This is a genomic window from Paenibacillus puldeungensis (assembly GCF_042678945.1).
Classification (GTDB): Bacteria; Bacillota; Bacilli; order Paenibacillales; family Paenibacillaceae; genus Fontibacillus; species Fontibacillus puldeungensis.
Map to the genome: position 1 here is coordinate 115,343 of NZ_JBHTLM010000007.1, position 115,343 is coordinate 230,685.

The 115,343-nt window shown below is 48.4% G+C and carries 89 protein-coding genes and 1 pseudogene (2 of these 90 running past the window's edge); 16 read left to right on the forward strand and 74 right to left on the reverse strand.

The window, feature by feature from the left end:
- Together ACFQ3W_RS11785 and ACFQ3W_RS11790 are read right to left on the reverse strand one after the other, a co-directional pair.
- Positions 1 to 1,117: the 5' portion of a cache domain-containing protein gene (locus tag ACFQ3W_RS11785; RefSeq protein WP_379319429.1), read on the reverse strand. The gene continues 461 nt to the left of window position 1, outside the view; 1,117 of the gene's 1,578 nt are visible here — the first part of the coding sequence; its start codon is at positions 1,115 to 1,117; its stop codon lies beyond the left edge, outside the window.
- Positions 1,114 to 1,794: a response regulator transcription factor gene (locus ACFQ3W_RS11790; RefSeq protein ID WP_379319430.1), complete on the reverse strand. Its 681-nt coding sequence runs from the start codon at positions 1,792 to 1,794 to the stop codon at positions 1,114 to 1,116. Before ACFQ3W_RS11790 ends, ACFQ3W_RS11785 begins: the two co-directional genes overlap by 4 nt.
- Before the next feature lie 462 nt (positions 1,795 to 2,256).
- Here ACFQ3W_RS11790 and ACFQ3W_RS11795 point away from each other — a divergent pair, with 462 nt between their 5' ends.
- Together ACFQ3W_RS11795 and ACFQ3W_RS11800 are read left to right on the forward strand one after the other, a co-directional pair.
- Positions 2,257 to 3,690, forward strand: coding sequence for an erythromycin esterase family protein (locus ACFQ3W_RS11795; protein ID WP_379319431.1), 1,434 nt, complete (start codon positions 2,257 to 2,259; stop codon positions 3,688 to 3,690).
- A 131-nt stretch (positions 3,691 to 3,821) separates the two neighbouring features.
- Complete coding sequence (locus tag ACFQ3W_RS11800; RefSeq protein WP_379319432.1) at positions 3,822 to 4,163, forward strand: cupin domain-containing protein; 342 nt, start codon at positions 3,822 to 3,824, stop codon at positions 4,161 to 4,163.
- A gap of 299 nt (positions 4,164 to 4,462) precedes the next feature.
- On the opposite strand, the gene ACFQ3W_RS11805 is transcribed toward ACFQ3W_RS11800, so the two are convergent.
- The 11 genes from ACFQ3W_RS11805 to ACFQ3W_RS11855 form a co-directional block, all read right to left on the reverse strand.
- Positions 4,463 to 5,419: a 3'-5' exoribonuclease YhaM family protein gene (locus tag ACFQ3W_RS11805; RefSeq protein WP_379319433.1), complete on the reverse strand. Its 957-nt coding sequence runs from the start codon at positions 5,417 to 5,419 to the stop codon at positions 4,463 to 4,465.
- Between the two features lie 57 nt (positions 5,420 to 5,476).
- Positions 5,477 to 6,511, reverse strand: a complete 1,035-nt coding sequence (locus ACFQ3W_RS11810; RefSeq protein ID WP_379319434.1) for a protein-glutamate methylesterase/protein-glutamine glutaminase — start codon at positions 6,509 to 6,511, stop codon at positions 5,477 to 5,479.
- A 24-nt stretch (positions 6,512 to 6,535) separates the two neighbouring features.
- Positions 6,536 to 7,351, reverse strand: coding sequence for a CheR family methyltransferase (locus ACFQ3W_RS11815; protein ID WP_379319435.1), 816 nt, complete (start codon positions 7,349 to 7,351; stop codon positions 6,536 to 6,538).
- A 237-nt stretch (positions 7,352 to 7,588) separates the two neighbouring features.
- Entirely contained in the window at positions 7,589 to 8,413 is an 825-nt protein-coding gene (locus tag ACFQ3W_RS11820) for a carbohydrate ABC transporter permease (RefSeq protein ID WP_379319436.1), read from the reverse strand.
- Complete coding sequence (locus tag ACFQ3W_RS11825; protein ID WP_379319437.1) at positions 8,413 to 9,300, reverse strand: carbohydrate ABC transporter permease; 888 nt, start codon at positions 9,298 to 9,300, stop codon at positions 8,413 to 8,415. Before ACFQ3W_RS11825 ends, ACFQ3W_RS11820 begins: the two co-directional genes overlap by 1 nt.
- A gap of 3 nt (positions 9,301 to 9,303) precedes the next feature.
- Entirely contained in the window at positions 9,304 to 10,593 is a 1,290-nt protein-coding gene (locus ACFQ3W_RS11830; RefSeq protein WP_379319438.1) for an ABC transporter substrate-binding protein, read from the reverse strand.
- Between the two features lie 172 nt (positions 10,594 to 10,765).
- The gene (locus ACFQ3W_RS11835) at positions 10,766 to 12,535 is read right to left on the reverse strand and encodes a cache domain-containing sensor histidine kinase (protein ID WP_379319439.1); all 1,770 of its coding nucleotides are present in this window, start codon (positions 12,533 to 12,535) and stop codon (positions 10,766 to 10,768) included.
- The gene (locus ACFQ3W_RS11840; RefSeq protein WP_379319440.1) at positions 12,532 to 14,103 is read right to left on the reverse strand and encodes a response regulator; all 1,572 of its coding nucleotides are present in this window, start codon (positions 14,101 to 14,103) and stop codon (positions 12,532 to 12,534) included. Before ACFQ3W_RS11840 ends, ACFQ3W_RS11835 begins: the two co-directional genes overlap by 4 nt.
- A gap of 219 nt (positions 14,104 to 14,322) precedes the next feature.
- Positions 14,323 to 16,581: an FMN-binding protein gene (locus ACFQ3W_RS11845; protein ID WP_379319441.1), complete on the reverse strand. Its 2,259-nt coding sequence runs from the start codon at positions 16,579 to 16,581 to the stop codon at positions 14,323 to 14,325.
- A gap of 359 nt (positions 16,582 to 16,940) precedes the next feature.
- Positions 16,941 to 17,261 (reverse strand): hypothetical protein, encoded by a 321-nt coding sequence (locus tag ACFQ3W_RS11850; protein ID WP_379319442.1) that lies wholly within the window; start codon positions 17,259 to 17,261, stop codon positions 16,941 to 16,943.
- Between the two features lie 368 nt (positions 17,262 to 17,629).
- On the reverse strand, positions 17,630 to 24,946 hold the full coding sequence (locus tag ACFQ3W_RS11855) for a WIAG-tail domain (protein ID WP_379319443.1): 7,317 nt from the start codon (positions 24,944 to 24,946) through the stop codon (positions 17,630 to 17,632).
- Positions 24,947 to 25,160: 214 nt separating this feature from the next.
- Between ACFQ3W_RS11855 and ACFQ3W_RS11860 the strand changes: the two genes are divergently transcribed.
- Complete coding sequence (locus tag ACFQ3W_RS11860; protein WP_379319444.1) at positions 25,161 to 26,384, forward strand: MFS transporter; 1,224 nt, start codon at positions 25,161 to 25,163, stop codon at positions 26,382 to 26,384.
- 37 nt (positions 26,385 to 26,421) lie between these two features.
- Here ACFQ3W_RS11860 and ACFQ3W_RS11865 read toward each other — a convergent pair whose 3' ends face one another.
- Positions 26,422 to 28,407 carry a glycoside hydrolase family 127 protein gene (locus ACFQ3W_RS11865; RefSeq protein ID WP_379319445.1) on the reverse strand — a complete coding sequence of 662 codons (1,986 nt, stop codon included), beginning with the start codon at positions 28,405 to 28,407 and terminating at the stop codon, positions 26,422 to 26,424.
- A 129-nt stretch (positions 28,408 to 28,536) separates the two neighbouring features.
- On the opposite strand from ACFQ3W_RS11865, the gene ACFQ3W_RS11870 reads away from it, so the two are divergent.
- Both ACFQ3W_RS11870 and ACFQ3W_RS11875 read left to right on the forward strand, forming a co-directional pair.
- On the forward strand, positions 28,537 to 29,418 hold the full coding sequence (locus ACFQ3W_RS11870) for a helix-turn-helix transcriptional regulator (RefSeq protein WP_379319446.1): 882 nt from the start codon (positions 28,537 to 28,539) through the stop codon (positions 29,416 to 29,418).
- A 93-nt stretch (positions 29,419 to 29,511) separates the two neighbouring features.
- On the forward strand, positions 29,512 to 29,655 hold the full coding sequence (locus ACFQ3W_RS11875; protein WP_379319447.1) for a hypothetical protein: 144 nt from the start codon (positions 29,512 to 29,514) through the stop codon (positions 29,653 to 29,655).
- A gap of 242 nt (positions 29,656 to 29,897) precedes the next feature.
- Here ACFQ3W_RS11875 and ACFQ3W_RS11880 read toward each other — a convergent pair whose 3' ends face one another.
- From ACFQ3W_RS11880 to ACFQ3W_RS11895, 4 genes are all read right to left on the reverse strand, one after another.
- Entirely contained in the window at positions 29,898 to 30,806 is a 909-nt protein-coding gene (locus ACFQ3W_RS11880; protein ID WP_379319448.1) for a hypothetical protein, read from the reverse strand.
- A gap of 77 nt (positions 30,807 to 30,883) precedes the next feature.
- Positions 30,884 to 31,345 (reverse strand): disulfide oxidoreductase, encoded by a 462-nt coding sequence (locus ACFQ3W_RS11885; RefSeq protein WP_379319449.1) that lies wholly within the window; start codon positions 31,343 to 31,345, stop codon positions 30,884 to 30,886.
- Between the two features lie 20 nt (positions 31,346 to 31,365).
- Positions 31,366 to 32,073: a DsbA family protein gene (locus ACFQ3W_RS11890; protein ID WP_379319450.1), complete on the reverse strand. Its 708-nt coding sequence runs from the start codon at positions 32,071 to 32,073 to the stop codon at positions 31,366 to 31,368.
- Between the two features lie 233 nt (positions 32,074 to 32,306).
- Positions 32,307 to 32,948, reverse strand: coding sequence for a 50S ribosomal protein L25 (locus ACFQ3W_RS11895; RefSeq protein ID WP_379319451.1), 642 nt, complete (start codon positions 32,946 to 32,948; stop codon positions 32,307 to 32,309).
- Between the two features lie 241 nt (positions 32,949 to 33,189).
- Here ACFQ3W_RS11895 and ppk1 point away from each other — a divergent pair, with 241 nt between their 5' ends.
- Positions 33,190 to 35,295 (forward strand): polyphosphate kinase 1, encoded by a 2,106-nt coding sequence (ppk1, locus tag ACFQ3W_RS11900; RefSeq protein WP_379319452.1) that lies wholly within the window; start codon positions 33,190 to 33,192, stop codon positions 35,293 to 35,295.
- Here ppk1 and ACFQ3W_RS11905 read toward each other — a convergent pair.
- The 11 genes from ACFQ3W_RS11905 to ACFQ3W_RS11955 form a co-directional block, all read right to left on the reverse strand.
- The gene (locus tag ACFQ3W_RS11905; protein ID WP_379319453.1) at positions 35,255 to 36,790 is read right to left on the reverse strand and encodes a Ppx/GppA phosphatase family protein; all 1,536 of its coding nucleotides are present in this window, start codon (positions 36,788 to 36,790) and stop codon (positions 35,255 to 35,257) included. The two genes, ppk1 and ACFQ3W_RS11905, sit on opposite strands and share 41 nt — an antisense overlap.
- A gap of 180 nt (positions 36,791 to 36,970) precedes the next feature.
- On the reverse strand, positions 36,971 to 38,683 hold the full coding sequence (gene ptsP, locus ACFQ3W_RS11910; protein WP_379319454.1) for a phosphoenolpyruvate--protein phosphotransferase: 1,713 nt from the start codon (positions 38,681 to 38,683) through the stop codon (positions 36,971 to 36,973).
- Positions 38,676 to 38,951 carry an HPr family phosphocarrier protein gene (locus tag ACFQ3W_RS11915; protein WP_379319455.1) on the reverse strand — a complete coding sequence of 92 codons (276 nt, stop codon included), beginning with the start codon at positions 38,949 to 38,951 and terminating at the stop codon, positions 38,676 to 38,678. The genes ptsP and ACFQ3W_RS11915 overlap by 8 nt, the downstream gene beginning before the upstream one ends.
- 115 nt (positions 38,952 to 39,066) lie before the next feature.
- Positions 39,067 to 41,127 (reverse strand): glucose-specific PTS transporter subunit IIBC, encoded by a 2,061-nt coding sequence (ptsG, locus tag ACFQ3W_RS11920; RefSeq protein WP_379319456.1) that lies wholly within the window; start codon positions 41,125 to 41,127, stop codon positions 39,067 to 39,069.
- Between the two features lie 233 nt (positions 41,128 to 41,360).
- On the reverse strand, positions 41,361 to 42,206 hold the full coding sequence (glcT, locus tag ACFQ3W_RS11925; protein ID WP_379319457.1) for a glucose PTS transporter transcription antiterminator GlcT: 846 nt from the start codon (positions 42,204 to 42,206) through the stop codon (positions 41,361 to 41,363).
- Positions 42,207 to 42,445: 239 nt separating this feature from the next.
- Complete coding sequence (locus ACFQ3W_RS11930) at positions 42,446 to 44,014, reverse strand: flotillin family protein (protein WP_379319458.1); 1,569 nt, start codon at positions 44,012 to 44,014, stop codon at positions 42,446 to 42,448.
- A complete protein-coding gene (locus tag ACFQ3W_RS11935) occupies positions 44,015 to 44,557 on the reverse strand; it encodes an NfeD family protein (protein WP_379319459.1) in 543 nt (180 codons plus the stop codon).
- Between the two features lie 175 nt (positions 44,558 to 44,732).
- Positions 44,733 to 45,896, reverse strand: coding sequence for an iron-containing alcohol dehydrogenase (locus tag ACFQ3W_RS11940; protein WP_379319460.1), 1,164 nt, complete (start codon positions 45,894 to 45,896; stop codon positions 44,733 to 44,735).
- A 412-nt stretch (positions 45,897 to 46,308) separates the two neighbouring features.
- Positions 46,309 to 47,883, reverse strand: coding sequence for a UDP-glucose--hexose-1-phosphate uridylyltransferase (locus ACFQ3W_RS11945; protein ID WP_379319461.1), 1,575 nt, complete (start codon positions 47,881 to 47,883; stop codon positions 46,309 to 46,311).
- Positions 47,884 to 47,898: 15 nt separating this feature from the next.
- Positions 47,899 to 48,885 (reverse strand): UDP-glucose 4-epimerase GalE, encoded by a 987-nt coding sequence (gene galE / locus ACFQ3W_RS11950; protein ID WP_379319462.1) that lies wholly within the window; start codon positions 48,883 to 48,885, stop codon positions 47,899 to 47,901.
- Position 48,886: 1 nt separating this feature from the next.
- A complete protein-coding gene (locus tag ACFQ3W_RS11955) occupies positions 48,887 to 50,065 on the reverse strand; it encodes a galactokinase (protein WP_379319463.1) in 1,179 nt (392 codons plus the stop codon).
- Between the two features lie 172 nt (positions 50,066 to 50,237).
- Between ACFQ3W_RS11955 and ACFQ3W_RS11960 the strand changes: the two genes are divergently transcribed.
- On the forward strand, positions 50,238 to 51,098 hold the full coding sequence (locus ACFQ3W_RS11960) for an AraC family transcriptional regulator (protein WP_379319464.1): 861 nt from the start codon (positions 50,238 to 50,240) through the stop codon (positions 51,096 to 51,098).
- Positions 51,099 to 51,118: 20 nt separating this feature from the next.
- On the opposite strand, the gene ACFQ3W_RS11965 is transcribed toward ACFQ3W_RS11960, so the two are convergent.
- Together ACFQ3W_RS11965 and ACFQ3W_RS11970 are read right to left on the reverse strand one after the other, a co-directional pair.
- Entirely contained in the window at positions 51,119 to 51,868 is a 750-nt protein-coding gene (locus ACFQ3W_RS11965; protein WP_379319465.1) for an NAD-dependent protein deacylase, read from the reverse strand.
- Positions 51,865 to 52,665 (reverse strand): HAD family hydrolase, encoded by an 801-nt coding sequence (locus ACFQ3W_RS11970; protein ID WP_379319466.1) that lies wholly within the window; start codon positions 52,663 to 52,665, stop codon positions 51,865 to 51,867. The genes ACFQ3W_RS11965 and ACFQ3W_RS11970 overlap by 4 nt, the downstream gene beginning before the upstream one ends.
- A 306-nt stretch (positions 52,666 to 52,971) precedes the next feature.
- Between ACFQ3W_RS11970 and ACFQ3W_RS11975 the strand changes: the two genes are divergently transcribed.
- Both ACFQ3W_RS11975 and ACFQ3W_RS11980 read left to right on the forward strand, forming a co-directional pair.
- Complete coding sequence (locus ACFQ3W_RS11975; RefSeq protein ID WP_379319467.1) at positions 52,972 to 54,024, forward strand: acyltransferase family protein; 1,053 nt, start codon at positions 52,972 to 52,974, stop codon at positions 54,022 to 54,024.
- A gap of 174 nt (positions 54,025 to 54,198) precedes the next feature.
- Positions 54,199 to 54,450: pseudogene (locus ACFQ3W_RS11980) on the forward strand (KGG domain-containing protein); the annotation flags it as partial.
- 63 nt (positions 54,451 to 54,513) lie between these two features.
- On the opposite strand, the gene ACFQ3W_RS11985 reads toward ACFQ3W_RS11980, so the two are convergent.
- Positions 54,514 to 55,173, reverse strand: coding sequence for an oxidoreductase (locus tag ACFQ3W_RS11985; RefSeq protein ID WP_379319468.1), 660 nt, complete (start codon positions 55,171 to 55,173; stop codon positions 54,514 to 54,516).
- Between the two features lie 245 nt (positions 55,174 to 55,418).
- On the opposite strand from ACFQ3W_RS11985, the gene ilvD reads away from it, so the two are divergent.
- A complete protein-coding gene (ilvD, locus tag ACFQ3W_RS11990; protein WP_379319469.1) occupies positions 55,419 to 57,107 on the forward strand; it encodes a dihydroxy-acid dehydratase in 1,689 nt (562 codons plus the stop codon).
- Positions 57,108 to 57,191: 84 nt separating this feature from the next.
- Here the strand turns inward: ilvD and ACFQ3W_RS11995 are convergent, their stop codons facing one another.
- The 20 genes from ACFQ3W_RS11995 to cymR form a co-directional block, all read right to left on the reverse strand.
- The gene (locus ACFQ3W_RS11995; protein ID WP_379319470.1) at positions 57,192 to 58,637 is read right to left on the reverse strand and encodes a polysaccharide deacetylase family protein; all 1,446 of its coding nucleotides are present in this window, start codon (positions 58,635 to 58,637) and stop codon (positions 57,192 to 57,194) included.
- A 127-nt stretch (positions 58,638 to 58,764) separates the two neighbouring features.
- Entirely contained in the window at positions 58,765 to 60,579 is a 1,815-nt protein-coding gene (locus ACFQ3W_RS12000; RefSeq protein ID WP_379319471.1) for a peptidoglycan D,D-transpeptidase FtsI family protein, read from the reverse strand.
- Positions 60,580 to 60,747: 168 nt separating this feature from the next.
- Positions 60,748 to 62,925 (reverse strand): methyl-accepting chemotaxis protein, encoded by a 2,178-nt coding sequence (locus ACFQ3W_RS12005; RefSeq protein ID WP_379319472.1) that lies wholly within the window; start codon positions 62,923 to 62,925, stop codon positions 60,748 to 60,750.
- A 249-nt stretch (positions 62,926 to 63,174) separates the two neighbouring features.
- On the reverse strand, positions 63,175 to 64,509 hold the full coding sequence (locus ACFQ3W_RS12010) for a peptidase U32 family protein (RefSeq protein WP_379319473.1): 1,335 nt from the start codon (positions 64,507 to 64,509) through the stop codon (positions 63,175 to 63,177).
- 43 nt (positions 64,510 to 64,552) lie between these two features.
- Positions 64,553 to 65,488 (reverse strand): peptidase U32 family protein, encoded by a 936-nt coding sequence (locus tag ACFQ3W_RS12015; RefSeq protein WP_379319474.1) that lies wholly within the window; start codon positions 65,486 to 65,488, stop codon positions 64,553 to 64,555.
- A 14-nt stretch (positions 65,489 to 65,502) separates the two neighbouring features.
- Positions 65,503 to 66,516 carry an endolytic transglycosylase MltG gene (mltG, locus tag ACFQ3W_RS12020; RefSeq protein WP_379319475.1) on the reverse strand — a complete coding sequence of 338 codons (1,014 nt, stop codon included), beginning with the start codon at positions 66,514 to 66,516 and terminating at the stop codon, positions 65,503 to 65,505.
- 129 nt (positions 66,517 to 66,645) lie between these two features.
- The gene (locus ACFQ3W_RS12025; protein ID WP_379319476.1) at positions 66,646 to 66,948 is read right to left on the reverse strand and encodes a DUF1292 domain-containing protein; all 303 of its coding nucleotides are present in this window, start codon (positions 66,946 to 66,948) and stop codon (positions 66,646 to 66,648) included.
- The gene (locus tag ACFQ3W_RS12030) at positions 66,945 to 67,259 is read right to left on the reverse strand and encodes a DUF1292 domain-containing protein (protein WP_379319477.1); all 315 of its coding nucleotides are present in this window, start codon (positions 67,257 to 67,259) and stop codon (positions 66,945 to 66,947) included. Before ACFQ3W_RS12030 ends, ACFQ3W_RS12025 begins: the two co-directional genes overlap by 4 nt.
- Positions 67,260 to 67,271: 12 nt before the next feature.
- The gene (gene ruvX / locus ACFQ3W_RS12035) at positions 67,272 to 67,688 is read right to left on the reverse strand and encodes a Holliday junction resolvase RuvX (RefSeq protein ID WP_379319478.1); all 417 of its coding nucleotides are present in this window, start codon (positions 67,686 to 67,688) and stop codon (positions 67,272 to 67,274) included.
- An 8-nt stretch (positions 67,689 to 67,696) separates the two neighbouring features.
- On the reverse strand, positions 67,697 to 67,957 hold the full coding sequence (locus ACFQ3W_RS12040) for an IreB family regulatory phosphoprotein (RefSeq protein ID WP_379319479.1): 261 nt from the start codon (positions 67,955 to 67,957) through the stop codon (positions 67,697 to 67,699).
- Positions 67,958 to 68,091: 134 nt separating this feature from the next.
- Positions 68,092 to 70,716 carry an alanine--tRNA ligase gene (gene alaS / locus ACFQ3W_RS12045; protein ID WP_379319480.1) on the reverse strand — a complete coding sequence of 875 codons (2,625 nt, stop codon included), beginning with the start codon at positions 70,714 to 70,716 and terminating at the stop codon, positions 68,092 to 68,094.
- 485 nt (positions 70,717 to 71,201) lie between these two features.
- The gene (locus tag ACFQ3W_RS12050) at positions 71,202 to 72,269 is read right to left on the reverse strand and encodes an AI-2E family transporter (RefSeq protein ID WP_379319481.1); all 1,068 of its coding nucleotides are present in this window, start codon (positions 72,267 to 72,269) and stop codon (positions 71,202 to 71,204) included.
- Positions 72,270 to 72,444: 175 nt separating this feature from the next.
- Positions 72,445 to 72,654 (reverse strand): hypothetical protein, encoded by a 210-nt coding sequence (locus ACFQ3W_RS12055; RefSeq protein ID WP_379319527.1) that lies wholly within the window; start codon positions 72,652 to 72,654, stop codon positions 72,445 to 72,447.
- A gap of 31 nt (positions 72,655 to 72,685) precedes the next feature.
- Positions 72,686 to 73,189, reverse strand: coding sequence for a PRC-barrel domain-containing protein (locus ACFQ3W_RS12060; RefSeq protein ID WP_379319482.1), 504 nt, complete (start codon positions 73,187 to 73,189; stop codon positions 72,686 to 72,688).
- Positions 73,190 to 73,317: 128 nt separating this feature from the next.
- On the reverse strand, positions 73,318 to 74,469 hold the full coding sequence (locus ACFQ3W_RS12065; protein WP_379319483.1) for a cysteine desulfurase family protein: 1,152 nt from the start codon (positions 74,467 to 74,469) through the stop codon (positions 73,318 to 73,320).
- Positions 74,470 to 74,560: 91 nt separating this feature from the next.
- A complete protein-coding gene (locus tag ACFQ3W_RS12070; protein WP_379319528.1) occupies positions 74,561 to 75,667 on the reverse strand; it encodes a GerAB/ArcD/ProY family transporter in 1,107 nt (368 codons plus the stop codon).
- Between the two features lie 48 nt (positions 75,668 to 75,715).
- Positions 75,716 to 75,937, reverse strand: coding sequence for a hypothetical protein (locus tag ACFQ3W_RS12075; RefSeq protein ID WP_379319484.1), 222 nt, complete (start codon positions 75,935 to 75,937; stop codon positions 75,716 to 75,718).
- Complete coding sequence (locus tag ACFQ3W_RS12080; protein WP_379319485.1) at positions 75,934 to 77,130, reverse strand: Ger(x)C family spore germination protein; 1,197 nt, start codon at positions 77,128 to 77,130, stop codon at positions 75,934 to 75,936. The genes ACFQ3W_RS12075 and ACFQ3W_RS12080 overlap by 4 nt, the downstream gene beginning before the upstream one ends.
- Positions 77,127 to 78,686 carry a spore germination protein gene (locus ACFQ3W_RS12085; RefSeq protein WP_379319486.1) on the reverse strand — a complete coding sequence of 520 codons (1,560 nt, stop codon included), beginning with the start codon at positions 78,684 to 78,686 and terminating at the stop codon, positions 77,127 to 77,129. The genes ACFQ3W_RS12080 and ACFQ3W_RS12085 overlap by 4 nt, the downstream gene beginning before the upstream one ends.
- Positions 78,687 to 78,915: 229 nt before the next feature.
- On the reverse strand, positions 78,916 to 79,335 hold the full coding sequence (gene cymR, locus ACFQ3W_RS12090; RefSeq protein WP_379319487.1) for a cysteine metabolism transcriptional regulator CymR: 420 nt from the start codon (positions 79,333 to 79,335) through the stop codon (positions 78,916 to 78,918).
- Positions 79,336 to 79,642: 307 nt separating this feature from the next.
- Between cymR and mnmA the strand changes: the two genes are divergently transcribed.
- Both mnmA and ACFQ3W_RS12100 read left to right on the forward strand, forming a co-directional pair.
- Entirely contained in the window at positions 79,643 to 80,770 is a 1,128-nt protein-coding gene (gene mnmA / locus ACFQ3W_RS12095; protein ID WP_379319488.1) for a tRNA 2-thiouridine(34) synthase MnmA, read from the forward strand.
- On the forward strand, positions 80,767 to 81,369 hold the full coding sequence (locus ACFQ3W_RS12100) for a DedA family protein (protein WP_379319489.1): 603 nt from the start codon (positions 80,767 to 80,769) through the stop codon (positions 81,367 to 81,369). Before mnmA ends, ACFQ3W_RS12100 begins: the two co-directional genes overlap by 4 nt.
- Here ACFQ3W_RS12100 and ACFQ3W_RS12105 read toward each other — a convergent pair.
- Positions 81,366 to 82,685, reverse strand: coding sequence for a replication-associated recombination protein A (locus tag ACFQ3W_RS12105; protein ID WP_379319490.1), 1,320 nt, complete (start codon positions 82,683 to 82,685; stop codon positions 81,366 to 81,368). The genes ACFQ3W_RS12100 and ACFQ3W_RS12105 overlap by 4 nt on opposite strands.
- 404 nt (positions 82,686 to 83,089) lie before the next feature.
- Between ACFQ3W_RS12105 and ACFQ3W_RS12110 the strand changes: the two genes are divergently transcribed.
- Together ACFQ3W_RS12110 and ACFQ3W_RS12115 are read left to right on the forward strand one after the other, a co-directional pair.
- Positions 83,090 to 83,389 carry a CD3324 family protein gene (locus ACFQ3W_RS12110; RefSeq protein WP_379319491.1) on the forward strand — a complete coding sequence of 100 codons (300 nt, stop codon included), beginning with the start codon at positions 83,090 to 83,092 and terminating at the stop codon, positions 83,387 to 83,389.
- 154 nt (positions 83,390 to 83,543) lie between these two features.
- Positions 83,544 to 84,245: an HNH endonuclease gene (locus ACFQ3W_RS12115; protein ID WP_379319492.1), complete on the forward strand. Its 702-nt coding sequence runs from the start codon at positions 83,544 to 83,546 to the stop codon at positions 84,243 to 84,245.
- Positions 84,246 to 84,248: 3 nt separating this feature from the next.
- On the opposite strand, the gene ACFQ3W_RS12120 is transcribed toward ACFQ3W_RS12115, so the two are convergent.
- From ACFQ3W_RS12120 to ACFQ3W_RS12190, 15 genes are all read right to left on the reverse strand, one after another.
- Positions 84,249 to 86,411, reverse strand: a complete 2,163-nt coding sequence (locus ACFQ3W_RS12120; protein WP_379319493.1) for a HelD family protein — start codon at positions 86,409 to 86,411, stop codon at positions 84,249 to 84,251.
- Positions 86,412 to 87,191: 780 nt separating this feature from the next.
- Positions 87,192 to 87,860 carry a YdeI/OmpD-associated family protein gene (locus ACFQ3W_RS12125; RefSeq protein WP_379319494.1) on the reverse strand — a complete coding sequence of 223 codons (669 nt, stop codon included), beginning with the start codon at positions 87,858 to 87,860 and terminating at the stop codon, positions 87,192 to 87,194.
- Positions 87,857 to 88,612, reverse strand: coding sequence for a tRNA threonylcarbamoyladenosine dehydratase (locus ACFQ3W_RS12130; RefSeq protein ID WP_379319495.1), 756 nt, complete (start codon positions 88,610 to 88,612; stop codon positions 87,857 to 87,859). Before ACFQ3W_RS12130 ends, ACFQ3W_RS12125 begins: the two co-directional genes overlap by 4 nt.
- A gap of 118 nt (positions 88,613 to 88,730) precedes the next feature.
- Complete coding sequence (locus tag ACFQ3W_RS12135) at positions 88,731 to 91,184, reverse strand: glycoside hydrolase family 31 protein (protein ID WP_379319496.1); 2,454 nt, start codon at positions 91,182 to 91,184, stop codon at positions 88,731 to 88,733.
- Between the two features lie 29 nt (positions 91,185 to 91,213).
- Positions 91,214 to 92,977, reverse strand: a complete 1,764-nt coding sequence (locus ACFQ3W_RS12140) for an alpha-glycosidase (RefSeq protein WP_379319497.1) — start codon at positions 92,975 to 92,977, stop codon at positions 91,214 to 91,216.
- Positions 92,978 to 93,017: 40 nt separating this feature from the next.
- A complete protein-coding gene (locus tag ACFQ3W_RS12145; protein WP_379319529.1) occupies positions 93,018 to 93,857 on the reverse strand; it encodes a sugar ABC transporter permease in 840 nt (279 codons plus the stop codon).
- The gene (locus ACFQ3W_RS12150; RefSeq protein WP_379319498.1) at positions 93,857 to 95,167 is read right to left on the reverse strand and encodes an ABC transporter permease subunit; all 1,311 of its coding nucleotides are present in this window, start codon (positions 95,165 to 95,167) and stop codon (positions 93,857 to 93,859) included. The genes ACFQ3W_RS12145 and ACFQ3W_RS12150 overlap by 1 nt, the downstream gene beginning before the upstream one ends.
- 83 nt (positions 95,168 to 95,250) lie before the next feature.
- Entirely contained in the window at positions 95,251 to 96,573 is a 1,323-nt protein-coding gene (locus ACFQ3W_RS12155; RefSeq protein ID WP_379319499.1) for a sugar ABC transporter substrate-binding protein, read from the reverse strand.
- A 172-nt stretch (positions 96,574 to 96,745) separates the two neighbouring features.
- Positions 96,746 to 97,768 carry a LacI family DNA-binding transcriptional regulator gene (locus ACFQ3W_RS12160; RefSeq protein ID WP_379319500.1) on the reverse strand — a complete coding sequence of 341 codons (1,023 nt, stop codon included), beginning with the start codon at positions 97,766 to 97,768 and terminating at the stop codon, positions 96,746 to 96,748.
- Between the two features lie 295 nt (positions 97,769 to 98,063).
- Positions 98,064 to 99,842, reverse strand: a complete 1,779-nt coding sequence (gene aspS / locus ACFQ3W_RS12165) for an aspartate--tRNA ligase (RefSeq protein WP_379319501.1) — start codon at positions 99,840 to 99,842, stop codon at positions 98,064 to 98,066.
- A 28-nt stretch (positions 99,843 to 99,870) separates the two neighbouring features.
- Positions 99,871 to 101,115 carry a histidine--tRNA ligase gene (gene hisS, locus ACFQ3W_RS12170; protein WP_379319502.1) on the reverse strand — a complete coding sequence of 415 codons (1,245 nt, stop codon included), beginning with the start codon at positions 101,113 to 101,115 and terminating at the stop codon, positions 99,871 to 99,873.
- A gap of 617 nt (positions 101,116 to 101,732) precedes the next feature.
- Positions 101,733 to 102,203: a hypothetical protein gene (locus ACFQ3W_RS12175; RefSeq protein ID WP_379319503.1), complete on the reverse strand. Its 471-nt coding sequence runs from the start codon at positions 102,201 to 102,203 to the stop codon at positions 101,733 to 101,735.
- A 442-nt stretch (positions 102,204 to 102,645) separates the two neighbouring features.
- The gene (locus ACFQ3W_RS12180; RefSeq protein ID WP_379319504.1) at positions 102,646 to 102,813 is read right to left on the reverse strand and encodes a hypothetical protein; all 168 of its coding nucleotides are present in this window, start codon (positions 102,811 to 102,813) and stop codon (positions 102,646 to 102,648) included.
- A 105-nt stretch (positions 102,814 to 102,918) separates the two neighbouring features.
- The gene (gene dtd, locus ACFQ3W_RS12185; protein WP_379319505.1) at positions 102,919 to 103,371 is read right to left on the reverse strand and encodes a D-aminoacyl-tRNA deacylase; all 453 of its coding nucleotides are present in this window, start codon (positions 103,369 to 103,371) and stop codon (positions 102,919 to 102,921) included.
- A gap of 30 nt (positions 103,372 to 103,401) precedes the next feature.
- Positions 103,402 to 105,585 carry a RelA/SpoT family protein gene (locus ACFQ3W_RS12190; RefSeq protein WP_379319506.1) on the reverse strand — a complete coding sequence of 728 codons (2,184 nt, stop codon included), beginning with the start codon at positions 105,583 to 105,585 and terminating at the stop codon, positions 103,402 to 103,404.
- 326 nt (positions 105,586 to 105,911) lie between these two features.
- Here ACFQ3W_RS12190 and uraA point away from each other — a divergent pair, with 326 nt between their 5' ends.
- Positions 105,912 to 107,201 carry a uracil permease gene (uraA, locus tag ACFQ3W_RS12195; RefSeq protein WP_379319507.1) on the forward strand — a complete coding sequence of 430 codons (1,290 nt, stop codon included), beginning with the start codon at positions 105,912 to 105,914 and terminating at the stop codon, positions 107,199 to 107,201.
- Positions 107,202 to 107,280: 79 nt separating this feature from the next.
- Here the strand turns inward: uraA and ACFQ3W_RS12200 are convergent, their stop codons facing one another.
- From ACFQ3W_RS12200 to ACFQ3W_RS12225, 6 genes are all read right to left on the reverse strand, one after another.
- Positions 107,281 to 107,793 (reverse strand): adenine phosphoribosyltransferase, encoded by a 513-nt coding sequence (locus ACFQ3W_RS12200; RefSeq protein WP_379319508.1) that lies wholly within the window; start codon positions 107,791 to 107,793, stop codon positions 107,281 to 107,283.
- Positions 107,794 to 107,865: 72 nt separating this feature from the next.
- Positions 107,866 to 110,271 (reverse strand): single-stranded-DNA-specific exonuclease RecJ, encoded by a 2,406-nt coding sequence (gene recJ / locus ACFQ3W_RS12205; protein ID WP_379319509.1) that lies wholly within the window; start codon positions 110,269 to 110,271, stop codon positions 107,866 to 107,868.
- 35 nt (positions 110,272 to 110,306) lie between these two features.
- Positions 110,307 to 111,263, reverse strand: coding sequence for a cation diffusion facilitator family transporter (locus tag ACFQ3W_RS12210; protein ID WP_379319510.1), 957 nt, complete (start codon positions 111,261 to 111,263; stop codon positions 110,307 to 110,309).
- 115 nt (positions 111,264 to 111,378) lie between these two features.
- Positions 111,379 to 112,269, reverse strand: coding sequence for a protein translocase subunit SecF (gene secF, locus ACFQ3W_RS12215; RefSeq protein WP_379319511.1), 891 nt, complete (start codon positions 112,267 to 112,269; stop codon positions 111,379 to 111,381).
- Complete coding sequence (gene secD, locus ACFQ3W_RS12220) at positions 112,259 to 113,512, reverse strand: protein translocase subunit SecD (RefSeq protein WP_379319512.1); 1,254 nt, start codon at positions 113,510 to 113,512, stop codon at positions 112,259 to 112,261. Before secD ends, secF begins: the two co-directional genes overlap by 11 nt.
- A gap of 128 nt (positions 113,513 to 113,640) precedes the next feature.
- The gene (locus ACFQ3W_RS12225) at positions 113,641 to 113,898 is read right to left on the reverse strand and encodes a post-transcriptional regulator (RefSeq protein ID WP_379319513.1); all 258 of its coding nucleotides are present in this window, start codon (positions 113,896 to 113,898) and stop codon (positions 113,641 to 113,643) included.
- Positions 113,899 to 114,083: 185 nt separating this feature from the next.
- Between ACFQ3W_RS12225 and spoVB the strand changes: the two genes are divergently transcribed.
- Positions 114,084 to 115,343: the 5' portion of a stage V sporulation protein B gene (gene spoVB / locus ACFQ3W_RS12230; RefSeq protein ID WP_379319514.1), read on the forward strand. It continues 333 nt past the right edge of the window; the window shows 1,260 of its 1,593 coding nt (coding positions 1–1,260); its start codon is at positions 114,084 to 114,086; its stop codon lies beyond the right edge, outside the window.

Consider the following 115,343-nt stretch of genomic DNA (forward strand, 5'->3'; position numbering starts at 1 on the left):
CCTGAGTTGTTGATGCTTCCACGTTCATCAAATACTTCTGCATTTTCGTATCACTGAACTCCTGGTCTCTGTTCACTAACCTTAACGCCACAATGACACTATAGAGCACTTGTCCAATTCCATCATGTAAATCCCTGGAAATTCTTTTTCTCTCCTCTTCCTGCGCGTGCAGTACTTTATAGTTGGTCAGCTTGATCAATCGCGATTCGCTCTCTGAGAGCTGGCGAAGATATTGCTTGGATTTTATATTGATCGAAGGCTGTGATCCATCGTGTTCCATTCTGTTTTTAAGTTGATCTACCATCTGGTTAAAGCTGTCCGCCAATACGCTAAACTCGTCCTGCAGTCTGAAATGGATATTTTGCTTTAAATTGCCGCGACTCACTTCATTTAGAGCACTGCTGATTTTATCCAGCTTATAAATCAATCTTCGGCAGAACAGAACAATGAGCGTGAAGGCCGCAAGAAACAACCCTCCCATTACCCATAAAAAGGTAGATTTCATGGAATCAAGTCTTTGCTTGTAGATCATCCCTTCCCTGCCGCCGGCTCCGACAATCCAATCCCAAGGCGCATAGTACTCCTCATAAGCTATGGAAGTATATGCCGGCTCCCCAGGTCTCTCAAAATTTTCACGAAACACATGCCCCCACTTTGCCGGATTGGTCCATGTGTCTCTGACAATATATTTTCCTTCAATGTTCATATTCCACAAATTTCGGCCCTCATAATTAGATGGGTGCATCTCCATCGTTCCATCTGGACGAATGGCCCACACGTACATGTATTCACTGCTGGACATTTTCGATTTGGCGAGGTCTCGCGAGCCGTCAGGATTTTTGGGGCCAAGCAGGTAGACTTTCACCATTTCCTGGGCCTCTTCAAGTTTCATATCTCCGGCTTCGACTCTTTGATTCATTGCATCAAGGAAGCCGATGGTTTCCTTCAGCTTATGCTCCAGCATCTCCTCTCCAAAATTTAGCACCTGGCGTTTCGCGATCTCATAAGAAATTGAATAGATAGCCAGCATCGCAATGGTTAAGATAAGCAAAGTAATGATAAGAAACTGTGCAGTAATATTCAACTTTTTGATCGGCTTGAGTACAGAACATCTCACTCGTCCTCACTCTTTCTGGACAAAAGGCCTATGTTCTCTGCATACTTCACCAATTCGTGCCTGGTGAATAGTTGTAGTTTTGTCATAATTCTGCTCTTGTGAGCCTCTACCGTCTTTACAGAAATGCTTAGCTTCTCCGCGATTTCTTTATTATAGAAGCCTTGACAAACGTATAGTAAAACTTCATGTTCCCGTTCAGTCAGGGGGCTTGTCCGGGAAATTTGCTTAGGCGGCGTTTTAACAGTTTTAGATTGGAAATCCAGCTTTTTTTTCATTAAATGTTTCATAGCATGAGGATATAGATAAGGTAAGTGGGAATAAACGGAATGAATTGCTGCAAAAAGCTCTTTCTCACCATAGGTTTTGATCAAATACCCGGAAGCGCCAGTAGTCAGAATCTCTTCCAAATGTTCCGATTCGTCCAACATGGTCAAAATCAGCACCTCGGTATTGGGAAGCGCTTTTTTAATCTTTTTAGTCGCCTCGAGACCGTCCATTACCGGCATGCTGACATCCATAAGGACAATATCGGGCTTTAATTGAAGCGACAGATTTACCGCCTCTAATCCATTCTCCGCCGTACCGATGACCTCCATCTCAGGGTTCCCGTCAATCAATAAGGTAAGACCGCTTCGGAGAATCTCATGATCGTCTACAATCAATATACGAATCGCCATTTTTCAACTCCTGTAATGATGGTACTTTCACTTTCACCCAAGTGTCTAAAACCATAAAAAGCCCTACCGAAAACGGAGGACTGTAAAAATATTAAACCTATCCAAAATGACTTCATGCGACCTTATTCGACAAAATACCTGAAAATAAAACAATTATCACTATCATTATATTCGACTTATTACCTATTAACAACAATTCTCAATAAAATTCTGCTTCTGTAAGCACATTGTGCATAGAAATTTATTTTACACAGCTAATCCAAATTCGTCTATTAGCCTATTGAACTATTTGTATTGGAAGAATCGCTGTCTCCGCCTATTCCTGCAAAAGCGTAAACTGACTGTTATAAGCCGCTCGGTTTATTGAAAGTTTTAGCTAACAATTTCGAATCCTTATAAATTCCTTAAAAATACCTGGTATGCTATATCCGAAAAACAATGATTACCAGGAGGAAGAAGAACATGTTAGTGAAAAACCATCTTTTCGGCAAAATTGCCTCTGTTGTTATGGCGGCCACGCTGCTCGTTGGAACGGCTTCGGCGGCACCGGCACCGGCATCGGTATCCACTGCTCCCGTGACCAAAGAACAATGGGTAAAGCAGAATGCTCACGAAATCAAGTCGCTGAACTCGGACGATTTTTCCGATCTCGCTTTTCTGAAGCCCATTCTTCAAAATAAAAAGGTCGTCAGCCTCGGCGAAAACTTTCACCGGGTAGCTGAATACGGGGAAGTAAAAACCAGACTGATTAAGTACCTGCATGAGGAGCTGGGTTATGACGTCATCGCCTTTGAATCCGGTATGGGAGACGCTGCCTTTGCTTATGAGAACAGAAAGAATCTGACACCAGCCCAAATGATGGAGCAATCGATTTTCCCGATTTGGTTCTCGAAAGACAATTTGGAGCTATTCAAGTACATCAAGGAACAGAGCACAACGGATCACCCCTTGTATCTGGCAGGATATGATATGCAGTTTACCTCGGTCTACTTAACTGCGTATATTGCCAATTGGATCGGCACCGTTGACCAAAAACGCGGTCAGGATTTCTACCAGTTTGATCTGAAGGCGGTCACCGAGTTGTACGCTCAACTCAATAAATATATGCTGAATGCAGATAACAATCCGAAATATTTAGCTGCTGTCAAAAAGGTACAGAAGAAATACGAGCCTAAGTATCTAGCATTAATCACATGGGTTAACAAGCACAAACAGGAGCTGGCAAAAAAATACCCGAACAATCCGCAGTTGGTTGAATTTATTAACAAAGCACTAGCCGATCGTACCCGGTTCATCAAGGCGGCCACCTTAAATACTCGGGAGAGCTACTCCTACCGAGATCAGGCAATGATTAACAATCTGGAATGGCTGATGAAGACGGTTTATCCGGGCAAGAAAGTCATCCTGTGGGCTCATAATGACCACCTGGCGAAAAACACTTCGAAAATTGATAATGCCCAAACCGATAAAAATGGAACGACCAAGTGGATCAAGAGCTTTACCAGCATGGGCGAATTGCTTCACAAGAAGCTGCAAGACGACATCTATGTTCTCGGCCTTTACATGAACCAAGGACAAGCCACCGAAATCTCCACAGGGAAATTATTCAACATCTCCCCGATGCCGGAGGGCAGTCTGGAGCATACCTTGATGTCCAGCGGTTTTGCCAATACATTCGTTGATTTCACGACAACTAAAGACTCCCCGGGGAGCGAATGGCTGTCCAGTCAGGTGTATGCCGCTGAAGACGGGATGATCGGTGAACAGGTTTATCCCATGTCCATGCGATTCGTTCCTCGCGAGCAATTCGACGGAATTTTGCTAATAGACCGGGTTAAAGCGCCGAATACCGAATATGAAGGCGGAATGATGCAGCAGCAAAACGAGAAAAAATAGATTTTCTTGCGCTTTCTTGACCTGGATCAAGAATAAGTTTTGGCATCGATGTTAAGATATAAACCATAGAGCACGATGATTATAGATTACATCGTCAAGGCAAAATGAAATTGATCTAGGAGGCGTTATCCATGGAAAAGCAAACCTTAAACACGCTGCAGGATTTTCAACCGGACAAGTTCACGAAGCGCATCGCTTTCAAGAAAGGGGAAAGTGTCGTCTTTGTCCTGAACTTTATGCCTGGACACGAACTGCCGACACATAAGCATCCGAACACGGACGTGTTCCTGCTCGCTCTGCAGGGAAGCGGAACGATCATCGTCGATGGTAAATCCTCGCCGTTTGACCAAGGGGAAGTGCTGCACCTGGCTGGAGAAGAAGAATTTGCCTACAGCAACTCGGGAAACGAACCGGCCAGCCTGTACGTCGTATTGACCAAGGTACCCGGTCCTGAGTATGCCCAAAATATTTAACATCTGCAAAAGAGCCCGAGGCCAGAGCCTCGGGCTTTCTTTAATATCTTACTGTCTCCGCAAATCTTGCGGTTTCCATGACTTACTAAATGCATTTAGTACAGTTAAACGGCGCCATATTGGAAGTGTTGAGCATTTAACTGCAAAAAGTACAGCTAAAAGGAACAAAATAACCCTGCCAATACAAATTGATTCACATTAGATGTACATTTTGCAGCTAAAATCTAAAAATCCACATTTTGCCCAAAAATAGCTGCACTAAATACATTTAGTGGTGGATGGCCCGCAATCTGTTTCCCCTATAACCGCAAGCGATAAATCCCCTTATTCTCAAGTCCACGGATGAGAGGTGTCCATTCCTCCGTCTCCGGTGTGGTGTTCAGAGCATCCTCCACCATTTGCAGCTTGGCATCAAGCGCATCAATATGATGCAGGGCTACAGCTTCAGCCATTTGCGGCTGTACCGGGCTGCCCCATTCCCCTAAATTGTGGTGGGACAAGACTAAATGCTGCAGGCCAAGCACCTTCGGCGAATCAAGAGCAATATCCAAAGTAATCGCCGCTTCGGTTATCCAGTTGGATGCCATGGAGATATGCCCGAGCAGTTTTCCCTGCACACTGTATTCCGAGACGATGCCGAGCTGGGCGATCATTTCCTCCGGCTTGGCGATATCGTGCAAAATGATCCCCGCCTTCAGCAAATCCGAATTTAGAAACGAGCGCTGCTTGCACAGAAAATCGCCGATTTCAAGCATTCTCACCATATGGTAGGCAAGCCCGGCAAAATAAGCGTGATGGTGCGTTTTCGCTGCAGGATAAGATTCGAGCTTCTCCTCAACTTTTCCGACGCAAAAACGGACGATCGAACGAATTTCATCATCGCTGATGGCAGCGATGACCGATTGAATGGTATGAATGAGATCGTTCGGTGAAATCGGCGCGGAGCGAATGAAATCCGTCAGCTTGATGCCATCTTCCTCTTTAGCCGGTCGGATTTGCATGATTTTCACCTGCAGCTTCTCCCGGTAAGTCTGCACGAGTCCTCGTACCTTCACGACTCCCATGGGAAAGAACGTCTCTTTATCGGTCTGCGAAGCATCCCAAAATTTAGCAGGCATTTCCCCGGTAGCATCGGCCAATACGATATCTAAAAAATCCTTAGGCGGATTGGCATTCGTCTGCTTTACTTCAAGCTCCTTGAGCAGGTAGAAGCCTACGAATTCATCCTGATTCTTAAGCTGTTTAATTAAGGTCACGGTAGTTTCCTCCCCCAAATGATAGATTTATTATACTACGGGATGGGGGAACTTTGCCTACTCTCTCGCCATCGAACATAACGCCCGCGGCAGCAGCTCCAAAGACACCTGCTTGTCCACAGCCCCAAGCTCGTAAGCAACCTTAGGCATCCCGTACACGACAGACGATTTCTCATCTTGGCCAAGCGTGCGGGCGCCCTTGCGGTGCAGCGATAACAACCCTTTGGCACCATCATACCCCATGCCGGTGAGGATTACGCCCACCGCGCGGGGTCCGCATTCCTTGGCAACCGACTCGAATAACACATCAATCGAGGGGCAATGCCCGTTGATCTTGTCTCCTTCAAAGCACTCCACCTTAAATCCGTTTCCCAGCTTCCGCAGTCGCATATGCCGATCACCCGGCGCGATGAGCACCTTGCCCGGCTCGACGATGTCGCCTGAGGTGGCCTCTTTGACCACAAATCCGGTGCCATGATTTAAGCGCTCGGCAAACATCCGCGAGAACACGGGAGGAATATGCTGCACGATCACGATTCCCGGAAAAGTCGGGGGGAGCTGACTTAAAATATGCGATATGGCTTCGGTCCCTCCCGTCGAAGCTCCGATAGCTATTACACGATCTAAGCAAAACGGCTGCTGCTGAGAGATTGGGTTGCCCACGGAGGTGACAGCCGCCCTGGCTGTACTCACCTTCGTACCTGCTGCAATTTTGACCTTGTCAATCAGCTCGCGGATGAACAGCTCCACGCTTTTGGGGGAACGGGTATCCGGCTTACACGCGAAATCGACCGCTCCCGCATTCATCGCATCAAATACAGTGTCACTAATCGTGCTAACGACGATCACCGGCAGCGGATATTGGGGAAGCAGCCGCCGGATAAATTCAATTCCATTCATTTTAGGCATTTCCACATCGCAAATCATGACATCGGGACGAAGGGTTAAAATTTTATCGCGAGCGTCAAACGGATCTACCGCCTTGCCGACGACTTCGATGTGCGGATCCGAGGAAAGCCCCATTGCCAGGACCTCCCGATACATCATGGAATCGTCTACAATCAATATACGCAATTTTCTGAGGGCGCTCATAGCGTCCTCCTTTCTCCAGGTTGCTTACTCCTTCCGATATACCGCGGGCATCACATAATTGAAAGGAGTCGTTTCCCGCGGCAGTGACTCGGAATGACCGATAAACAAGTAGCCGCCCGGCTCCAATTGTTTATAAAATTTCTCGACCAAAGCCTGCTTGGTAGGGTTATCAAAATAAATCATAACATTTCGGCAGAAGATGACATGAAATTTTCTCCGGAACGGAAACGTCGGCTCCATCAGATTAAATTTGCGGAAGATGACTTCCTGCTTTATTTTATCGCTGATGATTGCCTGCCCCTGTCCTCGTAGTTGAAAATATTGATTTCGCCAGTTCATCGGGAGCACCGAAATGTCTTCCAGACTGTACATTCCCTTCTGTGCTTTATCCAAAACTTGGGCAGAAATGTCCGTGGCCAAGACCTTGGCATCCCAGAAAAGCTTGTTCGTCCCAAAAAACTCGTCAATCAGCATCGCCAGCGTATACGGTTCCTCTCCAGAAGAGCATCCCGCGCTCCAGATTCGTAAATCTTTATCCCTAACCGTAGCCTCCAAGTAGGGGAGAATGCTTTCTTTGAAAAAATGAAAGTGATCATTCTCTCGCATAAAAAAGGTATGATTCGTCGTAATCTTATCGACGAGTGTCATCACGGCTTCGCCGGTACGGTCAGAAACTACATAATCGTAATAGTCTTTAAAGCTAGTAAAGTTTTTGCTGACCAGCACATGGTGAAGCCGCCCCATCACGAGAGCTTGCTTCTCCTGCTTTAAGTGAATCCCGTAATTCAGTTGAATGTATTCCGCTAATTGTTTGAATTCCTTCTCCGTAATTTGGATCATAGCTTCATGCTTTCCAATCCTGCCACCTGCTTAACCTCAATGGCCTTCAGCAGATGCATAATGTCGAGATCCATCAATCTCATTACCTCCATCACCGTTACAAATCAACTAAGGCGTTATTACATCTATCTTAGCGCGAAGGTCCGGTAGCAGGAAGTGAGCGTATTCATAGCATGCATCACAAAAAAAGACTGCCCCGATCCTATTCGAACCGCAGGGCAGCTTTAAATCCCAACATTATTTAACCGAACCCATCATGCCGGCTACAAAATGCTTCTGCATGAAGAAGAAGACGAGCGCCGTAGGCAAAGTAGAAATGACGATAGCGGCCATAATCATGCCATAATCCGGAGAGTAACTTGAACCCAGATTGGAGATTAACAGCGGGATCGTTCGTTTTTCCGGCGACTGCAGCACGACAAGCGGCCATAAATAGTTGTTCCAGCTTGACATGAACGTAATGATAGCGGCCGCGGCGTAGGTCGTCTTCATGGTCGGCACGAAGATGCGGAAGAATAACCCCAGCTCCGACAAACCGTCCATCCTCCCCGCCTCTAGCATCTCCCTCGGGAACATTTTCGAGCTCTGCCGGAAGAAAAAAATGAGAAACGCCGTCGTTACCGTTGGTAAAATAACGGAGGTCACCGTGTCGATCCCGATCAACGGAAGACGCCCGGAAAATTTAGCGAATATTTGATACAAAGGCACCATAATCGCGGCAAATGGAATCATCATGGACAAGAGGAGCACATTAAAAATGATATCCTTTGCTTTGCTGCGATAGATTTCAAAACCGTACCCCGCAATTGAAGCGATGAGAAGCGCAATAATCGTGGTAAGAATTGAGATTCTTGCCGAATTCCATAACGATTGGCCGATATTGATCGATTCTGCCAGGTTGCGCATATTGTCCAGCAAATGCCCCCCCGGCAGCAGCTTCCCTTTTGAAACATCAGCGGAGCGGTTTGTGGCACTTACGACGATCCACATAAACGGAAAGATGGAAATCACGGCGGCTATGCTAAGCAAGAAATAAGCCGATACTCGCTTGATTTTCCCCATTATTTGTCACCTGCCGCTTTAAACTGGATGATGGACAACAGCACAATCAGGACGACGATCGAATAGGACACCGTCGCGGCGTATCCAAAATCCGGCGTATATTTGAACGACAAATTGTAAATGTACTGTGAGATCGACAATGTAGCGTTGCCCGGTCCACCCTTGGTGATGTTCATCACCTCATCAAACAGCTGCAGTGTACCGATCGTGGACGTAATCGATGTAAATAGAATGATCGGTTTTAGCAGCGGCACGGTAATCGACCAAAATTGCCTTGTGGAAGATGCGCCATCCATCCGCGCCGCTTCGTAAATGGATTGATCAATGTTTTGCAGAGCCGACAGGTAAAAGATCATATTGTACCCGGTCCATCGCCACGTAATGGCGATAATGATCGTGATTTTGGCCCAAAACGGATCCGTAATCCAATGAATAGGCTCAGCGACCAAATGAAGCTTCAGCAGCATCAGGTTTACAAGACCGTCCACGCCAAACAAATATTTAAAGATGACTGAATAAGCTACTAATGAAGTTACGCAGGGCAAGAAGATCGCCGTTCGGAAAAAGCCCTTAAACCGGAGTTTGCTGTCATTCAGCAGAACTGAGATAAACAAGGCCAGCAAAATCATGATCGGGACCTGAATCAGAAGATACAGGCAAGTATTTGTAAGAGCGGTAATAAATACTTTATCGCTGAACAGCCGCTTGTAATTGTCCAGTCCCGTATAATGCGTGGCTTCTCCGGTCCCCGTCTTAAACGAGAGAAGGAGCGCTTGAATCATCGGATAAAAATAGAACACGCAAATCATTAGTACGGCGAGGCTGATAAACATCCAACCGGTCAGCCGGGTCTGCACCCTTTGTCGAGCAATCGTTCCGTTTCTCATACGCTATTTGAGCTGAGCTTCGGCCTGGGACTGTGCGTCCGCCATAATTTTATCCAAATCCCCGCCGTTTAAATAGTTTTGCATTTCCGCAATGAGGATATCGTCAACCGCGTAAGTATGCATGCCGTAATTAACTCGCGGAATTTGCTGCGTCCATTTGGCGAAATCCTCAATGGTTTTCTGACCTCCGAAAAACTCATCTCCTTGCTTGTAGGCCTCCCCACTCGCCGCTTCCTTCAGCGTAGCAATAACCCCGATGTCCTTAACCAGCTTTTGGTATAGTTCTACGTTCGACCCCATCGTTTTCGCCAGAAAATCAGCCGCCGCTTCCTTGCCAGGGACATTAAGCACATACCAGGAGCTACCGCCCAGATTTGAGGCATTCACGGAGTTCGGCGTATTTTTTAATTTTGGGATCGGTACGATCGTCCACTTGCCGGATTGAGAAGCCTCCACCTTTACCGAAGCCGTAATCCAGTTTCCGGTTGGAATCGAGGCCACATTCCCGCCGTTGAAGCCCGCCAGGAATTGGCTCCAATCGGATATGATGTTGACGATATCGGCCTCCATCATTTTTTTGTACGTGACAAAAGCCTCCTTGAGAGCCGCATTATCTTTTACGTTCGGCGTAACGCCATCCTCCTTCAAATACCATGAGCCCGCCGATTGAATCATAATCCGGATAATGCCTTGGTCGTTCGGATCCAGAGAGAGCATGTATTTCCCGGTTTTGGCTTTGACCGCTTTACCGACTTCAATGAATTTATCCCAATCGGCATTTGTTAAATCCTCCGGGGTGTAGCCGGCCTCCTTTAAATAGTCGGTACGGACATAAAGCCCGGTTACGCCGGAATCGAAGGGAACGCCGTACTGTTTTCCATTTAAACTGGTTGGTGCGATTTTATATTCCGCAAAATTTTCGGGCTTGATAAGGCTCGACATGTCATAAAACGCATCTGGATACGCTTTCAAAAAACTTTGTGCCCGATAATCTTCTATTAATACGATATTGGGTAAGCCGCTGGTCGTTCCCGAATTAAGTCCTGTATTCAGCTTTTGTATGATGTCTGCTTGTGCGTACTCTACCAGATCGATCTTTGCATCCGGCTTGTCAGCGGCATAGGCCTCTTTAGCCAGTTTCATAGCCGCAATGTTGAAGTTCGGATCCCAAGCCCAGACGGTAATTTTGCTGTCCTTCCCCTTGCTTTCATTCGCCGGCTGGTCGTTCGATTGGCTTGAGCATGCCGTCAGCAGCAGGAAAGCCGTTAACAAAATGATGAGTGCTTTTTTCATGTCGAAATCCCCCTTAACCGTATTTGTATAAATACTTCTGTTTACGGTTTGATCTTATCACTGGCAAAAAACATAACGTTAGAAATATATCGATGGGGATTGGTCAAAAATTTGTGAGTTCACTGCAGGCCAAACAAGCTTACTTGTAAAATATTTGGATTTGGCATTTTTTTTAGTTTTCGGTTTGCCATGGCAGCCTGATCCTTACCTTAGTTCCTTCACCTGGCCTGCTCTCTACATCCAGCCCGTAATTGCTGCCATATAGCAGATGAATTCGATCATGCACGTTGCGAATCCCGATCCCGGTAAACAATTTGGAACTGGAGATCAGTTCCTCTCCCGGCTCTAAATTCATGCCCTTTCCGTTGTCCACCACCTCGCAAAAGAGCGTCTCCCCTGACTTTTCAATCATGACGTAGATCAGGCCGGTGCTGCGGTCCTTAAAAGCGTGGAAGAATGCATTTTCGATAAACGGCTGCAGAATCAATTTAGGCAGCTTGGCTTTATAGCAATCCGGAGCAATAAAATATTCGACTCTAATCCCTGATCCATATCGGATATGGTTGATGTATACGTAGTGCTTCAGATTGACAAGCTCCTCCTCGACCGTGATCGTTTCGGCTACGCCGCTGATCGTATGCTGAATGAGGGAGATCAAGGCATGAATCGTTTCAGTCGCCTTCTCTTTATCTCCCCGTCCAACCAAAATATTGACCGAAGCCAGCGTGTTGTAGAGAAAATGGGGGTTAATCTGACGCTGAAGGGCAGCAAGCTCCGCGTTGCGCTGTTCACGCTGCGTATCGACCAACTGCCGAATATATTCGTTCAGCTCATCGAGCATATAGTTGAACGCAGTGGCTAGCTGCTTCGTTTCATAGCTTCCTGCTACGGTAATATAGTTATGGAAGTTGCGCTTGGTCACGCTGGACATCTTTCTGACCAGCATCCGAAGAGATAGCGTCAGTCTTCTGGAAATAAGAAAAAGAATGAATAGAGATACGGATACAATCCCAGTGCCAATCAGCAAAATCTGTTTTACCGGAAGCATTTGGTCTAAAGCCATTTTTTTATCAATCAAATTGACGACATAGAAATCGAAGTTTGGAAGACGGTCCGCGATCATGATCACATTCCGGTCTTGTGCGCGAATGCTGCTGTAGCTCTGTTTTTGTTCCAGCATTTTTTCCGCGCTTCGTAAAATATCCTTCGAGCTTTGGCCGATCATGTCGACCCGGTTGCTGGATAAAACCAATCCACTCGGATCCAAAATCAGCACATCATTGCCTGTACTCGTAAAATTTGCATAAAATTGCTTAAAGTCGCTTTCTCGGATCGTAAGATACAATGTGCCGTATATTTCTTTCGTAGTAGGCGTCATAAGCGCCTTTGAGCCAACGATGAGCCAATCGCCCGCTTGCTTGCGATTTCCCTTGTCCTCCCTCAGCAAATGATAGGATAATCTGGCGGGTTCGTTCCAGGTTGAACGCTCCAGCGCTTTGCTCGACAGTGCCTTTGCAGTTCCGGTCCAGTACGAACGATCATTGTAATAGCTTCTTCCGTTTACGCCGAACACGGCGATGCCTACCTCGTTCAAATCTAACCCACTCTGAATTCGCTTCATTTGCTCGTTCATATCATAATAGGCTTTGGCGTTCGCTATCGAACCCCCGTCTCCATTCGTCAAAAAGCCTTTGATCGCCCTGCTCTGCATCACCTCGCCGGAAACGGTCACCATTGCATAGTTAAACCCTTCAAAGTTTCGTTTGATTTGCTGAATGATCTTGGAGTTTGTGATGCTGAAAGTGTTCATGAACAGCCGCTGGGACATGTGAACCGTAACCCATGAGGTCATGGCTGCAACAGCAATCGTGCTAATCACCATAACGATGAATATTTTGCCGAAAAGGCCAAGCTGCGATATCCTTTCCCATCTGCTGCTCATAAATAACCTTCCTGCATCCGTTTCCGATATTGACTTGGCGACATTCCCCTCTGCTTGCGGAACACTTTTGTAAAATAACTATGGTCCGAGTAACCCACCTGAGTACTGATTTCGGAAATAGGAACGTCTCCGTGATTTAGCAAATCACAGGCTCTCTCGATCCGAACCCGGTTCAAATATTCACTGAACCCCTCCTTGTTATGGGTGGCAAAATAGTTTGACAAATACGAGGGATTAAAATGAAAATGAAGGGCTAGCTCGCTCAAGCTAAGCGGCTCTGCATAATGCTCGTGAATGTAATGGAGCAGTTTCTGCATGGGCTCAGCACCGGAAGAACGCTTCCTCTCCAGCACACATCCCTCCGCCTCAGCAAGGAACTGCTCGGTGATTTGGGCTGCTTCGTGTATATTTCGAGATTCATGGATGCTGCGGAAGTAGTCGTATTTTTTCGCATCCAATCGCTCTGCAGGGAAATTAAACCGATGAAAAACCAAAATGATGTTAAATACGCTTTGTCCTAAAAAAGATTTGAAGTCGTCGCTGTGAATATCCCTTCTACCCGGTAAAGCAGCCACAAATTGTTTAAGCCGGCGAAACGCGGCAAGAAATTGCTGATCGTTCAATTCTTCCGCAAAAGCTTCTGCCGAAAATAGTCTGGCAATCGGTATAGGCTCGGCGATTTGATCCGGAGTGAAAACATGCAAATGAGGGAGGAAAAAATGCTGCTCCAGCAGCATCGGCATTTCTTCGGTTGCTATTTGATACAAGCGGCTTAAATCTTCAAATTCTCGGCTTAGCGCAGCAAGAATAGGTTCGTTTTCTCTGGCGTATTCCTCAGCTAGCCGCTCTGCAAGCTCTTTCAGCGCAGTCCATTGTGAAGGCTCGAAATTTAATAGAAATCGAAGCTGGCCGCCGTCCGGAGATAGCGCTTGGCACCGGATATTACCGGGGAAATATAAGGTTACGGAGTTCAACATGGATTCGATACGCGGTTGCGTTACTTCTAATGCATATTTTTTCTGCGGCTCCAAGGACTGTAAGACCAATAATACGTATAAGGGATGCGGTAAAGCGCTTTGTAAAACGAACATGTCATCTTCAGCCGGATAACCGGCGATGAGTTTATCTAGGATTGTAGTAATGAGCCACCGCCCACTGTAAGCCCTTTCATTTTTGTGCAGAGATTGAGTACGACCCGCGATTTGCTTTAACACATTTAGCAGCTGCTCGGCTTCCATTTTAGGCTTAAGGATGTAATCTGCTGCCCCGTTTTGAAAACTCGACCTTACATACTCAAATTCGCTAAAGCTGCTAAGGACAACGATTTCGATGTCCGGATACCTACTTTTCACTAAGCCCGCCAGCTCTTCCCCATCCATTACGGGCATTACGATATCCAAAAGGAGGATGTGCGGCTTCAAGATAGGTATCAGATCCAGTGCCTCCTGACCGTTTGAAGCCTCCCCGATCATCGTAAATCCTTCTTTCTCCCAGTTGAACAAATGCTTTATGCCTTGACGAACCAGCATTTCATCATCTACGATAAGTACCTTGCAGTAGTTTTCCATATGTTTGCTCACCTTCTTTTCCCAAACGATGTAAATTGTACCTATCATCCACTTTATTACAACTTTCGGATTTCTAAAAGTACCTTCACACCCTGTTTGCACTCCCCCACGATTAATTTGCTTCAAGCAAAACAAAAAACGCGAGCTCGGGGGGAACCCCCTGAACTCGCGTCCTTTACTTCAAATTATCCTTTGAAAATCTTCCGCAGAACAGAATATTTATCTGCCTGCTGCTTCAAGTGCAGTTTTAATTGCATCCACCACTTTGGCAGATACGGCTTTTACACCATCCGTAGTGCCAAAGGCTGCTGGACGGTAACCGTATTTGTGCAATGCACCAGTCGCCGGAGTTTCAATTTCCGCTTTAACGGTTTTTTCATCGGCGGTAAGTTGGTCGGCGGTCTTAGCTTTTCCATCCTTGTCGAGGAAAATGACTTCCATCTTGAATGGCACGTTATTTTGTACAGTTACCATCACATAAACGGATTTGTCTTTGTCAACGCCGGCAAACACGCCGTTCAAATAAGCAGCTTTGTATGGCTCTACGATTTCTGCCTTTTTGAAGGCTCTGTCGATGGCATTTTTAAAGCCTTGGCTGCTGCCGGTTGCTCCGGTTACAACGTCAACTTTAGCTGTGTTCGCTTCCGTTCCCGCTTTCAGGAAATTTTGAGTCAATGTCGGGATCGCTTTTACGACTTCAGCATATGCTTTATCACCGAGATCAACCATGTTAATGCCAACACGGGATAGCTTCAAACCTACGATTACGCCGTTGCGCAGCGTCACATCCGCCCGATTTGTTCCTTTATTAGAGGCGTCGCCATATGCAGTAAACGTACCGTCTTTATAGTTGTTTTGCTTTATGGAAGCATTGTTCAGCAAATCGGTAAATGCCTCTTTCGCTGCCTGGCTCAGTTCCTCTTGACCGGCAACCAATGCCATTTTACTTCCGCTCTTAACCAGTCCTTCATTCAGACTGGCGATCAATGCTTTTTGGCTGTCTGTCAACTTATCATTAGCGATCAGCTTACCATCTGCACCAAATAAGCTTACAGAAGCTTTGACAACTTTATCCGCCTTCAGATCAACGAGCACGAGCACCTTGGATTGGCCGTCTACACCGGCAAAGGTACCTTCAAAATACTGCGCTTTGCCAGGGGTTTTGAGCGCTTTTTCAAATGCTCTTTCTACGGCTACATTCCAGCTATGGCTGCTTTCGGTAGCTCCGGAAATCGCATCGACTTTGTCGTTATAGTTTGCGATATAAGAACCGTTAGCGAGCAATTTAGCCACCATTGGAGCATTCGCCTTAACTACTTCGGAGTAAGCTGTTTCACCGCGGTCAATCAAATTGGTTCCCAATCTGTACAGCTTAACGTCAACCAGCTTATCGTTTCTGATGTAGACATCGGCTCTTTCTACCCCTTTATCTCTGGCATTGCCATAAGCGGAATAGAATCCGTCGATATACTTTACCCCGTTGTCGATTTTAGCATTTTTCTCAGCATCCAAGTAAGCGTTAACGGCTGCTTTAAATTCTTCTTCGTGGCCTGCAATTGCTACCGCATTTGCACCCTTGGCAAGAATTTCGCTACCGATGGAGGATACCAATTTGTATTGGTCTTCGGTCAGCGCCGAATCTTCGATGACGTCGCCATTTTCGTTCAGCGGGGAAACTTTAACTCCCAAACGTTTCGTAGCATCGAAGCTGACAGTTACCATATATTTACCCTGTGGATCTACACCCATGTGCAGGCCGGCAAAATAAGTTTCACCTTGCGGTTTCGTCTTCAGGGCTCTATCAAAAGCTCTGTCGACCGCCAGTTTCCAGCCGCTGCTGGAACGAGTGGCTCCCGATACGACATCGACACTAGCAGCTTGCTCACGGGTTTTACCGAGCAGGTTCTTCTTCATCGTTTCATAGGCTGTCCAAACCCCGCTGTAGTTGTAACGAGCATCACGATCAATTACTTTAGGGCTAGTTCTGAGCAGCTCAATCGCTGTAATTTTGCCCGCTTTGATCGTCACTTTAGCCCCTTCGGTACCTTTGGAATATGCATTGCCGTAAGCAACGTATACACCGTCCAGATAAGGACTTTCTTCTTTAACTACCGGCTTCGCGGCAGGGCTAGTCGTTTTTGTTGCGGCCGGAGTCTTAGCCGTAGTTTTGGCCGGTGTAGCAGCCTTTTTAGTTGTTGTTGCTTTTGTAGTCGTTTTCGCAGGAGTTTTCGTTGATGCCTTGGTTGTTGTTTTCGTAGTTGATTTTGCTGGTGTCTTGGTTGTCTTCTTGGTTGTTGTTTTTGCCGGCGTTTTAGTTGTCGTTTTTGCCGGTGTTGTTGTCTTTGTCGGTTCAGAAGATTCTGACGCTGCAGATACGACATCAATTTTAGAAATTTTTAAAGTAGATGGGTTTACCGTAAATGCAAAGGATGATAAAACCAGTGTGGCGCTTACCGTCAAACTAATTAGTTTTTTCACTTATAATCCTCTCCCTTGTTAATTCGCCAAGTATGTAGCTGCGCATAACCTGTTCCTCGTGATGTGTATACTCTTGATCCTGGTTCTGCTCACATGATCCATTTCGAAACCGTCCGGCCTCTTCTTGGCTAACACGCGTCTTGCGTAACCGGCATGCCTAAATAGTGAATCATTTTACATGTCACAAAGGAAAAGTAGTCGTAACCTTTAGCAGTTTCGGTCCCCTAAAGCAAGCGCTGCGCTTCGAGCAAGCGTATTACGACAACCTTGTAAGGGCTTTCCACATTTCTAGGACCCTGGCCGCAATTATGTCTTGGGTGTAGGTCTTGCCAGGGTTTAAGCCTTACGAGCTAGCCAGCTTATTTTTTGGTCGTAGTCTTCTTAGCTGCTGTTTTCTTTGCAGGTGCTTTTTTAGCTGGTGCTTTTTTAGCTGGTGCTTTCTTAGTTGCTTTCTTCGCAGGTGCTTTCTTAGCTGGTGCTTTCTTTACAGTTGTAGATTTAGCAGCTGCCTTGGTTTCTGTCTTAGCAGGTGCTTTCTCAGCGCTCTCACTGTTTTCAGAACCAGATGCTGCCGATACTACGTCAACGGTTGACAATTTCGTCCCAGTTGGCGCTCCTGCAAACGCAAATGCTGATAAAACCAGTGCTGTGCTTACCGTCATACAAATTAGTTTCTTCACGTGTGATCCTCTCCCTTGTAAGTAATTTGCCAAGGGTAAAGTTGCTAATAGGCTGCTTCATAAGCTTTCTTTTCTTTGTGTTGCTTGTCCAAAAATAATCACTTTTTCCCGAGCAGTCATGCCCCTCCCTCAGCTGTCACGTGTGCTTTGTGTAAACCGCCATTCTCTAGAAATCTTAGTGAATGATTTCACATATCAGCACAGACATTTAGTATCAAGCGGTTACTACCAAATAATAGTACAAATTGTTGGAAAAATTCTGTATACAAAATCACACAGACTGAAATATATGTCACTTTGAACGAATAAATATGCAAAAGGCAGTCGCCGAGTTTAGCTTAGCGACTGCCATACTGTTATTCATGATTTTAATCCGTATTGCCAATAGCAATCCACGTTACAAAACCATAGTTGATGCTGCTTTCTTTAAGCTTTGAAATCGTAATGATCGCTGTATCTGTAGACTGCTCTCTTAACGAGGCATAGTAGGCCGAATGATTGGTCATGGCTACGATCACATAATTAGGGGTTGGAAAAGCCTGCTCAAAACTGATTGCAATTTCTGTCGTCTCCTCATTCCGATGTATTAAAAACGCAGCCATGCCAAACTGCTGAATCGCCGGCTGGTCCTGAATCGTCTGTATCGGAGAAAATGCCAATTGCTCGGGTTTGACTGCTCCAGGTTGTATATGCCGGGATTCGATGGCCCCTTCGGCCAAGTGCTCGCCATGAACAGCGGCTTGAGCGATGTGCTTTTCCTGCACGGAATCCGTCTGCAAGTGTTGGGGACCCACAGCTTCATAACTTAGCACATCTGCATCAACGGCCCCGTTGTGAATATGCAGTCGCTCGATAGACAGCGGCAAGATGTCTTCCCCGCTTATACCGTCTTCAGGCAACAATCCGCGATGCTGCAAATCTGCCGACAAATGCTGGACACTAACGACCTGCGGCGCGATATGGCGGGACTCAACCGCCCCTTCTGTAATATGGCGTCCCTCTACGCTGTCTGACGACAGGTGGGCGCTCAGCACTGAACTTTCGGCCAGGTGACTAGCTGTTACGGCCTCTTCCGCCAAATGACTGCTGTGCACCGACTTCAGCTGCAGATGGTGCGGACCCACCGATGCTGCACGCAGCACTTTCCCATCCACCGACTGCTCTTGCAAATGCTCGCTCCCGATGGACGATGCCTGGATTTCCTGACCGCTTATGCCGTCCTCGGGCAGAAGTCCATTCTGCTGCAGCTCAGCTGCCAGATGCCAAACCGAAACTGCTTGGAACCCGATATGGCGGGACTCAATAGCCTCCTCAACAAGGTGGCTACCCTCCACGCTGTTTACAGACAGATGGGCGCTGAGTACTGAGCCTTCGACCAAATGTCGGCTTTGAACCGCGGCATCAGCCAAGTGGCTGCTGTAAACCGACTCCGGCTGCAGATGGTGCGGACCCACCGATGCTGCACGCAGCACTTTCCCATCCACTGACTGCTCCTGCAAATGCTCTCTCCCGATGGATGATGCCTGGATTTCTTGACCGCTTATGCCCCCCTCAGGCAGAAGTCCATTCTGCTGCAAACTCCCTGACAAATGATGGATTTCAATGGCTTGCGCGCCGATATGACGGGATTCCAGTGTCTCTTCAGCGATGTGGCGACCTTCTACGCTATCATTCGAAAGGTGCTTGCTCTCCACCGCTCCTTCGGCCAAGTGATTTCTGGTGACGGACGCTTCCGCCAAGTGGCTGCCATGTACCGACCCAGGCTGCAAATGCTGCCCGCCTACCGATGCTGCCCGCAGCACTTTCCCATCCACCGACTGCTCTTGCAAATGCCCCCGCCCGATGGACGATGCCTGGATTTCTTGACCGCTTATGCCCTCCTCAGGCAGAAGTCCATTCTGCTGCAAACTCCCTGACAAATGATAGACTTCAATCGCTTGCACGGCGATATGTCGGGATTCCAGCGTCTCTTCAGCGATGTGGCGACCTTCTACGCTATCATTCGAAAGGTGCTTGCTCTCCACTGATCCTTCGGCCAAGTGATTGCTGGTGACGGACGTTTCCGCCAAGTGGCTGCCGTGTACTGACCTAGGCTGCAAATGCTGCCCGCCTACCGATGCTGCTCGCAGCACTGCCCCATCCACCGACTGCTCCTGCAAATGCTCCCTCCCGATGGATGATGCCTGGATTTCTTGACCGCTTATGCCCTCCTCGGGCAGAAGTCCATTCTGCTGCAAACTCCCTGACAAATGATAGACTTCAATCGCTTGCGCGCCGATATGGCGGGATTCCAGCGTCTCTTCAGCGATGTGGCGACCTTCTACGCTATCATTTGAAAGATGCTTGCTCTCCACTGATCCTTCGGCCAACTGTTTGCTGGTGACGGACGCTTCCGCCAAGTGGCTGCCGTGTACCGATCCAGGCTGCAAATGCTGCCCGCCTACCGATGCTGCTCGCAGCACTTTCCCATCCACCGACTGCTCCTGCAAATGCTTCCGCCCGATGGACGATGCCTGGATTTCTTGACCGCTTATGCCCTCCTCAGGCAGAAGTCCATTCTGCTGCAAACTCCCCGACAAATGATGGATTTCAATGGCTTGCGCGGCAATATGGCGGGATTCCAGTGTCTCTTCAGCGATGTGGCGACCTTCTACGCTATCATTTGAAAGATGCTTGCTCTCCACTGATCCTTCGGCCAACTGTTTGCTGGTGACGGACGCTTCCGCCAAGTGGCTGCCGTGTACCGACCCAGGCTGCAAATGCTGCCCGCCTACCGTTGCTACTCGCAACACCGCCCCATCCACCGACTGCTCCTGCAAATGCTCTCTCCCGATGGACGATGCCTGGATTTCTTGACCGCTTATGCCCTCCTCAGGCAGAAGTCCATTCTGCCGCAAACTCCCCGACAAATGATAGGCATCAATCGTTTTTGGGGCAATATGGCGGGATTCCAGCGTCTCTTTAGCGATGTGGCGACCTTCTATGCTATCGTTCGAAAGGTGCTTGCTCTCCACTGATCCTTCGGCCAAGTGATTGCTGGTGACGGATGCTTCCGCCAAGTGGCTGCCATGTACCGATCCAGGCTGCAAATGCTGCCCGCCTACCGATGCTGCTCGCAGCACTTTCCCATCCACCGACTGCTCTTGCAAATGCTCTCTCCCGATGGACGATGGTTGTAAATCATCGCTGCTGACCCCTGTTTCAGGCAATAAACCGTTCTGCTGCAAACTCGCTGACAAATGATAGACTTCAATGGCTTGCGCGCCGATATGGCGGGATTCCAGCGTTTCTTCAGCGATGTGGCGACCTTCTACGCTATCATTCGAAAGGTGCTTGCTCTCCACTAATCCTTCGGCCAAGTGATTGCTGGTGACGGACGCTTCCGCCAAGTGGCTGCCGTGTACCGACCCAGGCTGCAAATGCTGCTTGCCGACCGATGCTGCACGTAGCACTTTCCCATCCACCGACTGCTCTTGCAAATGCCCCCGCCCGATGGACGATGCCTGGATTTCTTGACCGCTTATGCCCTCCTCAGGCAGAAGTCCATTCTGCTGCAAACTCCCTGACAAATGATGGATTTCAATCGCTTGCGCGGCGATATGGCGGGATTCCAGTGTCTCTTCAGCGATGTGGCGACCTTCTACGCTATCATTCGAAAGGTGCTTGCTCTCCACTGATCCTTCGGCCAACTGATTGCTGGTGACGGACGCCTCCGCCAAGTGGCTGCCGTGTACCGACCCAGGCTGCAAATGCTGCCCGCCTACCGATGCTGCTCGCAGCACTGCCCCATCCACCGACTGCTCCTGCAAATGCTCACGACCGATGGACGATGGTTGGATTTCTTGACCGCTTATGCCGTCCTCAGGCAGAAGTCCATTCTGCTGCAAACTCCCCGACAAATGATGGATTTCAATCGCTTGCGCGGCGATATGGCGGGATTCCAGCGTCTCTTCAGCGATGTGGCGACCTTCTACACTATCATTCGAAAGATGCTTACTCTCCACTGATCCTTCGGCCAACTGATTGCTGGTGACGGACGCTTCCGCCAAGTGGCTACCGTGTACCGACCCAGGCTGCAAATGCTGCCCGCCTACCGATGCTGCCCGCAGCACTTTCCCATCCACCGACTGCTCTTGCAAATGCTCCCGCCCGATGGACGATGGCTGGATTTCTTGACCGCTTATGCCGTCCTCAGGCAGAAGTCCGTTCTGATGCAAACTCCCCGACAAATGATAGGCTTCAATCGTTTTGGGGGCAATATGGCGGGATTCCAGCGTCTCTCCAGCGATGTGGCGACCTTCTACGCTACCATTTGAAAGGTGTTTGCTCTCCACTGAACCTTCGGCCAAGTGATTGCTGGTGACGGACGTTTCCGCCAAGTGGCTGCCGTGTACTGACCTAGGCTGCAAATGCTGCCCACCTACCGATGCTGCCCGCAGCACTTTCCCATCCACCGACTGCTCCTGCAAATGCTCCCGCCCGATGGACGATGGCTGGATATCCTCACTGTCAACCCCCGTTTCAGGCAATAAACCGTTCTGCTGCAAACTTGCCGACAAATGGTGGATTTCAATCGTTTTTGGGGCAATATGGCTGGATTTCAGCGTCCCTTCGGCGATGTGGCGCCCCTCTACGCTTTCGGCAGAGAGGTGATAGCCTTCCACCGCTCCTTCGGCAAGGTGGCTGCGGGTGACGGCCGCTTCCGCCAAGTGGTTGCTGTATACGGACTGCGGCCGCAAATGATGTGGACCTACCGCTGCCTTCTTCAGCACTTTCCCATCCACCGACTGCTCCTGCAAATGTTCACGCCCGATGGATGATGGCTGTATATCCTCACCGCTAATGCCTTTCTCAGGAAGCAGGCCGCTTTCCTGGAGTTCGGCTGCCAGGTGACGGACCGAAACCGCCTGGAACCCGATATGGCGGGATTCCAGTGTCCCTTCGGCGATGTGGCGTCCTTCGATGCTTTCCTTCGCTAGATGGTCGCCCCTCACTACGCCTTCAGTCAGGTGTCTTCCTATGATAGCGGCATCAGCCAAATGGCCGCTATGCACCGATTGCGGCTGCAAATGCTGCGGACCTACCGCTTCACGCCGGATTACCTCTCGGTCCACGGACTGCTCTTGCAAATGCTCACGGCCGATGGTGGAAGGCCGTATATCCTCACCGGTAATGCCATCTTCAGGCAGCAGCCCATTCTTCTGCAGCTCCGTCGACAGGTGCCAGGACGAAATCGCCTGGAACCCGATATGGCGGGATTCCAGCATCCCATCGGCAATATGCCGTCCCAAGATACTTTCCTTCTCCAAATGGTGGCTTTCCACGGCACCATCGGCCAGGTGAATGCTGGTGACGGCCGCTACTGACAAGTGGCTGCTGTCTACCGACTGCGGCTGCAAATGCTGCCCGCCTACCGATGATGTCCGCAGCACTTCCCCATCCACGGATTGCTCTTGCAAATGCTCTCGTCCGATGGATAATGGCTGTATATCCACACTGCCAATCCCAACTTCGGGCAATAAACCGCTCTGCTGCAGATTCATGGACAAATGGTTCAGTTCAATCGTGTTCGGAGCAATATGGCGGGACTCCAGCGCCGCTTCCGCGACATGCCGGCCCTTTATGATGCCGTCAGCTAGGTGTCTTCCTTCCACGGAGCCATCGGCCAGTTTTTCCTTCGTGACTGCACCATCTTGCAGCCCCCGCTGCGCCACGGCACCATCAGCCAAATGCCCTTCTTCTACCGCTTTGGCCTGCAAATGGCTCGGAGCGACTACTGCCGGGGCAAGATGCTCCGACTGCACTGCACCCGTGGCAAGGCTCTCCGGCTGAACGGAGCCAGGCGACAAGTGCCAAGCCTGCAAGGAATGCGGGGCTATTTTGGAGGAAGTGATACTTCCCTCGGCCAGCTTGGGTGTGGTAACCGCCAGGTCACCCAGTTTATCGGTGGTGACGCTTTCCGGCGAAAGCTTCAAGGATGTTACAGCGTAATCCTGGAGATGGGGAGAGAAGACAACCCCGGCTCCTAAGTGATCCTCTCGAATCAAACCGGTCTGAAGCAGGCTACCGTCGATGCTGTTCTTCGCCAGGTGCGATCCCTCGACCGAGCCTTTAGCCAAATGTACGGACGATATCTGCTGCGGTGCAATTGCTGACCCGGTCACCGCGCCGGGCTCAATAGCACGGCTTGTAACGCTTCCGGCAGCCAGCTTATCGCTGGTGACGCTATCCTGCTGCAAATGCTTGGAAGCAATCGCCGCTTCGGCAAGATGTTGCCCGTTGACTTCGCCGCCGGCTATTTTCCCTCCCGTAACCGATCCATTCGCAAGATGCCACTCTTGAATCATTTCCGGCAAAAGATGCTCGCCCGATATCGATGCGGGTGCCAGATGAGAGCCCGTAACGGACTCCGGCGCAAGCTGCGCGGACTGAACCGCGGATTTGGCCAAATGGCGGGTTAATACCGCTTCATCCGCGATCTTTCCCGGCAAGATACTCTGATCAGCGATTTTGGAGGAGGTGACTGCCTGTTCTACAATTTGTGGCGTTCCTACGGATTGATCACTTAGTTTTGAAGAGAGGATCGATTTGTCCGCAAAATGCCGGCCCTTAATTTCGCCATCGGCAATATGCTCTTGCCCGATGCTTTCCGGCTGAATGTGGACCTTTTCAACCGCACCTGGAGCAATATGACGGGTCTGAACCGCCCCGTCTCCGATATGCGAGTGCGAGATGCTCCCTTCCTGCAGATGTTTTGCCCCAACACTTGAGAAAGCGAGCAAATCTTGACCTATCAGTCCGGGGGCCAGATGACGGAGCGATATCGCGTTTTCGGCTAAATGATGGCTCCCTACGGCCCCTTCCCGCAGCTTCTCCCCGGTCACCGCGCCGTCGCGGAGCTTGGATGTCGTCACGGAATCGTCGGTAAGCTTCGAGTTGTCTACCGCTCCGTTTGCAAGATTGACGGAACGGATCGTACCGCTGCGGATTTTCTCTGACGTGACCGACTGATCCTGCATAAGCTCCGTCGTCACGATCCACTCGCTTAAATGGCGGCGCTGGATCGATCCGTCCGCCAGCTTTTCCCCGGCGATGACCCGGTCGGCCAGCTTCTCTGACGTAACGCTGCCGTCAGTCAGCTTCTCACCGCCGATGGTGCGATCCTTGATCATCCGGCCCTCGATCGATCCGTCAACCACATGGCTTCCCGTGATGGACAGAGGAGCAATTTTCCCTGCGGTTATAGCCCCGTCAGCGATCTTAATGTTTTCGATCGCATAATCCGCGATCCATGCCGTATCGATGCTTCCCTGCTTCAGCCGAGAGGCGTCGATTGTAAACGGAGCTATTTTTTCTCCGGTAACTGCCGCGTCCATGAGGTCATCGGTATATATGATTCCTTGAACCGGCTTGGGTCCAGATTTTTCAACAATAGTTTCCTGCAGGACATGTTCTCTGAACTGTTCCAGGACCTCCTCTTCTCCCATTTCTGCAGTTGGTACAGCTTCTTCCGGAACCGGATCGGACAAAACAGATGAGGTTTGGTGAATTTGAATCTCCTTATCCTCCGCATGCCGCTCAGCTTTCCTGTCATCCAACATTTTCAATTCATTCACATCCGGATTATCGACATAATAAAGCGTTTTTCTCGGTTTACCGGATTTCGTGGGTCTGAATTTTTTCAAAGTCCGCTCTCTCCTTTACCAAAAAGATGATCGTCTTTGGTATCATATGCGGAGAGTTAGGCACTTGTCACAGAAGCCGATAGGAAGCCAGGAGCTTGGTCTATTCTTAAAAGTAGAAGAAAAGATATATTTTTTTACCGTTTTTGGACCGCCTCTTCAGCGTTACAATAGCGTTGCAGCAAAATACATACACCTGACCTGGAGGCAATTCATCATGGAAACGGAACTATCGGTAATAAAACCAGCTTCAAAAATAAGGCACAACCGCTCGTTCATGATCATTCTCTCAAGCGTGCTGCTTTTGGCTTTTGGCAATAAACTCTACGAAATTATTCTCCCTTTAATGATGTACGACATCACCCACTCCTCTGTCGCGATGTCCAGCATGAAAACAGCCGAGCTGCTGCCGAATTTTTTCTTTGCGATTTTTATCGGCGTATTCGTCGACCGGGTAAATAAAAAACACTGGGTGCTTTGGATGATCGGATTACAGGCCCTGCTCCTCCTGCTGTTTGTTTATTTATTTCGAGCAGAGGTCCATATACTCCCCGTCTATTACGCGATTGGCTTCGTGCTGATGACGCTAAATTACGGATATTTCAATGCCCAGGTCAGCCTGACCAAGCTAAGCGTCCCCAACCGCCAGCTAACGGAAGCCAATACCAAGCTGTCCTTTGCAGAGACGATCGTCGGCATTATGGGCCCGGCTTTGTCCGGCTTGATCCTTATGCTCTCTGACATATCGGACGGACTCTTGATCACTTCACTATGCTATCTGATCGTGATGGGGCTGTTTACACAGTTAAAGCTAGCTCAAGAGAACCGCACAGGGCCAAGGAACAGATTTATGGCGGAGTTTCTCGAAGGCTGGAAGGCGTTTTGGCAAAATAAGCTGCTCATGACGATGACTGTGTTTGTCATCTTTCTCAACTGTACCTCCACCGTGATCAGCACCACCGTTATTTTTTTCGCCAAGGACACCATGCACTTGTCCTCTTCCACCTTGGCCATAGTCCTGTCGGTCTCCGGTGTTGGGGGACTAGCAGGAAGTATGATATTAAACCGGCTGAGGCAGGCGTGGGGGTTAGGTAAAGTGTACGGCGCCACTATTTTGCTTAACGGGCTAGCGTACTTACTGCTTTTTTATACCCATCATTTACCGCTGCTTATCACAGCCTTGCTGCTGACCGGGTTTTCTTCCACCCTAAACAGCATTTGCGTTTACTGCGTTCGTTTGGAACAGACGCCCGCTCATCTGATGGGTAGGATCACCGGCATCACCGGGACATGCTTTCGCGTCGGTATGCCCATCGCTGTATATGCTTCTGGATGGGTTATAGCTTGGTGGGGAACGCCGGTGATCTTTATTTCATGCGCCGTTATGAACGTCTTGTTGTTCCTAATATTCCTGCCTACTCGTTTACGAATGGTACATTAATTTAGCGTTTGCCCGAAAATCATATAACACGGTAAGCTCACTGCTGCTCCCGTACCCAGACGGTCATTTCGCCTTCCCCGCGGTTGGCCCATGCATAATAAGGAATGAACGTGGCCGTCATTTGCTCCATTGGCGGAAGCTCTGCCGTGCTGTACAGCGCGTCGTTCCATTTTTTCTCGTCAAGCCGCAGCGCTTCCGCCTGAATCGTCATGATGGAACCCAGTTGTCCGTCTACACGCCGCGCCGTAAGTTCGGCTGTCTTTGGCAACACCAGCTCATGCAAATTCTCGCCGTTATCCGCCTGCTCCAGACAATACACAAAAGGTCCCCGCTGCAAAGCTACTTTTCCGATATTGCCACGCACCAGCGGATGGCTGTGCACGCGCACCACAGGCATCTCAAGCCGCAGCTCCACAATATCCCTCGCATTCCAATTCCGATGCACTGTGATGTAACCGTTCTTCATCACACGATTGTCCAGCGGACAAGGCTCTCCATTCACCCGTAGCTCCGCATCGGAACACCAGTCCGGAAGCCGGAGCGCCAGCGTAAAATCCGTTTGCCGGGACTGAGGGGTCACCTCTATAGCAATGCGTCCGTCCCACGGGTAGTCCGTCGTTTGTTTTAACGCAACCGTTCCTCCCCCTACCTTCAGCTCCGCTTCCCCGCCGATATACAAATGGGTGTAAATCGTTTGATCCTGCACTGTATAAATGTATTCTCCCAGCGAGGACAGCAGCCGGGCGACGTTAGGCGGACAGCAGGCGCAACCGAACCACTCCCGACGAACCGGCTTCACGTGGTCGAATTTATGATTGCCTCCGCCGCAGGCCTTCGGGTCTACTTCCAGCGGATTGACGTAGAAGAAATGCTTCCCGTCCCGGGCCATCCCCCCGACAACCGTATTGTAAAGCGCCCGCTCCATCACATCGGCATATTTCGATTCCGGCGTAATTTTCAGCATGCGGTGAGCAAAAAATATAAGGCCGATGGAAGCGCAGGTCTCAGCATAAACCGTATCGTTCGGCAGATCATAGTCGAAGGAAAAAGCTTCTCCATGGGACGTCGAACCGACTCCGCCGGTAATATACATCTGTTTCGTAACGATGTTGTCCCAAAGCTTCAGACAGGCGTCAAACAGGGACTTATCCCCCGTCAGTGCCGCCACGTCAGCCATTCCGGTCAGCATATACATCAGCCGGACCGCGTGACCGGCGGCCTTTTCCTGCTGACGCACCGGCAAATGCGATTGATGGTACGTAAGATCTACATGTTCCTCAAATCCTGACCAAAATGACTTCCCATTCCGCTTTTTAAGCTCCTGTTCAAAAAAGAAAGGCTGCTGTCCACGTTGATCCAGAAAATAGCGGCCGAGGCGCAAATAACGTTCATTTTGCGTCACCTCGTACAGTTTGACGAGCGCCAGCTCGATTTCCTGATGACCGTCGTATCCGGCCAGCTTTCCGGGCTCCGTACCGAACACGGTGTCGATGTAGTCCGCAAACCGGCACACTATATCGAGCAGCTTTCTTTTTCCCGTAGCCCGGTAATAGGCAACGCCCGCCTCGATCATATGCCCGGCAACATAGAGTTCATGGCATTCCGTTAAGTTGGTCCAGCGTTTGTCCGGCTCCTTCACGATAAAATACGTATCCAAATAGCCATCTTCCTGCTGAGCCTGGCCGATGATATCGATCATCTGATCGGCGATTTCCTCCAGCTCCGGATTCCGGTCTGCTTCCAGCATATACGAAACCGCTTCCAACCATTTTGCTACATCAGTATCCTGAAACACAAAACCATAGAAATCTCCCTGCTCCAATCCTGCGGCGATGCGGAAATTACGAACAGCCCCGCTGGGGTCCGCACCATCCATCCGGTCGTTTAGCACCTCCCATTGATACGGTACGACAACGTCACGGACCAGATTAATATAATAATTCCAAAAATCGTCCTGAATCCTTACTTTATTTAATGACACTCTTTCGGATCGCTGCGGTTTCTCTGCTTGCCACATGTCCATAAAGCCTCCTCTTTTTTTGATTTATCATACTGACATTCACTATTTTATCGTATATAATTTGTTGAAAATACGAATGTCCTCAACCTAATAGTTATAATATTTCACACTCATTTTCCAAGGAGTTTTCATATGTATAGAGCAGAGCAGATAATCCATATGATGGCGCCGCCTATTCCTTATTTTCTGGGGTGCGGCTATACCGTTTACCAGCCTAGGGAAGAGCATCCCAGTCGGCGGAATATCGGCATTTTTGACTTCATCGCAATCGAATATGGCACACTTCACATCGGCGAAGCCGAGCAGCAGTGGGCTTTGGGAGCAGGCCAATCGCTGATTCTGCTGCCGAACCAGTACCATTATGCGGTGCGGCCGTGTGAAGAGCCTACGGCTTTTTACTGGCTCCATTTCCACACCGTTTGCTCCTGGCAGCAGCTTCCGGTCGAGCAGTCCCCTTTTCCTTATCCGGATGCTGAGGACCACAACAAGCGCTTTCTGACCCCTCCCTACTCCCTTCAGTTGCCCAAAATGTGGAGCATGCCTTACCCGGAGCAAACGTATCGCTTGTTCCGTCAACTGCTGAAATATTCGGTCAAACGGCAATCGAGCGCCTTCTGGAGCCGGCAGCAGCTCTTCGAAGAAATGCTTCGCGCGATGGATTTGAGGCAGATCGAATCCTATGCTTCACCCGCAATTACCGTAGCCGAGAAAGCCGAGGCCTATATCAAAAGCAACTACCGCTCGGAGCTGAACAGCGAGCAGATGTCCAATGCGCTGCACTTTCATTACAACTACATCACCCGCTGCATGAAGCAGGTATACGGCATGACGCCGGGCGACTATCTCTCCTACTACCGTCTGGAGCAGGCCAAGCTGCTTCTGCTGAAAACGGAATGGCCGATCGCGGAAATCGCCGCATATGTAGGGTTCAGCAGCACGCCTTACTTTTCCAACCGTTTTACGCTTCGCAACGGATGCTCGCCGCGGGAGTTTCGCAAACAGTTCGCCCTATAAGCGAACCATATATCCTGAACGAAAAAAATAAAACTAGGACTATAATTTAGCTCCTAGTTTTGTTCTTCATTTTTTTATTCGGAGGACGCGGTAATGATAACAACGATATTTATGATCTACAACTTGGATTTAATTGCATTAGCTATTTATCCAGATAAGAAAACCTCACTGCTGCAGGCCCAAATATGTGTAACAAAGAAGAGCCAATCTAAAGTTTCGGATCTGGAAGCTGAATAGCTGTATTTTCTACATCTAAATTTGAATTTTATCCCGTCTTTGATTACTTAATTGTAAAAAGTGCATCTAAACTGTTTAATAACGAAGAGCCATGTAGATTGGCCACGATTTAGATGCACTTTTTGCAGTTGTCTATGCAGGGTACGCCCAAAAGTCAAAAATAAATGTACAAAATACATTTAGGAGGAACTACACTGTGCCGCTTAAGACGCAATCCCCCATAGGATTAAAATGAATTAGGTTCACGAATGATCTTTCAGGTTGGATAGATTCACGATCGAATTCAATGAAGCAAATGCCAGCGGACCAAATCCTTCAGATGCTTCACCATGGGGCATGTTTACCTTAAAAGCGTAGGCCTGTCCGTCAATCTCCTTCAAGATATACTCCTGTGTTAGAGTATCGCTGCTGGCGATCAAAAACAGAGAAGCGTCGCGCATCGTCTTATCAATTTCATCGCCCTTTCGCTCCTCCACCTTCCCCGTCTTCGACAGCTCGGATTTAGCCTCCTTCGAAAACTCCTCTACGCTGTAGTCAGAGGGCAGCTTCACAATCTCCACATGGTACTTAGGATCATAATCCATCTGAAGCTGATTCGTCGCGGCATCGAACGAAAACCCGTCAAACAGGTACAGTCCATATCCATGTCCCTTCACCAGCTTGGCGTTTCGCTCCTCTTTAACCCCTTCCAGCTCGACTGCAAGTTTTTTCGCAGGCGGCAGTCCATCCTCCGAGCCCTCTCCTTTAACCGTCTTACCGCTATCGCCGGCGGATACCGTAATCTTGTTCAGCACAAGCTGTTTGATCGGGTCGCTGCCTTGAGTAACCTGCTCGTAATACACATAAGTGACGGAAGCACCTTGCTTGATATTCTTAACCTCAGAGGCCAGTTTCTCATCGATTTGAAAAACGGTAGGCTGACCGTTCATTTCAATCTCTATCGAGTGGTTGTCAACCATCCCCACGAACGTCCCCAATCCGTGCTGTGGCTTGGAGGAATGCTCGGAAGCGTGCTGACTTCTCCCGTTGCCAGAAGCTTCATTTCCACTATTTGCACTGGTATTTGAACCGTCATTACTACAAGCGGCAAACATTAGCGTAAACAATAAAGCGAAGATCAATAATCCGATCTTTTTCATACCTTTATTCACTGAATAACACCCCCACCAAAGAAACGAACACATCGTTAAAAAGGTTGCGGCCTACCGAACTAGCGTCGTCCTCTAATTTAAGCCATTTCATCCTCGGAGGCATCCTCCCCAAATTGAGGAGCTTCTCGTCTCGCAGCAAGCAAGCATAGAATGATCAAAATAAATGCGACCAACGCCATAAAAGGTATGGTAATAAACCCTAGCCAGCCCTGGCCCAAATAATCGACACCGCAAGGCACACCTATTTTGCAAGGAAGTAACTGCGACAGTCCCGGGATTTTCTGTTCCGCATAATGATACAAAGAAATCGAGCCACCTATGGCGCTTAGCGGGATCGCATATGTAATAATGTTCCGGTCGTTGCGGTAGGCTGCAATACCAAGGAGGATCACCTGAGGATACATAAAAATGCGTTGGAACCAGCACAGCTTGCAAGGCTCATAATGCAATACCTCGCTTAGGTACAAACTTCCCGCCGTAGCGACGAGCGAAACCAGCCAGGCAAGATAAATACCGTAATTTTTAAAAAATGCCCGCATCGCGCCTGCTCCCCCTCAATTTATTTACCTTCCAGCTCGTGATCAATATATTTTTTCAGCGCGCTGTAGTCCCCGAGATCGGCGGGATATACCAGACCATTAATGAAAAATGTCGGCGTACTGTCGACCTTCAGCTTGTCCGCAAGCGCATATTGCGCGTCCACTTCACTCTTATAGGTTTTATCCACGATGTCCTGCTTCAATTTGTCGTAATCTATTTCCAAGTTGGTTTTCTTAGCTAGGTCCACAAGAAAATCAGCCGTTGCCCACTCGACCTGCTCATCGCCTTGGTTTTTATAAACCTCGTCAAAATAATTCCAGTAAGCCTTTGCGTTTTGATGATGCACGGATTGAACTGCCAGGGCGGCCGTATAGGAATCAGGCGAAATAAAAGGAAGATTCACAAAATAGAAAGCAACCTTGCCTTGATCGATGTAGTCCTTGAGAAGCTGCGGTTTGATGAGTTCATTCACCTGCTTGCAGGCCGGACATTTAAAGTCCCCGAATTCTACAATCTTCACCGATGCGTCAGGACTGCCCAATACAGGTAGGCTGGCATAGTCAAACTCGGCTGCCTTGGATTTTGGTTGAATCAACACCGCGACGATAATAAGCGCAAGTATTACCCCTACCGTCGTGAACCAGATCAGGCGTCTTGTTTTTTGCTTCTGCTTGAGCTGCTCTTTTTTACGCTGAGCCAAAGCGTTGTTATTGGTTTTCGGCGGCATTTGAACCCTTCTTTCCTCGCTAAATTAAAATCTTTATTATCCTGCAACCATTCTAGTTACAAATGCAAATTCCGTCAAGCAAAGGTCGTTTGAGAACAGTGTACACGTTGATAAGAATATAAAAGGGGCCGTCCCCTCCCAATATTTCTACGAAGAGACAGCCCGCCATGTGATGTTTATAATTCACAACTGCTATTTTCTAGCAGTGAACAGTTGATGATTACTGCGACTAATTACTGCGCTGCGTTAGCTGGTTTCGCTTCAGCCGCTGGAGCAGCTTCCGTACCTGCTGCCTCCAATTCGGTGTCTTCATCGGACATACGAGTCATTACGATGGAAGCGAGCAGTTCATCCGCTTGCTCGTGCATAATCAAGCCTTTTGGAAGCTTAACGTCTGCAGCCAGCAATTTATCCCCTGCATCCAGAGCGGAGATATCGATCTCGATGCTTGCCGGCAAAACGTCAGGCAGTCCTTCTACTTCAAGCTCCGTGGCTTGAATTTGCAGCACGCCGCCTACTTTTGTCCCTTTCGCCGTACCTGTATAGTGCACCGGCATTTTTACGCGAATCGTTTTATTTTTTGAAACCTGTTGAAAATCGACGTGGATAATTTTCCCTTCTCTTTGTTGAATCTCTTTAATCAGAACCGGAAAACTATGCCCACCTTCTACCTTCAGGTCGAAAAATTCCGATCTTCCAGTACGGACTACCTTCACAAGCTCTCTGACATCTACATGAACCGCCAGATTTCCGGAATCGCCCCCATAAATTACGGCAGGAACTCGGCCGCTTTGTCTTAGCTGGTGCAGCGATGAACGGGTAAACTCCGTTCTTGGCGTGACATCCAAATGAAACGAGTGATGGTTCGTACTCATCTTGCAACAACCTCCTTGAATTGACCGGCGTAATTAAACGCCATAACGTTTATTACCCACATTTGAGACCAAGTTAACAGGTTTTTAATATTTTTTTCAAAAAAATTTACATAGAGTTATAAATTTTACACAGATTTTACAAAAGTCAGTGTTGTGTGACGCCTGTTCATAGTAAAATAGAAGATATATTGTTTACCCCCATACATATGTTTGTCTACCGCAAAACGGAGGTCGTGTATCAATGGCGCTAGTAGAATCGAACAAACAGGGTTCCCGATATTTAAATCGCGATCTGAGCTGGGTCGAGTTCAACCGTCGGGTGCTCATGGAGGCAAAAGACCCCGGAACACCTCTGCTCGAAAGAGCCAAATTTCTGTCGATCGTTTCGAGTAATTTGGATGAGTTTATGAGTGTGCGTGTAGCCGGTATTCAAGATCAAATCCGGGCGGGTTATACCAAGACAGATTTTACGGGATATACGCCGGCTGGATTGTACAAACGCCTAATCTCACGGATCTCGGCGATGGTGGGAGAGCAATACCGGACCTTTCGCGAGCTATCGAGACAGTTGGGCAAGGAGCATATTTTGTTTTTGAAATATGACGAGCTGAATTCGATGCAGCGAAAATCGATGGAAACCTACTACCACGATATCATTTTTCCGGTGCTTACTCCGATGGCCGTGGACCAGAGTCGACCATTTCCTCTCGTGCATACCGGCTTCGTTTATCTCGCCGTCGTCTTACAACGGGAGCAAGAGCAGCTAGTGGATGAAGAAGAGCAGGAACCCTATTTTGCTATCGTACAAATACCGTCTAATCTGGCTCGAATTATTCCTTTACCACACCACTCCAATAGTAAAAAACAAACTTTCATTTTGATCGAAGAGCTCATTCGTCACCATATACAAACGCTCTTTAGCGGTTACATTCCGCTCGCAGTGCATGAATTCCGGCTGACGCGCAACGCCGACCTGGCGATCGATGAAGAAGGAGCCGAGGATTTGCTCGAAGAGATTGAGAAGGAACTGCGAAAGCGCCGCTGGGGTGCACCGGTTAGACTGGAGATTCAAAAAGGCATTCATCCCTATGCACTCGAAGTGTTGGAGGATGAGTTCGAAATTACCGATGCGATCTTTGAAATCGACGGGCCACTGGACCTGAGCTTTCTCGGTAAGCTGCCTGGATTGGTAAAAGGTTATCCAAAACTGCGTTATCCGCAAATTGATCCGGTTTACCCGCGGGAATTTGATGAGGAAGAAGATTACTTCGAGGTTCTAAAGCAACGTGACGTACTCGTTTACCACCCTTATGAAAGCTTTGACGCTGTTACCGATTTTATCAGCCAAGCATCAGAGGATCCGGCCGTCATGGCAATCAAGATGACGCTGTACCGGGTCAGCGGCAATTCACCGCTCATCAAGGCTCTGGCTCATGCAGCAGAATCCGGCAAACAGGTTACCGTTGTCGTGGAGCTGAAAGCCCGGTTTGATGAGGAGCGAAACATCGCCTGGGCACGAACCCTGGAGAAGGCTGGATGTCATGTCGTATACGGATTGGTCGGGCTGAAGACCCATGCCAAAATACTGCTTGTTGTACGTCAGGAAGGACGGGACCTCAAGCGCTACGTCCATGTCGGAACCGGCAATTATAACGATATCACCGCACGGCTCTACACCGATATTGGATTGTTCACGACCGATCCGAAGATCGGGGAAGATGCGTCACAGCTGTTCAATTTGATTACCGGCTATTCGGAAGCCGATCAGTGGCAGGCCATTACGGTTGCTCCGACGGATATGAAGGACAAGCTATTTACGCTGATCCGCCGGGAAGCGGAGCATGCAGCCGCAGGCAGGCAGGCCCGTATCATCGCCAAAATGAACTCCTTGTCCAACCAGGAGATGATTGATGAGCTGTATGCCGCTTCTCAGGTCGGCGTGAACATCGATTTGATCGTTCGCGGTGTCTGCTGCCTGCGCCCCGGCGTCGAGGGACTCAGTGAGCGAATCAATGTGCGGAGCATAGTGGACCGTTTTCTCGAGCATTCGCGAATTTATTACTTCGAGAATGGCGGGCATCCAGAGGTTTGGCTCTCCAGTGCCGATTGGATGACGCGGAATTTAACGCGGCGCTTAGAGTTGATGTGCCCGGTTTCCAAGAAGGATACCCGCGAGACGCTGGTCCAGATTCTAATGCTGTCGCTCTCCGACAATGTAAAAGCGAAGTTGCTGATCCAAAACGGAAAATACGAACCGATCACAAGCCGCCAGCCTTCCTGCCGGAGCCAATTTGCTGCTCTGGATATCAATGCGTGGAAGCATTTTGAATCTCCCACTCCAACTTGATGCCCCAAATCTTCTTGAAGTTCTTTGCCGCAGCCTCAAGCTGCCTGGTTTCCAGGTAAGCCTGGCTGCGGCATTTTAGTTTGAGCAGAAGGGCTCCATGCTCGTGCTTGGCATTCATACTCTGTATGCATTGCGTTTCGCTAATATCCAAAGCGATGGCAAGCTCCAAAAGCGTACCCAGTTTGCTGATCAGTTCTGTGTCCCGCTCCTGCAGCAGACTCCGGTATTCACTCGTACCCATTCTTTTTCCATGATTGGTTACGTAATCTACTATAGAACCGCATAACACGACCTCACGGTGATTTAGCGCGCCTAGAGGTGCATTCATTAACCAGTACATGGTGTGTTTATCGTATTGGTGATAGCGGATCCCGCTACCAATTTTGTATAGCATAGCGGCTGTCGTAATTAGCTTTCTCGTACCAGGCTCCTCCGTCTCGTCCACCATTAAATCATACAGCTGCTTGGCAAAGTGGCTGACCTGCTCGAAATGAGCCATTGGGGCAACGTTATGAAAAGCAAGCAGGGATCGTGTCTGCCTTGGCAGCACTTCAGAAGGCGAAGGGACACCAATTCCAAGCATATCAAGCAATAGGCCTTCCCTTATTCCTGTCCCGCTGACTAGACAATGGCTTGCTCCGATGTGCGAGAACACCATTTGCAGGATGATCGTACCTGGAACGATGATATCGGATCGCGTCTTTGACAATCCGTCGATTCGCTTACGCTTTTCAAGTGGCATGTAAGGCAACGTATCAGCAAAACTTTCTATACTCTCCCGCTCTAGCTTATAGTGATGCGCAACACGCAGCGGGTATTTTTGTTTTCGCTGATTCAGCTTGCCGAGTGTTCGAATCGTTCCGCCGAGTCCGATTAAAGGAAGCTCCGGGTGGGCCGTGACCCAACGCACCCCAGCAAGCATTCGCTCGATCTCCGACTTTAGACCTTCCACCTCAGAAGTGGTCCAAGAATCTTTATCGCCGAACTTCAACTGAGCATTAACCGCCCCAAGCGGGAGAGAGATACTTCGCAGCAATTTTCGATCGCGGAATAACGTAATTTCCGTACTGCCTCCGCCAATATCAATAATGAAGCCATCGTCCATTTCCATCCCTCCGACTACGCCGACAAACCCGAAATATGCCTCCTGTTCGCCGGACAGCAGTTCTACCTGAAGGTCTGTCTTTTCCGTCAGCAGCTCCACGATTTGGTCCGCATTGGAGGCGTTTCGGATGGCTGCCGTAGCAGCTACCCGAATCTTTTGACAGCCGTATACACGACAAATATCTCGAAACTGGACAAGAATCGGGACAATGGACAAAATATCGCGCTTTTCCAATACTCCGTCACTCGTTATCTTTTCACTTAATCGTGCGGATTCTTTGTTTTCGTTGACCAGTCTGTACTCCCCTTGCGAAGTTGTTTCATAAATGGCCAGCCGGATGGAGTTGGACCCTATGTCAATAATGCCGATCATCGTGCGATTGTTCTCCATGAATATGCTCCTGTTATCACATAAAGTAAGTTTTAAGTTCACTTTATCCCAAAAACGGTAAAAAATAAACCGGCCCTACCTTGATATTGAAAAAAACCGGCGCTGTGTAAGCGCCGGCTTTGGAAACCCTGCAAAAACATTTGGAAAAGACTAGTTTATCCTAAAGCTCACCTTCGAGTTTTATTCGCCGATCCCCCGAACCAATTCAACGACTTCCTGTGCGGTTTGCATTTGCAGCGCTTTGGCAGCAAGCTCCTCCATGTCCTTCTTGGACAGCTTGGATATTTGTGAACGGGCCGGCAAAATCGATGTCGCGCTCATGCTGAACTCGTCCAGGCCAAGACCAAGCAATAATGGAATTGCTGTCGCATCTCCAGCCATTTCGCCGCACATTCCCGCCCAGCGGCCTTCTTTATGAGCTGCATCAATCACCATTTTGACGAGGCGCAGAATCGACGGATTATATGGCTGATACAAGTAGGAAACGCGTTCATTCATCCGGTCCGCTGCCATGGTGTATTGAATTAGGTCGTTGGTTCCAATGCTGAAGAAGTCTACTTCCTTCGCAAATTGGTCGGCCAAAACCGCCGTTGATGGAATTTCCACCATAATGCCGAGCTGAATTTCCTCAGATACCTTGACGCCTTCGGCAGCCAGCTTCTCCTTCTCTTCCAGAAGCAGCGCTTTGGCGGCGCGGAATTCATCCAGCGTAGCGATCATCGGGAACATAATCCGTAACGATCCGTAGACACTGGCCCGAAGGAGCGCACGAAGCTGCGTACGGAAAATATCCGTTTGCTCCAGGCACAGACGAATAGCCCGGAAACCGAGAAACGGGTTCATTTCCTTCGGCAAATCCAGATATGGCAGCTCCTTATCGCCACCGATATCCAGCGTTCTTACAACGACAGGTTTGCCTTCCATTTTTTCAAGTACGGTCTTGTAAGCATTGAATTGAACTTCCTCGGAAGGCAGTTCGGTCCGCCCCATGTACAGAAATTCGGTCCGATAAAGGCCAACACCTTCGCCACCGTTCTCCAGCACGCCGGCAACATCGTTCGGAGTTCCGATATTTGCGGCCAGTTCGACATGAACGCCGTCCTTCGATGTAGTAGCTACTGCACGCAGCTTTTTCCACTCTTCGATTTGCTTCAAATGGTTTTCACGCTTTTGCGTATATTCGTTTACTACATCGTCCGTAGGATTTATAATGACGTTGCCATCCAGCCCATCAACGATAACGAGATCGCCGCTGTTCACTTTACTAAGCACTTCTTTGGTTCCGACGACCGCCGGAATTTCCAAGGAACGAGCCATAATGGCGGAATGGGAAGTACGCCCACCAATGTTGGTCGTAAAGCCTTTCACATATTGTCGATTAAGCTGGGCCGTGTCTGACGGCGTTAAGTCCTCGGCAATGACGACGACTTCTTCGCTGATATCAGCTGGATTTACGTAAGTGAGCCCAAGCAGATGCGTAAGCACCCGTTTGGTCACATCCCGCATATCCGCAGCGCGCTCCTGAAGATAGGCGCTTTTCATGTTTTCAAACATGGTGATGAATTCCGTTGCTGTTTCATTCAGTGCGAATTCAGCGTTTACCTTCTCAGCGGCGATTTTGTCGCGTACCGGTGTAAGCAGCTCAGGGTCGTTTAGAATGAGCAGGTGAGATTCGAAAATCTCCGCTTTTTTCTCGCCAAGCTCTTGAAGCGTGCGCTCTTTAATCGCCTCAAGCTCCTGCTGAGATTTAGCCAGAGCATCATCCAACCGCGCTAGCTCGGCAGCGGAATCCTGGGCATCCCGGCGCTTCACCGTGTAATCCGGATGCTCCAGTTTGAATGCCTTGGCGATCGCTACGCCTGCCGAAGCGGCAATGCCTTTAATGTTAAGCATTAACTTCTCCTAACCCTTCGTTAACCATAACATCGGTGAGCGCTTGAAGGGCTTCAGCCGCTTCTTCCCCATCCACGAACAGGGTAATGGTATCGCCTTTCTCAAGTCCGAGCGACAATACGCCAAGAATCGATTTCAAAGTAACTTTTTTCCCTTTCGCTTCTGCAAAGGATTCAGCACCTTTAAATTTATTGGCTGTGTTGACCAGGGCTGTAGCAGGACGTGCATGAATTCCGTCTTCATCTGTGATTCTAAAGTTTCTTTCCATATTAATCCTCTCGCTTTCAGTTCATAATGATTTATTTGTAACGGTACCTCAATAATTTGAGGTACCATATTTAATAAGTTGTTAATATGCGTTTCGAATCAACAATCGACTCGAATTACTCGATCGTGACAATGTCACCTTCACCGATGGATAGCTTCCCGGTTTTGTGAAGCTTCACCGAAGCACCTTCCGGCAAGTTGGAAAATACAATCGGTGAAATAATCGACGGAGCATGCTCCTTCACGTATTCGAGGTCCACTTCCATAATCGGTTGACCTGCCGCTACAAGGTCGCCCTCCTTAACGAGGATATTGAAACCTTGGCCTTTCAGCTTGACCGTATTCACCCCGATATGAACGAGCACTTCCTTTCCGCCGTCCGACATAATGCCAATGGCGTGTTTGCTCGGGAAAACGTTAAACACTTTACCATAAACCGGAGACGCAATCTTACCGTCATGCGGCAGTACGGCAAATCCGTCGCCCGTCATTCTTTCGGAGAATACGGGATCCGGTACGTTGGAAATATCCATCAGCTCGCCGTTTACCGGCATTACGATATCCTCACGGATAATCGCATCGCCGTCTTGTGCTGCTTGCTGCTCGACCTCGGCCGGCTTCACCGCAGTGGTTTTCGGCTCAATTTTAGGCGTTTTGCCGTTCATAATGTCGGCGATTTGCGATTTGATGGTATCTGAACGGGTACCAAAGATCGCCTGAATGTTGTTGCCAACCTCAAGTACACCGGAAGCCCCCAGCTTTTTGAGCCGGTCTTTGCTGACTTGACCTTTCTCCTTGACTTCAACCCTCAAACGGGTAATACAAGCGTCGAGGTGAACGATGTTTTCTTTACCGCCAAGCGCAGTCAAAATATTGTGTGGAAGCTCATCCTGTGTGACCGCTCCCTGTGCTTGTGTACCCTCTTCTTCATCCTCCGGATCTTCTCGGCCCGGCGTTCTCAAGTTAAATTTGCGAATAACGTACCGGAATCCGAAGTAGTAGATGACCGCAAAGATCAAACCTACAATTATGACATTCCACCAAGGAGTACGGTTTGGAATAACCCCGAAAATCAGGTAGTCAATCAAACCGCCGGAGAAGGTCATCCCGATTTTGGTGCCGAGAATATGCATTGTCATAAACGACAACCCGGCAAAAATCGTATGCACAGCGAACAGCACCGGTGCTACGAACAAGAACGAGAACTCAAGTGGTTCCGTAATCCCTGTCAGAAAAGAAGTGAGCGCAGCCGAGCCCATAATCCCGGCAACATATTTTTTATGTTCCGGTCTAGCTTCGTGGTAAATCGCCAGTGCCGCAGCAGGAAGCCCGAACATCATGAATGGGAATTTACCAGTCATAAATGTACCGGCTGTAAACGGCACACCGTCACGCAGCTGAGCCATGAAGATTTGTTGGTCCCCGCGAACGAGTTGTCCTGCCTTATTCACATATTCACCAAATTCAAACCAGAACGGAGAATAGAAAATATGGTGCAGGCCGAACGGAATTAGCGCACGTTCTACCACCCCGAAAATAAACGCGGACAGTGTCCGGTTTTGTTCCAGCATAAAGTGAGATGCGGAGTTCAATCCATGCTGGATCGGCGGCCAGATGATAACCATAAGCAAGCCGAGCAGTACTGACGTAGCCGCCGTCATGATCGGTACAAATCGCTTACCTGCAAAGAATCCAAGATACGACGGAAGCTCGATTCTGAAAAATCGGTTGTACATATAAGCTGCGAGTATACCGACGATAATCCCGCCAAAAACCCCCGTAGCCAGTGTCGGAATTCCAAGCACGTTAGCATAAGCCGCATCGGTACCGATCATAGCAGGAGTTATACCGATAACCGTTCCCATCGTTACATTCATAACGAGATAACCGATGATCGCGGCTAGACCGGCAACGCCTTCCCCTCCAGCCAAGCCAACGGCAACGCCGACGGCAAATAGTAGAGCCAGGTTGCTGAATACAATTTGTCCGGCATTCATCATGACGGTAGCTACCGCATGAACCGGAGCATTATCCAAAGCCGGTACTAGATCAAGAAACTCCGGGCTGACCAGCATGTTGCCGATCCCCAGCAGAAGACCTGCTGCAGGAAGCAGGGCAACAGGCAGCATCAACGCTTTACCGACTCTTTGTAAAATACCAAAAAACCGTTTAAACATAAACACCCTCCTGTGCTAAGTCGTTAGTGTCTCAAACAACAAAAAAAGCATGAGCCAAAAAAGTGTCAGAAAGGATCTTCTCGTTAAGGGATATAATGCCCCGATAATGGAAGATACAATCAAAACCTTTTATCAACTCATGCCTGATCGAATCAGTTACACATTGTGATTATGAAATTGTTGTTGATGAACAACAGGAATTATAGCAGACCTTTTTGACATATGCAAGCGATTTAGTCAACATTTTTAGGAGCAACCCGATGCAAATGCATCGTTAAGTAGCTGACTTCTGCCTGATAAACTGGCTTTTTCAGTCGTTGTTCCATAATTTTAGTCAATTTCCAAGCTAACGAATATAAAACGGGATATTCCTGTTTGAGCAGCATTTCAAGTTTTTCCACTTCTCCGATTTGCTCACCGCGCCGGATCCGCTCAATCGCAAAGCGCAGATGAGTGAGGAGCCGGGAATAATCCAAGGAGGTTCTCGCGATTTTAAATTCCAGCTCATTTTCGATAACTCCGACCAAATCGGCAATCAGCTGAGCATGCCCTCGTACCTCGCTTATATGACGGTTGGTGATTGCACTGTTTATGTGAAGGGCTACAAAGCCAATCTCATCCTCACCAAGATCGATACCCATCTTGCGACGAATTAACTCAATAGCATATTCGGCAAGTTCATACTCGACCGGATAAATCTCTTTCGTTTCGCACAAAAACGGGTTATGAAAGGCGATATCCTGTTCGGCCCGCTTAATGGCAAAGGCAAGATGGTCTGTTAAGGCGATATGAATATGCTCGTTAAGCTCGGTTTCGGTTTTCTCAGAAATATGCGTAATAATTTCACCGATAATCTCGATTAACTGCTCATCCACTTGAGGGACGAGTTGTTTATATTGTTCCTGTTCCTGTTGATTCGTCAGAATGAACATTTTCTCAACGGCTTCAAGCGGAATAACCTCATCCGTCTTGCGATTAAATCCGATACCTTTACCAATCACAACGACCTCGTTATGCTCCGGGTGGTTAGCTATAATGACGTTGTTGTTCAACACTTTCGCCACGCGTAGGCTGCTCACGATTGCACCTCTTCTTGTCCTAATCTCCGAACCGTTCACGTCCATTATAGTCTATCGTTTAGGCAATGGGGGATACTTCTTCAGACGTATTTCAGACGCAAATTTCAAAAGCGCCTCGCTAGTAAAGCGGGACGCTTATAATAATTATTATCATATGAAAAATTACAGGTAACTGCGCCAATTGTCAAGTGAAAACCCGGTAGCAAGCGAATGCCAAAATATCGTAATGACAAATAGGATCACGTTTCCTGTGAGGCAGCACTCTCCAGAGCAACACTTTCTTTATCACGATCGTGCTTTAAGACTGGCTCTACTGGTTGTATCTGCTGTGACAGCGCGGCGGGAGCTACTTTTCCATTAGCAAAGCTTTGAATCAGTCGATCCAATTCAATACCTGATACGCTCTTTAGCATATCCGGAGCCGTAGCCATCAATTCCGTAACATAATTGCTGACTCTCGCGGCGCCTTCCCCTTTCCCGGTATCTACCACCGTCAATTTGTCGATCGAGGACAAAGGTCCCGCAATTTTCCCGGCCAGCTCCGGCAACATCTTGACGACGATATCGAGAACCGCCGCTTCCCCGAATTTTTGGAACGCTTCAGCCAGCTTCTCCTTAGCTTCCGCTTCAGCCAGACCACGCAAGCGTATAATCTCGGCATCGGCCGTACCCTTCGCCCGCTCGGCGTCGGCGATCGCTAGGCCTTCAAGCCGCTTCTGCTCAGCCGATGCTTTCGCCTGCGTTTCGATAGAGTATTGCAAGGCGTCGGCCTCCCGCATTTTGCGAGCCTTTTCGGCCTCCGCCGCCTGCTCGACCGCATACCGGTCCGCATCAGCTTTTTTCTTCACTTCCGCATCGTATTGTTTTTGACGTACCATAATCTCTTTGTCCTGCAAGTCGATTTCTCGCTCTTTCCGAACGAGCTCAACTTTCATCTGCTCCTCGACCATTGTTTGCTTGGCCCGGGCTTCCTGAATATGATAAGCCTGATCCGCTTCCGCTTTGGCGGTATCCTGCTCCTTCTTAAAGGCGGCTACTTTCAGCTCCTTCTCTTTCTGAGCTTCCGCTATATTCGTGTCCCGCAGCAGCTCTGCCTTCTGCCCCGACTCCTCGGCGAGGGCCTTCTGAATCCGTGAATCGCGAAGCGCCTCCGCCTCAGCGATATCTGCATCTCGTTTTACAGCCGCAATTCTAGGCTTTCCAAGCGCCTCCAGATAACCGTGTTTGTCGCGCACATCCTTAATCGTGAAGGAAACGATCTGCAGACCCATTTTTTTGAGATCACGCGCGGCTACGCCCTGTACTTCCTGAGCGAATTTGTCCCGATTTCTGTATACCTCTTCCACGGTCATAGAGCCCAGGATGGATCTCAAGTGGCCTTCCAGCACTTCCTGTGCTTCACCCTTGAGAGCTTCGATCGGCTTGCCCATGAACTGTTCGGCCGCAGTGGCAACATCCTCGATAGAGCTTCCAACCTTAATAATGGCTACACCATCCGCTGATACCGGAACCCCTTGCTCCGTATACACCTCAGGAGTCATAACATCAAGCTTATGGGACAAGAGGGATAGAAATTCAGCTTTCTGAAAAATCGGCCAAATAAAAGCCCCGCCACCGCGTACAATTTTGATCTTTCTTCCAGCCTGGTCATCGGAAATGTTTCGGCTTCCAAGAAATGAGCCTGTCACGATCATTGCTTCGTCTGGCCCTACCGTTTTGTACCGAGCCCAGAATGCAATGCCCAGAACGATAATCACAACGATGACAACGATCGGAATAAGTAAAAAATCAGGAATTGCTTCTAACAATTACTCCAGCTCCTTTGAATTTTGATTTTCGTAAAGCTCAGATACCTGAACAATCCCGTCCTTGACATCCACGACAACGACTATCGTTCCTGCCGGAATCTCCCGTCGATCCCAGCTGACTGCAATATGAAGTGTATTGCCGCCAACCAGCTTTAACATCACCTCACCATAACCTTCTTGGGGAATAGGCACGGTAACTTCACCTACTTTGCCGGGAAGCTCCGCTTCTGAATAGGCTGTTGAGTTTTCACTGTTCTCCATCGGCTTTACATAGGCAAAATAGATGATTAGCCCCAATACCACAGCGATGAGAAGCGCGAAAATAACAACCGTCACCGCAGATAACCCTGTGTAACGGCTTAAAATGATCCCGGCCCCACCGAAACCAGTAACGACCGAAGCCGTAACTACAGGCTTTAAAAAGTCCAGCGACGTAAAATCAAGCAACCCGTCCAGCCAGCCTCCAATGAGATCGCCTAACAGCGCGCTGATAATGGCAAACAAGGCCCCTCCTACAAAGCAGCCCCAGAAAAGAGCCTCCATTACGCGCAGCCCCTCCTTTCTACTGTAAAAAAAGTGCATACACAAATAATTAATACGTAATATGGATAATTTTGTTTCGTGATGCAAAAAAACCGATTTTTGTCATGAATAAAAAAACACAGGCCACTCAAGATTTCACCATGAGCAACCCGTGTTTTCTTTATCGCGAACTAAACTATAGAGACATCCGATAAATTTCCGTCACATCCTGTTTATCCAGGACAGCAAAATTACCAAATGGACCAAATTTAACAGCCTTATCCGCCATGACCTCAAGGTGGCTGTCATCAATTTCATAATCAGCTAGACGACTTGGGGCCCCGATCGAATTCCAGAATGAACGCAGCGCGTCAATTCCCTCAAGGGCGATAACCTCATCACTTTTACCTGTCGGATCAACGTTGAACACATTTACCGCTAACCGCTTGAAGCGAGGAATATCGTGATGCATATTGTACTTCATCCAGTTCGGGAATAGAATAGCAAGGCCCCCGCCATGAGGAATGTCGTACACGGCCGAAACAGCATGCTCGATGTTATGCGTCGCCCAGTCGCCCGCTAGTCCCATATTGACAACCCCATTCAGGGCCATCGTTCCGCTGAGCAAAATCGTCTCCCGGTGCTCGTAGCTTTCGAGATTTTGAATCAGCTTTGGCGCAGTCTCGATAACCGTCTTCAGAATGGCTTCACATAAGCCGTCCTGGAGTGGCGTATTTGTTGTCTTATGAAAGTAATGTTCAAATACATGGGACATAATGTCTACCATTCCGTACACCGTCTGATCTTTTGGCAGAGAATATGTATTGACCGGGTCTAGAATGGAAAAAACAGGATAAGCGAGCTTGCTGCCCCATCCCAGCTTCTCTTTTGTGTCTTCATTCGTAATGACCGAATTTCCGTTCATCTCCGAACCGGTTGCGGCCATCGTCAGTACCGTACCGAGCGGTAGCGCATCTTTCGGAGCGGCCTTGTGTACTGCAAAGTCCCACATGTCTCCATCATATTTTGCCCCTACAGCAATCGCTTTTGAACAGTCCAGGACGCTTCCACCGCCTACGGCGAGCACCAGATCGATTCCCTTTGACTTGCACAGCTCTACCCCGCGATGAACGGTTGATAACCGCGGATTTGGCTCTACACCGGCCAGCTCTGTAACCTCGGTTCCAATCTCGTTTAGGACGCTTATGACTTTATCGTACAACCCAGTCCGCTTGATGCTCCCGCCGCCGTAAACGAGTAGTACTTTTTTACCATATGCCGGCACTTCTTTTTTCAAGGCTTCCAACTGGTCTTTACCAAAAATCAGCTTCGTCGGATTGTGAAATATGAAATTATCCATGCAAAAATTCCTCCAGTCATGTTGATGAAGTGAGTACCCAGTCGAGCAGATTCGTGAGTTTTGCTAAAATTATCTTATCATCTCTATTTCATTATACTTTGAACGATATTTTAAAGACAAACAAACAGATCTTACTGACTAATAAGGGGATTTTGTGGCCTTATTTCCACATTAGAACTGGTAAAAGTACCATTTTGACGTTATTGATCGTAAATAGGTACATAAAATTCCCCTATTATAGCAAGTATATCTGATTCTTCTAAAATAAGTCCGTTTTTTGTACCTATTTCTGCCGCGTTAGCGCATAGGCGCCTTATTAATAAGCAGAAAGACGGATTGAAAAGCCTTCCGGCTTTTTCATCCGTCCCCTGTGATATGCATCTGCAGTATAATAAAGTCCTATCCGCAGCTATTACATCTTTTGATAACCCGCCGAAAGCACAAACCGTTCGAATGCCTTACGGCCTGATTCCGTCGTCTTGAACACCCCGGCATGTTCCAAAATTTGCGAAAACTTAAGGCCAACCTCGTCTTTCAAAATAGCATCGGCCTTCTCTTTCGTAAGGGATGTCCCAAAACGGCCTACTAGCTCACGAGCCCAGTCGGCGTGGACCGCCAGACGGGATGACGGATCTGACACCGTCTCATCGTAGAGCGCCGTGTCGCCGCTCAAGATGTCCACGATGCCGGCAAGCTCTTCCTTCAACCGTCCCGGCAAAATCGCAAGCCCCATCACTTCGATCAGACCGATATTTTCCTTCTTAATATGGTGCATCTCGCGGTGCGGATGGAAGATGCCTTCCGGGTGCTGCTCACTCGTCCGATTGTTGCGAAGCACGATGTCCGCCTCGTAGCCCCCATCCGCGCCCCGCCGTACGATAGGCGTTACCGTATTATGAGGTACCTTAGTCCCATCCTGCTCGGTAAAAGCATACACTTCCGCGTCCGAATCGCTGTAGAGCTTCCATTTTTCGTACAGGTCATCGGCAGCCTCGAGTACCACTGCAGGATCCTGTCCGTTCAGCCGAAGAACTGTCATCGGCCACTTCACCATTCCTACGGTGACCCCCTCAAACTTAGGATGGCGGAAGGTCGCTTCTACTGGCGCTTTCTCCAGCGGGAACTTATGTCTTCCACCTTGGAAGTGATCATGCGTTAATATTGACCCGCCCACGATCGGCAAATCCGCGTTGGATCCGATAAAGTAGTGAGGGAATAACGTCGTGAAATCAAACAGACGCTTGAAAGTGTCTCTCGTCAGCTTCATCGGAACATGGTCATGATGGAAAATAATACAATGCTCGTTATAGTACACGTATGGCGAATACTGGAAGAACCATGGTTCTCCATTCAGCTCCAGCGGAATGACGCGCAGGTTTTGCCTTGCGGGATGGTTGATCCGTCCGGCATAGCCGACATTCTCGCGGCAAAGCTGGCATTTTGGATAAACCGGCGGAGGCAGCAGCTTCGCCATGGCGATTTCTTTTGGATTTTTTTCCGGCTTGGAAAGATTGATCGTAATCTCCATTTCGCCGTACTGCGTCGGCTGACTCCAATAAATATTTTGCCGTACCCGGTCCATCCGTATATAGTTGCTTGCCACCGACAGCTTGTAGAAATCATCGGTAGCCGCTTCGATTCCCTTCGCCTTCTCCGTTCCCTGGAACGCTTCGATCGTCTCCGAAGGGCGAGGCATGAGCAGCCCCATGATCTTGGCATCCAGCAGATCGCGATAAGTTGGCGTATTTTCCGGAATAAGCCCGATTTCATGACCGTAATCGATCACAATTTCAAGCGGCTCCTGCGGACCGTCCAGCGGCTCCTCCGACACCTTGCCCAAAAAAGGTTCATCAAAGGCAAACAGCTCCAACAAACGGTTGCGAGAATAATCCACGTCCCACCAGTCGATCAGCCCTTGTTCCAAGGCATAGTTCACGAGACGTTCAATGGCATGTAAAACGTTCTGTTTTCTCTCTTCTACTCCCATCGTTCGCTCAACTCCTTAGTTGTTGTACCCGTTCGGATGGTTTCTGTGCCACTCCCATGCACTCCCGATAATATGCTCGAGTTTGGCTAGCTTAGGATCCCAGCCAAGTACAGTGCGAGCCTTCTCCGAGGATGCAATCAGTACAGCAGGATCACCGGCGCGGCGCGGGCTCGTCACTACCGGGAATTCGCGGCCGGTCACACTCTTCACCGTCGAAATGACTTCTTTTACCGAGAAGCCTAGCCCATTGCCCAAGTTGAAAATATTGCTCTCCCCGCCGTCCATCAAATAATTCACCGCCCGCATATGAGCATCCGCCAGATCGCTGACATGGATGTAATCACGTACGCAGGTTCCGTCCGGTGTGTTATAATCTTCGCCAAACACTTGAATCGAAGGTCGCTGACCGAGTGCGGCTTGAATAATGAGCGGGATCAGGTGGGTTTCCGGATTATGATCCTCGCCGATTTTTCCACTTTCATGCGCCCCGGCAGCGTTGAAATAACGCAGCGACACATATTTGACGCCAAGCACCTGGTCGAACCAGGCCATCATACGTTCCATCGTCAGCTTCGTTTCACCGTATACATTCGTCGGGTGGGTTTGGTCTGCTTCTTCAATTGGCACCTTATCCGGTTCACCGTAAGTGGCCGCCGTCGAGGAGAAGACGATTTTACGGACATTCGCTTTATCCATCGCTTCCAGTAGGCAAAGCGTTCCGTAAACGTTGTTGTCGTAGTATTTTACCGGGTCCTTCATGCTCTCCCCAACGAGGGAATTCGCGGCAAAGTGAATAACTGCTTCGATCTCATTTTCGGCAAACAGCTTTGTCATAATCGCTTTATCGCGCAAATCTCCTTCGTACAGCTTGCCGCCTAGCAGCGCTTCACGATGACCGGATTGCAAATTGTCAATCACGACAACCTCTTTGCCCTGCTTCAGCAGCTCAGCAACCGTGTGAGAACCGATGTAGCCTGCTCCGCCCGTTACTAAAATCGCCATGTTACTTCTCCCCCTTCATTTCATGAACACCTTCGCCTACGCCGCAAACGTAAAACTCGCCTTCCAAACCGGTCCGCTCCTTGTACGCTTGGCCAACCTGGGACACAAATGCTTCCACGTCATTTTCGTGAACAAGAGAAACGGTACATCCGCCAAAACCTGCTCCGGTCATACGTGCCCCCAGCGTTCCGTCGATTTTGCGAGCTTCCTCCACCATCACATCAAGCTCCAAGCAGCTTACTTCGTACAAGTCGCGAAGCGAATCATGAGAAGCATTCATAAGCTCTCCAAACGCTTGCAAATCACCTGCTCGAAGTGCTTCCACCGATTTCAGCACCCGTGCGTTCTCTTCAACGACATGCGTTGCCCGTTTCAGCAATACCTCGTCTTGGAAGTCCCCTTTCCATTGTGCTAGCTGTTCCGGTTTGAGATGAGCCAAATATTCGAGGCCTTGTTCCCGCTGCTGCAAAATGTGCAACGCTGCATCGCATTGTTCCCGCCGCTCATTGTATTTCGAATCAACCAGTCCTCTGCGCTTGTTTGTATTGCCGATGACGATTTTGTACGCCCCCGTCCGGAACGGAACAAGCTTGTATTCAAGCGTATCGCACATCAGCAGGATGGCATGATCCTGAGCGCCATTCGATACCGCAAACTGATCCATGATGCCGCTATTTACGCCGACGTATTGGTTTTCGGCTCGCTGCGACAAGCGGGCGATCTCCACTTTATCCGTCGCTTTCCCTTCCATGCTCAATAATGCAAAGGCGGTCACTACTTCGATCGAAGCTGAGGAGGACAAGCCCGCACCGTTTGGAATTTCTCCGTGGAATAAAAGATCGTAGCCGCTGGTGAGCGGCGCGCCAAGCTTTTGAAGCTCTACAATAACGCCGATTGGATAATCGATCCACTCGCCCGTTTTTTGTTTTCCAAGCTCCTCCAAGGCGATTTCCGTCTGAAAAGGAAGATTCATCGAGGCAAACGTCACTTTTCGATCGGAGCGTTTACGAACCGCGAGCGTCGTACCGAACTCCAATGCGGCCGGAAGCACATATCCACCATTGTAATCGATATGCTCGCCGATCAAATTAACGCGACCCGGCGCATTGAAGACCCGCAGCGTTTCAGAGCTCTCACCGAATTTTGATATAAACAATTGTTCCATTTCCTGTTTCTTCATGGATACACCTCATCATCGTGGAATCTTTCGTTCTTGTTCACAGTATAGCGTTTACACATTATTTTGATAATGCAACTTTGCGAGCTGTATATAGATAAATGTGACTTTTCAAAGTAGAATAGGAGTAGACACCCAGCAGGCCACCCATCAATTTGTGAAGGAGACATAAGAAGTGATTCAGGAAACCTACAGTGCCGCAGCCAACCCTGAAGTATACGAGAAGGGGAACCTTCACGTTCTGTTTGCAGGTGAAAGTCAGACTCGTGCCGATCATCGCGTGGGTCCAAAAGTATACGATTATTTCCTGCTGCATTTTATCGAGCAGGGCAAAGGGAGCTATCAAACCGAATTTTCCGCTTTCGATTTAGGCGAAGGCGACTGCTTTCTCATTCATCCCGAGCAGTTGGTCACCTATGCCTCGGATGTAGCGGAGCCTTGGCGCTACCGCTGGATCGCTTTCACCGGAGCCGAGGCGGCGGGTCTCGTTCATCGAGCCGGATTCACCCCGGAGCGTCCGGTCCTGAGAGACGGAAAGGACAGCATCATCCCGCAGCTTCTACGGCGGGTACTACAGGCTTTTCAGTCGAAAAAAACGAGCTCCCATCTGCTGTCGTTAGGGCTGCTGCACGAATTGATGGCCGAAGCCCAGGAAACGCTCGTCAAAGAGTCGGCGATTCCCTTCGGCGAGGCCGGCGTGCAACGGATCGTTAAACAAATGATTCACTATATGACAAGCCAATATGCGCATCCGGTATCCATTGAACAAATGTGCTCCTCATTAGGCTACAACAGAGCGTATCTATCACGCATATTCAAAAAAGAAACGGGCATAACGCCCGTCACTTATTTGCTTAAGCTGCGAATTGACAAATCCCGTCAGCTCCTGCGCGAGCGGCCTGAGCTCTCTATCGAGCAAATCGCCGCTTCCGTCGGGTTAACGGATCCGCTATATTTTTCCCGGCAGTTTCGCCGTTTTCACCATGAATCGCCCAGCGAATACCGCAGGTCGGTAACTAGTCGAAGCACAAAATAGAGCCGTTCATATGGACACGCCTACCGCAGACCAAGCTGCTTACTGACAGCACCGAGTACGGCCCCAATCGGGTCTGTGATTAACAGATCGGCCCGGCTGTCATAAGTGGTAGATGATGCGTTGATGAGCACCGTCCGACCGCCGCGGAAATAGGTCACCAGGGAGGCCGCCGGCTGAACGGTAAGCGAGGTTCCTCCGATCAGCAACAGGTCAGCACCAGCAATCGCGGTTACCGTATCCTCGATAACGTTGTGGTCGAGATTTTCCCCATAGAGCACGACATCCGGTTTGATAACCCCGCCGCACTGGCAGCGTGCAACAAGTTCTGCGCTGTTCACAACCTCAGCCAAGGGGTAAAATCGACCGCACTGCATACAGTGATTGCGATGAATCGAACCATGAAGCTCAAGCACCTTTTCGCTTCCGGCCTGCTGGTGGAGACCGTCGATATTTTGCGTAATTACAGCTTCCAGCTTACCTTCGCGCTCCAGATCGGCTAAGAAGACATGCGCCGCATTCGGTTTAGCTTCGAGGTGTATCATCTTGGATTTATAAAAATCGAAAAAAACTTCCGGGTGGCGATCAAAAAAACGTCGGCTCAAGATTTCTTCCGGCGAATAAGGCGAGTCCTTCTCCGTTTGGTAAATTCCCGCTGCCGAACGGAAATCGGGTATCCCACTCTCTGTAGAGATGCCCGCCCCGCCAAAAAATACGATCCGCTGGCTTTCTTTCACCCAGGATGCAAGTAATTCGATGTTAGAATTATTCATATGTTATTTCCTCCTATCGTATCCACAACCTTGATTTCTTTATAATCGGAAACAATCGCATCGGCATCAAATAAAAAGGATGTCGCCTGCGATGGCTTCTCACCATCTTCCGATATTCCGACCGCAAGGCTTACCCCTGCTTTTTTTCCCATTTGCATATCCGCATTGCTGTCACCGATGATTACCGCATCCTTAGGCGTTATACCAAGTTCCCGGCAGGCTAGCAAGAGCATATCCGGTTCCGGCTTACCTTTTTCAACACGGTCTTGACCAACAACGCTTTGAAAATAGCCGCGGATCCCTAACCACTCCAAATGCTCAAGCGCCTCGGAAGTGATGTCCGAGGTCACGACACCAAGAACGATACCTTCGCTTCTGCAAGCAGCAAGAAATTCGTTTAGTCCTGGGAGCGGGCGAACATTCCGCAGCCTCTTCAACTCCTCCATCGCCGTCTTATTAAATTCTCGGATCATACTCAACGCATCATTCCATGGAACTCCTGCCTCATAAAGCTGTGAAGCAAGAAGGGCCGTTACCTCAGCCTCTGTCGCCATAGCGAACGGTCCTGCCTTGTCATAACCAATGATACGATTTGAGGAGTCTCGATGAAGTCCGAGCAGGTTTCTTTTCAATTCAGTGCCCCTCACTCCCAGCTGCTCCAGCTTGCCACTAAGCAATCCGGTCAGAATTTCTGCCCAGCCGCCCCACAACCCCATGAAATCAAGCAGCGTCCCATCTTTATCAAACAAAATTCCCCTGCATGGAGCAAGGCGCTCTCGCACCTGAATTGATGGCATCTTTCCGTCACCTTCTTCGCGATGTAGTCTTCATCCCTACCGCTTTTATTCGCTTCTGTTATTTTACCTCTAAACGGAATGAAGGCAAATTAAACCAGCGCAAAATAAGGTTTCGCCAGTTAGACACATAGAAAGAACTGATAGCGTTTTCTTTTGTGATAAAAATCACAAGAACTAGCTTGCAAAAATAGTAACTTATACATGGGACAATTATTTAAAATTTTGAGCTTTTCCTTAATTCATAATCGACTGTGAAGTATAAAGTCATCAACCAAACCCCTGGCGGATAAAGGAGCGGTAAACGTCATGACACAAATCAAATCATCCCGCTACGGAGATACCTTTTTTCTAAATTTGCGATTTCTACTGATCATTTGCGTATTTGTCGGCAATGCGATTGAACCTTTAACTACGCGGATTGATGGCATGAACTGGCTCTATGAATGGATTTTCACCTTCCACATGCCTTTGTTCGTATTTGTTACGGGTTATTTCGCCAAGCCAAATCTGAGAGGAGAAGCCGGGCAGAAGGTGATCCTTCAGATCGGCATGCAATATGTAATTTTTCAAACTCTTTATCAGATCCTCGATGTTACCGTTTTTCACGCGAAGCAGATTCATCATTCTTTCTTCGCCCCGTATTTGCTGCTTTGGTTTCTGGCCAGTCACCTCTGCTGGAGACTACTGCTGTTGGCCATGCGCAAGTGGTCCCCTGCTCAGCAGCTTGCAGCTTCCATTGCACTCGGCGTGCTTGTCGGCTATTTGCAGATGGACGGATCCTGGTTTAGCCTTTCACGGACGTTCGTTTACCTGCCGTTTTTTATAGCTGGTTATCATTTTTCACCCGATTTATTGCAGCGTTTATGGACAACTCGAGTAAAAACTGTAGCTTTATGCTTTTCTATAGCATGGTTTGCCATCATCGCCTTGGGCGGCGCGGATATTGCCCCGGGTTGGTTATACGGAAGCATGACTTACGGTCAGCTAGGTTACCAAGAGTGGTACGCCGGCGTCTTTCGCCTCTTGCTGTACCCGCTGCAATTGCTTACGGGAATTGCCTTTTTAGGGTTTGTACCAACCCAGGAAGGCAGAATTACGGAACTAGGCCGCCGGACATTGTATGTCTTCCTGCTGCATGGATTTATAGTCCGCCTAGTGGCTGTAACTCCGATTTACGGGTTCGTCCATAATGACGCGACATCCCTGCTGGTCGTATTAGGCGCTATTGCGATGACCTTGCTGCTAACTCATACTTGGGTACGAAAATGTACATCTCCGCTGATCGAGCCCCCTGTACAATGGCTGTTCAAGCTTGAGCAGCGGGCTTTTCGGGAAATTGGGGCAGCTAGCAAACAATAACCTATCGTTTACATTTCAGATATTGTAGTATTTAGCATCCTTCCGATTTAGGGGGGTGCTTTTTTGTTATACAATTTGTAAGTTGATTCCTTAATATCCATAAACCGTTTCAAAGCCATTACCCGTGGTAAATAACTGATACGATCTTCCAAAATTGTCGTTAGGAGGGGTTACATGATCCGAAACCAAGCCAAAATGAGCCGTGAGGAAGCGGGACGCCTAGGAGGGCGAGCTACCGCCCGAAATCATGGAAAGGAATTTTACCAAGAAATTGGACAACGAGGTGGTGTGGCGACCGCTAAATCCCATGACAAAGAATTCTATCAGGAAATTGGCCAAAAGGGCGGAGAAACGACCTCGAAGAAACACAATACAGACTTTTACCGGACCATCGGCCAAAAAGGCGGCGTGGCACGGAGCAAAAACTAATACATCCTTGTTAATATGAGTAAGCCTCACCACCAGGCTACCCTGACAGGAGCCTGGTGGTTACATACCTTCCGCCTTAATTCCATCCGATTCATAAATGTGCGTACCGGATCGGCCGCTTTTCGCTGCCAGCAGCATCGCTTTGGCAACGGAACTGGCTGAGATCGGCTTGTATTTTCGAAGCACGCCGGAGAATAGTGGCATAAAGATTTTTGAAGATATTTGTGCAATCCGTTCGCCAAACCGAAATTGTTCACGAGCACCCAACAGCAAGGATGGACGAAAAATGTGCAGTGACTGAAGTTTAAGCTCCTTCAGTGCATCCTCGATTTCTCCCTTGACACGAACGTAGAAGGTTCGGGATGAAGAATCAGCTCCAATCGCCGAAACGATGATGAATCCTCGTGCTCTTTGATGTTTTGCCATTTGGGCCAGTGTTAATGGATAAGTATAGTCAACTCTGCGAAAAGCTTCCTGGCTTCCACTATCTTTGCGTGTTGTTCCAAGGGCACAGAATACATCCGCCCCATCCATATCAACATTCACTTCTTCCAGTAGATCAAAATCGATCAGCTTCTCATGAAGCTTCGGATCACTAATGCCCATTGACCGGCGGACCAACACCGTTACACTGGTGTATGCCGAATCGCTTAGCAGCAGCTGAACGAGCTCTTTGCCGATCAAACCGGTAGCTCCGACAACAACGGCCTTTTGACTCATATGGGGTAAGCCTCCTTCTTCTGTCGGCAGACACCTGCATCTTTCTAAATCATATATCTGCCATCCATATCCACTTAGTTTATCAAAATAGTTCCAACCTCTATCATAGCAAAATCTCCGGGTGGACATAAAATTTCCTCTTCGATCCTCGGTAGAAAAAGAAGGTTACTTGTGATAGACTGTAAAGAAAACCTTTAGCGGTGTAAAGCTCCAAACTAAAATAAATCATGGGGGGATAGGTATTCATGACAGCCAAGAAAATGCGTTCCGATATGATCAAAAAAGGCTTCGACCGTGCGCCTCATCGCAGCTTGCTGCGGGCAGCCGGCGTTAAGGAAGAGGATTTCAATAAACCTTTTATCGCGGTCTGCAACTCGTACATTGATATCGTACCCGGGCACGTTCATTTGCAGGAGTTCGGTAAAATCGTCAAAGAAGCAATTCGGGAAGCGGGCGGCGTTCCTTTTGAATTCAACACGATCGGCGTGGACGATGGCATCGCGATGGGCCACATCGGCATGCGCTATTCGCTACCTAGCCGCGAAATCATTGCGGACTCTCTGGAAACGGTCGTCTCTGCACACTGGTTTGACGGGATGGTCTGCATCCCTAACTGCGATAAAATTACGCCTGGGATGATGATGGGAGCACTGCGTGTCAATATTCCGACTATTTTCGTAAGCGGCGGACCTATGAAAGCGGGTGTCGACAGCAAAGGTCGCAAGCTTTCCTTGACCTCGGTCTTTGAAGGTGTCGGTGCCCACCAAGCCGGACAGATTGATGACAATGATTTGCTTGAGCTTGAACAATTCGGCTGTCCAACATGTGGCTCTTGCTCCGGTATGTTCACCGCCAATTCGATGAACTGCCTTGCTGAAGCGCTTGGTCTTGCTCTTCCGGGCAACGGTACGATTCTGGCGGTAGCTGAAGAACGCCGTGAATTCGTCCGGAAGTCCGCGCGTCAACTCATGGAGCTCATTAAGCTGGACCTTAAACCTCGCGATATCGTAACCAAAGAATCGATCGATAATGCTTTTGCCTTGGATATGGCGATGGGTGGATCCACGAACACGGTTTTGCATACCCTTGCCCTTGCGCAAGAAGCCGGCATCGATTATCCGCTAGAGCGAATCAATGAGGTAGCGAATCGTGTACCTCATATCGCTAAGCTGGCACCGGCTTCCGATATTTTCATTGAGGACGTAGATCGGGCTGGTGGCGTCAGTGCCGTACTGCATGAACTACTGAAAAAGCCGGGAGCTATATTCGGCGAACAAATGACGGTTAGTGGCAAAACAATAGCAGAAAATGTTGCCGGTTGCGAAATTCTCGATACTAGCGTTATTCACACCATCGATAATCCATATTCGGAAAAAGGCGGACTGGCTATCCTTTACGGCAACTTGGCACCTGAAGGCTCCGTTATAAAAGTCGGCGCAGTTGATCCTTCTGTCGGCGGATATCATAAGGGTCCGGCCATCTGCTTTGATTCCCAGGACGAAGCTCTTGAAGGAATTGCAAACGGGAAAGTGAAAGAGGGCAGTGTAGTCGTTATCCGTTATGAAGGGCCGAAGGGCGGACCGGGCATGCCAGAAATGCTGGCTCCAACATCTCAGATCGTTGGGATGGGTCTTGGCGCTAAGGTGGGTCTCATTACCGATGGACGATTCTCCGGCGCTTCTCGCGGCATCAGCATCGGGCATATTTCTCCGGAAGCAGCCGAAGGCGGACCGATTGCATTTGTTGAAGATGGGGACATCATTGAACTCGATCTAAACAACCGCAAAATCGAGCTTCACGTTAGTGAAGAAGAACTTAACCGCCGTAAAGCAAACTGGAAGGGCTTTGAACCGAAAGTGAAAACCGGTTATTTGGCCCGTTACTCCAAATTAGTAACTAATGCCAGCCGCGGCGGTGTCATGAAAATCAACTAAGAATCCTCCAGCAATAAAACAAAAGCCGTACCCTAGCGTGTAATAGCTAGGATACGGCTTTTTTGTTTTTTCCGCTTGTTCGGCTTAACGGCATGGCAACGTAGAACTAAGTACCGTCTCATCTTCTTCCGTTTGTTCCTTCTTCATTAGTCGATGGTGCGAGCCATCCTCCGAATAATGGGTTACCAGATACTCAATCGGCATTACAATCAGCTTCGGAACAAGTTCTTCAGCATTTTCCTTTAATCTCGAACTTCCTTCAGGATGAATAACACTCATTAACAATTTCAAATAAATTCGGGACGAACTTGCGAACCATCCTTTGGGTAAATCCGCGATCGTAAAACCGAATTGTTCCGGTCCCCGATTAATCATGCTCACTCCATACAGCGCCTTCACGTCGTGTAGTTCCGGATGATTTACAACATAGGAGGCTAGCTCAGGCAGTGCTGTATCCATTTTACGGATCATTTTGATCGCCAGTTGGACAGGGGTTCGGGAACGTGAACTGATTTCAAACAGCTTCTTGTTGTCGAAATGAAGTTCCATGATACGATCGCCACTGACGAGCTCTGTACCTCCGGTCATGATGACGTTATCTCCATGGTATGTACGTATTCGGAAGTGCAGGAATGCATCTTCTTTATTCGCTGACTTCAGCTGAAATATAACATGGAACAGTTTTTCCCATAACAGCCACAATGCTACGATCATTTTTTTAAAGCGAGATATTTTCTTTTTACGCCGCTTTGCCGAGACTTTGTCGGTAGTCTTGTCAGTGGCTTTGGCTGAAGTGCCTTTAGTCTTTTTGCGTGCCGCCAAAATAGCTTCCGTGTTCTCAATCATCTCATCGATCCGAATGCTCTTTAAGCCGCGCCGCTCGGCTTCTTCAAGAATCCGTTCAAGTGCCATTAGCATTTCTGCCGGGGCATCGCTATTTGCACCTAAAGTTGCACCACAATCATGCAGCAAAAAGATTTCCCCACCTCGCAGTTTCTTCAGCATACGTTTCGTAAGTTTATCCGCACCGACCCGTTCACGCCAATCGCTGAACATCGCGGACCACAATACAATTTGCGTTTCGTTCCGATTTGTGAAATCAAACAGGTTCACGATTCCCCAAGGAGGACGGTAATAATTCGTGCAATGTCCTGTAACCTCCTCGATGATCTTATTCGTTCTTTGAATCTGCTTCTTCACCGTAGCAGGGAACATCAGCCAATTGGTTTTGTGAACATAATTGTGAATGCCGATCAAATGACCTTCATCATGCATCCGTTTGATCAACTCTGGATGTTTCTCCGCGTTAGAGCCTACGACAAAGAACGTCGCCTTAACCTCAAATCGCTTCAGTAAATCAAGCAGCATCGGGGTGTATTTGGGATCTGGACCGTCATCGAACGTGAGGGCGTAATACTTGTCGCTTGCTCCATGCCGAAATACGCGAAAGCCGAATATACGCGTTATCAAACCGGGAATAAAAGCATAAAGCGTTGAAGCATAAAATAACCACAGCAGCAAAGTCTCCATGTGTTTTCCCCACTTTTCTATGATCAATGACTTTGTCATGCTCTAAATCATAGCATCTACACTATTTTATCACATACACCAAATGATTAGGCGTCTTTTTTTGGGAAAAACAACAGAGAAAGTTTTTTTACTTTTGTGGGTCAGATGCTAATAAATCCATAACTCGCCAAAACAATTCCTTTGCTTGATGCTTTGATTCTGCCGGGCGGTTCTGCACCAAAACAGCCAACGCATATTTAGGATTATGAGTAGGACCATAGCCGATAAACCATTGGTGGTTTAAAGTTTTTCCGCCATGCTCCACCTGGGCGGTACCCGATTTACCAGCGAGCGGCCATTTGGCTTGTTCCAGAGATTGACCGGTTCCATCCGTAACAACCCTTCTCATCCAGGAAAGTAGGAGCTTGGCGGTTCTCGGAGAGATTTGTCCTGCTGAAGAAGGTGCTGTTTGTCTTGGAAAAGAGGCCATTAGCGTTCCATCCTTGAACCTAATCTCACTCGCGATTCGGGGAGCTGTTACTTGACCTCCATGGAGTAAAGTAACGACCAAATTGGCAGCCTGTAGTGGGGAGACGAGCACATCCCGTTGTCCCAATGCTGTCTGAGCCCGTACGCCACCGTCAGCTTTAGTTCGTGCATAAAACACTTGTCCCTGTTCTTCCTGATCCAGTTGTTTGAGCGGAGGACCGCCAAGAAAAGATGCGGTTTCCCAACCGATAGTACGTCCCAATCCAAGCTTGGATGCAGCTGCTGCAATGCTTTCACTGCTTAATCGCTCACCCAGTGCGGCAAATACTGCATTACAAGACTTGGCAAACCCATCCTCAAGCGTAATTGGACCATGCCCCCCTTTTTTCCAGCAGGCTATTCCGTATTTGCCATAAGTACCGTTGCAGTAAAAAGTCTCCTTAGGTGATGAAACTCCTTCCTCCAGCGCCGCAGCCGCGATTACCGTCTTAAAGATCGAACCTGGAACGGCGGCCTTCACCGCCCGATTGCTCCAGTTGCTGACAGAGGGATCGATTTGATTAGGATTATAAAAAGGTAAAGAAACCATAGCCACGATATCCCCCGTAACCGCATCTAAAACAGTAACGGCCCCCTCCTGAATATGCATCTGAGTGACAAGCCGTTCTATATCACGCTGAATCTGTTCATCAATGGTCGTTCTGATTTGTAGAGGATAATAACGGCTGTTATCCGCCTTAATTCGTGTTCCTATGCCTTCAATGGGCCGCTTCGCCCCATCGATAGTATAGGCTGCTCTTACACTGCCGCCATTTCCGCGCAATAAACCATCAAATGTTTTCTCAAGTCCCGATGCTCCGATTTGCAGGGTCAAAGAGAGCTCAGGATGGTGTTTCTCCACTCGAAGCTTTTGGATCACATCCGGTCGCTGCGCAACATAACCAAGCCACTGATTACCACGTTCTCCCGGCATATACCTGGAAACGTAAGGAAGAACCTCCAGTCCATTCAGGTCAGGAAATCTTTCTGCTTCTTCAATGTTCAGCTTCATTGGATCCTTCTTAGTCTTTTCACTCGCGATCCTACTCGTACCCGCTTCAGGCCATACATAGGGTTTATCAAGCTTACTCCATATACCTCGAAGAGTAGAAGGTGTCGTATTAAGCAGTGCGGCTAATTTATTAAGCTTTTGAACTGCTGGAACTTCCTTGATGGGAAACAAAATCGGGGTCCATGTCAGACCTCCGGTCAGAGGAACCCCGTTCCGGTCCATAAAATGGCCTCGCCCGGAATCCAATTCGATACTTTCCTCCCGTTGCCTAACGGCCAGTTCATTGATCGTTTTTCCCCCGATTGTAACCGATTTTAGGGCAGAGTGTGTCTGAATCCAGGCTATACGAAGCGCAAATACGCAGAATATCACTAAAAATGATAATAATAAATAAAAAATGCGCTTTTTCCGCAGCAATGTCATGGAATGCCCTCCGTTCGTGCTTACCTTTCCCCATTATTTCCTGGGAAAAGCTAATTCACACTCCATACTGCTATAATGTTCTTGCTATCGCTGCCCATATAAAACAGCCTCGCTAGGTCAAATTTGACCTAACGAGGCTGCAGCTTACTCTTACTATTTCTTACTTGATTACACCGTGAATTTTGACAAAGACTCTTTCAAACCAGTCGATACATTTTCTAGTTTGTTCGAAAGCTCAACCAGATGATCGCCGACCGTTTGCTGCTCGCTGCTGAGCGAAGCAACCTCTTCGGAGGTTGCCGAGGATTCCTGAGCTACCGCACTAACATTGCTCATTGCTTCGGACAGAACCGATTGAGATTGACTCAACTGATCGATGGAAGACGTTACGGAATCCAGATGCTGGACGAAGCCTTCCATCTGCTCTTGAACAGAAACGAAGATTTGACTAGTTTCCTGTACGGAAGCAATTTGCTCCTGGAATAATGGGCTTGCTTCAGACAATGCTTTTACCGTTTCGTTCATTTCCTTCTGAATATTGTCGGTAATCTCCCCAACCATCGTGATCGATTGACGCGATTGGTCCGCGAGCTGGCGAATTTCATCGGCGACGACCATGAAGCCTCTACCGGCAGCTCCCGCCCGAGCAGCTTCAATCGTTGCGTTCAACGACAAGATATTCGTTTGCTGGGTAATGTTTTGCATCACATCAAGGACTTTCAAGACCGATGATGTGCTGGACTTCAAGGAGTCAACCTTTTCAGTCAATGCATTAACCATTTCCACCGTAGTATGCGTTTTTTCGAGCAGTCCACTTAAGTATTCGGTACCCTTCTGACTGGATTGCTCAACCTGACGTGCTGAAACTTCCATCTCTTTGTTTGTATGAATTACATGATCCATCTGTTTGGAAATATTTTCAGTCAATTCATTTCCGCGTTCCGCTTCCGTAGCAAGGCTCGTTGCCCCGTTGGCGATTTCCTCCGTTGCAACAGCGATCTCCTTGGCAGAGATTGCCGTTTTATTGGAAGCTTGTGTCAACTCGGTTGCCGTATCCAGCACATCCTGCGCCGAACTGTTCGTTTGCTTAACAAGCTCGGTAATGTTCTCCATCATCTCGTTGAAGCTTTCTGTCAACTGACCAATTTCATCTTTGTTTTTCAGCTTCAGTCGAACATTCAGGTTTCCTTTGGAGCCTTCCTCCATCAAGTTTTTCAGCTTGGCCAGCGGATGAGCGATCATTCGAACCATCCAGATTCCTAAACCGATGGCAATTAGCGCTACAACAATGAGAGATAGGTATGTAACTAATAAAATGCTTTTTGCACTGCTAGTCAATTCGGACGTTGCTACCGTACCGAGAAGTTTCCAGCCCGATGTCTGCTGCGTGTTAAACACGGCAAGCACAACATCGCCGTCGGCATCGTCAATTCGCAAACTTCCGGAAGCCTTGGTGCCGGCTTTGCTCAGATTGAACTCAGTTGCTTTACCTTGTTCCCCGGCAACCGAAGATCCAACGACCTTGTTGTCATTATCGACCATTTGAATTTTAGAATTTTCGCCTAGTTTTACTTCCTTCAAATATCCGTTCAAAATGTCCGTATTAATGTCGGCAATAAGAATAAACCGCTTCATGCTGTTTACGCTTTGTACGGATCTAACGAGCCGAAAAATTGAACTTCCGGATTTATTTTCTACCGGATTAAGCCACATGGTTTTCGATGCCTTTGACATCTCTGCAAACCATGATTCATCACGAACCTTTTCTAAAAAGTCGTTGTCAGCGCTGCCTGAAGAGACATCATCAACAATTTTGTCCGTCGAGATCATATAAACTGCGGTGATACCTTTTGTGGAGAACGTTAAAGAATTCAGTCTAGTTCTCATTTTATTGGTTGCTGTAAAACGTTCATAATCCGTAATGTTTGACAAGGATGCATCCATAATCGCTCTTTGCATTTCATCGTCTAAGAACATTTGTTGAAGACTTTCTTCATATCTCTGCAGTACAACATCGAGCTTCTGGGAAGTTTGAACAATCGTCTGCAAATTGGCGCTTTCTGCATTATCTTGGATCGTACCTTTTGCCATTTGGTAGGACAAAATACCGATCGTAAGCACAAAAAACATGATGGCAATAAAGAAAATCAGGAACAAACGTATGCCAACCGACTTGGAAGGATTAAATTGCTTAGGAAGCTTATCCACTAAGGATAGCGCTTTCCCTTTCCAATCGGCTGCGAATGCTTTTTTATCTTTCTTAGGTAACTCCGCCCGTTCTTCCTTTTTCTTACGCTTTTTCTTGTCTTTGGTTGATTGGTCCTCGTTCTTTGGAACCAGACTCATGTTGATCACCCACCACTCATAATAGTTGCAGCCCCAAGTTTAGGTTCGGGGTCATGCATTATGCCGCTGAAATCTAACATTTTACGTCGGCTTTACATCGAATAATTCGACAGTAAATGACGTTCTCCTCTATTGTATCGGCTAAAAAAGCGTAGGTTTTTAAGTAATCTTTACAAAAAAACACCATAAACACAAAATAGGGCCTTTTGTCCTAGAAAAGAACAGGCCCTATAGCATATTGTATTGTCTCTATTTTCGTTTACGCATCATATCAAAGTTAGACACGGGTTGATCTACTTTCAGCTTTATCCGTTGTAGCGGATGTCTTGCGGCATCGAGCTCATTTCCTTGCTCATCGTAAATTTTAACGACCTTTTGTTTGAAAAAGGTTCCGCCTGGACCAAAAAATTCAACTTCCTGGCCAGGTTTAAAATGGTTCCGCTGCTGGACGACAGCCATTCCGGAGGTTTCATCATATTCCATGACCAGACCGGCAAAATCATATGGAGCCGCCTTCTCTTCGGGCTCGTATATATGGTCTTCATGGTCGGGTGTATCATAGAAAAAGCCTGTATTCAGCGGGCGGTTTGCCGCTTTGTTAATCTCTTCGACCCATTCCGGTTTTAGCACATAATTTTCGGGGTCCTCCATATATGAATCAATGGCTTGACGGTATACATTAACCACTGTAGCCACATAATGGATCGATTTCATTCTGCCCTCGATCTTGAAGCTGTCCACCCCGACATCGATCAAGTCCGGAATATGGGAGATCATGCACAAATCTTTCGATCCCATCGTAAAAGCAGCATCATTCTCCTCAAACAGTGGAAGCTGGGTGACTCCTAATCTGAACTGCTGTAGAACCCGATTATCCTGAGCCTCTTCCTCTGAAACCCACTCTTCCGCTGGCCGACTATCTTCAAAAAGATCGTATTTCCAACGACACGATTGGCAGCAGCCGCCACGGTTAGAGTCTCTGTCCGTAAAATGATTGGACAATACGCAGCGTCCCGAATATGAGGAGCACATTGCACCGTGAATAAACGCTTCGATCTCAATGTCGACATGCTTTTTGATCTCTTGAATTTCCTCCAGGCTCGTCTCGCGTCCTAGAACGACACGCGGCAAACCTTGGTCCTTCCAGAACTTCACCGCTTGCCAGTTGACCGTCGATTGCTGTGTGCTCAGGTGAACCTCCAGCTCAGGCACGACACGTCGAGCGGTCTCTATAATGATCGGATCGGCGACAATGATGGCGGCAATACCGACATCATACAAATTGCGGAGATATTCCTCAATTCCTTCCAAATCCTCGTTGTGTGCATATATATTCGTGGCCACAAAAACTTTGGCCCCGTATTTTTTGGCGAATTCGACGCCTTCCCGCATTTCCTCAAAGCTAAAATTATCAGCATTGGAACGAAGGCCATATTTTTGCCCTCCGATGTATACGGCATCCGCCCCGTAGTGTACGGCGAATTTTAGCTTTTCCAAATTGCCCGCTGGCGCGAGCAGTTCTGGCTTCGCCAGCCGGTTGCGTTTTCCCGTATATTTCGGGATATGTTTCTCCACGGTTTGCATCTTCGTTCACCTCTCGATCTATATTTTCTAGGCCTAAGCCCTCTTAGTAAACCTGTTCCTTGTAATAAAACCCAAAGGTCAGTTCCCGTTCGGGGTCCTGCACCTTACGGATGTTCTCGATCCATGTCTCGTCAAATTCATAGCCTTCTGGGTCTTTAAAATACGCATCAATTGCCTCGCGGTACGAATGAATGACTAACTCATTATAAGAGATCGACTTCAACAGCGTTTCAATTTTAAAACTGCTTACGCCAGCACCCATGAGCAAATGAAGATCCTCGATGATGCATATATCGTCTGAGCTCATGATGTGAGTCCCGTTACGGTCTTCATAAATCGGGAACTTCTCATCAGGACGTTCCGCTTCAATCAGAAAAAGCCCGCGTTCCAGGCCCAAATCCTCACCGGGTTTAACCGGCCGCCCTTGGTGGGTCATATAGCTCTGCACTAAACGGCGCTTGGAATGATAAATATTCGTCATTCCGTGAACCTGTACTTCGGATTCAATCTCCAGGGAAGGGTGCATGCCGGTTAGTTCATCCATATTCAGCTCGCGCGCAAAAACGACCCGAGTCGCTCCCTTACTACCCCAATAATTGGCGGTAGCATAATTCGTCGATGTCATTTCGGCGTTCCAATGAAGTGCCAGCTGCGGAGCGGTTTCGCGTACGGTTTGAAGCACGGCGGGATCGCCGAATTCAACCCCATCTACGTCGAAATCCGCCAATTGCTTAATATAGGCTGGCAGATCCTTAAGCAGATCGTTCGTCATCAAGTTACCCATGCTTACGTAAATTTTAGCTCCGTGATGGTGGGCCATACGAACCGCTTCTGCAATTTGATCTATCGAAAAATCCCCGGGCAATCTCATGCCGTATTTTGCTTCGCCGATCAGCGCCGCATCAGCGCCGGCAGCGAAGTAACGCTCCAGTTCCGCAAGCGAACCTGCAGGAACCATTAGCTCCGTTTTTTTCGTCATTCCTTACACCTCAATTATTTAGCCATGGTCTTGCTCGTTTGAATATTTTTCAAATGCTCTTTATACGTCTTGGCAAACAAGTGCTCGCCGCTGCCGTCTTTTTTCGTGACATAAAACAGGTAGTCAGACGCTTCCGGCTCTAATGCAGCCTCAATCGATTTCAGGCTTGGCGAAGCAATGGGTCCCGGAGGAAGTCCCTCGTATAAATACGTATTATACGGACTGTCTACGCTTCTTAAGTCCGAATTCATAAGCCGTTCCTTCGGTTTATCCAAAACATATTGAACTGTAGCGTCGATTTCCAGCTTCATGTTTTTATTCAGGCGATTGTAAATCACCCCGGCCACTAATTTGCGTTCAGAATCAACCACAACCTCGCGTTCCACCAGTGAAGCGACCGTCATGAGCTCATTCAGACTGAGACCACGTTGCTTTAGCTTTTGGTCAAAATCAGGAATCTCGGCTAACCGTTTCGACGTTTCCTCAAGCATACGTCCGACGATTTCTTTCTCGCCTGCACCCTTTTTCAGTTCGTAAGTTTCTGGAAACATATATCCTTCCAGGAGAAACGTAAGCTTATTATTTGCCGGAAGCTGCTTTAACAAATCATTGTTGATCCCACTCGGATCTTTAGCGAGCTTCAGGAATTGTTCCTTGTTTACATATCCTTCTTCGGCCAGCTTGTCAGCCATTTGTTTGACAGTGAAACCTTCGGGAATTGTAAAGCGAATCATTTCACCTTTTACAACGTCTCCCGTATTAAGCTTAGCGATAATTTCAGAATAGGTTACTCCAGGCTTGAATTCGTAGACACCGGCTTGAAACCGACTGCCCTCTGACTTCAGCTTTAGATAGGATTTAAATAAAAAGGAATTTTTAATAAGTCCCTGATCCTCCAGCAAACTTGCAATCCCAGCGGTACCCGTTCCCGGCTTAATCGTGATTTTTACGGCCTGCTCCGATGCTTTTACCGGCTGCGTACCGATATAAACATAAGTCGCGGCAGCCCCAACCACGATTACAATCATAAGAACCACAACGCTAAGCCACTTCAGCCCCTTCTTCAACAGCTCAACCCCTTTACAGCAAAAAGAGCGGTGTTATCCCGCCCTTCCCAGACTGATCTATCATGCTCTTCGCAAGATGCTTACGTTCCCTTATTCCGGGAATGTCAATTCATCGTACAGCTCGGATACGTTCTCCCACTCATCGTCATCATCGATCGTAACCAGTTCCAGGGCTCCATCCTCGGAAGTTAAAATTTTCATAATCTCCGGTTCGTCGTCCTTGGACCCGTTTTCTGGACGGAGGACGGCATAAGCCGCCCCTCCTACATCAAATTCCTTCTCTACTCCGTAATAGGAGATTTGACCTGACTCATCCTGTAATTCGACAACAGGTCCAAAAGCATCACGTACACGCGATGTCCAAACTACCTTATCCGCCGAATAATCAGTCATTTTTCGTCTTCTCCATCAAATTCGTCGACTAGTGTGTTGAACGTTTCCTCTACGATTTCCCATTCCTCGTCGCTTTCAATCGTGTACAGCTTCAAGTCATCGCCGTCTTCCTCGTAACGGAATGCGTATACCTCTTCGCTCTCTTCATCTTCGTTCTCACTTGAATCTAGAGGAACGACCATCATATACTTGGCGTCGGAACCGTCAACTTCGAATTTCATAATGACTTCGAATTCCTCTTCATTGCCCTCTTCGTCGGGAATATAAATAATTTCCGGTTCTTCTTCATTGCCGATACGATCCTTGGACATGTGCGATCACCCTCACTTTTCACTCTTAGAGTCCAAATAGTTTTGTAAAATTAAGCTTGCGGCCATTTTATCCACGACTCCTTTACGCTTCTTTCGGCTTAAGTCCGCCTCCAGAAGCGTTCGGTGCGCGGAGACGGTCGTGAGCCGTTCATCCCAAAGATGCACCGGCAAATTCAGCCTATTCCGCAGGTCCTCGGCAAATGCCATACATATTTCACCACGAGGCCCAATCGTGCCGTTCATATTTTTGGGGAGGCCAACGACGATCTCTTCTACCTCATGCTGCTTCACCAATTCGGTAAGCCGATCGAATTCCTCGCCCTCCCTGCGGCGTTCAATCACTTCAACGCCCTGGGCCGTCCAGCCGAACGCGTCGCTTACAGCAACTCCAATGCGGCGGTCCCCGTAATCCAGACCCATTATCTTCATACGTACTCCTAACGATGACCGGCCATATAAAATCTAACCAGCTCTTCAATCAATTCATCGCGTTCCTTCTTGCGCACCAAGCTTCTCGCATTGTTGTGACGCGGTATATAAGCCGGGTCCCCCGACAGTAAATAACCGACAATCTGGTTAATCGGGTTATATTCCTTCTCCTGCAGTGCTCCGTAAACCGTAAGAAGAATTTCCTCGGCTGATGCTTCCTGCTCGTCGCCCTTGACGTTAAACTTGACGGTTTTATCCATGGAGTCCATGATGACACCTCGCTTCTTCAGACATACGTCAAAATGATCGCAGCTGATTTCCTCTTAGTCTAATCTTACTATACCATATCCTAGGTAACATAAGGAAATTTTCAGCGAGTCAGTCCCCCATCATCACCGCTCTATTAGCCTTGTGAGGCAACCCATTTCTCAGCCACTTGAAGCGCTTCTTGCAGTTTGCTGGCATCCTTACCACCAGCTTGAGCCATATCAGGACGTCCACCGCCTCCGCCTCCGCATACGGCAGCGACTTCCTTAACAAGCTTACCCGCGTGCAAACCACGCTTAACTTGTTCTGGCGGAATAGCAACTACAAAGTTCACCTTATCTTCAGCCGGAGCCCCCAGCACAAGAACCGCATCCGGCAGCTTCAACTTCAACTCATCGGCTAGAGTACGGAGTGCTTCCATGCTGCTCGCATCTACTTTGGCAGCAAGTAAACGAGTATTACCAACCGAAACTACTTGGCTGGTCAATTCCCCAGCTTCAATTGAGCTGAGCTTGCTTTGCAGCGATTCATTCTCCCGCCCAAGCTCTTTAAGCTGTTGATACAACGCCTCGATACGCTTAGGTACGTCACTCACATTGGCCTTAAGCAGACTAGCAGACTGGTGGAGTAATTCTAGCTGAGCGTCCAGGAAGAGATATGCTCCCCGGCCTGTCACCGCTTCAATCCGGCGAACCCCAGAGCCGATGCCGCTTTCGCTAACAATTTTAAGCAATCCAATTTCCGCTGTGTTGCTAACATGGCAGCCACCGCACAGCTCCAGGCTGTAATCGCCAGCTTTAACCACCCGTACGATATCTCCGTACTTTTCGCCGAACAGCGCCATGGCACCCATAGCCTTAGCTTCGTCAACCGGCTTCAGTTCGGTCGTTACCGGAAGAGCATTCCAGATCTGCTCGTTGACGCGGCGTTCGATATTAGCCAACTCCTCTGGCGAAATGCTCCCTAGATGGGAGAAGTCAAACCGCAGACGTTGCGGCTCAACCAAAGATCCTGCCTGATTGACATGCTCGCCCAGCGTTTCTTTCAGCGCCTTGTGAAGCAGGTGAGTCGCCGTATGATTTTTGACTGTTTGTCCACGCAGTTCTTTATTCACAGCCGCCGTTACACTTGCCCCGACCCGAAGCTCACCGGCTCCCACCGTTACTTGATGGACATGCTGGCCATGAGGCGCTTTGAACAAGCCTTCGACAATCGCATTTCCAGCTTCCCCAGAAATGGTTCCCTGGTCGCTGACTTGACCGCCGCTTTCTGCGTAAAAAGGTGTAACCTCCAGAATGACTTGTCCCTTTTGCCCTTCGGACAAAACGTCGACAAAAACATCATTTGCAACGATAGCTACAATTTTGGTGGTTACTTCAAGCTCATTATATCCAACGAAGTCTGTTTTAGTCGTAAAATCTGACAAAACCCCGCCTTGAACCTTCATACTTCCGCTGTCGTGCCGGGCAGCGCGGGCACGTTCACGTTGTTCCTCCATAGCAGCCTCAAAGCCTTCCCGATCCACCCCAAGCCCATGCTCGGCGGCAAAGTCCTCGGTCAGATCAAGCGGAAAACCATAGGTATCGTAAAGCTTAAATGCATCGGCCCCACTGATCAGCGAACGGCCCGCTTTCTTGGCCTCAGTGCTAATTTCGGCCAAAATAGCAAGTCCGTCGGTGAGTGTTTCATGGAACCGCTCTTCCTCCGAGCGAATGACTTTCTCGATAAATTCCCGTTTCGTTACTACATCAGTGTAGTAGGTGCCCATAATGTCACCAACCGTCTCAACCAGTCCGAACATAAACGGTTTGTTGAGTCCAATCAATTTTCCATAGCGTACCGCACGGCGAAGTAAACGGCGGATTACGTAGCCACGGCCCTCGTTGGAAGGCAAAACGCCGTCCGCAACTGCAAAGGCGACTGTCCGAATGTGGTCAGCGATAACCTTCAGTGCTACGTCGACCTCCTCGGTTTCTCCGTAAGTCACTCCGGCCATAGCTGCCGTTCTGGCAATGATCGGTTGAAACAAATCCGTATCGAAGTTGGAGTTCACATTTTGCAGAATCGAAGCGAAGCGTTCCAGTCCGGCGCCGGTATCAATATTTTTGTTAGGAAGCGGCGTGTAACTACCGTCCTTGTTATGATTGAATTGGGAGAACACGAGATTCCAAACCTCGAGGAACCGTTCGTTTTCGCCGCCCGGCGTACATTCCGGATCGGACAAATCTCCATAAGCGTCACCACGGTCGTAGAAAATTTCCGTACAAGGTCCGCAAGGTCCTTCGCCGATATCCCAGAAGTTATCTTCCAGCTTGACGATGCGCTCTGCCGGGATGCCGATTTTTTCGTTCCACAGCTTGAACGCTTCTTCATCCTCCGGATACACCGTAACCGACAAGCGCTCAGGGTCGAAGCCGATCCATTCCTTGCCCGTCAGAAATTCCCAAGCCCAAGTAATCGCCTCTTCTTTGAAATAATCCCCGATCGAAAAGTTGCCGAGCATTTCAAAAAAAGTATGGTGACGGCGGGTTTTCCCTACGTTTTCGATATCATTGGTGCGGATGCATTTTTGCGAATTGGTGAGGCGCGGATTTTCCGGCTTCACACGGCCGTCAAAATAAGGCTTAAGCGGTGCCATTCCCGCATTAATCCACAGCAAAGACGGATCATTATGCGGAACCAGCGAGGCGCTAGGTTCGATTTTATGACCTTTGCTGGCGAAAAACTGCAGCCATTTGGAACGAATTTCACTTGCTTTCATGTGTTATCCTCCTAAGTCTTATATATTTTGCAGATTGCATATGATATTGCAGCTTAAAGCAAAGCACAAAAAACGCCCCTGAAAATCAGGGACGATTGAATCGCGGTACCACCCTGGTTATCGCATATTCACTGCAGTTCTCTAATGGCTGCATAGATTAGCGATCGCCTTGTTGGTTCGGTAACGGGAACCACCCGGTGAATTTGAACTCACACTCCGAAATCAGCTTTCCGCTCGGTCGGTATTTCGGGTTCTCTCAGCCATCATTTTAAATAGCTAAGAAGCTACTAAAATGAAGGAACACCTTCTCTGGTAAAAATCGGCCACGAACGTACTCTATTTCATCACCGTTTTACAGCTATAGGCTAAAAGCTTATGCAAGCTTCGCCAAAAGTAATTTCGAACATAACATTTTTAGTATATAAGGCATAAATGTCCCTGTCAATGTGAGCGTCAGGATTCTTATTTCACCCGTTGCAATTTGATTATGCTGTTCTTCGGCGGACATAGTAGGTGTAAAAATGCTGTATGATCACCTTCATCACAGCAAAGAAAGGAACCGCCAATATGAGTCCTGGAATTCCGGCGATTTCTCCTCCAACCAACAGTGCAAAAATGATCAGCAGCGGATGAAGATGCAGCGTTCGCCCAACAACTTGTGGTGAGATGATGTTGCTTTCAATCATTTGGCAGACCATGTTGACTAGCAGAACGAGCAGCACCATTTTCCAGGATATCGTCGTAGCTACAACCATCGCCGGAGCAGCTCCCAGGAACGGGCCGAGGTAAGGAATAATGTTGCAGATCGCGACAACTCCAGCCATAAGCAACGCAAACGGCATACCAATAATGATGTAGCCAATGTACGCGAGCACTCCGATGATAACACATACGAGCAGCTGCCCCCGTATATAATTGCCAAGCGCCTCATCGATTTCCTTAAGCAGGTTGATGATCGATTTACGTCGTGATCTAGGCAAATACTGGATGACCAGACGTTCAATCACTTCAAAATCTTTTAGTATGTAGAAAATGAGAAACGGAATGATAAATGCGTTGAAGACCACTCCAATTGTCGTCCCAATATTGTCTAAAAAGGTCGAAATTCCGTTAGCAAGCCGGTTCTCAAACTGAAAAAACCAGTTATTCATTCCCATTCGGATACTTCCCGGTAATAAACCGGTGTTCCAGCTGTCCATCATTTGCTGCGTATGCATTGTCAGCTCGGGTAGATGCTCTCCCAGCTCTTCCAACTGCTCTATAAACATAGGGATGACATTCATTAGTATCACAGAGAGGCTCGTTAAAAATACAGCATAGATAAGCAGTACCGCTGCCGTGCGTGGTACTTTCCGACCGCCAAGCATTCTGACGACCGGATTCAGCACATAAGAGATGATTAGCGCGATAACAAAAGGGGCAAATACTGCCTTCAGAAATTCGAATATACGGAAAAACATCGGCCGAAGCAGCCATACAAAGTATAAAATGATGAGACCCAGCAGCAGCCAAACCCCATAACGAAACAGCTTGTTCTTATAAACTGGTCCCACGAACGACTCCTCCTTGCGTGGACTGGTATGAACATTATGCACCGTGAGGGAAAAAAATAATCACCTAAGGTTTACGCCGTGGCAACTACTATTAAAGGAATACAAAAAAGCCGCCCCCTATTTTAATAAAATAGAGGACAGCTCTATGCATCATCAACCTACAGTCTGAATATCTTTAAGAGGAAGCATGAATTTGTGGAAAATCTTGAGCTATTTCTTCGCCGAAGAACAAGTCGTCTAGTGAGCTCAAAGTACCGTCTTCTTCCACTTGATAGACCGACATCTTTTCTCCGTTTACCGTTAGTTCAATAAAGCAGCCCCAGCAATAATATTGATGTGAACCAATCTTGCCGATATCCTTGGAACTGCAATTTGGACATTTCATCATTCATTGATCACCTATCCATTAACAGAGTTCATGGCCTTTCCAGCAGCTGTTCGCTATTTGGGGGCACCATGATCACATTTTCCCCCCGGGTCATTTCCGGCATAAACGGCAGCATTTTCCGTCCTTCCATCAAATCAGTGAAAAACCCGTCACTTATTTCAATTCCAGTTATTGTATTTCCCAATTCATGTTCAAAATAAACATCCGTAACATGTCCCAGCTGAATCCCGCCCTCCGTGAGGACTGGAACCTCTCTCATTTTGCTGGTAAAAGATACACATGTATTCTGTATATTCTCGGCTTTCCACATTTGGACGGCCTGTTGATTGCGGATCATTACGGCATCTTCACCGTAGGCGACGATGTCATTCCAATGCACCATTTTCATGCTAGAGGCAAACATCCATCTACCTTCCAACTGTATGCCAATTATCGACCAGTCATTGTTCAGCATAATATCAAGGACTTTCCCTACCTGTTTGCCATTCTCAACGTCAAAGACGGGCAGACCGATCATTTCTTGCATTCTCATGATATGAGGACACTCCCCAGCTGAATTTTTCTTGCTCTATGCTGTTACTTCACTCGCAATCCTCCCTCCGTAAAAGAAATCAGGACTACCGTTCCATCAATCACGAATCGAATGAAAAATAGTGCCCATTAGTTTCTTTTACGAAGACGATCTAAGATGGTTCCAATTTTTTGCGTGGTTTGTTCAATTTCTTGACTAGTATTACCCAAACCAAAGCTAAATCGAATCGCTGAACGCAAAAGATGCTGCGGCAGATTCATCGCTTCCAGCACATGCGATGGTTCCAGAGAACCAGAGGTGCAGGCCGAGCCGCTCGACGCCGCAATCCCTTCCATATCTAAATTCATCAGCATCGTTTCGGTATCACATTCCGGAAAACTGATGTTGATAATATGCGGCAGATGCGCCGTAGGGTGTCCATTGACATGGTACCGTTCCGCTGAAATCGCGCTGTTCAATCCTAATAGCAATTGTTCGCGCAGCGCTTCCTCGTGGCGGTTTCGCGCTTCCCGCTCCGCGTCCATAATTTCTACCGCTTTGGCAAAGCCGGCGATTCCCGCCATGTTTTCCGTCCCGGCCCGGCGCTTTCTTTCCTGCAGCCCACCGTATTGAATTGGCTCAAGCACGAGCTCTTTTCTTACATAGAGAGCCCCTACCCCTTGCGGCCCGTTAATTTTATGCGAGGAGAAACTCATTAAATCAACCGGCAGTTCGCGGCAGGAAATCGGAATTGAGCCAAGCGCCTGTACAGCATCCACGTGGAAGATAATTCCTCGTTCCTTCGTGATTTGCCCAATCTCGGCAATAGGCTGGATCGTACCGACTTCATTGTTGCCGTACATGAGGCTGACGAGAATCGTATCCGGTCTAATCGCTTCTCTTACTTGCTCAGGATGAACCTGCCCATAGCGGTCCACTGGAAGATAGGTCACCTCGTAACCGTCTTTCTCCAGTCGTTCGCAGGAATGGAGCACCGCATGGTGCTCGATCGATGTCGTGATAATATGACGCCCCTTCTCCTTGAAGGCCGCCGCCGTACCAAAGAGCGCTAAATTATCGCTTTCTGTTCCGCCGCTAGTAAATACGAGCTCGTCTGGGCGACATCCCACCTTAGAAGCAATCAAGTCACGGGCACCGTTAACTAATCTCTTTGCAGTCCGACCGAAAAAATGCACGCTGGATGCATTACCGAATTGTTCCTTCATGACCGTCATCATCGCTTCCGCAACCTCTGGATGAATCGGTGTGGAAGCAGCATGGTCCAAATATATGTGTTTCATGGATAGCTAGCCACCTTATATTATGAAAATATCTCTTGACATTATTTGAGCGAATATAATTCTATATTATTTTTGGCAAAAAAACTACTCTTTATAGATTCATTCGATCTTTTGTCTTTCGATTTCGTACCGCGGCAACAATGAGCAGCAGCAGTGGAATGAGCAGGTTAGTTGTTAAGATGAAGAATGGAATCGTGTATCTGATTATATCTGAAAGGACTGAAAAATTTGGCAAGCCCCATACACCGTTGATCAAAACGAGAAGGGAGAGCGGAAAAACAATCGGTCGATAATCCTTAAGTTGAAACCATTGTGCCACAGAAAGAGCTGTAATGTAGAAATAGATGCTAATTTGCAAAAAATGTCCGATCACCCACATTGCCAACAGGAGCGATTCCAGATTTTCAAGGAAAGCACCTACGCTAACATAGCGAAAAGCAATGAGAATCGGATATACTTTATTGCCCAGGTCGGGGCCTAACAGAAATAATCCGATCAAATTGGTAAAAGTCAAAAAAAGGATAATCACACCCAGTGACACAAACCCCCACTTTCTCCCTCTCTCCGGGTCGGTCACGCTAGGTAAAAAAAAGGACATGATAAACAATTCGTTGCACCAGCCCATCATCGGGATGGAACCTTTGACAACCGGGACGATTCCCTGACTCATAACGGGAAAGATGGCTTTTAGATCCAGGTCAGGGAACAGGAATAACAGAAATAATATCGGAACAACAAACAGCGGCAAAAATATCGAAGTAATACGCCCCAATATCTCCACACCCCCACGAACGGTGATGGTACACAGCAGCACCATGGAGGCCATAATCAATAAAATTGGAGTTCTAAGCAAAAAGTTACCTGTAACAAAATCCGCATATTGCCTTGTGATTAAGCTAGAGGGAATAAAGTTATTGATGATAAAGATCAGGCCGATGATCTTCCCGAGCAATTTGCCAACGATACGTTCACTATATTGGATAACCGTTAGATTCGGATAATACTGATGAAGCCGGGTCGCCATCACCACACTGATGAAGCCGACGAGCGTGGCCAAAACACTCGTCAGCCAAAGATCATTTTGCGCGTATTGTGCTGTTGCAGTTGGAAGCACAAGAAAGCCGGAGGCAAGCACGGCGGGACACATCATTAACCCAAGTTGGAGCGCTGAAATTTTTTCTTTTTCCAAAACTTGCACCCCCATGCTTTTATATGATTTAGCGCCCCCCTTATATTCAAGGTGTAATCACGGCTCCAGCAATCCTCTGAATGGTTTAAACGCAAACTGAAGAAACGTTGTTAATCCCGGTGTATGGGGCAAATCCAGCATCGACAATATCCAGGCCGCAAGCAGTATCGAGATGAACACAACTTTATCCCGTACCGGCATCACCTTGAGTTTTGACCATTCCATACGAAAGATCAGCAGAACAGCAATGGTGACGCCCCAGAAAAAATAAGCTCTCATCTTTCCCTGACTTCCTCCTTAGGGACTCCGCCCGGAGAACTGGTCAGCCCCGGTCTGTTTATGCTGGCATGAACTTCAATGTTTACTCTTACTTTCGGAAACTGTTCCGCCCAACGCTCCTTCATTTTTTCCCACTGACGAGGATATTTCCGGTGAAAAGCTTTTGCAAAGTCCAAAACATCAACCTTTTGTTTTCGTTGCACTTCATTAATTGCCAGCTCTATTCGCTCTTTCACGTCTTTCTCGAATCCTTTGTTCATGACGGCCAAATATTTCGGGTTCAAAGGATTAAGGAGCGTGTTGTTTTCCTCAATATCTCCTTCCGACTTGACTTTTATGGTCATCATCCAGTCTTCCCCTTTAATCTCGGGAATCAGCTTTGCCTGAGACTTTATCGGCCTTAAGGACACTCGACCTTCTTCGGTATCGAAGACTATCGTATATTCCCCGATTTCATTTCTAATCCACATGACACCCCGCGTGGTTTTCTCCGAAATTTCACCGACCATCCTGTCCTTTTTGAATAAGACGCTCCCCAAAATGTTCGGAATCTCTTTAACCTGCTCCGAAGATAAGGACTGAGGAACAATATAAACCAACGGAAGAATCGCTGCCTGAGATTCTCCCATAAGCATTCCGCTGAACTGCTTCATGTTCACCCGCATACCGATTTTCAGATCAGACACTCTTCGAAGTACATCGGCCGAGGTTCGTTCAATAGAGGGCATAAGTTCAAGCACCTTCGCTGCGCTTCCTTTGCTTACGAACATGTATGCACGCTCCCTCGTTTGGGGAGAACGCAGCAGGAAATCGAGTTCCTCCTGTATTCCCTCCCTGGCAACGGCTTCATTGAAAATGAAAATTTTACACTGTCCCCAGAACATCCTTCTGGGGATTTTTCCCTGCAATTTGGATAGCGCGTCCGTGACATCAACTCCCGTCTCAGACTGTGTGGAGGTGCGTCCCGACATCCCGCCTTCAGGATTGCCTCCGCCCATAGATCCGGTTTGACTTTGCGGCAGAACCAGCTGCACCGTTGCTTGAATCTGGTTGTTTTCTGCCTTATCGAGGGAAAGTGCTGAAACCAGCGCCAGTTCATTAAGCTCTTTACGATCCCAGCAGCCTCCTAGCAGCAATAGAAGCAAAATGGAAAGGAGCAGTATTCCCCATGTTCTCGCCAGTATTCCCATCATTCTTTGTTTCCTTGGGCAGTTCCGGGCTTCTGACCGGATATTTGGCGGTATTTATCGGCATTTCCCGTCAAACGCGGCCTTTTGCTCATCATCCACCACGGCGGCCGAATCAAGACACTTCTCAATTCTCCCAGTTTAGGAGTGCCTATTTCGGACAAGTAGGGAACCCCGAACGAACGTAAGCAGCACAAGTGAAGAATGATCGCAATGACTCCCATCATGACACCGACAAGCCCTAGCGTCCCCGCAAGAAAAATTAACGGAAAACGCAGCATACGTACGGCAATTCCCGTAATATAACGAGGAATCATGAACGACGAAATTCCAGTGATTGCGACAACAATGACCATCGGCGCCGAAACAAGCCCAGCCTGCACCGCAGCCTGACCAATAACGAGCGCCCCGACAATGCTAACAGCGGCACCTACCTGTTTGGGTAGACGGACGCCGGCTTCACGGAGTGCCTCGAAAGTCACTTCCATCATGAGCGCTTCGATGAGGGCCGGGAAAGGAACGGCTTCATGTGCTTGCGCCATACTAATCAGTAAAGAGCCTGGTAGCATCTCCTGATGAAAGGTTTGAAGGGCTACATACAATGAGGGGAGCAAAAGAGAAATCATGATAAAGGTGTAGCGCAGCCAGCGGATAACCGTAGAGATAAGAAATCGCTGGTAATAATCTTCCTGAGACTGGATCAGAGAAAAGAATGTGACCGGAGCGACCAAGACAAAAGGCGTTCCTTCCGTTAATATGGCGACTCTTCCTTCGAGCAGGTTCCCGCTGACCACATCGGGACGTTCCGTGCTGAGCAATTGCGGAAATGGCGAATATGGCTGGTCCTCGATCATTTCCTCGATATAGCCGCTCTCTAAAATGCCGTCAATCTTGATTCGTCCGAGCCGATTTTGGACTTCTTCCACCAGCGCCTTATTTGCCAACCCTTCGATATAAGCAATAGTGACGTTTGTTTGGGTATATTCGCCTATTTTCATCGTTTTCATTTTCAGCCGTGGACTCTTGATAATACGCCGCAGCATCGATGTATTGATACGCAATGTTTCGGTAAACCCTTCTCTCGGGCCTCTGATTCCCACTTCGGCCGAAGGCTCCTCAATTTTGCGCTTCTCCCATTTGGTAAGCCCCAAAGCAATGCCGGTAGGCAGATGATCGATGAACAGAATGGCTCTTCCGGATGAAAGGTGCTCAACTCCATGACTGAATGAAGTGAATTTTGTGGCCAGGGGTACCGAAATGATCTGTTCCATTAGCCAATCGATCTCAACGTTTTCTTGAGGCTTCTTCTGCATTAATGGGGCGATGACATACATCTCAAGCCCTTCAGAATCAACCAATCCATCAATAAACATAACGAAAGCATTCGTCTCTCCGCCAACCCGAAAAGAGCGAAAAATCACGTCCGAGCAATCGGCATAAAGGGAGTGAAGATACTGTTCATTTTGCCGCACCTCGGAATAAAGCTCCTGCGACAGCAAATGGGAAATATTTAGCTGATGTTCATGGTTATTAGTGCGTTTCTCTATTCGTAGTTTAGCCATATTTCTAAGCAAGCGCATGTTCCTCATGAAGTAAAAATCCTTTCGACAAATGTTGTCATAATTTAACCATCACCAAAACAATCTCACTTTATACTGTTTTTCATTCAAGAGGAACGATACTTTTATCTTTAAGTGATGGTTCAAAAAAGCCATGAAAACAAAAAAACTGCCGACGATGTGTCGGCAGACGTTTTCGAGGAATCTTTTTGTGAAATTAGACTATACAGGCTTAAATGTAGAACATGTAGTTTTCTTTCACGCCATGCTCTTCATAGTTGACCAAGTCGTTCAGCGTTGTCGAGTCCAGCACCTCAGCAATGCTGTCACGAATCCGCAGCCACAAGTCACGCTTGGCCGGATCATCTTCCTCCGTGAAATCTACTGGAGAAATCGGTCCCTCCAAAACTCTAATGATGTCTCCCGCCGTAATCTCATTAGCATCCCGAGACAAAATGTAGCCGCCATAAGCACCGCGCACGCTCTTAACAAGCCCTGCGTTACGCAAAGGTGCGATCAGCTGCTCCAGGTAGTGCTCAGACAGCTGGTTTTTCTCGGCAATGCTTTTGAGAGAAGTCGGACCTTCACCTTGTTTAGCGGCGAGCTCCATCATGATTGTTAAACCATAGCGTCCTTTTGTGGAAATCTTCAAAGAAGCCACCTCTTTCAATTTTCAAATAAACTTTATATAATTGTGTTTCGATCCATTAAAGACGGGAAAATAGGCGAATCAGGTACAAATCATACCAAAATCGGCAAATTTGAGGAATACCTCCCTATTCCTATCTTTAACCTCTGCTTATCGTAACATATCAAATGTATTTTTGGAAAACAAATCCGTTTCCTTCTCGGAAACCAATTGTTTACCTTTTGTTAACATCGGCTACAGTATTCGTATAGGCCTTGTACTTTATGATAAAATAAACGTCAGGTCGAAATGACCCAAAGGAGTGATAGAAATGACTAAATCGATTAGCGAAACCCGTGTCGTGGTTGGGATGTCCGGAGGGGTCGATTCCTCCGTGACGGCACTGCTGCTCAAACAGCAAGGCTACGACGTGATCGGCATATTTATGAAAAACTGGGATGATACCGATGAATTCGGCTACTGTACAGCCGAGGCGGATTCCGAAGATGTGCGGCGCGTCTGCGAGCAAATCGATATCCCGTACTATACCGTCAATTTCGAGAAACAATATTACGATAAAGTATTTGCCTATTTTCTTGAAGAATATAAGCGCGGACGGACGCCAAACCCCGATGTGATGTGCAACCGGGAAATTAAATTCGGAGAATTTCTAAATAAAGCTCTGGATCTCGGGGCGGATTACGTGGCGACAGGGCACTATGCGCGAGTCGTAGAGGAAGCGGGAGTGTACAAGCTGCTGCGAGGCGTCGACAGCAACAAGGATCAGACCTATTTTCTGAACGCCTTAAGTCAGGAGCAATTGTCCAAGGCTATGTTTCCGATTGGTCATCTTCCGAAACCGGAAGTACGGCGAATCGCTGAAGAAGCGGGCCTCTATACGGCAAAAAAGAAGGACAGCACCGGCGTTTGCTTTATCGGAGAACGCAACTTTAAGGAATTCCTGAGCAACTATTTGCCAGCCAAATCTGGCGATATGGTTGACATTGTCACAGGTGAGGTTAAAGGCCGTCATGACGGCTTAATGTACTACACCTTGGGTCAACGTCAAGGCCTCGGCATTGGGGGATCCGGCACCGGTGAACCTTGGTTCGTGGCGGACAAAGATCTAGAGCATAACATTCTCTACGTCGTCCAAGGGGATAAGCATCCAAGCCTCTACTCCACCGCACTGACAGCTTCCGGTGTGAACTGGATTGCCGGGGCGGATAAGCTGTCTAAGGGCCCTATCCACTGTACGGCGAAATTTCGTTACCGGCAGCCGGATCAGGGAGTAACTCTCATACCGCAAGAGGACGGAACCGTTCTGGTGGAATTTGATACCGCCCAAAAGGCGATTACCCCGGGTCAAGCCGTCGTCTTCTATCAAGGCGAGGAATGCCTCGGCGGAGGGACGATCGAAACCCCGGTAAAGCTAGCTGCTTCTGAAGCGATGGCATGAAACCTTATTTGGATTACTTGATCTGCCATTACGGATACGTAGGGCTATTCGGGGCATTGGCTCTCGGCATTGTCGGGCTGCCAATTCCGGACGAAACGCTTCTTGCATATGCAGGATATAGCGTATACCAAGGCGAGATGAACTTTTTATTAACGATAGTTGTCGCCTTTTTGGGCTCCATGACCGGTATTACACTGAGCTATGTGATCGGCTTCAAATTAGGCTATCCCTTTCTGAAAAAGTTCGGTCCGAAGAGTTGGACGGAGGAAGGCAAAATAGATCGTATCCACCAGCTCTTCGTGAAATATGGGAGCACCCTGCTGTTTTTCGGCTACTTCATTCCGGGTATTAGACACCTCACCGCTTATGTAGCCGGTATTTCCAACATTGGACTGCGCAAATTTATGCTGTTCGCTTATTTGGGTGCCCTCGTATGGAGCGCTACCTTCATTTCGATTGGACGAGAACTGGGAAACCGATGGTACATCGTAAAAATATTTATTCATCGTTACAGTGCTTACCTGGTTATCGCTGGAGTCATCGCTTTGATCGGATATGGTGCTTACAGGTATATCAAAAAGGCTAGGGCGAATGCCTAGCCTTTTTGATTTTCTCTGCGACGTAGTTCCTGATTGTGCTTGATCTTCGCTTCATTCCCCTGTTCCGTAGCTTCGTAGAACGTGCGCCCCTCAAGATTCGGCGGCAAATAGGCCTGCTGTACATAATGGCCGGGATAACTATGGGGATACTTGTACCCTTCATGGCCCAGCTTTACTGCCCCTTTATAGTGGGCGTCCCGCAGGTGAAGCGGAACCTCGGCTGACCGAACCTCCTCAATCGTCGCCAGCACCTTCCCGATCGCTTCTACAACAGCATTCGATTTAGGGCTTTCCACCGCAAACAGGATCGCTTGAACGATGTTCAGCCGTGCTTCAGGCCAGCCATTGTTTCGATAGGCTTCGAGTGCGCTAACCGCCTGCACCATCGCCTGCGGATTAGCTAGGCCGATATCCTCGCTGCTTGCCGCAATTAATCGGCGAATGAAGGTCATCGGGTCCATGCCAAGCTTTTCGACCGCATATAGGAACCAGAAAACCGCCGCATCGCTGGAGCCGCGAATGCTCTTGTGAAAAGCGGAGAGGACGTCGTACTGCGTCGATTCGTCCGCTTTGACGAGGGGCCGGCGAATCGATTCCTCCGCCACCGCAAGCGTAAGATGGACCGTACCGTCCTGCTCCGGCGGGGTCGTCATCGCCGCCAGCTCAAGCGCGTTCAACGCGCGGCGAATATCGCCGTTCGCCATGGAAGCGATGTGCCGCAGCGCCTCCTCGTCCACGTTCAGCTTCATGAAGCCGAGCCCCTTCTCCTTGTCTGCAAGCGCCCGGCTCATCGCGATCAGCGAATGCTCCTTTGTCAGTGGCTCTAGCTGGAACAAGGTAGAACGGCTCATCAACGCGCCGTTGACATAGTGAAATGGGTTTTCCGTCGTGGCCCCGATGAAAATGATCGTTCCCTTCTCCACCGCCGGAAGCAGGGCATCTTGACGCGAGCTGTTGAAGCGATGCACTTCGTCCAGAAACAGGATTGTCTTCGTCCCGTAGAACGATTTGTCGTTTTGCGCCTTCTCGATAACCTCCCGGACATCCTTTACGGAGGCATCAACCGCGTTAAGCCGAACAAACTCGGCTTTTGTATGATGGGAAATGATATGGGCGAGCGTTGTTTTGCCACAGCCCGGCGGTCCGTAAAGCAAAATGGATGATACCTGGTCAGCTTCAATCGCCCGGCGCAGCAGCTTTCCCGGACCGACGATATGCTCCTGTCCGATATATTCATCCAGCGAAGTCGGACGCATCCGATCGGCCAGCAGCCGTCCCGCCGGATCCGTTTCTTGTTTATAAGAGAATAAATCCACTACCTGCTCACTTCCTTGAATACAGCTTAATCGTTAGCATAAGACCCTCTATATTCTAGCACAACTTACGTAAAAAACACTTATAGTCGTTCTTTCGCTTTCTCTTTAAGCCGGAATATGAGTTAATATAGATGTCGGGCCGACGAATCACTGGAAAGGGGGCTGATCGAATTGATTACAGTGAGTGAGGTGGTTTCCGCGTAAGCGGAAACCGCAAAAACGGGGGGCTGGTTACAGCCCCCCTTATTTCCGTTTTCAGTTAGCTGTGTTAAGATAGTAAAAAGTGCCAATCGATAAATGGATTTTTAATTTATATTATAAGCCGAAAGGGGGATTTACGAACATGCTGACTTATCTTGTTTCAATGACGGAGGATGTAGCAAGAAATAAGGAGGAACATGATCGTGAACTACAAAAACGGGAAGGATGTACTTCCCCCTAGGCTACTGCAGGAGCTCCAAAATTATATTCAGGGGGAGCTGCTGTACATTCCTAAACCGGAACGAAAAAGGGCATCGTGGGGTGAACTAAGCGGATCCCGCATTTTTATAGCTAAACGTAACGAAGAAATTTATCACCTTTATCGCACTGGATATTCCGTAGGGGATTTAGCCGAAAAATACCACTTATCTGACGAAAGCATACGCAAAATTTTGTGTAAAATGCGATCGGCCGCCAGACTGCAAGTGGCAGTTACAGAATAACAAAATCATTACGCGCGGACTCGTGTACGCCAAAAACGACACTTACGCGCCCATGAATAAATTGAGCCAAGGCCGATGGTCTTGGCTATAATATTATCTTAACAGCTTATAATAAAGAGGCTTGTATAGGGTTAATAAAACAGAGGTGACATACTTGAAACAGAAGCAACCTTCAACAAATTTACCTGACAGCCCTTCCCCCATAAATGCAAAAAAATGTGCCTATTGTGGAGAGGTGAAGCCGTTAACCGATTTTCTGAAGCGCACTGGAAAACGTGCTGGAAAAGGCTCTCGGCGCGGCGCTTGCCGCAGCTGCCGGACGCTTAAGAAACAGGATGCAGCCTTGCTGGCCGGGCACGCGAATACGATCAGCGTCCTAGGCAAAGTTCTCCAGTCGCCACTACCAACAACTCTTGGAGAAGCACCTAAACGCCGTATCAAGCAAGCGCTTCCCGCCCCGCCGCCAACCGTCTCTGGCTCGGACGCCCAAGTGCTTCGTCCGAACCGAAACGGCATGATACGCATGCGCGGACGGACTGACAAGGGGCGTCGTTGGCAGCAGGAAGTCGAACTTGAGCTAGCCGTAACGCTCGTACGCGAATATGCCGCTGTTGTGGTGAACCCTTATACCATCCGGCGTTTATATACCAATAAAGCATTCCGCAGCTATATCCTCACCCGCGACAAGCACACCTGCTTCTTCTGCGGCGAATACGGCGATACGATCGACCATTTGCTGCCAAAAGCCAAGGGCGGGCATACAACTCCGATGAACTGCGTATGCGCCTGCAATTTGTGCAATCAGAGTAAAGCCGACCGCAGCCTGGAGGACTTTATGGAGAATAGCGGGTCCTAAAAGCTACAGGGCCTCCAATTCAACCTTTGAAGCGAATTCTGAAGTTTCCGAAGTGACATAGGTCGGCAACGCTTCTCCATAAAGAAGCCAAAGCTCGTGCAGTGCCCGTGTACAGCCGACATAAAGCAGCTTGGCATCCTCTGGTCCATAATGCAGCGGATCGACATCCGTTACGATAACGGCATCAAACTCCAGTCCCTTGGACAAATAAACAGGCAGCACCGATACCCCTCCGGCATACTGCTTCAGATCACCATTAATTAAGTGAATGTCGGCTCCTTCATGGATGAGTTCCTCGTAAAGCTCTTCCGCCTCACGCATCGTCCGCGTCAGAATGGCAGCTGTTCGGTAGGAACCGGCTAAAGCTTTATTCATCGCGCGCGTAATGGCCTCTCTCCGATGCTCTCCAGCTGCACCGAGCAGTTTCACCGGTTCACCGCTGCGGAATACAGGAACCGCCAATAGATCGGCATTGACGCCCCGTTCCAAAATTTCATTGGCAAACTGGATGATTTCCATGGTCGATCGGTAGCTTCGCGTCAGTGCGAAATAAGCGGTATCTTCAGCTTCAAACAGCGACTGCATTTCATGCCAGTTGCGAACCCCTTTGTAGTAATGAATCCCCTGTGACAAATCTCCAAGGATCGTAAACGAATGCCCTTTTACAAATCGGTCCAGCACATAAACCTGAAATGGCGAAAAATCCTGCGCTTCATCGATAACTACATGGTCAAAGGTCATCTTCCCGTCAATTTCGTGAACCTTCGTATAAATATAGAGTAAACCAGGCAAATCTTCCTCTTTGACGATATTGTTTTTTAAACGAGTCCGCGTTTCCTTCCAGATGCCCTTCGGGACTTGTTCCGACATATCCGGCAATCCTGCAATACCGGCGCCCTTCTTGATGCCAAACAATTCCCTATATAGTGCTAGCGGCTCCAGCTCCGGCCACTTTTTAGCGTAAGCTTTTTCCCGCTGCTGGGCTTTTTTCTTTCTTTCCTTTAGTGCAGCGACTGAAGGTGACTTCTTAAGCGCCATTTCCACCCAGCGATGAATTCGGGCAAGTACTCTCTCTTTACGCCGCGCAACCGGATAATGGCGATATTCGCCTTCAAACCATGCCAAAATTTCTTTTCGCGGCAGCCGGGCACCATCCCAAGGCTCGAAATCGCCGTCAGGAACACACGCTGGCTCCAGGTCCTCCAGGAAAGTATCGATTAGTGCCTTAAACTCTATTGAACCTTTAAATCTGCCAGGCAGCTCCGTATCCTCCAACCGCTCCTTGCCTCGCTTCTCACCATCAAACCAATATGACAAAGCCTCCGAACCGTCGGCAGGCACATCATCCAGCCCAAGTACCTTTGCCGCCCAGTCGCTGAACGTGCTCTGCTGGATATCACCCACCCCAAGCTCAGGCAGCACCTCGGAGATATAATCGATAAACATATGGTTCGGCGCAAAAATTATCATGCGCTCCGCCGTAATTTGCTCTTTGTACTGATACAGCAAAAAGGCCAGCCGATGCAGCGCTACGGTCGTCTTTCCACTGCCAGCTACCCCTTGGATAATGAGTGCGGTATTTTTGGCCGCCCGAATGATTTGGTCCTGCTCGGCCTGGATCGTCGAGACGATATCGCGAAGCCGATTGTCCTTGTTCTCCCCAAGTCGGTAAACGAGAAATTCGTCGGATACGGCCGGGCCATCGCTCTCCCGGTTATATGTATCAACTACTCGATCTAAAATGCCCTTACGAATTACAATGTTGCGTTTCAGATAAACGAGCCCTTCAATCAAGCCTTCAGGGGCTACATATGATGCATCGTCCCCTCCGGTAAAAGAATAGAACAGGCTGGCTACAGGTGCACGCCAATCGATGACAATCGGTTCCTTGCCGTCGGGATCGCCCACTCCCACTTTCCCAATATAAAGCGGAGTTTTACTTCTGCCCTGCTCTTCAAAATCGAGCCGTCCGAAATAGGGCTCATGGAAAGACTGCTCCAGCTGTTTTCTCTGGTTTTCCCGGTTTTCCTCGAGCAATTGCTCCGTAAAATCCTGTCCCGTGTAAACCGGGATGCCGCGCAGCATGGTCAGCCGCTTGTCGATCTGTTCCAAGGTACGGTCCAGCCGCGCCTTTTCTTCTTGATAGGCACTTTGAAAATCGTCCACTTTCAGTTACCTCCTAAGGATAGTGTACTCCGCATAATCTGCCAGTGTCTCGATTGTAAGTCTCGGAGTCAATCAAAAGAAAGTTTATTATATCACTCCACCTGGAAAAAGGCGAATTTATCTAAATCGATTTATAAAACTGCATTAAGAAAAACGCCTGACGGCATCCTTTGAGTTAGCTTGGACTTCTACATCGAAGGGATGGGAGGGAATGGGGGTGGAAAGTTTCACCCGCTGCGAAACTTTCCACCCCATACCCATTCCCTCTTCTGTTCTACTCCTTGCTCCCCGCATCTTTTTCAAATTCTCACCGATCTATTAGGCGTATTTTCAAGGGAGATCAACCGCGGGCTAGTGATAGTTTTACTCTTGGTCACTTCCTTTTGCTCCTTGTCTCTCACCATCCGCTAGTAGATGTATTTCATGCATCTATTTCTTCATAAATTGGAGTTTTTGGAATTTTAGTTGCATTTCGTACATCTAAAATGATGCAATTTGCCTTGGCTGGTTCGTTTTGTTGATTTTAGCTGTACTTTCTGCAATTAAATGCTCATAGGATCCAAATAGGCAGAATTTAACTGCAGAAAATACATTTATTTTGTTAGTCCCAACGGTAACGGTAAGTTTTATGGTAAGAGTAATCCTGATCGTCTGAAAGGTCTGAAAGTGCAGATCGTGTCCCCCACTCTATCTTCATTCAGTGACTTACTGATATATTGAAAAAAAAACGCGAGTTGCTTGAGAAAACCATCGCAACTCGCGTCATCAACATATCGCTTTTTACTTGTCCGTAGGCCGTTTAAGCCCCTGCATGAGCTTCTCCACCGTTTTGGCGATCCGGCTTTGCCTCGTTTCCGCCCGTTTAGCATCCGTAATCCATTCAATATAGGCTTTCTTATGAGAAGGTGCCAATGCTTGAAAAAATGCGGCCGCCTCAGGCTGCTCGTTCAAAGCAGCCGTCAAATCCTCCGGGATTATGACTGGTTCAGCCGCTTTCTTCGGCTTGACGTCAGAGCTTCCCTCAGCTCCAGTTCGGCGGGAAGACGTTGACGATAGCTTCACGAGTTCGGCCGGCCGGAAACGCATCGCCGACCACGTCTCATCTACCGATACCAAAGCGATGCCGTCATACCCGGCTGCCTTCACGGTATCCCAGCCTTTATCGCGGTTCAAATCGGTTCCGGCCTTGGCTCCGCCCTTCGGATAGCACAACCACAGCAGCCCGTTCGGTTTTACCGCCTTCAGCGCCTCGCTAGCGTAATCCTCCACCTCTTTCGCGGAGCGAAAGAACATCTGCACAAAATCGTAGCTGCCTGCCGCCGATTCATCTACCACAGCGTGTTCTGGCGAGAGACCTAGCTGCTCAAAATAACCTTCCGGCGCTCTCAGCACGAGCACAATCCCTTCCTTCCCAGGAAGCCGCAGCTTCTTTACGAGGTCTGCATTCATACGCGGACTCCACCGCGCTCAAGCAGCTCACGCACAGCGACGCTAACCATAATTAGGCCCACCACCGGCGGAACAAACGAGTTGCTGGCCGGGGGCTGCTTCGCTTTGCGAATCTCCGGGGCATTCTCTGGAACGATTTTTTTCGTAACCTCTGCCCGAGGTTTAACCGGCTGCTCCGTAGAGAATACGACTTTTACACCCTTCCGAATACCCTCTTCACGAAGCTTTGTTCGGATGACACGGGCCATCGGGTCCATGTGGGTTTTGGAAATGTCGGTCACCTGGAATTTGGTAGGGTCCATCTTATTAGCCGCACCCATACTGGACAAAATCGGGATTCCCCGATTCAGGCATTCCTTGATCAAATGGATTTTGTACTTGATCGTATCGGAGGCATCCAAGACATAATCGATCTTGTACTTAAACAATTCCTCATATGTCTCTTCCGTATAGAACATGTTCAGCGCAATGGTCTCGCATTCGGGATTGATAAGTTTCACCCGCTCGCACATCAAATCCGCCTTTTTCTGACCAACCGTAGTTGTGAGAGCATGGATTTGGCGGTTTATGTTCGTAATATCCACGACATCCTTATCGATCAGAATAATTTTCCCGACCCCTGTCCGCGCCAGGGCTTCAACGGCCATCGAGCCTACTCCGCCGATTCCCAGCACCGCGACGGTGCTATTTTTCAATATGTCCAGGCCCTCAGCGCCAATGGCAAGCTCTGTCCGTGAAAACTGATGAAGCATGATTTGAAAACCTCCCAAATAGGTATAGCTTACCCTCTGATAAGCCGTTCATGGCATCATCGTAGCGGTCGCTGAGCCGAAGAAGGTGCGTTTTCGGTGCAAATTGCCCGTACCCAAATTAACCTTCGATCACAAACTCAAATCCTGCGTCTCCCGCGAACGTCAGCTTCACAACCAGATGATTGTCCTGTTTGTCATAATACCATCCTGCTCGTTGCTCCTCAAGATGCTCAGGGCTGTGAAGCTGAGAAATTCCTTGAATTCCAACCGGAATAAAAGAAAGAGCATGAAAAGTGAACATCAGCGTTTTAAAATCAGCATCCGATCCGTTCCCTTCAATCTTGCAGTTGACGGTCGCCAGGCTTCCTTTTTCCTCAAAATTAATTTTCAACTCGGATGACGCTCCTTGTTTGTAGGCATCACTAATTCCATCATCCTCGTAAAGCGAAAATTCCCCAGAGGCAGAGTCATACTGACCATCAGACTCACCAAGCCCAAACACATGAATATTGAGATTCGTCCACCTGGCCTCGTCGGTATGCTGCCGAACCGACGTAAATGGCACAACCGCACCGGCTTTTACAAAGAGCGGGAGCGTTTCTAGCGGAGCGTTGGCCATAATATGCTGCCCGCCAACATATCGAGCCTCAGTCCAAAAGTCATACCAGATCCCATCCGGCAGGTAGACAGTCCGAACTTCTTTTCCCGGACGGCATACAGGCGCCACCAACACATCCGCTCCAAGCAAAAATTGATCTGATAACTGAAAAGTCCGTGGATCATCAGGGTACTCCAGCACGAGCGGACGCATGATCGGCAGGCCGTTTAACGTCGATGCATGGAACAGCGAATACAGATAAGGGAGCAACATATATCTTAATTCGATATATTTGCGGCATATCACTTCTACCTGATCCCCGAAGGTCCAAGGCTCCTGACGACGGGTTTCGATAGCGCTGTGATTTCGGAAAAATGGGGTAAATACCCCAAGCTGCGTCCACCTAACCAGAAGCTCACCGGAAGCGTGGTGCATGAACCCCCCGATGTCGGCCCCGGTAAAAGGCACACCGGACAGTCCCAGATTCATGCCCATCGAGATAAACAGCTCCATATGCTCCCAGTAGCTGCGGTTATCGCCCGTCCATACGGCGGCGTAACGCTGAATTCCAGCGCACCCCGCCCTCGTTAATACAAATGGCCGCTCGCCGCCGAGAAGCCGCTCCAGACCCTCATAGGTCGCTTTAGACATCAGCATGCCGTACAAATTGTGGATATCCTCATGTGTTTTCACGTTTCCGCCGTTTTGATGCAGCACATCGGCATCCATCGTTTTCGTAGCCGAATTGAATACGCTAGGCTCGTTCATATCGTTCCAGACGCCGGTGATGCCGTGATCCACGTAAAAACGGTGCAGCGCCCCCCACCACTGTCTCACTGCTTCATCCGTAAAATCAGGAAATACACTGGCACCCGGCCAGACATTCCCTACGAAGGGCTCCCCGTCAGGTTTTTCACAAAAATAGCCTTGATCTACACCCTGCTCGTAGGGTTCATAGCCCTGTTCCACTTTGACCCCGGGATCGACGATCGGAACGATACGAATGCCCATAGTCTTAAGCTTTTGAATCATCCCTTTCGGGTCAGGGAAGCGTACCGGGTCAAAAGTAAACACTTTATATTCATCCATATAGTGAATGTCGAGATAGATCACATCGCATGGAATTTGTTTCTCACGAAATGTACCTGCCAGCTGCAGAACCTCCTCCTGATTCATGTAGCTGAACCTGGACTGCTGATAGCCTAAAGACCAAAGCGGCGGCAGCTGCATTTTGCCGGTCAGGTTCGTAAATCCCGATACCACGTCTTTTAACTTTGGCCCGGCAATAACATATAAATCCATTTCCCCGTTTTCGGTTTGAATCGAGTAGGCATCCTGCTCCTCACGGAGGTCCACAATCAGTTTCCCGGGGTGATCGACAAACAGACCAAACGAACCACAAGCCGTATGCTGAATCAAAAATGGGATCGACTGATATAAAGATTCCATATCCGGCACATGCGGATCAAAAACGTCGGAATTCCACATCGTGTAGCGTTCCCCGCGCTTATTGAGATAACCGGTCGTCTCACCCAAGCCGTAGATTGCGGCATCTTCCAGCATTTTGCCGTTAAAGCGCACGAGGGAACCTGCATTCGAAAGCTTGTAGGTTCCGCAATTTTTTTGCTCCGCATATTCAATTTGCATGGTTAATGACGACTTGTCCATGACGATCCGATACAGTCCGCCCTGCAGCTCCAAACGATCGCTGTATTCGGACACTTTCCAGCCTGCTTCCGGCATATAGGGCAGCAGTGCCTCCGTCGGCACTATCGCTGTAGAATCACCTTTAAGCTTGCAAGCGATCCGCAGCATACCTGGCGCTATGTACCAGAAGGTCATATTACTTTCCGCCGTATGAACGGTCACAGAAACTTCCCGCTGCTCCACACGGCTGTATGCCCCTAAATCCCGGAAGGCAAACTCCGAATGCCCTTCCATCTGATCGGGATGTATGGTTTCACTAGTATGCATGGCTTCTTCCTGCCTCCTTTATCTCTCTCTTATGTGCTAGAATTGCTTTTTCCCCATATCCGATATTCATAAGGCCCCAATTCATCATGGTACTCATTGTCCGAAATATAAAGCATCTCATTGCTGAAAGCCTCCTGCCATTCCCCGGATGGCATAAAGGTGTCTATGCTAATCGTATTCTCTCCGGCATTCATAACGACCCATAGCGTATCATCGCCAAGCTTTCGTTCAAACGAAATTAGGGATGAGCCTTGATCCGCACAAATGACCCTAAAATCCCCGGCAGTCATTGCCGGATGAACACGGCGTAGTTGTATTAACTTCTGGTAAAAAGCGAATAGCTCCCTGTCCTGCTCTGCGGGGTCCCAGACCATGCAACGGCGGTTATCCGGATCAAACTGTCCAGCAAGTCCGACCTCGTCTCCATAATAAATGCTCGGCGCGCCGATAAACGCAAACTGGAAAACCGCAGCAAGCTTCATTTTTCGCTTGTCGCCTTCGCACAGCGTCAGCAGCCGTACGGTATCATGCGTATCCAAATGGTTGAAGCTGGCCTCGTTCACCTGTTTCGGATACCGCGCTAAATATCGGCCGACTTTCGCAGCAAATGAGTGAGCATCATCGTGACCAAACACGAAAAAATCCAGCATTGCAGCGGCAAGAGGATAGTTCATGACAGCGTCGAACTGGTCGCCGCGCAGCCACTCTTTTCCATCGTGCCACACCTCCCCCAAAATATAAGCGTCAGGCTTCACCGCTTTGACCGATTTTCGGAACTCCCGCCAGAAGGCATGATCGCACTCGTTCGCCACGTCCAGCCGCCAGCCATCCACATCCGTTTCCTCGATCCAGTAGCGTCCCAGCTTGGTAAAGTACTCGATCACCTCCGGATTCGCGGTATTTAATTTAGGCATCGTCTTCTCAAAAGCAAACGTCTTGTAAGTAGGAATGCCATCCACAACCTGCAGCGGCCACTCCGTGATATGGAACCAATCAAAGTATGGTGAATCGCTCCCCTTCTCCACAACGTCCTGGAAAAACGGAAACGTTACGCCGCTATGATTGAACACCCCGTCCAAAATTACGCGGATTCCCCTCTCGTGACATGCATGAACGAATTCCCGCAGCACCTCTGTGGTGCCGAAGTGAGGATCGATTTTGTAGTAATCCTTTGTATCGTATTTATGATTCGATGGCGCCTCAAACAAGGGATTGAAATAGATCGCGTTAATCCCAAGCTCACTCAAATAATCAAGCCGCTTGAGCACCCCTTGTAAATCCCCGCCAAAAAAGTTGTAATACTCCGGTGCGTCGCCCCACTTTTTCGTCATCTCAGGATCATTGGACACGTCACCATTAGCAAATCGCTCAGGAAAAATTTGATAAAATACCGCTTCCTTCACCCAAGCAGGCGGCTTATTCACATCCACCGGATGGAGATAAGGAAATTCAAACAGTCCCAAATGCTCCGTGGGAGCCTTATAGGTGAACCCTCTTTCCGTAAACCAAATTTGCTCTTCAAGGTCATCTGTAAACAGAAAACCGTAGGCTAGTCTTCCGTAAGGGGGGGATACCTCCACTTGCCAATAATCGAACAATTCATCGCTGCAAAGAAGCGTCATAGCTTCGGTTTGCATATCGCTCCATGGTCTGCATTTGTCTCCATAGCATACTTCGAGCTTTAGATGTTCTCCTCGTTTTGTGCGAATGCGCAAGTGAATAGTCCGGTCATCATAGCCATAGGACCAGCAATCCCCCGGCCGGTGATAAACAGCCTCAAGGCTCATATTCATCGCGTACACTCCTCCTTTTTTGGTCCATACACATCCACCATCATCCCTTATCCGCCCCGGCCATCAACCCTTCAACCAAATACCGCTGTAGAAAAACAAACAATAACGTCAGCGGAACAGCTACAAGCACGCAACCGGCGGCAAACAAAGTAAACTCTGTCGCAAATTTGCCTTGAACGATTTTGAACAGACCGACGGCCAACGTCTGCTTTTCCGGTGTGCTCAGCACCATATTGGCAAAAATGAAGTCGACAAACCCTCCGCTAAACGATGTCAGGGCGATATATACGATCATCGGTTTGGACAGCGGCAGCATAATGCGGCGGAACACCGTAAAATGCCCGGCACCGTCAATTCTAGCCGCGTCCACCAAGCTTTGCGGAATGGTGTCAAAATAGCTTTTTACATATAGATATCCCATCGGTGCCCCGGCAGAGTATACCAGGATCAAAGATAGATGCGTGTTCAGCAAATTCATTTGCATCAGCAAAATATAAACCGCGATCATGCTCATGAATCCGGGGAACATCCCGATCACCAGCAGCGCAAGCATCAGGTTTTTGCGGCCCTTGAACCGAAAGCGGGAAAAGACGTATCCGGTCAAGGTTACAAGCAGCGTACTGAAAATCATCGTAAAGAAAGCAACCTTGAAGGTGTTCACGAACCATTGTGCAAACGGATAAGTATTGAATAGATCCTTATAATGCTGAAGCGTAAAGGATGAAGGAATCAAATGCTCGCTATAGAGCGCATTTCCCGGCCGAAAGGAGGACATGACGACCCAAAGCGCAGGGTAAACACACGCAATTCCGATTAAGGTAAGTCCTATATAGCACAACAAATTGCCCAGCTTGCTTCTGAATTTTGCCCCGAGCTTCATCATCTGTACAAATCCTCCTCCTTGAAGGCCTTCGTGCGGCGAACGTTAACAATGGCAAAGGAAGAAACAAGGATAAAGATAAAAATGCCGATAATCGAAGCAAAGTTGTATTTGCCGCTATCCATTGTCAACTTGTACAACCAGGTAATCAGAATATCCGTGCTTCCCGCAGACTGATAAGCCGGGTTTGCCGGATTTCCGTTCGTCAGCAAATAAATCAGGTTAAAGTTGTTGATGTTGCCGGCGAATGACATTACAAGCAGCGGCCCGAACGAAAACATAACGGTTGGGAACGTAATCGCTTTGAATTGCTGGAACGGGCTGGCTCCATCGATTTGGGCGGCTTCGTACAGGTCTCTAGATATGGTAGACAAGATCCCAATGATCATCAGCATGGTGATCGGGAACCCGATCCAGATGTTGACGATGATGACCGTTACTTTGGCCCAGAACGGATCAGTCAACCACGGCAGTTGCCCAAGCCCGAAATAGCCGAGGTACTGATTGATCGGCCCGAATTCACCATTGAACATGTTGCGCATGATCAGCAGTGAAATGAACTGAGGAATCGCATAAGGAATAATGAACAGCGTACGCCAGAAGCCTTTGAGTCGGATGCCTTTTTTCTGAACCATCAAAGCTACTCCGAAGCCCCCGGCAAAGGTAGTCAGCGTGGCGCAAATGGTCCAGATTAACGTCCAGAAGGCGACCCCGAAAAAGGTCTGATTCCACGCTTTGATCGTAAATATATCTTTAAACCCGTCAAACCCGATCCAATCGACCAGCTTCTTCGGAGGCAAATAGTTTGGAGCTGAGTAGTTCGTAAACGCCAGCAAGATCATAAATAGAATCGGCATAAGCGTAAAGAACACAACCAGGAGCATTGGAATCGAGATGACCATCTGCGGAAAATTGACGCCTGCAAGGCGTTGCAGCGTATCCGTAAAAGCAGGGGCAGAAATTCCTTGTTCCCGCCGCTTACCGACCAAATAGGCATCCCTCACGCTGGCGATATAAATGAGAATAAAGACAGCCATCACCAGGATGACGATCATCCCCTCAATCAGTAAAAATATGGAGTGGTCTCCGCGGACGTTGACATATACTCTGCCCACTTTTTTCAAATGGTCGGCCTGTTCGCCCAAGGTCCAGATTCCCCACATTGCTCTTGGCACTAGTGTGGCAACGCCGACACCTGCAAGATGTAGAAGAAACATGAGAAATCCTTTAATATACTGTCGGTTATATATTTGCCCCAAGCCCATACCGATTAAGGATAAAACCATAGCCCGTTTCCGGTGCTGGATCATATGTAATTCATCTCCCGTAAGTCAAAATGGGACGTCACCCGCTTCCCATTGAAGCAGGTGACGTCAAACGTACAGGCTGGTGTTTATTTGTGAAGGGTGGCTATGCCTTCTTTGATGCTCTTGACGGCATTGTCCAGTGTCTTCTTAGAATCTTCACCTTTCCAGATCAACTCCAGCGCATTTGCCATTGGAGCCCAAACCTGCTGCATTTCAAAAATCGAAGGCATCGCTACGGAATGTTCAAATTGCTGAATTGCACCGCCAACCATCGGATTGTTTTTAATGGCGGGTTCATTTTCCATGCCTTTACGAGCCGGAATGAAGCCGGACATTTCAAAGTTTTTCAGCAGTGCATCTTTGGATGTCATATAGCGAGCGAACAATTTTGCCGCATTCGGATATTTCGAATAGGCGCTTACATAATAGGCTTTGACTCCGGCAAAGGTAGTTGGGGTTTCTCCATTCGGAAACTTAGGAAGTGGAACCATACCTACTTTAAACGGGAGAGAAGAGAAGTTGCCGATATTCCAAACCCCGTCCAGATTAATCGCAAGCTTGCCTTCCTGGAACAGCGCCGTCTTGACATCCGTCGTAGCGTCAGCTGCCTCCATCGGCAAAATTTCGCGAAGGGACTGGAAGTATTTCATCGCTTCTACGGAGCCTTCATTGTTTAGGCCAATATCTGCCGGATCGGTGTTGTCCTTGCCGAAAATGTAGCCATGGTACCCCGAGAAGAATGGGTAGGTAAAATAGAAGTTGTTAAGCTGCATCATAAACCCGAATTTTTTCTTGCTGACATCGTTGTACCCTTTGGCGAATTTAACAATGTCGTCCCAGCTTGCCAAATCTGAATCTTTCACCAAATCCTTGTTGTAAAACAGTGCATAGGTTTCCATGTTTCGCGGATATCCGTACAGTATTCCGTCCTTAGTCACCGCATTGACTGCCGTCTCCTGGAATTCCGCTTTCGTTTCCTCTTCAAAAAAATCATTAGGCAGAACAAATCCCCCTGCCACTGCTTCACTCAGGTTATCATGAGGGAGCACCAGCACATCGGCAGCGAGTCCGGCAGGACCGTCGGTCTTCATCTTTTGCATCTGTTCCGGAGCGCCTTGCTCTTGAACCTCTACAGGGACGCCATATTCCTCTGTAAATTTCTTGGCATACTCCTTCAAGAACGGAACCCCGTCCTTGCCATCCCATACAATGAGCTTGGCGCCGCCCTCGGGCTTAAGTTCTTCAGACTGGGCAGTTGCGTCGCTTTGGTTGTTACCGCCTGCTTCGCTTGATTGGTTAGCAGGTGCCGCCGCATTGTTTTTGCCGTTTCCTCCATTTGAGGAACACGCTGCTAAGCCAAAGACAAGAAGAATACTAAGGATAAGAGCCGAACATTTTTTAAATTTCATTTGTATTAGCCACCCTTCATTTGATAAATGAATCGCTTTCAATAAAACTTTTAATCAGTAATTTTATTATGTAAAATCCCATAAATAAGGCATTATTCTTTTGAAAATCACCACCTTTTCGTAATTTTGATTAAACGTTTAATCTTTATTTAAAAAAATATAGCTGGTTTAGCTATATCTTTTTGTTAGGAATCGTGCTCTGCCGAACCACAAGGCTCACCGGAATCGTTACTTTTCTACGCGGTGACTCGGTACCATTGATCTGATCGAGCAGCATGTTCACAGCCGTTTGCCCCTTGCTGACGATGTCCTGGCGAATGGTCGTCAAGGAAGGAATCATATGCTGAGTGTAAAAAATATCGTCAAACCCCACGACGGAAATATCGTCCGGCACGCGAAGACCGATATCGTAAAGTCCTCGAATCAGGCCCATCGCGGAAATGTCGGAGAAAGCGAAAACCGCGCTAATCTTTTGCCGACAGCCGCTTATTCGCTGCGCAGCCTGATATCCACCTTGTGCGGAGGAATCCACTTCAAAGATGAGCTCAGGCAAGCTTGGAATCCCGGATTCCTGTAATGCCCTTAAATAACCTTGATGACGATGATCGTTAACGCCACCCTGCTCCACTTTGCCGGTCAACACTGCAATCGCCCGGTGACCCAAACCGATTAGGTGTTTCGTTCCGAGATATCCCCCGGCTTCATCATCCAAATCCACTTGATACAACTTTGGATCAGATAAATAGCTGTCCAGAAAGACGCACGGAACCCCAAGCGACAAAATTTTAGCGTATGCGGCTGAATCTTCATATACCCCGACCACAATTAACCCATCCAAATGCCGGCCCTTGACGAAGGAAAAATCTTCATGTTCATCAATCCCGAGCAAAATAACCTGTACCTCGTGGAAACGGGCCCCATTCTCTACCCCGCGCACCAGCTCCCAATAAAAAGGGTTGTCCTGAAGAATCCCTTTCTCAACGAACGGTACGACAACGGCGATCAGGTGTGAGTTTTTATCCTTTAAGCTTCGAGCTGAAGCGCTCGGTACAAACTGAAGCTCTCGAATCACTTTATTCACCTTGCTCGCCGTCTCCGCCGACACTCTGCCGGTTCCATTTATAACATTGGAGACTGTTGCAATGGATACGTTTGCAATTTTAGCGATATCCTTAATCGATACTTTATGGTTCATCTTAGGTTCTCCATGCTTTTGATTAAACGTTACATCAACACCATTGATTTAAACACCTGTAAGCGCTTTTGTCAATAGGAAAATGGTAAAGCCTACTAACGTTCATTTTCGGCCCTTCATCTCTACAGCTAAATGTAAAAAGTGCATTTATTCCTTATGTCGCCTATTACTCTAGATCTTCTGATCCGGACCTTTCTCCATATAAAAAAAACACCGGAGCATCTTATCGATGGCTCCGGCATCCTGGTACTTCTTTGGTACCATTTTGGTGCGATACTACAATCGCTCGTCGTAATTACTTCTTGTCGTTAGGTTTAACGGCCAGCTTAATATGAAGCTGCTCCAGCTGCGGTACATCGACTTCGGATGGCGCATTCATCAGCAGATCGGTCGCGCTTGCCGTTTTAGGGAAAGCAATTGTCTCGCGCAGGTTGGTACGGCCAGCAAGCAGCATGACGAGGCGGTCAAATCCAAAGGCAATGCCTCCATGCGGCGGCGTACCATATTCAAACGCATCGAGCAAATAGCCGAATTTATCCTGAGCTTCCTCAGGGGATAAGCCAATCGCATTGAACATTTTTTCCTGTACATCACGTTTGTAAATCCGCATCGAGCCACCGCCCACTTCGTAACCATTCAGGACAAGGTCATAAGCTTGTGCCAAAATTTTGCCCGGATCGGTGTCGAACAGAGGAAGATCCTCATCGCGCGGACGTGTGAACGGATGGTGCTCGGCAACATAACGTTTTTGCTCTTCATCCCAGCCGAGAAGCGGGAAGTCGACAACCCAAGCGAATTTGTAGATGCTGTCGTCAATCAGGCCAAGCTGGCGGCCGATTTTAAGGCGAAGTGCGCCCAGTACGTCGGCAACGACCTTTTTGTTATCAGCCGAGAACAGTAGCAGGTCGCCTTCCTCTGCCCCAGTCCGCTCTTTCAACGCTTCGATTTCTTGCTCGGTAAAGAACTTCACGATCGGTCCGCGGAATTCCCCTTCCTTCACTTGAATCCAAGCGAGGCCTTTCGCACCGTAGCGGGCAGCGAACGGTCCCAGATCATCGATATCCTTACGGCTCCAAGTACCGCAGCCCTTGGCGTTAAGCACTTTAACCTCGCCGCCTTTTTCAATAACGGAGGCAAATACCTTAACCCCACTTGTGGCCACGATATCATTAACTTCGATCAGCTCCATGCCAAAACGCAAATCCGGTTTATCAGAGCCATATTTGCCCATAGCGTCCGCATAGCTAAGACGTTGGAATGGCGTTTCGATTTCGATGCCTTTCGTTTCCTTGAACAGCTTCACAACCATCTTCTCTACCATATCAAGCAATTCGTCACGGGACAGGAACGAAGTCTCGATGTCGATCTGGGTAAATTCCGGCTGGCGATCGGCACGCAAATCCTCGTCACGGAAACAGCGGGCCATTTGGTAATAGCGTTCAATGCCGCTGACCATAAGAAGCTGCTTGTAAAGCTGCGGAGATTGCGGCAGCGCGAAAAATTCGCCCGGATGCACGCGGCTCGGCACGAGGTAATCGCGTGCGCCTTCCGGCGAGCTCTTGGTCAAAATCGGAGTTTCGATTTCGATAAAGCCTTCGCCATCAAGAAAGTCACGGAATACTTTGGCGGCTTTGGAACGAAGCCAAAGCGTTTTTTGCATTTCCGGACGACGCAGGTCCAGATAACGGTATTTCAGACGAAGCGATTCATCGACTTCGATGCCGTCTTCGATGAAGAACGGCGGCGTTTTCGCAGTATTTAGCACTTCGATTTCCGTAATGTGAACCTCAACTTGGCCTGTAGGTAGGTTCGGGTTCACGGTTTCGGCATCCCTTGCCACCACTTTACCGGATACCGCAAGTACGTATTCACTACGCACCTTGTCGGCAATTTTGAGCGATTCTCCGGAATAAGCCGGGTTAAACACGATTTGGACAATGCCGCTGCGGTCACGTAGATCGATAAACAGCACGCCTCCAAGATCGCGGCGGGTCTGAACCCAGCCGTTTAAAGTGACGGTTTCGCCGATGTTCGCAGTACTGATGGTACCGCATTGATGAGTACGCTTCGTCATGATGATTCTCCTTTATCCTTTTCTTATTTTAATGCAATGCTTGGATTAACTCGTCTAGCTTAACGGTTTGCTGCTCGCCGCTCTCCATCGACTTCAAAGCGATTTCGCCGCGCTGCAGCTCATCCTCACCTAGGATTGCTGTATAGCGCGCCTGCATTCGGTCGGCGGACTTCATTTGTGCCTTCATTTTGCGGCCAAGATAGTCGCGTTCGGCGGAAAATCCAGCTTGCCGCAGCTTGAACAGCTGTGTAGTTACCTCTTTATCTGCGGCCTCCCCGAGAGCAATTAGGTAGACATCCAGCGGTTTAGCGCCGCTTACGCCGATTTCCTGCTTCTCCAAAATAAGCGCGATCCGCTCAAGCCCTAGCGCCATTCCGATCCCCGGCTGATCCGGGCCGCCGACTTCGGCTACGAGACCGTTGTAGCGTCCGCCGCCGCCGATTGTATCGATCGCACCGATGCCCTGCGCTTTGTATTCAAACGCCGTGTAGGTGTAGTAGTCAAGGCCCCGAACAAGGCGCGGGTTAATGACATACTCTACCTCCATGGCAGAGAGCAGCTCTTGTACCTTGGCAAAATGCGTAGTGCATTCCTCATCCAGGCTATCCAGGATGGATGGTGCTCCTTTGAATTTATCCTGATCCACCTTGCAATCAAGTACGCGCAGCGGATTGCGATCCATGCGAGATTGGCAGTCTTTGCACAGGCTATCGCGCATCGGCATAAGGAAATCCAGCAACTTCTCACGGTAAGCCGCACGGCTCGCCGGGTTGCCCACGGAATTGATCTCCACTTTAACATCCTTTAAACCTAGCTCGCGGCAAAACTGATAGCCCAGGGCCACAACTTCGGCATCGATCGCCGGGTCAGTCGCCCCGAACGCCTCTACACCAAATTGATGGAACTGGCGCTGCCGTCCGGCTTGCGGCCGTTCATACCTGAACATCGGTCCGATATAATACAGCTTGCTAACGTCGGGTTCGCCATATAACTTGTTCTCCACATAGGAGCGAACAACCCCTGCGGTTCCTTCCGGACGCAGCGTCATACTGCGCTCACCTTTGTCGAGGAACGTGTACATCTCTTTCTCAACAATATCCGTCGTTTCACCAACGCCCCGTTCAAAAAGCGAGGTTTGCTCGAAAATTGGGGTACGGATTTCGCGGTAGTTAAAACGGCGGCATAAATCCCTGGCCTTATCTTCAATGAATTGCCATTTCTCGACGGCGCCAGGCAGCAAATCCTGTGTACCAGTCGGTTTTTGAAAAGCCATAGCTCATCCTCCATCCAAAAAATTACTTTTGAAAATAAAAAACTCCCGCCCCTGTTGTCAAACAACAGGGACGAGAGAACCATTTTCGATCACCCGTGGTACCACCCACATTCCGAATGCCCATCCATCTCAGGTCCAGCATATCAACCATCTGTTTGACCCTTTTTGAATATGTATAGGATTCGCTTTAAGCGGTTAACGCCACGCCTACGCCGATCGTCTACTTTTACCGGAAAGTGTACAGTGCCACCTGCCGTTTTCGCCGTCGGTTCTCTGGGAAGTCTTTCGTTCAATCATCACCGGAATCCTTCCAGCCAGTCTTATAAAGGCAATAAGCCATTGTAAGAATAGGGATCCCTCTCTGTGGATGTGGGGCTGAAGTACTTTGTCCCGTCATCGAATACATATGATACAAACTGTGTATTTTTTGATTGTAATGAACCACTGTACTAAAGTCAAGTCCGAACCTGAAAAAACCGTTATTGAAAAGAAAAAAACCTGACACCAACGGGGTGCAGGTTCAAAAGTAATATATTAAAAGGGGGTCATGCTGTTATTATAAACAGCTTATGTTAAAGGAACATGAATCTAATATTACAGTTATATTACAAGCTGTTTTACTTTGTATCAGGGATAAAGGCGCCCTGCTCACGCAGTTTACTCACGATGCTGTCATAATCCTCCTCCTGTACTTTAGCACTCAGCACATATTTCCAGCCCTGAGGCCGGTCGTTGGTATCTATTGTATCCATCACAGGATCCTTTCGATGTTCCCCGCTCACAGCTTCACTTTGCTCACCGTTCAGAGTGTCGCCCGCATTTCGATCGCCGAACGCGATCACCGGCAGGATACTTTGCCCGCCACGCATTGTCCCTGTTAGCGGAATCGGTACGGTCCCCGGACTTCCGCCCGTACTCATCGTACCGGTAGATACAGGGAGCAACGGCACTATAAGATTGTCGTTTGCAGCTACACTGTCCTCAACATGTCCTGCTTCAACCTGCTCCGTTCGGTATGAAAGAAGACTCATTCTTGCACCCTCCACCAGGTCCTCACTTTGGAAATAAGCCTGTATGTTTCTAGTCATTCCGGGCCCTCCTTCATTCTAGTTGTCATTGCTCGCGTGCGGAGTTGTTTTTGTTGTTATTGCCCAGATGGCCCTGCTTTATTACTCCTTGGTGACCCTATTTTGCAATTGATCGCAAATATCACGTTTTGCGTTTCTGCCAGTTCGCAGCTAAATGTAAATAGTGCATCTATTTTGTAGATATTCCCTATTTCTTCAGGGATAACTGTAAAATATACATCTAAAAGCACTCTATCCCCTGGATCCTAAGTTACATTGCTCATTTAGTTGTACATTTTACAATTACTTTCTCCCAACCCACAAAAAGGACGATCATTAACTGCACAAAATACATCTACCTAGTCAAGTTATGAGTTATACATGATACAGGTTCTCCCAATGCGTGGAGAATATAAAAAAGAGCCGTATCACGGCTCTCCGTATCACGGTCTTTTCAAAAAAATCAGCTTCCGGGTCGCGGAAGCCATTCCGCGGAAGGCTTAACCTCCCGCTGCATTAGTTCAAATTGCTCCGGATAGGCTGCTCTTGACAGCATCCGGGCCTCGTTTCGGTCTCCCGCCGACATAGCCGGGAAGCATTGCCAGTCTCTGGACTTTACGGATTGACGCATAGGACAATACCCCTTAATGCAAGATTAGGTTCTCTTATCACTCAGAGTGTCCCAAATCAGCGCTAAATATGCCTTAGCAAAACCGCGCAAGCTCCTCTTGGAGCCTTAAGCGTTGGCACCCGGACTGTCCAGAATGAGCGTCACCGGTCCCCAGTTTATCAGCTCAACATCCATGTCGGCTCCAAATTCGCCGGTTTCAACCACGAGCCCTTTGTCCCTGAGCATGGCGTTAAAACGGTCGTAAAGCGGCGCTGCCATTTCGGGACGGGCCGCCGCTATGAAGCTCGGACGTTTCCCTTTGCGGGAGTCGCCATACAGCGTAAACTGCGATACCGACAAAATAGATCCACCGACATCTGTCACACTAAGATTCATTTTGCCGGCTTCATCTTCAAATATTCGCAGACCAGCAACCTTCTCGGCTAAATATGCAGCATCCTTGTCGGTATCTTCATGGGTAATTCCGACCAGCAGCATCAGCCCGTTCCCGATGGAACCAATGGTTGTTCCCCCTACGGTGACCCGAGCCTGCTTGCAGCGTTGAACAACAATCCTCATGCATCTCCGTACCTTTCCTAATAACCCAGCCTATTGCATAATCCGGTGGACCGTATAGACATCCTTAACCCGCTTGATTTTCTCTACAACGGATTGCAAATGGTCCGTATTACGGATCAAAATCGTCATATGCACCAAAGCCATTTTGTTCTTATCGGATCGGCCCGAAACGGCCGAAATATTCGTTTTACTCTCGGAAACCGCCTGCAGCACCTCATTCAAGAAATTACGGCGGTCATGTCCGGTAATTTCGATGTCGACGCTATAGTTCGCTTCGATGGCATCTTCCCATTCCACATCGATGACCCTTGCGGCTTCTTCTCCGTCATTTCCCGTAGGAATATTCGGACAGTCGCTGCGGTGAACGGACACGCCGCGTCCTCGGGTAATATAACCGACGATTTCGTCGCCCGGCACTGGGTTGCAGCATCTTGCAAAGCGTACAAGCAAATTGTCAATGCCCTTGACGACAACGCCATTGGTTGGGCGATGCTTCCGCTCCTCAGGAGCGGCCTTAACTTCCTTGACTTCCGAGGTAAGCTCGATGTGCCCGGCCGCCTCTTCCTGCTCCTTCCGCAGCTTCTCGGTCAGCTTCGTCACAACCTGAGACGCCGTAATTCCACCAAAGCCGATCGCCGACAGCATATCGTCGATATCGTTGAAGGCATACTTTTTGGCTGCCTCGAGCAGCTTCTCGTCCGTCATCCACAGCGAAGAATCGATGCCTGCGCGCTTTAGCTCGCGTTCGATCGCGTCGCGGCCTTTTTCCACATTTTCCTCGCGCTTCTCTTTCTTGAACCATTGCTTGATTTTACTACGCGCATGGGAGGATTGAGCGATTTTAAGCCAATCCTGACTAGGTCCGTAAGAATGCTTCGAAGTCAAAATTTCGACGATATCGCCAGTCTTCAGTTTATGGTCAAGTGGCACAATCCGGCCGTTCACCTTGGAACCGATCGTCCGGTTACCGACCTCCGTGTGGATTCGGTAAGCAAAATCCAGCGGTACGGAGCCTGCCGGCAGCTCGATGACCTCACCGGATGGAGTGAATACGAACACCAAGTCTGAGAAAAAGTCCATTTTGAGCGATTCCACAAATTCAGAGGCGTCCTTTGCCTCATGTTGAAGCTCGAGGATCTCGCTAAAGAACGTCATTCTATTTTTTTCCATGCCGCTTGAATCGGTTCCCTCTTTATACGCCCAGTGAGCCGCAATCCCGTATTCTGCTGTGCGGTGCATATCCCAGGTTCGAATCTGCACCTCCGTAGGCTCTCCATTTGGTCCTACAACCGTCGTATGGAGCGACTGATACATATTCGCCTTCGGCATGGCGATGTAATCCTTGAAACGCCCTGGCATCGGTTTCCACAGCGTATGGATGATTCCCAGGGTCGCATAACAGTCTTTAATATTGTCTACAATGATTCGAATCGCAAGCAGATCGTATATTTCGTTAAACTGCTTGTTTTTTACGGTCATTTTCTTATAAACGCTGTAAATATGTTTGGGGCGGCCGGACAAGTCCGCGTGGACCCCCATTTCATCAAGCTTTTCGGAGATACGGGAAATGACATTCTTAATGTATTCCTCGCGCTCAGCCCGTTTTTTGCGCATTAGATTGGCAATCCGGTAATACTGCTGGGGATTCAAATAACGCAGCGCGATATCTTCCATTTCCCACTTGATCGCCGAAATCCCGAGCCGGTTGGCAATGGGGCAAAAAATCTCCAGCGTTTCGTAAGCAATTCGCCGCTGACTCTCCTCCGATTGATATTTGAGCGTGCGCATGTTATGTAGCCTGTCCGCGAGCTTGATTACGATGACGCGGATATCCTGAGCCATGGCGATAAACATTTTCCGATAGTTTTCATTTTGCTGTTCTTCCTTGGAGCGGAACTTAATCCGTTCCAGCTTCGTCAACCCATCGACGAGCAGAGCGCAATCCCCGCCGAATTTGTCTTGGATCTCCTTCAAGGATACGGTTGTGTCTTCCACCACATCATGAAGCAATGCCGCAATGATCGACAAAACATCCATCTGCATGTTTACGACAATATCCGCAACAGCCAATGGATGAAGAATATAAGGTTCTCCGGATTTACGGACCTGCCCATGGTGAGCCTGCTCCGCAAACTCATAGGCTTCCCTAATGCGGTGTAGATCCGATTCCTTTATATAGGCAGACGCCTTTTCGAGTAATTGCTCTATGCCCATTGAATCCTTTCCGATTCCTTTCTATATGAAAATAACTGAAATGACGAACACAAATGAACGAATGCAAGAGTGCATGAATCGCCTCATTTTGATTTCCTATAATTATGACTCTTGCGCTCTCTCCCGTCAACTCTTGCTAAGTAGTGTCCTCATCCATTTGCAGAGTTATTTTTTGAGCTTGATATACCGAATGAAAACAAATTTATAGGGGATGATGTTAAAGAAAATGACATGAAAGCAAAATTTCTGTTGAAAAATGTCGGCAATGTATTTAATCTATTAAGGATAGTTATCATATGAACGTTATTTAAGAGGAGTGACCCTGTTTGCAACGCGAAATCCAAGTTAATGAGAAAGTCCCCTTCGGGCCCGGCATACTGCTAAGCCTCCAGCATCTTTTTGCGATGTTCGGAAGCACCGTGCTCGTTCCTAACCTGTTTGGGGTAGACCCCGGCATGATTCTGCTGATGAACGGGATCGGCACACTGCTTTATATTTTGATTTGTAAAGGTAAAATCCCGGCTTATCTAGGTTCAAGCTTTGCCTTTATTTCTCCGGTTACCCTAGTGCTGGCTAAAAACCCGGGCAATGGGTATTCAATGGCTCTCGGCGCCTTTATCGTTACCGGGATCATCTTTATTATCATCGCACTGTTAATCAAATTTGCAGGCACTGCCTGGATCGATGTTGTGTTCCCACCGGCAGCTATGGGCGCCATTGTTGCCCTGATCGGTCTAGAGCTCATTCCAGTAGCAGCAGGCATGGCCGGCTTAATCAATAGCGACGCGACCAAATCTTGGACTCCCGATCCAACAAGCATCCTTATTTCCCTCGTAACCTTAGGGGTTACGGTACTTGGAGCTGTATTGTTCCGCGGCTTTCCAAAAATCATTCATATCCTCATTGGCATCGTGGTTGGCTATACCCTAGCGTATTTCTTAGGTGAAGTTAATACGGCCGCCATCGCCTCCGCCAAGTGGATTTCACTTCCAACCGTAACAACACCTGAGTGGAACTTATCCGCCATCGCTACAATCGTTCCTGTTTCACTGGTTGTTATTGTAGAACATATCGGACACCTGCTCGTAACAAGCAATATCGTTGGTAAAGATTTATCTAAAGATCCTGGACTGCATCGTTCTCTACTTGGCAACGGGATTTCCACCATTTTGTCCGGCTTTGTTGGGTCAACACCTAACACGACATATGGGGAGAACATTGGGGTTATGGCCCTGACTAAAGTATATTCCGTGTTTGTTATCGGGGGAGCCGCAATCTTCGCGATACTACTCTCTTTCTCTGGCAAATTCTCGGCGATGATCGCCTACATCCCCACGCCAGTAATGGGCGGCGTATCCCTTCTCCTGTTTGGCGTAATTGCAGCTTCGGGCTTGCGAATCTTTGTTGAGCAAAAAGTGGATTTCTCCAAATCCACCAACATGCTATTAACTACTGTCGTTCTCGTCATCGGCCTAAGCGGTGCGAAGCTCACGATGGGCAATGTCGAACTTAAAGGGATGGCTTTAGCTACGATTGTCGGCATCCTGCTTAGCCTGTTCTTTAAACTGATTCAAGTGCTTGGTTTGTCCAATGAAAAAGAGGATGCCGCACATTAACCATTGAGGCAAGTAAAAAAAGCGCGAGCAGCAGGGCCCCCCCTACTCTCGCGCTTTTTTTTATAAGAACAGCAAATTTTTAGTAAGAAACAAGCGAGAACACTTCAATATCCGGCAGTTTAGCCCGACCATTCAGTTCGCTAAGCTCGATCAAAAATGCAGTACCTACCACATTGCCGCCCAATTGACGCACGAGATTAACGGATGTGGAAATCGTTCCTCCTGTTGCGAGCAGGTCATCGGCAATCAATACATTTTGTCCAGGTTGAATCGCATCACTATGCATAGCCAAGCGATCCTTACCATACTCCAGATCGTATTCTACTTCAATCGTTTTATAAGGCAGCTTCCCGCTCTTACGAATCGGCACGAATCCGACTCCTAGTGCGTAAGCAAGCGGCGCCCCTACAACGAAGCCACGGGCTTCAGGACCGGCGATAAGGTCAATTTTCAGATTTGATACGAGTTGTTTCAAATCATCAATGGCCTGGCGATATTTTTCGCCGTCATTCAGCAAAGTTGTAATATCCTTGAAGCTAATCCCGGGCTGCGGAAAATCTGGAATCACCCGAATGTAATTTTTGAAATCCAATCCAATCTCCTCCTAAATAGTATGCACACCAGAATGGCGGCAGGGCAGACCCCTGCCAATATTGAATCGTGTTTATGAAGCACCCTGAATGCGGGTTAGCATCCATTCAGTTATTTCCGGCACTCTGGCACGCAGCAGCATTTGCTCCATTTCCGCAAGCAATCCCAACTCTCTATACCTGCTTGAGGATTCCAGAGGCCGTTTGGAAGGGGTAGGGTTGACTGTTATCTTTCCCGAATCTCGGTCGATAAAGCCTAGCTCCTCGAAAACCCCAAGCGTCAGCTCCAGCATCCGCTTTGACCAACCGGTGCGTTTGACCAGCGCTGAAACCAGCTCGTCCTCCTTAAACGCGGACATATCTGTTCTGCGAAGAAGGCTGTATACGAGTTTGAAGTGGTCACGGGAAGGCATCTCAATGATTTCATGAGATGAGCGCATAGGATGAAGCAAATATACCCTTTCCAGCATGCTGAATTCGGCCAACATCCGGCTCCAGCCTTCGGACGATTCGGGAAGCTCAAGAACAAATAGCGTTCTGACCTCATTCACATCGCCGGCCTTAGCCAACGTATTGCCCGGAATCACACCAACTTCCTTATCATATACCCAAACTGCCATATCCTTCAAATCGCAATCGGACAAAAATTTTGAGCTGTGATTTGCTACAACCGCCGGGTTGCCTGTTCCGCAAGCTGGGATATTCATAAGTTTGCCCTTCAAGTCCTCCAGTTGTGCCGCAGGATTGCGTGAACCCCGATAGTCAAATACCTGCAGATGGGAAACTGACAAGTCTTGAATGATTAATTGAGGTTTGCGGGAACCATTCCATTCATTGATCCCCGCTTCCGCAACAAGATCTAAAACGGCTTGCTCCGATAGGAGCGGTGCCAACTCTCCTTTGCCGAAAGCAACCGCCTCTACGGTATGTCCGTTTTGCCCTAAAAGCAGCTTGAGATGCTTTCCATCCTTCCCTATTTGCCGACACTCCAGCAGCTTAACGTCTCGTATCAATAGGCGCGGGCAAGAGTTTGCCATGCCAAACGGGGCAAGACTTTCAATTTGCTCAATAGCCTGAAGAGATATATCCTGCAATGAGCAATCCAAATCCGTTTGCATCACGGGGACAAAATGCTCCGGATTGAGCAGCCCATCAGCAAATTTGTTCAGCCTTAGTGAAAAATCGTCCAGCTTATTGCAATTTAAGGACATCCCTGCTGCCGAGGGATGACCTCCGAAATGATCGAGTAAATCTTCACATTCCGTCAAAGCTTCATAGATATCAAAGCCTGGGATGGAGCGTGCAGAACCTTTGCTTTCCCCCGTCTCCGGGTTGATCCCAAGCACGATCGTCGGACGATAATAGCGTTCAAGCAGTTTGGAGGCTACAATGCCGACGACCCCTGCATTCCAGCCTTTTCCTGCAACTACGATAACTCTAGGCAAGTCGTTCCGCCCAGCCTGCTCCTCCAGTTGAAGCAGCGCTTCCTCCAGAATGTGCTCCACCAACAGCTGACGCTCCTTGTTCAGCACATCCAGTTCTTCAGCAATAATCTCCGCCTCATCAAGGCTTTCGGCTGTTAACAAAGCAACTGCCCGGTTCGCATGCGACATTCGTCCACTTGCATTAATGCGCGGGGCAAGGCCAAATGCTACAGACGTCGAAGTGACCTCTCCATTCGACCATCCAGCCGTACCAAGGAGCGCTGTCATCCCAGGAAAAGCCGACCTAGCCATCGAGGCTAGTCCACTTTTTACAATCATCCTATTTTCGCCTGTAAGCGGCATTAAATCGGCGATCGTGCCAAGCGCAGCGAGTTCCGTCCATTCTACGGGAGTTTGCTCACCAAGAAGCGCTTCCGCAAGCTTATATGCAACCCCTACACCTGCTAAACCTTTAAAAGGATAAGGGCAGAAGGGGAGCTTAGGATTAATAAGTGAGTACGCCTCTGGTAGCACGGCTGGCGGCTCGTGGTGGTCCGTCACGATAACATCCATTCCAATTTTGTTCGCAAAAGCAATTTGCTCCACCGCGCTGATTCCCGTATCCACGGTAATCACAAGGGTAAAACCTCGTTGGTGGAACTCCTCAAGGGCCGGTATGTGTAAGCCATAGCCTTCTTTGGTCCGATGAGGAATGTAGTAATCGTATGTAGCGCCGAGCCGACGCATGAGATATATCATCAATGTGATGGAAGATACCCCGTCCGCATCATAATCTCCATAGATCAAAATTCGCTCCCCGGTCTCTACCGCCCGGCGAATGCGGGGAACGGCTTCTTTCATACCACTGAGGAGCATCGGGTCGTGCTGATCCTTCATTGTCCCGCTGAGAAATAACTCTGCTTCCTTAGGATTGCCTATTCCACGGGAAACAAGCAAGGTAGCCAGAAGAGGAGAGATATCCAGGCTATCCGCTAGTAGCCGAGAAGCCTTCACGTCGGAAGACAGCGACTCCCAACGGTATTTAGGGTGAAGCATATGCGTCACCTTCTTTCCTTATGATCGTTCTAACGTTATTGAAGCAGATTCCGCATATCGTTATCTGATACCTCATTGTTGGTCTTATAAGGATAACCGGCTTCATAAGGTGCGACTTGAATACGTACATCGGTGACATGAGAAAATCTGTGCAGCAACAACGTTTTGGCTCGATTCGCAATATCGTTCGCTTCCATTACAGTTATCCGCGGATTAACGCTGATTTTCGCAACTACGGTAACGTAGTGCCCATACTCCTGCGCCTTCAAATCGTCAACGGCAATCACTCCATGAACCCGCTGTACCGTTTCTATAAATGAAGTGGCATCCTCCTCATGAATATCTGCTACGAGCGAGCCATAAACCGATTCCTTGACAAGCCGGTATGCTCTCCACAATACCAAAACAGATATAAATAGTGCCGCTGCAGGATCCAGATACAGCATCATCGGTACATCCCACGCCTCACCTGTCATTGCCCCAAAAACGCCTATCAACGCAGCGATGGATGAATAAAGCGATTGACGATGCATTTCTACGAGGGAGTGCGAATAATCACTTCTCCACTTACGAGATTGCCGCAAGCGGAACTGAAATACAGCCTCCTTCAATGCGATAGAAATGACGATGGCAACTCCTGCCGCAAATTCGGGTGGATCGATGTCGTTATGAGTAAACGCCTTAATTGAAACAATCATTAGCTGCAGACCGCCCATTAACAGAAATACAGAAAAGAAAACAGCTAATAAAGGCTCCATAGTTCCTTTTCGAGAATATGATTGCAGGGAAGAGCGCCATTTCTTAAGCCCGGGCAATTGCACCTTTTCCGCTAACTCGGCTGCAGCATCCGAAGCGGAATACAAAGCATCCGCTAACAGTGCACGGCTATCGAATAACAGCCCGACCGCCCCTTTGAAGACGGTGAGGGCCGCATGATTTACGATGCTGAGCCAAGTAGCGGGATCAGAAATTGCGGTTTGTTCGCGCGTCATAATAACCCTCCTGAAGCACGTAAAAACTAGAAAGAGCGGCAAAGCCGCGTCTATGTCGACGCGGCTCTACACATATAAACAAAATGGTTGAACAAATATTTAGTAAACAAGTCGCTTAGGCTGCTTTAGCTGTCTTATTCTTTTGTCTACTTTTGAGAGCAAACCAGAGCGGGCTTGCAATGAAGATTGAAGAATAAGCCCCGAACAGAAGACCAATAACCATAGCCAGAGAGAACATCCGAATGGACTCCCCGCCCAGCAAGAACAGGAAGAAAGCAGCTACAAAGACGGTCAGCGCTGTGTAGATGGAACGCATAATCGTTTGCGCAATACTTTGGTTAACCAAATTGATAAGATCCTGTCTCGTCTTCTGTTTACCAAAGCGCAGATTCTCACGAATCCGGTCAAAGATAACGATTGTATCGTTGATCGAGTAGCCGATTATCGTCAACACGGCGGTGATGAATGTCAAATCAACCTCCAGTCGAAGGAGCGAGAATACCGAAATTACCAAAAACGCATCGTGCAGGAGCGCCACGATAGCAGCAATGGCGAAACGCCACTCAAACCGGATGCTGACGTAAATGATAATACCAATGCTGGCAAAAAGGACAGACCACATCGCATTGCGGGCCAATTCCTTGGCCATTTCCGGGTCAACCGTATTCACCTCGAACGAGGCCTTATCATCCAGCTTCAAAACTTCATCTTTCAGTTTTTTATCGTTGTCTTCACTCAATGTTGCCGGAAAACGGATCGTCATTCGGTCTTTGCCCGCGCTGATCACGCCATCCTCAGCACCGATTTGTTTCAAAATAGGTTTCACTTGATCTGCGGTGAGCGGTTTAGAAAGTGAAATGTCCACGTTGGAACCCGCTTTAAAGTCTACGCTGTAGTTCAATCCAAACAGTGACAAGCAAATGATACCGGCGATCGTCAGCACGATCGACGTCGTATAAAAATATTTGCTAAGATGCACGTAATCTAGGTTTTTCTTAAAGCTCACGAATTTCACTCTCCTTTACGCCGAAATATTTCGGTTTCGACAGCTTGCCTGCTTTAAGCAGAAGATTCAGCAGGAACCGAGAGAGATAAATATTCGTGGCGATACTGAGCACGATTTCCACGATGAGCACGAGAGCGAAGCCTTTAACAGCCCCAGTACCGTACGCATACATGACCGCAGCAACGATAATCGTTGTAATATTCGAGTCCATAACGGTCCGTAACGAATGCTTGTCACCGGCCTTAACCGCCGACATGATGCTCTTCCCTGAACGCATCTCTTCATGAATCCGTTCATTGGTAATAATATTGGCGTCGACGGCCATCCCGATCCCGAGTATAAATGCCGCAATCCCCGGAAGGGTTAGCGTGAAGTCCGCCCACACAAACACAAGAATGAGTAGCCAAGTATGAACAATCAATGTGAATGCAGCCACGAGACCTGGAACCCGGTACATCCCGATCATAAAGATCAAGATAAACGCAGAACCGATCAAACCGGCTTCAATCGTACTGTCCAGCGATTGTTTACCAAGCGTTGCGCCCACACTTTGCGAGTATTTCTCGGTCAATTTCAGCGGCAACGCACCAAGGTTAATCTGGTCACGAAGCTCTTTCGCTTTATTTAAATCGCCACCTACACTGATTTGCGCACTTCCGTCGGTAATTATCGCCGAAACGACAGGGTCAGAAATATACTTGTCATTCATATAAATGGCTAGAGGTTTTCCAAGCAAGCGCTTGGTCACTTCGGCGAATTTATCTTTGCTTTTCACCTTAATGCTAACTACTGGCTCGTTCATTTGAGTATATTCGAGCTTAGCCCCGTTTTGGACAAAGTCCGTACCGATCATTTCGATCTTCTTATACTCTTGTGCGCCTTTCTCCGTACCATCCTTGCTACGGAACGTAAGCGAAGCTGGTTCCTTCATTTGCTTACGAACAACCGCTTCATCGGTTACGCCGGCGAGTTTCACACGAATACGATTGGTACCTTCTGTTGTGACATCCGGCTCGCTGGTCCCCAGCTTGTTAGCGCGATCCTCAAGGCTCTGTGCCGTCTTGATCAGCGATTCTTTGGTCACTTGACTTCCGCCCGTCAGCGGGGTGGCTTCGTACAAAATTTCAAAGCCGCCTTTCAAATCAAGACCGAGATGTACGTTGTTTAGCAGGCCGGGGCTTGTCCATCCCATAATACCGAATGAGACAACCACGACGGTTATGAATGCTACAATTCTTTTCATCCCGTACTTCGTTCCCCTTTCAAATTCTCAATATTCCTATTATAGCTATGCTAGAAAAGGCAGTCAATTTATCAAATATTGTCGTTTTAAAAAAATGCTAATAGTTGGCATGCCGAAAAAAGATCCCATTAGTCAAAACGGGATCCACGATATGCGGAAATCGTCATATAATTCATAAACTGGGTTGCCTTCAAAGAAAGAATGTCGTTAACAAGTTGATATAACGGGGGAAAACCATCCTTCTCATATTTCTGACTGATACATTCCCAGACATCAGGACCGGTAACGTGTTCATATCCGATGAGCCGGAACTCCTCCGCCTTGCTGCGGCACAAAACTTCGATCGCTTCGTTCAATTGTTGTTCGGTCATTTCCTCTTCAGCCACGATCATGCCCCCCTCAAATAGCCCGCTTTATAACATTCTACCCAATTGCCACGATTCCTGCTTAGCATGCATCCACAAATTGTGGAATCCCCGAAAAAAGACAAGTCATGAAGTCGGACAGGTCTGACATATCCATAGTAATAACCAAAAAGATGGTAAAGCCATTGTGGGAGAGAGGGAGTCGCTTGAATAAACAAACTTTTATCCAAGGCACGATGATTCTGCTCGTAGCAGGAATAGTAAACCGAATTCTTGGTTTTATTCCGCGGATTTTGCTGCCTCGGGTCATCGGTGCGGAGGGCGTAGGACTATATCAGTTGGGATACCCCTTTTTCCTCGTAATTGTCACGATCATTACCGGCGGGATTCCCCTCGCCGTCGCAAAATTGGTAGCCGAAGCAGAGTCATCGGGGCAGCCGGCCAAGTCTACGTCCATTTTACGGACGAGCCTGGTATTTACGACCGCCGCAGGGTTTCTCTTTACATTTCTATGTCTTTTCGGAGCCCCATGGGTGAGCCGTTATATTCTAACCGATTCTCGGGTGTATCACACTTTTATCGCTATGAGTCCGATGATTGTAATCGTGGCCGTATCCTCAGTGTATCGGGGCTATTTTCAGGGAAAACAGGATATGATTCCGTCCGCGGTCTCCTCTATTCTGGAAACGCTGGTCAGAATTTTGTGCGTTCTGTGGTTTTCTTACTTATTGTTGCCTATGGGAATTACTTATGCAGCAGCCGGAGCAATGCTAGGCGTTGTTGCAGGTGAACTAGCAGGATTAGGAGTGCTGCTTTGGCAGTACCGCCGCTTGAAAAAACGTGAACAAGATGCCGCCGATATAGAAACCGAGCAGGAACAGAATAACAGTATTCATGAAAAAGAATCCAGTTTGTTTGGAGCAACCTTACGCCGTATTTTAAAAATCGCAATTCCCGTCACAGGGGGTAGGCTTGTTGGTTCGTTATCCTATCTTCTAGAGTCTATTACAACAGCTCAAAGCTTAGCGATAGCCGGTATAGGAGTAGCTATGGCTACATCGCAATATGGAGCTCTGCAGGGGATGGTCATTCCGCTCTTGCTTCTACCTGGTGCGCTGACCTCCTCCTTAGCAGTATCGCTAGTACCGTCCCTGGCGGAGGCCCAAGCCCGCGGAGACATGCGCACGATTCACCTTAGGCTGCATCAATCTCTACGGCTTGCTCTGGTTACGGGGGCTCCTTTTGCCGCAATTATGTACGTTTTAGCTGAGCCGCTATGCTTGCTCATTTACAATGATGCCGAAATTGCCGGCATGCTGAAAACGATGGCTCCTTTTGCTCTGCTCCTTTACGCCCAGTCTCCGCTTCAAGCGACTTTGCAGGCGCTCGATAAGCCAGGACGCGCACTGATAAACACTTTGGTGGGTGCCATCATCAAAATTTCCTTAATTCTTTATTTGGCGTCA

Coding starts and splice junctions, on each gene's coding strand:
- ACFQ3W_RS11815 (WP_379319435.1), bottom strand. CDS start 7,351: ATGATCCAAATTACGGAGAAGGAATTCAAACAATTAGCGGAATACATT.
- ACFQ3W_RS11810 (WP_379319434.1), bottom strand. CDS start 6,511: ATGAGCGCCCTCAGAAAATTGCGTATATTGATTGTAGACGATTCCATG.
- ACFQ3W_RS11955 (WP_379319463.1), bottom strand. CDS start 50,065: ATGAAGAAACAGGAAATGGAACAATTGTTTATATCAAAATTCGGTGAG.
- ACFQ3W_RS11890 (WP_379319450.1), bottom strand. CDS start 32,073: ATGCCGCCGAAAACCAATAACAACGCTTTGGCTCAGCGTAAAAAAGAG.
- ACFQ3W_RS11840 (WP_379319440.1), bottom strand. CDS start 14,103: ATGGAAAACTACTGCAAGGTACTTATCGTAGATGATGAAATGCTGGTT.
- ACFQ3W_RS12140 (WP_379319497.1), bottom strand. CDS start 92,977: ATGAATATGAGCCTTGAGGCTGTTTATCACCGGCCGGGGGATTGCTGG.
- aspS (WP_379319501.1), bottom strand. CDS start 99,842: ATGACGAAGCGTACTCATCAATGCGGTACCATCAGTACTGCGAACATC.
- ACFQ3W_RS12055 (WP_379319527.1), bottom strand. CDS start 72,654: ATGAAATGTCCAAATTGCAGTTCCAAGGATATCGGCAAGATTGGTTCA.
- ACFQ3W_RS12175 (WP_379319503.1), bottom strand. CDS start 102,203: ATGACTAGAAACATACAGGCTTATTTCCAAAGTGAGGACCTGGTGGAG.
- ACFQ3W_RS11795 (WP_379319431.1), top strand. CDS start 2,257: ATGTTAGTGAAAAACCATCTTTTCGGCAAAATTGCCTCTGTTGTTATG.
- ACFQ3W_RS11935 (WP_379319459.1), bottom strand. CDS start 44,557: ATGGAGGCTCTTTTCTGGGGCTGCTTTGTAGGAGGGGCCTTGTTTGCC.
- ACFQ3W_RS11825 (WP_379319437.1), bottom strand. CDS start 9,300: ATGAGAAACGGAACGATTGCTCGACAAAGGGTGCAGACCCGGCTGACC.
- ACFQ3W_RS12130 (WP_379319495.1), bottom strand. CDS start 88,612: ATGCTTCATCAGTTTTCACGGACAGAGCTTGCCATTGGCGCTGAGGGC.
- ppk1 (WP_379319452.1), top strand. CDS start 33,190: ATGGCGCTAGTAGAATCGAACAAACAGGGTTCCCGATATTTAAATCGC.
- ACFQ3W_RS12145 (WP_379319529.1), bottom strand. CDS start 93,857: ATGAAGCTCGGGGCAAAATTCAGAAGCAAGCTGGGCAATTTGTTGTGC.
- mltG (WP_379319475.1), bottom strand. CDS start 66,516: ATGATTGTAATCGTGGTTGGGGCTGCCGCGACTTATGTTTATATCGGT.
- ACFQ3W_RS11860 (WP_379319444.1), top strand. CDS start 25,161: ATGGAAACGGAACTATCGGTAATAAAACCAGCTTCAAAAATAAGGCAC.
- ACFQ3W_RS11895 (WP_379319451.1), bottom strand. CDS start 32,948: ATGAGTACGAACCATCACTCGTTTCATTTGGATGTCACGCCAAGAACG.
- mnmA (WP_379319488.1), top strand. CDS start 79,643: ATGACTAAATCGATTAGCGAAACCCGTGTCGTGGTTGGGATGTCCGGA.
- ACFQ3W_RS12030 (WP_379319477.1), bottom strand. CDS start 67,259: ATGTCCAAGGATCGTATCGGCAATGAAGAAGAACCGGAAATTATTTAT.
- ACFQ3W_RS11885 (WP_379319449.1), bottom strand. CDS start 31,345: ATGCGGGCATTTTTTAAAAATTACGGTATTTATCTTGCCTGGCTGGTT.
- ACFQ3W_RS11905 (WP_379319453.1), bottom strand. CDS start 36,790: ATGGAGAACAATCGCACGATGATCGGCATTATTGACATAGGGTCCAAC.
- ACFQ3W_RS11965 (WP_379319465.1), bottom strand. CDS start 51,868: ATGAATAATTCTAACATCGAATTACTTGCATCCTGGGTGAAAGAAAGC.
- ACFQ3W_RS12015 (WP_379319474.1), bottom strand. CDS start 65,488: ATGACGAAAAAAACGGAGCTAATGGTTCCTGCAGGTTCGCTTGCGGAA.
- ACFQ3W_RS11830 (WP_379319438.1), bottom strand. CDS start 10,593: ATGAAAAAAGCACTCATCATTTTGTTAACGGCTTTCCTGCTGCTGACG.
- secD (WP_379319512.1), bottom strand. CDS start 113,512: ATGAAAAGAATTGTAGCATTCATAACCGTCGTGGTTGTCTCATTCGGT.
- ruvX (WP_379319478.1), bottom strand. CDS start 67,688: ATGAAGATAATGGGTCTGGATTACGGGGACCGCCGCATTGGAGTTGCT.
- ACFQ3W_RS12135 (WP_379319496.1), bottom strand. CDS start 91,184: ATGCATACTAGTGAAACCATACATCCCGATCAGATGGAAGGGCATTCG.
- ACFQ3W_RS12025 (WP_379319476.1), bottom strand. CDS start 66,948: ATGACTGATTATTCGGCGGATAAGGTAGTTTGGACATCGCGTGTACGT.
- ACFQ3W_RS11800 (WP_379319432.1), top strand. CDS start 3,822: ATGGAAAAGCAAACCTTAAACACGCTGCAGGATTTTCAACCGGACAAG.
- hisS (WP_379319502.1), bottom strand. CDS start 101,115: ATGGCTTTTCAAAAACCGACTGGTACACAGGATTTGCTGCCTGGCGCC.
- ACFQ3W_RS12005 (WP_379319472.1), bottom strand. CDS start 62,925: ATGAGTCTGGTTCCAAAGAACGAGGACCAATCAACCAAAGACAAGAAA.
- ACFQ3W_RS11865 (WP_379319445.1), bottom strand. CDS start 28,407: ATGGACATGTGGCAAGCAGAGAAACCGCAGCGATCCGAAAGAGTGTCA.
- ACFQ3W_RS12210 (WP_379319510.1), bottom strand. CDS start 111,263: ATGACGCGCGAACAAACCGCAATTTCTGATCCCGCTACTTGGCTCAGC.
- ACFQ3W_RS11915 (WP_379319455.1), bottom strand. CDS start 38,951: ATGGAAAGAAACTTTAGAATCACAGATGAAGACGGAATTCATGCACGT.
- ACFQ3W_RS11790 (WP_379319430.1), bottom strand. CDS start 1,794: ATGGCGATTCGTATATTGATTGTAGACGATCATGAGATTCTCCGAAGC.
- ACFQ3W_RS11945 (WP_379319461.1), bottom strand. CDS start 47,883: ATGGGAGTAGAAGAGAGAAAACAGAACGTTTTACATGCCATTGAACGT.
- ilvD (WP_379319469.1), top strand. CDS start 55,419: ATGACAGCCAAGAAAATGCGTTCCGATATGATCAAAAAAGGCTTCGAC.
- ACFQ3W_RS11820 (WP_379319436.1), bottom strand. CDS start 8,413: ATGGGGAAAATCAAGCGAGTATCGGCTTATTTCTTGCTTAGCATAGCC.
- galE (WP_379319462.1), bottom strand. CDS start 48,885: ATGGCGATTTTAGTAACGGGCGGAGCAGGCTACATCGGTTCTCACACG.
- ACFQ3W_RS12125 (WP_379319494.1), bottom strand. CDS start 87,860: ATGAATGCAGACCTCGTAAAGAAGCTGCGGCTTCCTGGGAAGGAAGGG.
- ACFQ3W_RS12155 (WP_379319499.1), bottom strand. CDS start 96,573: ATGAAATTTAAAAAATGTTCGGCTCTTATCCTTAGTATTCTTCTTGTC.
- ACFQ3W_RS12160 (WP_379319500.1), bottom strand. CDS start 97,768: ATGAACCATAAAGTATCGATTAAGGATATCGCTAAAATTGCAAACGTA.
- ACFQ3W_RS11985 (WP_379319468.1), bottom strand. CDS start 55,173: ATGAGTCAAAAGGCCGTTGTTGTCGGAGCTACCGGTTTGATCGGCAAA.
- ACFQ3W_RS12180 (WP_379319504.1), bottom strand. CDS start 102,813: ATGCGTCAATCCGTAAAGTCCAGAGACTGGCAATGCTTCCCGGCTATG.
- ACFQ3W_RS12150 (WP_379319498.1), bottom strand. CDS start 95,167: ATGATCCAGCACCGGAAACGGGCTATGGTTTTATCCTTAATCGGTATG.
- ACFQ3W_RS11970 (WP_379319466.1), bottom strand. CDS start 52,665: ATGCCATCAATTCAGGTGCGAGAGCGCCTTGCTCCATGCAGGGGAATT.
- ACFQ3W_RS12040 (WP_379319479.1), bottom strand. CDS start 67,957: ATGGACTCCATGGATAAAACCGTCAAGTTTAACGTCAAGGGCGACGAG.
- dtd (WP_379319505.1), bottom strand. CDS start 103,371: ATGAGGATTGTTGTTCAACGCTGCAAGCAGGCTCGGGTCACCGTAGGG.
- recJ (WP_379319509.1), bottom strand. CDS start 110,271: ATGCTTCACCCTAAATACCGTTGGGAGTCGCTGTCTTCCGACGTGAAG.
- ACFQ3W_RS12075 (WP_379319484.1), bottom strand. CDS start 75,937: ATGAGAGCTTATTTTTTCTGGGGCGTCACCATTGCTGTTCTGCTGATC.
- ACFQ3W_RS11875 (WP_379319447.1), top strand. CDS start 29,512: ATGATAACAACGATATTTATGATCTACAACTTGGATTTAATTGCATTA.
- ACFQ3W_RS11940 (WP_379319460.1), bottom strand. CDS start 45,896: ATGGATAATTTCATATTTCACAATCCGACGAAGCTGATTTTTGGTAAA.
- ptsG (WP_379319456.1), bottom strand. CDS start 41,127: ATGTTTAAACGGTTTTTTGGTATTTTACAAAGAGTCGGTAAAGCGTTG.
- ACFQ3W_RS11835 (WP_379319439.1), bottom strand. CDS start 12,535: ATGAGCAGCAGATGGGAAAGGATATCGCAGCTTGGCCTTTTCGGCAAA.
- ptsP (WP_379319454.1), bottom strand. CDS start 38,683: ATGCTTAACATTAAAGGCATTGCCGCTTCGGCAGGCGTAGCGATCGCC.
- ACFQ3W_RS11975 (WP_379319467.1), top strand. CDS start 52,972: ATGACACAAATCAAATCATCCCGCTACGGAGATACCTTTTTTCTAAAT.
- ACFQ3W_RS12190 (WP_379319506.1), bottom strand. CDS start 105,585: ATGGGCATAGAGCAATTACTCGAAAAGGCGTCTGCCTATATAAAGGAA.
- ACFQ3W_RS12100 (WP_379319489.1), top strand. CDS start 80,767: ATGAAACCTTATTTGGATTACTTGATCTGCCATTACGGATACGTAGGG.
- ACFQ3W_RS12085 (WP_379319486.1), bottom strand. CDS start 78,686: ATGGCTAAACTACGAATAGAGAAACGCACTAATAACCATGAACATCAG.
- ACFQ3W_RS11995 (WP_379319470.1), bottom strand. CDS start 58,637: ATGGAGACTTTGCTGCTGTGGTTATTTTATGCTTCAACGCTTTATGCT.
- ACFQ3W_RS12000 (WP_379319471.1), bottom strand. CDS start 60,579: ATGACATTGCTGCGGAAAAAGCGCATTTTTTATTTATTATTATCATTT.
- ACFQ3W_RS11870 (WP_379319446.1), top strand. CDS start 28,537: ATGTATAGAGCAGAGCAGATAATCCATATGATGGCGCCGCCTATTCCT.
- ACFQ3W_RS12010 (WP_379319473.1), bottom strand. CDS start 64,509: ATGCAAACCGTGGAGAAACATATCCCGAAATATACGGGAAAACGCAAC.
- ACFQ3W_RS12065 (WP_379319483.1), bottom strand. CDS start 74,469: ATGAAACACATATATTTGGACCATGCTGCTTCCACACCGATTCATCCA.
- ACFQ3W_RS12080 (WP_379319485.1), bottom strand. CDS start 77,130: ATGATGGGAATACTGGCGAGAACATGGGGAATACTGCTCCTTTCCATT.
- ACFQ3W_RS12060 (WP_379319482.1), bottom strand. CDS start 73,189: ATGAGAATGCAAGAAATGATCGGTCTGCCCGTCTTTGACGTTGAGAAT.
- alaS (WP_379319480.1), bottom strand. CDS start 70,716: ATGAAAGCAAGTGAAATTCGTTCCAAATGGCTGCAGTTTTTCGCCAGC.